The organism is Labrys sp. F242, from assembly GCF_057813875.1.
Genome location: NZ_JBVASG010000003.1, coordinates 681,236 through 793,532, shown reverse-complemented (window position 1 = coordinate 793,532; position 112,297 = coordinate 681,236). Strand labels below are relative to the sequence as shown.

Annotated in this window: 109 protein-coding genes (2 of these 109 cut by a window edge); 47 read left to right on the top strand and 62 right to left on the bottom strand. The window is 64.2% G+C overall.

What is annotated here, in order from left to right; translation table 11 throughout:
* Positions 1–55: the final stretch of a MetQ/NlpA family ABC transporter substrate-binding protein gene (locus ACZYTC_RS23350; RefSeq protein ID WP_434958146.1), read on the top strand. 749 nt of this gene lie to the left of the window's left edge; 55 of the gene's 804 nt are visible here — the last part of the coding sequence; its start codon lies beyond the left edge, outside the window; its stop codon occupies positions 53–55.
* A 68-nt stretch (positions 56–123) separates the two neighbouring features.
* Here the strand turns inward: ACZYTC_RS23350 and ACZYTC_RS23345 are convergent, their stop codons facing one another.
* The 3 genes from ACZYTC_RS23345 to ACZYTC_RS23335 form a co-directional block, all read right to left on the bottom strand.
* The gene (locus ACZYTC_RS23345; RefSeq protein ID WP_488990634.1) at positions 124–786 is read right to left on the bottom strand and encodes a class II aldolase/adducin family protein; all 663 of its coding nucleotides are present in this window, start codon (positions 784–786) and stop codon (positions 124–126) included.
* 345 nt (positions 787–1,131) lie between these two features.
* Positions 1,132–1,413 carry a translation initiation factor IF-1 gene (gene infA / locus ACZYTC_RS23340; protein ID WP_149253648.1) on the bottom strand — a complete coding sequence of 94 codons (282 nt, stop codon included), beginning with the start codon at positions 1,411–1,413 and terminating at the stop codon, positions 1,132–1,134.
* Positions 1,414–1,650: 237 nt separating this feature from the next.
* Positions 1,651–2,958 (bottom strand): DEAD/DEAH box helicase, encoded by a 1,308-nt coding sequence (locus ACZYTC_RS23335; protein ID WP_434958148.1) that lies wholly within the window; start codon positions 2,956–2,958, stop codon positions 1,651–1,653.
* A 638-nt stretch (positions 2,959–3,596) separates the two neighbouring features.
* On the opposite strand from ACZYTC_RS23335, the gene ACZYTC_RS23330 reads away from it, so the two are divergent.
* The 3 genes from ACZYTC_RS23330 to ACZYTC_RS23320 all read left to right on the top strand — a co-directional run bounded on the left by ACZYTC_RS23330 (position 3,597) and on the right by ACZYTC_RS23320 (position 6,885).
* A complete protein-coding gene (locus ACZYTC_RS23330; protein WP_488990633.1) occupies positions 3,597–4,625 on the top strand; it encodes a tetratricopeptide repeat protein in 1,029 nt (342 codons plus the stop codon).
* 204 nt (positions 4,626–4,829) lie between these two features.
* The gene (locus ACZYTC_RS23325) at positions 4,830–5,177 is read left to right on the top strand and encodes a tetratricopeptide repeat protein (RefSeq protein WP_434958150.1); all 348 of its coding nucleotides are present in this window, start codon (positions 4,830–4,832) and stop codon (positions 5,175–5,177) included.
* Between the two features lie 109 nt (positions 5,178–5,286).
* Entirely contained in the window at positions 5,287–6,885 is a 1,599-nt protein-coding gene (locus ACZYTC_RS23320; RefSeq protein WP_488990632.1) for an inorganic phosphate transporter, read from the top strand.
* Positions 6,886–6,942: 57 nt separating this feature from the next.
* Here the strand turns inward: ACZYTC_RS23320 and ACZYTC_RS23315 are convergent, their stop codons facing one another.
* Both ACZYTC_RS23315 and ACZYTC_RS23310 read right to left on the bottom strand, forming a co-directional pair.
* Entirely contained in the window at positions 6,943–7,659 is a 717-nt protein-coding gene (locus ACZYTC_RS23315) for a copper homeostasis protein CutC (protein ID WP_488990631.1), read from the bottom strand.
* Positions 7,656–8,570, bottom strand: a complete 915-nt coding sequence (locus ACZYTC_RS23310; RefSeq protein ID WP_488990630.1) for an ROK family protein — start codon at positions 8,568–8,570, stop codon at positions 7,656–7,658. The genes ACZYTC_RS23315 and ACZYTC_RS23310 overlap by 4 nt, the downstream gene beginning before the upstream one ends.
* Positions 8,571–8,761: 191 nt before the next feature.
* On the opposite strand from ACZYTC_RS23310, the gene ACZYTC_RS23305 reads away from it, so the two are divergent.
* Positions 8,762–9,751 (top strand): LacI family DNA-binding transcriptional regulator, encoded by a 990-nt coding sequence (locus ACZYTC_RS23305; RefSeq protein WP_434958154.1) that lies wholly within the window; start codon positions 8,762–8,764, stop codon positions 9,749–9,751.
* Between the two features lie 54 nt (positions 9,752–9,805).
* Here the strand turns inward: ACZYTC_RS23305 and ACZYTC_RS23300 are convergent, their stop codons facing one another.
* From ACZYTC_RS23300 to ACZYTC_RS23245, 12 genes are all read right to left on the bottom strand, one after another.
* Positions 9,806–10,597, bottom strand: a complete 792-nt coding sequence (locus tag ACZYTC_RS23300) for a transporter substrate-binding domain-containing protein (RefSeq protein WP_434958155.1) — start codon at positions 10,595–10,597, stop codon at positions 9,806–9,808.
* A 19-nt stretch (positions 10,598–10,616) separates the two neighbouring features.
* Entirely contained in the window at positions 10,617–11,534 is a 918-nt protein-coding gene (locus ACZYTC_RS23295) for an isoaspartyl peptidase/L-asparaginase (RefSeq protein ID WP_488990629.1), read from the bottom strand.
* A complete protein-coding gene (locus ACZYTC_RS23290) occupies positions 11,534–12,268 on the bottom strand; it encodes an amino acid ABC transporter ATP-binding protein (RefSeq protein WP_441773187.1) in 735 nt (244 codons plus the stop codon). Before ACZYTC_RS23290 ends, ACZYTC_RS23295 begins: the two co-directional genes overlap by 1 nt.
* A 1-nt stretch (position 12,269) precedes the next feature.
* Positions 12,270–12,941 carry an amino acid ABC transporter permease gene (locus ACZYTC_RS23285; protein ID WP_441773188.1) on the bottom strand — a complete coding sequence of 224 codons (672 nt, stop codon included), beginning with the start codon at positions 12,939–12,941 and terminating at the stop codon, positions 12,270–12,272.
* Entirely contained in the window at positions 12,941–13,612 is a 672-nt protein-coding gene (locus tag ACZYTC_RS23280; protein ID WP_441773189.1) for an amino acid ABC transporter permease, read from the bottom strand. The genes ACZYTC_RS23285 and ACZYTC_RS23280 overlap by 1 nt, the downstream gene beginning before the upstream one ends.
* A 161-nt stretch (positions 13,613–13,773) precedes the next feature.
* Positions 13,774–14,730: an ABC transporter substrate-binding protein gene (locus tag ACZYTC_RS23275; RefSeq protein WP_434958160.1), complete on the bottom strand. Its 957-nt coding sequence runs from the start codon at positions 14,728–14,730 to the stop codon at positions 13,774–13,776.
* 299 nt (positions 14,731–15,029) lie between these two features.
* Positions 15,030–15,932: an OmpA family protein gene (locus ACZYTC_RS23270; RefSeq protein ID WP_441773190.1), complete on the bottom strand. Its 903-nt coding sequence runs from the start codon at positions 15,930–15,932 to the stop codon at positions 15,030–15,032.
* An 11-nt stretch (positions 15,933–15,943) separates the two neighbouring features.
* A complete protein-coding gene (locus ACZYTC_RS23265; protein ID WP_488990628.1) occupies positions 15,944–18,646 on the bottom strand; it encodes a DUF4384 domain-containing protein in 2,703 nt (900 codons plus the stop codon).
* Between the two features lie 10 nt (positions 18,647–18,656).
* Positions 18,657–20,135: a caspase family protein gene (locus tag ACZYTC_RS23260; RefSeq protein WP_434958163.1), complete on the bottom strand. Its 1,479-nt coding sequence runs from the start codon at positions 20,133–20,135 to the stop codon at positions 18,657–18,659.
* A 38-nt stretch (positions 20,136–20,173) separates the two neighbouring features.
* On the bottom strand, positions 20,174–21,763 hold the full coding sequence (locus ACZYTC_RS23255; RefSeq protein WP_488990627.1) for a caspase family protein: 1,590 nt from the start codon (positions 21,761–21,763) through the stop codon (positions 20,174–20,176).
* A 308-nt stretch (positions 21,764–22,071) separates the two neighbouring features.
* Positions 22,072–22,998, bottom strand: coding sequence for a c-type cytochrome (locus ACZYTC_RS23250; RefSeq protein WP_434958165.1), 927 nt, complete (start codon positions 22,996–22,998; stop codon positions 22,072–22,074).
* Between the two features lie 381 nt (positions 22,999–23,379).
* On the bottom strand, positions 23,380–23,814 hold the full coding sequence (locus tag ACZYTC_RS23245; RefSeq protein WP_488990626.1) for a c-type cytochrome: 435 nt from the start codon (positions 23,812–23,814) through the stop codon (positions 23,380–23,382).
* A 345-nt stretch (positions 23,815–24,159) separates the two neighbouring features.
* Here ACZYTC_RS23245 and ACZYTC_RS23240 point away from each other — a divergent pair, with 345 nt between their 5' ends.
* From ACZYTC_RS23240 to ACZYTC_RS23185, 12 genes are all read left to right on the top strand, one after another.
* Complete coding sequence (locus tag ACZYTC_RS23240) at positions 24,160–25,041, top strand: AraC family transcriptional regulator (protein WP_434958167.1); 882 nt, start codon at positions 24,160–24,162, stop codon at positions 25,039–25,041.
* 55 nt (positions 25,042–25,096) lie between these two features.
* On the top strand, positions 25,097–26,185 hold the full coding sequence (locus tag ACZYTC_RS23235; RefSeq protein WP_454816014.1) for an alcohol dehydrogenase catalytic domain-containing protein: 1,089 nt from the start codon (positions 25,097–25,099) through the stop codon (positions 26,183–26,185).
* Positions 26,186–26,440: 255 nt separating this feature from the next.
* Positions 26,441–27,022 carry an acyl carrier protein phosphodiesterase gene (locus tag ACZYTC_RS23230; protein WP_488990625.1) on the top strand — a complete coding sequence of 194 codons (582 nt, stop codon included), beginning with the start codon at positions 26,441–26,443 and terminating at the stop codon, positions 27,020–27,022.
* Positions 27,023–27,116: 94 nt separating this feature from the next.
* Complete coding sequence (locus ACZYTC_RS23225) at positions 27,117–27,623, top strand: invasion associated locus B family protein (RefSeq protein WP_434958170.1); 507 nt, start codon at positions 27,117–27,119, stop codon at positions 27,621–27,623.
* Between the two features lie 256 nt (positions 27,624–27,879).
* Positions 27,880–29,370 carry a L,D-transpeptidase family protein gene (locus ACZYTC_RS23220; protein ID WP_488990624.1) on the top strand — a complete coding sequence of 497 codons (1,491 nt, stop codon included), beginning with the start codon at positions 27,880–27,882 and terminating at the stop codon, positions 29,368–29,370.
* A gap of 143 nt (positions 29,371–29,513) precedes the next feature.
* Positions 29,514–30,137 (top strand): PadR family transcriptional regulator, encoded by a 624-nt coding sequence (locus tag ACZYTC_RS23215; RefSeq protein ID WP_488990623.1) that lies wholly within the window; start codon positions 29,514–29,516, stop codon positions 30,135–30,137.
* Positions 30,138–30,269: 132 nt separating this feature from the next.
* Entirely contained in the window at positions 30,270–31,709 is a 1,440-nt protein-coding gene (locus ACZYTC_RS23210) for an FAD-dependent oxidoreductase (protein ID WP_488990622.1), read from the top strand.
* 23 nt (positions 31,710–31,732) lie between these two features.
* Positions 31,733–32,545, top strand: a complete 813-nt coding sequence (locus tag ACZYTC_RS23205) for a class I SAM-dependent methyltransferase (RefSeq protein ID WP_441773200.1) — start codon at positions 31,733–31,735, stop codon at positions 32,543–32,545.
* Between the two features lie 162 nt (positions 32,546–32,707).
* Positions 32,708–33,622 carry a class I SAM-dependent methyltransferase gene (locus ACZYTC_RS23200; protein WP_488990621.1) on the top strand — a complete coding sequence of 305 codons (915 nt, stop codon included), beginning with the start codon at positions 32,708–32,710 and terminating at the stop codon, positions 33,620–33,622.
* A gap of 97 nt (positions 33,623–33,719) precedes the next feature.
* Complete coding sequence (locus ACZYTC_RS23195; RefSeq protein ID WP_488990620.1) at positions 33,720–34,574, top strand: TrmH family RNA methyltransferase; 855 nt, start codon at positions 33,720–33,722, stop codon at positions 34,572–34,574.
* 10 nt (positions 34,575–34,584) lie between these two features.
* Positions 34,585–35,583 (top strand): Lnb N-terminal periplasmic domain-containing protein, encoded by a 999-nt coding sequence (locus ACZYTC_RS23190; protein ID WP_488990619.1) that lies wholly within the window; start codon positions 34,585–34,587, stop codon positions 35,581–35,583.
* Positions 35,584–35,716: 133 nt separating this feature from the next.
* Positions 35,717–36,580 carry a hypothetical protein gene (locus ACZYTC_RS23185; protein ID WP_488990618.1) on the top strand — a complete coding sequence of 288 codons (864 nt, stop codon included), beginning with the start codon at positions 35,717–35,719 and terminating at the stop codon, positions 36,578–36,580.
* Between the two features lie 12 nt (positions 36,581–36,592).
* Here ACZYTC_RS23185 and ACZYTC_RS23180 read toward each other — a convergent pair whose 3' ends face one another.
* The 6 genes from ACZYTC_RS23180 to ACZYTC_RS23155 all read right to left on the bottom strand — a co-directional run bounded on the left by ACZYTC_RS23180 (position 36,593) and on the right by ACZYTC_RS23155 (position 43,486).
* Positions 36,593–37,264: a class I SAM-dependent methyltransferase gene (locus ACZYTC_RS23180; protein WP_488990617.1), complete on the bottom strand. Its 672-nt coding sequence runs from the start codon at positions 37,262–37,264 to the stop codon at positions 36,593–36,595.
* Entirely contained in the window at positions 37,261–38,883 is a 1,623-nt protein-coding gene (locus tag ACZYTC_RS23175; protein ID WP_488990616.1) for a Mur ligase family protein, read from the bottom strand. Before ACZYTC_RS23175 ends, ACZYTC_RS23180 begins: the two co-directional genes overlap by 4 nt.
* Positions 38,883–39,677, bottom strand: a complete 795-nt coding sequence (locus tag ACZYTC_RS23170) for an alpha/beta fold hydrolase (RefSeq protein WP_488990615.1) — start codon at positions 39,675–39,677, stop codon at positions 38,883–38,885. The genes ACZYTC_RS23175 and ACZYTC_RS23170 overlap by 1 nt, the downstream gene beginning before the upstream one ends.
* The gene (locus ACZYTC_RS23165; RefSeq protein ID WP_488990614.1) at positions 39,671–40,504 is read right to left on the bottom strand and encodes a M15 family metallopeptidase; all 834 of its coding nucleotides are present in this window, start codon (positions 40,502–40,504) and stop codon (positions 39,671–39,673) included. Before ACZYTC_RS23165 ends, ACZYTC_RS23170 begins: the two co-directional genes overlap by 7 nt.
* A 133-nt stretch (positions 40,505–40,637) precedes the next feature.
* On the bottom strand, positions 40,638–41,969 hold the full coding sequence (locus ACZYTC_RS23160; protein ID WP_434958183.1) for an 8-oxoguanine deaminase: 1,332 nt from the start codon (positions 41,967–41,969) through the stop codon (positions 40,638–40,640).
* Positions 41,970–42,262: 293 nt separating this feature from the next.
* Positions 42,263–43,486, bottom strand: coding sequence for an acyl-CoA dehydrogenase (locus ACZYTC_RS23155; protein WP_441773210.1), 1,224 nt, complete (start codon positions 43,484–43,486; stop codon positions 42,263–42,265).
* 79 nt (positions 43,487–43,565) lie between these two features.
* Between ACZYTC_RS23155 and cobD the strand changes: the two genes are divergently transcribed.
* Both cobD and ACZYTC_RS23145 read left to right on the top strand, forming a co-directional pair.
* Positions 43,566–44,579: a threonine-phosphate decarboxylase CobD gene (gene cobD / locus ACZYTC_RS23150; RefSeq protein WP_434958185.1), complete on the top strand. Its 1,014-nt coding sequence runs from the start codon at positions 43,566–43,568 to the stop codon at positions 44,577–44,579.
* A gap of 22 nt (positions 44,580–44,601) precedes the next feature.
* A complete protein-coding gene (locus ACZYTC_RS23145; protein ID WP_488990613.1) occupies positions 44,602–45,174 on the top strand; it encodes a hypothetical protein in 573 nt (190 codons plus the stop codon).
* A gap of 57 nt (positions 45,175–45,231) precedes the next feature.
* Here ACZYTC_RS23145 and ACZYTC_RS23140 read toward each other — a convergent pair whose 3' ends face one another.
* Positions 45,232–45,948, bottom strand: a complete 717-nt coding sequence (locus ACZYTC_RS23140; protein WP_488990612.1) for a glutathione S-transferase family protein — start codon at positions 45,946–45,948, stop codon at positions 45,232–45,234.
* A gap of 102 nt (positions 45,949–46,050) precedes the next feature.
* Between ACZYTC_RS23140 and ACZYTC_RS23135 the strand changes: the two genes are divergently transcribed.
* From ACZYTC_RS23135 to ACZYTC_RS23125, 3 genes are all read left to right on the top strand, one after another.
* Positions 46,051–46,950, top strand: coding sequence for a LysR substrate-binding domain-containing protein (locus ACZYTC_RS23135; protein WP_488990611.1), 900 nt, complete (start codon positions 46,051–46,053; stop codon positions 46,948–46,950).
* Positions 46,951–47,029: 79 nt separating this feature from the next.
* Positions 47,030–47,509, top strand: coding sequence for an OsmC family protein (locus ACZYTC_RS23130; RefSeq protein ID WP_434958189.1), 480 nt, complete (start codon positions 47,030–47,032; stop codon positions 47,507–47,509).
* A 179-nt stretch (positions 47,510–47,688) separates the two neighbouring features.
* On the top strand, positions 47,689–49,077 hold the full coding sequence (locus ACZYTC_RS23125; RefSeq protein WP_434958190.1) for an aspartate aminotransferase family protein: 1,389 nt from the start codon (positions 47,689–47,691) through the stop codon (positions 49,075–49,077).
* A gap of 17 nt (positions 49,078–49,094) precedes the next feature.
* On the opposite strand, the gene ACZYTC_RS23120 is transcribed toward ACZYTC_RS23125, so the two are convergent.
* From ACZYTC_RS23120 to ACZYTC_RS23100, 5 genes are all read right to left on the bottom strand, one after another.
* Positions 49,095–49,991 carry a carbohydrate kinase family protein gene (locus ACZYTC_RS23120; protein WP_488990610.1) on the bottom strand — a complete coding sequence of 299 codons (897 nt, stop codon included), beginning with the start codon at positions 49,989–49,991 and terminating at the stop codon, positions 49,095–49,097.
* Entirely contained in the window at positions 49,988–51,004 is a 1,017-nt protein-coding gene (locus ACZYTC_RS23115) for an SIS domain-containing protein (RefSeq protein WP_488990609.1), read from the bottom strand. The genes ACZYTC_RS23120 and ACZYTC_RS23115 overlap by 4 nt, the downstream gene beginning before the upstream one ends.
* A gap of 4 nt (positions 51,005–51,008) precedes the next feature.
* The gene (locus ACZYTC_RS23110; RefSeq protein WP_441773281.1) at positions 51,009–51,860 is read right to left on the bottom strand and encodes a carbohydrate ABC transporter permease; all 852 of its coding nucleotides are present in this window, start codon (positions 51,858–51,860) and stop codon (positions 51,009–51,011) included.
* Positions 51,860–52,741: a carbohydrate ABC transporter permease gene (locus tag ACZYTC_RS23105; protein ID WP_434959700.1), complete on the bottom strand. Its 882-nt coding sequence runs from the start codon at positions 52,739–52,741 to the stop codon at positions 51,860–51,862. Before ACZYTC_RS23105 ends, ACZYTC_RS23110 begins: the two co-directional genes overlap by 1 nt.
* 352 nt (positions 52,742–53,093) lie before the next feature.
* Positions 53,094–54,338, bottom strand: coding sequence for an extracellular solute-binding protein (locus tag ACZYTC_RS23100; RefSeq protein ID WP_488990608.1), 1,245 nt, complete (start codon positions 54,336–54,338; stop codon positions 53,094–53,096).
* 284 nt (positions 54,339–54,622) lie between these two features.
* On the opposite strand from ACZYTC_RS23100, the gene ACZYTC_RS23095 reads away from it, so the two are divergent.
* On the top strand, positions 54,623–55,837 hold the full coding sequence (locus tag ACZYTC_RS23095) for an ROK family transcriptional regulator (RefSeq protein ID WP_434958194.1): 1,215 nt from the start codon (positions 54,623–54,625) through the stop codon (positions 55,835–55,837).
* 138 nt (positions 55,838–55,975) lie between these two features.
* Here the strand turns inward: ACZYTC_RS23095 and recF are convergent, their stop codons facing one another.
* The 6 genes from recF to trpS form a co-directional block, all read right to left on the bottom strand.
* Positions 55,976–57,100: a DNA replication/repair protein RecF gene (recF, locus tag ACZYTC_RS23090; RefSeq protein WP_488990607.1), complete on the bottom strand. Its 1,125-nt coding sequence runs from the start codon at positions 57,098–57,100 to the stop codon at positions 55,976–55,978.
* Between the two features lie 224 nt (positions 57,101–57,324).
* A complete protein-coding gene (dnaN, locus tag ACZYTC_RS23085) occupies positions 57,325–58,443 on the bottom strand; it encodes a DNA polymerase III subunit beta (protein WP_434958196.1) in 1,119 nt (372 codons plus the stop codon).
* A gap of 82 nt (positions 58,444–58,525) precedes the next feature.
* Positions 58,526–58,657, bottom strand: coding sequence for a hypothetical protein (locus ACZYTC_RS23080; RefSeq protein ID WP_454816060.1), 132 nt, complete (start codon positions 58,655–58,657; stop codon positions 58,526–58,528).
* Positions 58,658–58,668: 11 nt separating this feature from the next.
* On the bottom strand, positions 58,669–58,866 hold the full coding sequence (locus ACZYTC_RS23075) for a hypothetical protein (RefSeq protein WP_434958198.1): 198 nt from the start codon (positions 58,864–58,866) through the stop codon (positions 58,669–58,671).
* 76 nt (positions 58,867–58,942) lie between these two features.
* Entirely contained in the window at positions 58,943–59,563 is a 621-nt protein-coding gene (locus ACZYTC_RS23070) for a glutathione S-transferase family protein (protein ID WP_434958199.1), read from the bottom strand.
* 134 nt (positions 59,564–59,697) lie between these two features.
* Positions 59,698–60,738 carry a tryptophan--tRNA ligase gene (gene trpS, locus ACZYTC_RS23065; RefSeq protein WP_434958200.1) on the bottom strand — a complete coding sequence of 347 codons (1,041 nt, stop codon included), beginning with the start codon at positions 60,736–60,738 and terminating at the stop codon, positions 59,698–59,700.
* Between the two features lie 267 nt (positions 60,739–61,005).
* Between trpS and ACZYTC_RS23060 the strand changes: the two genes are divergently transcribed.
* The gene (locus ACZYTC_RS23060; protein ID WP_488990606.1) at positions 61,006–62,718 is read left to right on the top strand and encodes a saccharopine dehydrogenase family protein; all 1,713 of its coding nucleotides are present in this window, start codon (positions 61,006–61,008) and stop codon (positions 62,716–62,718) included.
* Between the two features lie 131 nt (positions 62,719–62,849).
* Here the strand turns inward: ACZYTC_RS23060 and ACZYTC_RS23055 are convergent, their stop codons facing one another.
* Together ACZYTC_RS23055 and ACZYTC_RS23050 are read right to left on the bottom strand one after the other, a co-directional pair.
* The gene (locus tag ACZYTC_RS23055) at positions 62,850–63,113 is read right to left on the bottom strand and encodes a hypothetical protein (RefSeq protein WP_441773221.1); all 264 of its coding nucleotides are present in this window, start codon (positions 63,111–63,113) and stop codon (positions 62,850–62,852) included.
* 90 nt (positions 63,114–63,203) lie between these two features.
* Positions 63,204–63,935, bottom strand: a complete 732-nt coding sequence (locus ACZYTC_RS23050) for a DUF1223 domain-containing protein (protein ID WP_434958203.1) — start codon at positions 63,933–63,935, stop codon at positions 63,204–63,206.
* Between the two features lie 358 nt (positions 63,936–64,293).
* Between ACZYTC_RS23050 and efp the strand changes: the two genes are divergently transcribed.
* Positions 64,294–64,863 carry an elongation factor P gene (gene efp, locus ACZYTC_RS23045; RefSeq protein ID WP_434959701.1) on the top strand — a complete coding sequence of 190 codons (570 nt, stop codon included), beginning with the start codon at positions 64,294–64,296 and terminating at the stop codon, positions 64,861–64,863.
* Positions 64,864–65,027: 164 nt separating this feature from the next.
* Here efp and pyrF read toward each other — a convergent pair whose 3' ends face one another.
* The 4 genes from pyrF to ACZYTC_RS23025 form a co-directional block, all read right to left on the bottom strand.
* Positions 65,028–65,720, bottom strand: a complete 693-nt coding sequence (gene pyrF / locus ACZYTC_RS23040) for an orotidine-5'-phosphate decarboxylase (RefSeq protein WP_434958204.1) — start codon at positions 65,718–65,720, stop codon at positions 65,028–65,030.
* A gap of 1 nt (position 65,721) precedes the next feature.
* The gene (locus ACZYTC_RS23035) at positions 65,722–66,339 is read right to left on the bottom strand and encodes a class I SAM-dependent methyltransferase (RefSeq protein ID WP_441773223.1); all 618 of its coding nucleotides are present in this window, start codon (positions 66,337–66,339) and stop codon (positions 65,722–65,724) included.
* A 187-nt stretch (positions 66,340–66,526) separates the two neighbouring features.
* Entirely contained in the window at positions 66,527–67,696 is a 1,170-nt protein-coding gene (gene queG, locus ACZYTC_RS23030; RefSeq protein ID WP_441773224.1) for a tRNA epoxyqueuosine(34) reductase QueG, read from the bottom strand.
* Between the two features lie 264 nt (positions 67,697–67,960).
* A complete protein-coding gene (locus ACZYTC_RS23025; RefSeq protein WP_434958207.1) occupies positions 67,961–68,653 on the bottom strand; it encodes a glutathione S-transferase family protein in 693 nt (230 codons plus the stop codon).
* Positions 68,654–69,129: 476 nt separating this feature from the next.
* Here ACZYTC_RS23025 and ACZYTC_RS23020 point away from each other — a divergent pair, with 476 nt between their 5' ends.
* Both ACZYTC_RS23020 and ACZYTC_RS23015 read left to right on the top strand, forming a co-directional pair.
* Positions 69,130–70,605: an MFS transporter gene (locus tag ACZYTC_RS23020; protein WP_434958208.1), complete on the top strand. Its 1,476-nt coding sequence runs from the start codon at positions 69,130–69,132 to the stop codon at positions 70,603–70,605.
* 252 nt (positions 70,606–70,857) lie between these two features.
* Entirely contained in the window at positions 70,858–72,303 is a 1,446-nt protein-coding gene (locus ACZYTC_RS23015; RefSeq protein WP_441773225.1) for an amidase, read from the top strand.
* Between the two features lie 276 nt (positions 72,304–72,579).
* Here ACZYTC_RS23015 and pheS read toward each other — a convergent pair whose 3' ends face one another.
* Positions 72,580–73,662: a phenylalanine--tRNA ligase subunit alpha gene (pheS, locus tag ACZYTC_RS23010; RefSeq protein WP_434958210.1), complete on the bottom strand. Its 1,083-nt coding sequence runs from the start codon at positions 73,660–73,662 to the stop codon at positions 72,580–72,582.
* 344 nt (positions 73,663–74,006) lie between these two features.
* Between pheS and ACZYTC_RS23005 the strand changes: the two genes are divergently transcribed.
* Positions 74,007–74,348, top strand: coding sequence for an ArsR/SmtB family transcription factor (locus ACZYTC_RS23005; RefSeq protein WP_434958211.1), 342 nt, complete (start codon positions 74,007–74,009; stop codon positions 74,346–74,348).
* 282 nt (positions 74,349–74,630) lie between these two features.
* Positions 74,631–75,458, top strand: coding sequence for an LOG family protein (locus ACZYTC_RS23000; protein ID WP_434958212.1), 828 nt, complete (start codon positions 74,631–74,633; stop codon positions 75,456–75,458).
* 6 nt (positions 75,459–75,464) lie between these two features.
* On the opposite strand, the gene ACZYTC_RS22995 is transcribed toward ACZYTC_RS23000, so the two are convergent.
* The 6 genes from ACZYTC_RS22995 to ACZYTC_RS22970 form a co-directional block, all read right to left on the bottom strand.
* The gene (locus tag ACZYTC_RS22995; RefSeq protein ID WP_441773226.1) at positions 75,465–76,103 is read right to left on the bottom strand and encodes a hypothetical protein; all 639 of its coding nucleotides are present in this window, start codon (positions 76,101–76,103) and stop codon (positions 75,465–75,467) included.
* Positions 76,104–76,220: 117 nt separating this feature from the next.
* Positions 76,221–77,636, bottom strand: coding sequence for a DUF6880 family protein (locus tag ACZYTC_RS22990; RefSeq protein ID WP_441773227.1), 1,416 nt, complete (start codon positions 77,634–77,636; stop codon positions 76,221–76,223).
* Between the two features lie 154 nt (positions 77,637–77,790).
* The gene (gene rplT, locus ACZYTC_RS22985; protein ID WP_068297422.1) at positions 77,791–78,144 is read right to left on the bottom strand and encodes a 50S ribosomal protein L20; all 354 of its coding nucleotides are present in this window, start codon (positions 78,142–78,144) and stop codon (positions 77,791–77,793) included.
* Positions 78,145–78,181: 37 nt separating this feature from the next.
* Positions 78,182–78,382, bottom strand: coding sequence for a 50S ribosomal protein L35 (gene rpmI, locus ACZYTC_RS22980; protein WP_434958214.1), 201 nt, complete (start codon positions 78,380–78,382; stop codon positions 78,182–78,184).
* Between the two features lie 253 nt (positions 78,383–78,635).
* On the bottom strand, positions 78,636–79,049 hold the full coding sequence (locus ACZYTC_RS22975; RefSeq protein WP_441773228.1) for a hypothetical protein: 414 nt from the start codon (positions 79,047–79,049) through the stop codon (positions 78,636–78,638).
* Positions 79,050–79,209: 160 nt separating this feature from the next.
* Positions 79,210–80,157, bottom strand: a complete 948-nt coding sequence (locus tag ACZYTC_RS22970; RefSeq protein ID WP_488990605.1) for a GlxA family transcriptional regulator — start codon at positions 80,155–80,157, stop codon at positions 79,210–79,212.
* 100 nt (positions 80,158–80,257) lie between these two features.
* Between ACZYTC_RS22970 and ACZYTC_RS22965 the strand changes: the two genes are divergently transcribed.
* The gene (locus ACZYTC_RS22965) at positions 80,258–81,073 is read left to right on the top strand and encodes an SDR family NAD(P)-dependent oxidoreductase (protein ID WP_488990604.1); all 816 of its coding nucleotides are present in this window, start codon (positions 80,258–80,260) and stop codon (positions 81,071–81,073) included.
* Between the two features lie 72 nt (positions 81,074–81,145).
* Here the strand turns inward: ACZYTC_RS22965 and pnp are convergent, their stop codons facing one another.
* Both pnp and rpsO read right to left on the bottom strand, forming a co-directional pair.
* Entirely contained in the window at positions 81,146–83,293 is a 2,148-nt protein-coding gene (gene pnp / locus ACZYTC_RS22960) for a polyribonucleotide nucleotidyltransferase (RefSeq protein ID WP_434958218.1), read from the bottom strand.
* 253 nt (positions 83,294–83,546) lie between these two features.
* On the bottom strand, positions 83,547–83,816 hold the full coding sequence (gene rpsO / locus ACZYTC_RS22955) for a 30S ribosomal protein S15 (protein WP_434958219.1): 270 nt from the start codon (positions 83,814–83,816) through the stop codon (positions 83,547–83,549).
* A 388-nt stretch (positions 83,817–84,204) separates the two neighbouring features.
* On the opposite strand from rpsO, the gene ACZYTC_RS22950 reads away from it, so the two are divergent.
* From ACZYTC_RS22950 to dapB, 5 genes are all read left to right on the top strand, one after another.
* Positions 84,205–85,650 carry a sensor histidine kinase gene (locus ACZYTC_RS22950; RefSeq protein WP_488990603.1) on the top strand — a complete coding sequence of 482 codons (1,446 nt, stop codon included), beginning with the start codon at positions 84,205–84,207 and terminating at the stop codon, positions 85,648–85,650.
* Positions 85,651–85,799: 149 nt separating this feature from the next.
* Positions 85,800–86,453 carry a methyltransferase family protein gene (locus ACZYTC_RS22945; RefSeq protein ID WP_488990602.1) on the top strand — a complete coding sequence of 218 codons (654 nt, stop codon included), beginning with the start codon at positions 85,800–85,802 and terminating at the stop codon, positions 86,451–86,453.
* Between the two features lie 253 nt (positions 86,454–86,706).
* Entirely contained in the window at positions 86,707–87,384 is a 678-nt protein-coding gene (gene tsaB / locus ACZYTC_RS22940) for a tRNA (adenosine(37)-N6)-threonylcarbamoyltransferase complex dimerization subunit type 1 TsaB (RefSeq protein WP_434958222.1), read from the top strand.
* A gap of 10 nt (positions 87,385–87,394) precedes the next feature.
* The gene (rimI, locus tag ACZYTC_RS22935; protein WP_434958223.1) at positions 87,395–87,874 is read left to right on the top strand and encodes a ribosomal protein S18-alanine N-acetyltransferase; all 480 of its coding nucleotides are present in this window, start codon (positions 87,395–87,397) and stop codon (positions 87,872–87,874) included.
* A gap of 230 nt (positions 87,875–88,104) precedes the next feature.
* Entirely contained in the window at positions 88,105–88,920 is an 816-nt protein-coding gene (gene dapB / locus ACZYTC_RS22930) for a 4-hydroxy-tetrahydrodipicolinate reductase (RefSeq protein WP_434959702.1), read from the top strand.
* Positions 88,921–89,046: 126 nt separating this feature from the next.
* On the opposite strand, the gene ptsN is transcribed toward dapB, so the two are convergent.
* The 7 genes from ptsN to ACZYTC_RS22895 form a co-directional block, all read right to left on the bottom strand.
* Positions 89,047–89,511, bottom strand: coding sequence for a PTS IIA-like nitrogen regulatory protein PtsN (gene ptsN / locus ACZYTC_RS22925; RefSeq protein ID WP_149253567.1), 465 nt, complete (start codon positions 89,509–89,511; stop codon positions 89,047–89,049).
* Between the two features lie 116 nt (positions 89,512–89,627).
* Positions 89,628–90,209, bottom strand: a complete 582-nt coding sequence (gene hpf / locus ACZYTC_RS22920) for a ribosome hibernation-promoting factor, HPF/YfiA family (RefSeq protein WP_434958224.1) — start codon at positions 90,207–90,209, stop codon at positions 89,628–89,630.
* Positions 90,210–90,494: 285 nt separating this feature from the next.
* Complete coding sequence (locus ACZYTC_RS22915; protein ID WP_441773234.1) at positions 90,495–91,436, bottom strand: 2-hydroxyacid dehydrogenase; 942 nt, start codon at positions 91,434–91,436, stop codon at positions 90,495–90,497.
* 321 nt (positions 91,437–91,757) lie between these two features.
* Positions 91,758–92,381: a methylated-DNA--[protein]-cysteine S-methyltransferase gene (locus tag ACZYTC_RS22910; protein WP_441773235.1), complete on the bottom strand. Its 624-nt coding sequence runs from the start codon at positions 92,379–92,381 to the stop codon at positions 91,758–91,760.
* Between the two features lie 74 nt (positions 92,382–92,455).
* Positions 92,456–92,833 (bottom strand): glyoxalase superfamily protein, encoded by a 378-nt coding sequence (locus tag ACZYTC_RS22905; protein WP_454816096.1) that lies wholly within the window; start codon positions 92,831–92,833, stop codon positions 92,456–92,458.
* Positions 92,834–92,936: 103 nt separating this feature from the next.
* The gene (locus ACZYTC_RS22900) at positions 92,937–93,473 is read right to left on the bottom strand and encodes a GNAT family N-acetyltransferase (RefSeq protein WP_488990601.1); all 537 of its coding nucleotides are present in this window, start codon (positions 93,471–93,473) and stop codon (positions 92,937–92,939) included.
* Complete coding sequence (locus tag ACZYTC_RS22895; protein ID WP_488990600.1) at positions 93,474–94,394, bottom strand: LysR substrate-binding domain-containing protein; 921 nt, start codon at positions 94,392–94,394, stop codon at positions 93,474–93,476.
* Positions 94,395–94,735: 341 nt separating this feature from the next.
* Here ACZYTC_RS22895 and ilvD point away from each other — a divergent pair, with 341 nt between their 5' ends.
* From ilvD to ACZYTC_RS22880, 3 genes are all read left to right on the top strand, one after another.
* Positions 94,736–96,409 (top strand): dihydroxy-acid dehydratase, encoded by a 1,674-nt coding sequence (ilvD, locus tag ACZYTC_RS22890; RefSeq protein WP_434958230.1) that lies wholly within the window; start codon positions 94,736–94,738, stop codon positions 96,407–96,409.
* A gap of 165 nt (positions 96,410–96,574) precedes the next feature.
* On the top strand, positions 96,575–97,189 hold the full coding sequence (locus tag ACZYTC_RS22885; protein WP_488990599.1) for a TetR/AcrR family transcriptional regulator: 615 nt from the start codon (positions 96,575–96,577) through the stop codon (positions 97,187–97,189).
* Positions 97,190–97,201: 12 nt separating this feature from the next.
* Positions 97,202–98,119 carry an NAD(P)-dependent oxidoreductase gene (locus ACZYTC_RS22880; protein ID WP_488990657.1) on the top strand — a complete coding sequence of 306 codons (918 nt, stop codon included), beginning with the start codon at positions 97,202–97,204 and terminating at the stop codon, positions 98,117–98,119.
* An 11-nt stretch (positions 98,120–98,130) separates the two neighbouring features.
* On the opposite strand, the gene ACZYTC_RS22875 is transcribed toward ACZYTC_RS22880, so the two are convergent.
* Positions 98,131–98,901 carry a mechanosensitive ion channel family protein gene (locus tag ACZYTC_RS22875; protein WP_434958232.1) on the bottom strand — a complete coding sequence of 257 codons (771 nt, stop codon included), beginning with the start codon at positions 98,899–98,901 and terminating at the stop codon, positions 98,131–98,133.
* A 529-nt stretch (positions 98,902–99,430) separates the two neighbouring features.
* Here ACZYTC_RS22875 and ACZYTC_RS22870 point away from each other — a divergent pair.
* On the top strand, positions 99,431–99,766 hold the full coding sequence (locus ACZYTC_RS22870) for a hypothetical protein (RefSeq protein WP_434958233.1): 336 nt from the start codon (positions 99,431–99,433) through the stop codon (positions 99,764–99,766).
* A gap of 48 nt (positions 99,767–99,814) precedes the next feature.
* Here ACZYTC_RS22870 and ACZYTC_RS22865 read toward each other — a convergent pair whose 3' ends face one another.
* Positions 99,815–100,702, bottom strand: a complete 888-nt coding sequence (locus ACZYTC_RS22865; protein ID WP_488990598.1) for a LysR family transcriptional regulator — start codon at positions 100,700–100,702, stop codon at positions 99,815–99,817.
* Between the two features lie 92 nt (positions 100,703–100,794).
* On the opposite strand from ACZYTC_RS22865, the gene tmpA reads away from it, so the two are divergent.
* Both tmpA and tmpB read left to right on the top strand, forming a co-directional pair.
* Complete coding sequence (gene tmpA / locus ACZYTC_RS22860; RefSeq protein WP_441773239.1) at positions 100,795–101,952, top strand: 2-trimethylaminoethylphosphonate dioxygenase; 1,158 nt, start codon at positions 100,795–100,797, stop codon at positions 101,950–101,952.
* Entirely contained in the window at positions 101,949–102,533 is a 585-nt protein-coding gene (tmpB, locus tag ACZYTC_RS22855) for a (R)-1-hydroxy-2-trimethylaminoethylphosphonate oxygenase (RefSeq protein WP_434958236.1), read from the top strand. Before tmpA ends, tmpB begins: the two co-directional genes overlap by 4 nt.
* A gap of 447 nt (positions 102,534–102,980) precedes the next feature.
* On the opposite strand, the gene ACZYTC_RS22850 is transcribed toward tmpB, so the two are convergent.
* Positions 102,981–106,382 carry an autotransporter outer membrane beta-barrel domain-containing protein gene (locus tag ACZYTC_RS22850; protein WP_441773240.1) on the bottom strand — a complete coding sequence of 1,134 codons (3,402 nt, stop codon included), beginning with the start codon at positions 106,380–106,382 and terminating at the stop codon, positions 102,981–102,983.
* A 769-nt stretch (positions 106,383–107,151) separates the two neighbouring features.
* Here ACZYTC_RS22850 and ACZYTC_RS22845 point away from each other — a divergent pair.
* Complete coding sequence (locus ACZYTC_RS22845) at positions 107,152–108,183, top strand: AraC family transcriptional regulator (RefSeq protein ID WP_488990597.1); 1,032 nt, start codon at positions 107,152–107,154, stop codon at positions 108,181–108,183.
* A 132-nt stretch (positions 108,184–108,315) separates the two neighbouring features.
* Here ACZYTC_RS22845 and ACZYTC_RS22840 read toward each other — a convergent pair whose 3' ends face one another.
* On the bottom strand, positions 108,316–108,678 hold the full coding sequence (locus tag ACZYTC_RS22840; protein WP_488990596.1) for a VOC family protein: 363 nt from the start codon (positions 108,676–108,678) through the stop codon (positions 108,316–108,318).
* 196 nt (positions 108,679–108,874) lie between these two features.
* Here ACZYTC_RS22840 and ACZYTC_RS22835 point away from each other — a divergent pair, with 196 nt between their 5' ends.
* The 5 genes from ACZYTC_RS22835 (at position 108,875) to ACZYTC_RS22815 (ending at position 112,111) form a co-directional block, all read left to right on the top strand.
* Positions 108,875–110,086, top strand: a complete 1,212-nt coding sequence (locus ACZYTC_RS22835; RefSeq protein ID WP_488990595.1) for a Tm-1-like ATP-binding domain-containing protein — start codon at positions 108,875–108,877, stop codon at positions 110,084–110,086.
* Position 110,087: 1 nt separating this feature from the next.
* Positions 110,088–110,924, top strand: coding sequence for a phosphoenolpyruvate hydrolase family protein (locus ACZYTC_RS22830; protein WP_488990594.1), 837 nt, complete (start codon positions 110,088–110,090; stop codon positions 110,922–110,924).
* Positions 110,925–110,934: 10 nt separating this feature from the next.
* Positions 110,935–111,372 carry an SRPBCC family protein gene (locus tag ACZYTC_RS22825; RefSeq protein WP_488990593.1) on the top strand — a complete coding sequence of 146 codons (438 nt, stop codon included), beginning with the start codon at positions 110,935–110,937 and terminating at the stop codon, positions 111,370–111,372.
* A gap of 107 nt (positions 111,373–111,479) precedes the next feature.
* Entirely contained in the window at positions 111,480–111,740 is a 261-nt protein-coding gene (locus ACZYTC_RS22820) for a ribbon-helix-helix domain-containing protein (protein ID WP_488990592.1), read from the top strand.
* A gap of 14 nt (positions 111,741–111,754) precedes the next feature.
* Entirely contained in the window at positions 111,755–112,111 is a 357-nt protein-coding gene (locus tag ACZYTC_RS22815) for a type II toxin-antitoxin system RelE/ParE family toxin (protein ID WP_488990591.1), read from the top strand.
* Between the two features lie 123 nt (positions 112,112–112,234).
* Here ACZYTC_RS22815 and ACZYTC_RS22810 read toward each other — a convergent pair whose 3' ends face one another.
* Positions 112,235–112,297, bottom strand: partial view of an ABC transporter ATP-binding protein gene (locus tag ACZYTC_RS22810; RefSeq protein ID WP_454816136.1) — the final stretch only. Its footprint extends 1,572 nt past the window's final position; 63 of the gene's 1,635 nt are visible here — the last part of the coding sequence; the start codon falls outside the window, past its right edge — the gene reads right to left on this strand; its stop codon occupies positions 112,235–112,237.

The window sequence follows — 112,297 nt, the reverse complement described above, 5'->3', positions numbered from 1 at the left end:
GGTCAGGGCCTTTGTCCTGGACAAATACAAGGGCGCCTATGTGCCGACCTGGTGAAGTGTCGACATCCGCCGACGGGATCCCGCTCCCCTGAACGATCCTCTACTCCACCAGGACTTCGAAGCTTATGGCTTCTTATCCTGCAGGCCGTAGTTCTTGAAGCCCTCGATCACCTGCGCGATCTCGCTGTCGGGCAGGATGTTGGCGCCGTCGATCTGCAGCGCATGATAATATTGCTTGGCCAGCGTTTCCAGCTCATGGGCGAGCCACATCGCCTTGTCCAGGCTGGAGCCGACCGCGATCATGCCGTGATTGGCGAGCAGGCAGCCATTGCGGCCTTCCAGGGCCTCAAGGGCGAAGCGCGACAATTCCTCCGAACCGTAGCGGGCATAGGGCGCGCAGCGTATGTCGGGTCCGCCGAATGCCGCGATCATGTAATGGATGGCCGGGATGGGCTTGTGGGCGATGGCGAGGATGGTGGACCAGGTGGCATGCGTATGCACCACGGCACCGGCATCCGGGCGGCCCTTGAGGATGTCGAAATGGAAACGCCATTCCACCGAAGGCTTGAGCGGGCCTTGCCAGGCGCCATATTCGCCCTCGAAGGGCATGGCGGCGATCATCTCCGGTTCCATCTCGTGATAGGGGACGGCCGAAGGCGTGATCAGCATGCAGTCGCCGAGACGAGCAGAAATATTGCCGGAGGTGCCCTGATTGAGACCGTTGGCATTCATCCAACGGCATTTTTCAATGATGGCGCGGCGCAGGCCGAGTTCGTCTGGGCTCATGAGGGATCTTCCGGATTCGAGGCTATTCCATCGAATGCGGAAGAAGGTCCCGACATGGCAAGCTCTAATCGCGGGATGAGCGAAATTGAGCGCCTCAGAAGGCAATTCAGGGGCTTTGCACGCGAAGCTGCGTCCCAAGCTTCTGGATCTACACCGGACAACTCGTCCGATGGGGGCATGCCCCGCGATGACAAAAGTCGAGACTCACCGAGCTTTTCGACCGGCCCCGCAGGGCCGCCCGACTCCTGGAGTAGGCGCGTTGAGACGGAAACGCTGCTTTACTCCAGCTCTTTGGTTCGATGTGTCTTTGCGATTCTTGGCGTGACCGCCAAATCGCAAAACGCTTTAGCGGCGACGCATATTGCCGCCACCGCGCTGCGGCGGGCGGGGGCCGGATGAAGCACGCTCGTCCTTGTGGCGGAAGATGATGCGGCCCTTGTCGAGGTCGTAGGGCGACATCTCGACGGTAACGCGATCGCCCTCGATGGTCTTGATGCGGTTCTTCTTCATCTTGCCGGCCGTGTAGGCGATCATCTCGTGGCCATTGTCGAGCTTCACGCGAAAACGGGCATCCGGCAACACTTCGGAGACCGAGCCTTCAAATTCCATCAGTTCTTCTTTTGCCATGTGCAGGTCCTGTCAAAGCGTTTTGTGATTTGGCGGAATCACCAAGAATCGCAAAGACGCATCCAAACGAAGCGTTAGAACAAAGAAGCGTCCACACCTAGAGCAAAGCGCGTTTTGGCAGAAACGCCGTTTGCTCTAACTCTTTGGTTCAACGCGTCTTTGCGATTTGAAGTGTCTCCATCAAATCGCAAGACGCCATGGACGCCCTTTGCTCCCAGAAAAGGATAGGCCGCGCCCTCAGGCGGCGCGACGCTGGTTGTTGCGGCCACCCGGACGGCGCGCGCCCCCCGAGCGGGGCTGGCCCGATTGAGGCTTTTCGGCTTGCCCATTGTTCCGGGGCTTGCCGTTGGGCTTGCCCTGGTGCGGGTGACGAGGGCCGCGTTCGCCATGCTTCTGATCGGCTTCCAGCCCCTGTACGGGAGCGGCCACCGTCAGCGGCTTCTTGGTCAGGCGTTCGATCGCCTTGAGCTCGTCGCGCTCATTGGGATCGCAGAAGGAATAGGCGATGCCGCTGCGACCGGCGCGGGCGGTGCGGCCGATGCGGTGCACATAGCTCTCGGCATCCACCGGCATCTCGAAATTGATGACATGGCTGATGTCGTCGACATCGATGCCGCGGGCGGCGATATCGGTCGCCACCAGGATGCGCGAGGCGCCGGAACGGAAATCCTCCAGGGCCTTCTGGCGAGCATTCTGCGACTTGTTGCCATGGATCGCCGCCGAGGGGATGCCGGCCTTGTCGAGATGGCCCGAGACGCGGTTGGCGCCATGCTTGGTGCGGGTGAAGACGATGACGCGGCTCATTGCCGGATCGTTGAGCAGGTGCAGGAGCAGCGAGCGCTTCACCGATGCCGGCACGTGGTAGACATGCTGGTCGATCTTGTCGACCGTCACCACTTCCGGCGTCACTTCGATATGCACGGGGTTGAGGAGGATCTCCTCGCCGAGCTTCTTGATCGTCTTCGGCATGGTGGCCGAGAACAACAGGGACTGGCGCTCCAGCGGCGTCTCGTCGACGATCTTGAGCACGTCACGCGAGAAGCCCATGTCGAGCATGCGGTCGGCCTCGTCGAGGACGAGAACTTCGACCTTGTCGAGGCGAACCTTGCGCTGCTGCACGAGATCGAGCAGGCGACCGGGGGTGGCGACCAGAATGTCGACGCCATCGGAAAGCGCCTTGACCTGCGGCACCTGGCTGACGCCGCCGAACACCACGGCGCAACGGAAGCCCATATGCACGCCATAGGAGCGGAAGCTCTCGTCGATCTGCAGGGCCAGCTCGCGGGTCGGGGCCAGAATCAGGGCGCGGGTGCCCTTGGCGCCGGCACCGTGGCGGGACTTCGACAGGCGCTGCAGGATCGGCAGCGCGAAGGCAGCCGTCTTGCCAGTGCCGGTCTGCGCCAGGCCCATCATGTCGCGCCCCTCGAGGAGGGCGGGAATGGCCTTGTGCTGGATCGGGGTGGGGGTCACATAGTTGGCGGCGTCAAGCGCACGCAAAAGCGGCTCGGCCAGGCCGAGCGCTGCAAAAGTTACTTCGGAAGTCACATCAAATCCTTCATGCCACGCTCATCGAGCGGACAGCAGCGCGCCACCGTCCGGGTCCGCGATCGCAAGTCCGTCGTCAGCCGGAAAGGCATGATGAGGCGGTACGGCGATATCGCGACCCACGCGCGGATGGGAGCAGCGGAATGTTATTGGGGACGGCCGGGAGGTGAGGCGCTGCTTCTCAAAAAGCCAAAAACCAGCGCGCCGCGCGAACCCCCGAGCGGTCGTTACACACGGTTGCTGCGCTTTTCGCAGTGCAAAGTCAAGGGAAAAGCAAAGAAGCGCCTTTTCATCCAGGCATTCGAAGTGGACGGAATGCCCCTCCAGGGATAACGGGCATCCCGGTTTCCTCTCCCACGAATGCGCCGTATCCAGGGGCAGAAGGGGATAACGGCTTCCCGGGGCAACTGACGGGTCCGCCGCCCCTGGAGCAAAGCGCGTTTAGACGGAAACGCTGCTTTGCTCTCGCTCTTTGGTTCCAAACCAATCCAATGGATTGTCTGGAGCGTCTTTGCGATTCTTGGCGATTCTTGGCGATTACGCCAAATCACAAAACGCTCTAAGGCGGCCGTTTCCCACGCCACCGATCGCGCCTATAGATGGTGGGCTGCGTTTACCGCCCTACCGCGACTTCCACGATGCTGCCTCTCAAAGCCCTGGTTCCGGCCTTCCTGGCGCTCCATCCGCACAGTCCTGCCCAGCCGCTCGACTGGAAGGCCTGCCGACAGGGCGCGCCGGACCGCGTCATCATCGCCTGCACCTCGATTGTGGATCTGGGCGGCGTCAACGATGGGGCCAGGACGATCGCCCTGATCGCGCGCGGGAGTGCCTATGCCGCCAAGAAGCAGCCGGCCCGGGCGCTGGAGGATCTGCGCCTGGCCACCCTTCTCGATCCGCGCAATCCCGACGGATTCTACGCACTGGCCGGGCTCTATGGCCGCCAGGGTGATATCGAGCAAGCCATTCTGGCCTATGACAGCGTAATCCGGCTCAATCCCAAGCACGTGCTCGCCCTGACGTCGCGGGGCTATGCCCGTGCCAGCCGCAGGGAATTCGCTCTCGCCATCGCCGACTATGATAGGGCGCTGAAATTCAACCCGCGCCATGCCGAGGCCCTGCGCCTGCGGGGTGCCGTCCGCGGCCTCAGGGGTGACGATATTGGGGCCATCGCCGATTTCGACCAGGCCATCGGCCTCAACCGCCGGGACTGGTCCGCCTTCTTCAACCGGGCCATCGCCAAGGACCACCGCCGCGATTTCAACGGCGCCGTGGCCGACTATGACGAGGCCTTGCGCTTGAGGCCCAACAATATCGCCGCCTTGCTCGGGCGCGGCGCCGCTCATCATCACATGGGTGCGCTCGACAAGGCGATCGCCGATTACAGCCTGGCGGTCGGCCTGGCGCCGGACAATGCACAGGCCCTCTACAATCGCGGCACCGCCTACGCCAATGCCGACGACACCGCACGCGCCATCGCCGATCTCGACAAAGCGATCAGGCTTGATGGCAGCAACGCACTGGCCTTTCTCAATCGGGCAGGCGCCCATCGCAAGCGCGGCGATTTCGAGCGCGCGCTGGCCGACTACGATCGTGCCTTGCAGCTCAATCCAGGCCTGCCGCAGGCCATGGCGGGGCGCAAGCTCGCCCTCGAGCGTCTGCGCAACTGAAGCCCCCTGCCCTCTAGGCAGAGTTTCCCGGTAATTCCGCCTCATCGCAAGACGCTCTAACGCAACGCCATGGACATTCCCCAACGTTGCTGCTCATATGTGAGCAGGTTCTTTCGAGTGGACCTCATGACTCTTGCAGCGATTGAGGGGAGCTTCGTTGCAGTTTCGGCAGGTTCCGTAGAGGTGCAAAGGCGTTTCGTCCGCATGTCCGCATCCGAAACCACTCCGGCCGACGCCACTCCGGCACGGCCCGACGAGCAGGACTTCGACAGGGCAATTGCTGAATTCAGCAAGGCGATCGAACTCAAGCCCGATGCTGTCGACGCCGTTTACGGACGGGCTCTTGCCTATCAATACAAACAGGCCTTTCCCGCGGCGATCGCCGATTATGACAGGGTGATCGCGCTCGATCCCGGCCATGCCGATGCCCTCTTCAAGCGCAGCATCGTCCATCGACAGCTCGGAGCCTTCGAGAAGGCCACTGCCGATTTCGACCGGGCGGTGCAGCTTCTCTGGCGGCAGCGGCTGCTTCCCTCGACGAAAGAGCCCTGATCAGCCCTCCTTCTTCCTCGTCGCCGGTCAAGATTAACATTTTGTCATCCAACCTTCACGAACCCCGCCTAAGGGTCGCCAGACCATGGAAACACGGGGGTGTTTGGAGATGACGGACGTTACATCTGGCCAGAGGAGCGGCCATCCGCTCGATAGGCCGAACTCTCTTGGCAGCTTGCCCAACATCGCGATCGCCGTGATCCTGCTCGGGGGCCTCGGCTATGTCTGCTACGCACTGGCCGCCGATCTCACGGGCGCCGTGGCAGTGCCGTGGATTCTGCTCGGCCTCGCCCTGCTGATCGCCCTCGGCTTCGAATTCGTCAACGGCTTCCACGATACCGCCAATGCGGTGGCGACGGTGATCTACACCCATTCGCTGCCGGCCGAATTTGCGGTGATCTGGTCGGGCTTCTTCAACTTCCTCGGCGTGCTCACCGCGAGCGGCGCGGTCGCCTTCGGCATCATCTCGCTGCTGCCGGTGGAACTCATCATGCAGGTCGGTTCGAGCGCGGGCCTGGCCATGGTGTTCGCTCTGCTGATCGCCGCCATCGTCTGGAACCTGGGCACCTGGTATTTCGGCCTGCCGGCCTCGAGCTCCCACACCATGGTCGGCTCGATCATCGGTGTCGGCCTCGCCAACCAGTTCCTGGCCCCTGCCGGTTCCGCCACCAGCGGCGTCGACTGGTCCCAGGCCAAGAATATCGGCCTGTCCTTGCTGGTCTCGCCGGTGTTCGGCTTCGTGCTGGCCGGCGCCCTGCTGCTGGTGATGAAGCTCGTGGTGCGGAACAAGGCTCTCTATGTCGAGCCGAAAGGCAATCAGCCGCCCCCGCTGTGGATCCGCGGCCTTTTGATCCTGACCTGCACACTGGTCAGCTTCTTCCACGGCTCCAATGACGGCCAGAAGGGCATGGGCCTGATCATGCTGATCCTGATCGGCGTGGTACCCACCGCCTTCGCCCTCAACCGCACGCCCGACATCAACTATCTCGAGACCTACAAGGCTGCTTCGAGCGCGGCGGGTTCGGTCCTGGGCAACTACATCAAGCCGGCCGCGACGGTCGCTCCCGCCGATGCCAAGGCCAAGGTCTCCGAGGCGGTGCGCACGCGCAGTTGGAACGACGAGACGACGCCAGCCCTGAAGACCTTCATCGAGCAGACCACCTCCCAGCTCTCGCCTTACGGCTCGGCCTCGGCAGTGCCCGCAGGACTGGTCTCCAATACCCGCAACGACATGTATCTGATCGGCGAGGCCCTGAAGCTGATCGATTCCAAGAAGCTGCTGCCGGTGTCGGACGCCGATCTGAAGACGATCAAGACCTATCACACCGCCACCGACAACACGACCAAGTTCATCCCGACCTGGGTGAAAGTCGCCATCGCCCTGGCCCTTGGCCTCGGCACCATGGTGGGCTGGAAGCGCATCGTGGTGACGGTCGGCGAGAAGATCGGCAAGACCCACCTGACCTATGGCCAGGGTGCCTCGGCCGAGATCGTTGCCGCGGCGACGATCGGTGCTGCCGACTATCTCGGCCTGCCGGTGTCGACCACCCATGTGCTGTCGTCGGGTGTCGCCGGCACCATGGCGGCCAATGGCACCGGGCTGCAGATGTCGACGGTGCGCAACCTGCTGATGGCCTGGATACTCACTTTGCCCGCCTCGATGGCGCTGTCCTTCCTTCTCTTCGTGGTGCTGCGCCAGGTCCTCTGAGGCGGCACATCTTGTTCGCCGGAATGGCCGCCTTCGGGCGGCCATTTCTTTTCCGGCTTATGCCATCGCCTTGCGGAAAGTGCAGACGATGTCGGCGCGGGTCTGGCGCCGCCGCCCCACGGCAAAGCCCAGGCGGACGGCCTCGGCGCTCCATGGCTCCCCGGCGGCGGAACAGGAACTGTGCACCTCGGAGACGGGAAGCGCCGCCAGCAATGGAGCGATATTGGCCGGCGTCAAGCCCGAACCCGGCATGATGCCGATCCGCCCCCGGGCGGCCCGATGCAGGCGCACCAACGCCTCCAGTCCCTCGGGCGCGGTGACGGCTCCTCCCGATGTGAGGATGCGTTCAAAGCCGAGAGCAACGGCCGTCTCCAGAGCCGCCAGCGGCTCGGGAACGAGATCGAAAGCGCGATGCAGCGTGGTGCCGAGCCCCTGCGCCTGCACCCGCAGGCGCGACAGCAGGGCCTCGTCGAGCTGGCCGCCGGGCTGGGAGGCACCCAGCACCACGCCGGCGAGCCCTGCTCCTCCCGCTGCCTCGATATCATCAAGCATGATCTCGCTTTCCCGCGCGGAGAACACGAAATCGCCGGCCCGCGGCCTGATCATGGCATAGACCGGGATCGGCGCCTGCGCCGCCAGCCGCATCAGCCCTGATGATGGCGTCAGGCCACCGAGTTCGAGCGCCGAGCACAGTTCGATGCGATCGGCGCCACCCTCGATCGCGGCTTCGAGGCTGTGGGCGTCGGCAACGCAGATTTCAAGCAAGGCGGTCATAGGCGTTCTCCCTGGCGGGCGAGCAGGGCCGCGCCGATCAGCCCGGGTTCCGGCGCGAGGATGCTGGGCACCACCAGCGGCTCCGGGGAGTGCCGCAGGATGCGGCCGCGCACCGCCTCGTCCAGCCTTGCGATCAATTCCGGCACGCTGGCAAGGCCGCCCCCGACCGGCACTATGTCGGCGCCGACGATATTGACGGCCAAGGCCAGGGGAGAGGCGACGAGATCGACCTGACAAGCCACGCTGCGCGCCGCCGCTGCCTCGCCGGCCCGCCAGGCCGCGATGATCTCGGTACTGTCGCGTTCAACGCCGGTAAGGTGGCGATGCAGCCTTTCGAGGCCGCGGGCTCCTCCAACCGTATCGACGCAGCCTTTCTGGCCACAGCCGCAGGCGAAGCGGGGGAGCGCGACCGGCGGATTACCCGATTGCGTCGCCGCCACCGGTCCATGCCCCCATTCGCCGGCAAAACCGCCCGCGCCGGTTAGGATCCGCCCGTCGATGACCAGGCCGCCACCGATGCCCGTGCCGAGGATGATGCCGAAAACGATGCGATGCCCGCGCCCAACGCCTTTCACAGCCTCGGCAAGGGCGAAGCAGTCGGCGTCATTGGCAACATGCACCGGCACGCCCAGGCGTTCGGCAAGGTCGGGGCCCAGCCGCCGCCCGTCGAGGCAGGGAATGTTGGCGCAGGTGATAATCTCGCTGCGCGGATCGACGACGCCGGTGATGGACAAGGCGACGCCGCCGCCAGCCCCGCCCCCTGCTTGCCTTCTGAGATCCGCGAGCACCTGCACGAAGGCCTCGAAATCGCCGAGCGGCGTTGCAACTCGGGCAAAGGGCCTGATCTCGCCTTGAGGCGTGGCGACAGCCGCCTTGATGGCGGAGCCGCCGATATCGAAGCAGATCGTCATTGACAGAAGAGACCTTCCAAGCCGCTGTTTCCTGTATTAGAGCAAAGTACGATTTCCCTGAATCGTGCTTTGCTCTAACTCCTTGTTTTGACGCATTTTCCAGGCGAAAATCTATCGCCTTTCTGAAAAATGCTTTAGCGCGTGTCGTCAGTCATGGTTTCGAATTTCCGGCAAGGAGCGTGCAAGGCCTCATGAGGCGTAAGGCAGCACCGACCATCAGCGACGTGGCCGCACTCGCCGGCGTCTCCAGGGCCGTGGCCTCGCGCGCGCTCTCCGCCTCCAAGCGGCCGGTGTCCGGCGCCAAGCGCGATCGCGTCCTGGCCGCGGCCGCCGAACTCGGCTACCGCGTCAACCTCCTGGCGCAGAGCCTGACGACCAAGACCGTCAATCTCGTCGCCGTCCTGGTCAACCATATTCACGACCTTTCCGACCTCGATCTGTTCGACCTGCTGCTCGCCGAGATCCAGGCGGGCGGGCGGCAGGTCATCCTGGTGCGCGTCGGCTCCACCGACAAGGTCGAGGAATTCCTGCGTCAGGGCGTGGCCTATCACGTCGATGCCGCCCTGGTATTCTCCGATTTCGCCGATGCGGCGACGGTGCGGCGCATGTTCCGCTCCGACCTGGTGGTCATGCTGAACGGCCGACATGACCACCGCTCGCCCGCCATCATTCCCCACGAAGCCGTCGGCATCGGCCAGGCGGCCGCGGATGCCGCTGCCAAGGGCGTGAGGCGCGCCAGCCTGGTCACGGGCCGGGCAAGCTCCCTGGTGGAACAGGCGCGCATCGGCCTTTACGCCCAAGCTTTCGCGGCTCATGGCATCGAGTTGCTGCGGACCTTGCAGGGCGACTATTCCTATCGTTCCGGTCATGCTCTCGCGCCGGGCCTGTTCGAGGGCGACCACCCCGACGCGGTATTCTGCACCTCAGATGCCATGGCGATGGGCATTCTCGACGTGTTCAGGGCCGATTTCCCCGGCAACCGGCCGGCACGCTTCCGCCTCTACGGCTTCGACAATCTCTCGCTGCTCGATTTCGAGGCCTATCCGATTTCCTCGATCGGCTATGACAAGGCCGCCTATGTCGCCCGCATGGTGCGCCTGCTCAACGAGCCGCCGGTGGTCGAAAGCACATTCGAGCCGGAGTTGGTGCCGACCCGCTATGTGCCGCGCCTGACGGGGTGAGACGAGGCGTTATTGCCTCCTCCCCTTTGCGGGAGAAGGTTTTGCGCCGTCTCCTCACCACAGCGGCGTGAGCTTGGGCGGATTGGCCTTCTCGCCCCACCATTTCTTGTAATTGGCCTCGTAAGCGCCGGACTGGATATAGTCGGACACGAACATGTCGAGCCAGCGCACGAATTCGGGATCTCCCTTGGCGACCGCGATGCCGATGGGATCGTTGGAATAGAGCCCCGGCAGGGTGGCGAGCGAGGGGTTCTTGGTGGCGAGATAGTCGAGCAAGGACGAATCCTCGATCGCCGCGTCCACGCGCTTTTGCTGGAGCTGCAGCACGCCATCGGGCGCGAACTGGTCGACATAGACGAGATTGGCCGTCGGCACCGCCTTCTTGAGGAAGCTCTCGCCGGTGGTGCCGCGTCCCACCACCACCGACTTGCCGCCGAGATCCTCCAGCTTGGCGATGCCGGCATCGGCCTGCACCAGGATGCGCAGGCCCGCCCGGTTATAGGGAATGGAGAAATCCACCGTCTTGGCCCGCTCCAGCGTGGCCGAAGTATTTGCGACCACGATGTCGAGCTGCCCGGAAACCAGCATCGAGATGCGGGCATCGCCGGAGACATCGGTGAACTCCACGGGCACGCCGAGCTTTTCGGCCAGGAGGGTGGCGACGTCGACATCATAGCCGACGGGATTGTTCTGGGCGTCTCGGAAGCCGATCGGCTCTCCCCCCAGCGAGACGCCTATGCGCACGCTGCCGCGCGCGCGGATGTCGTCGAGCTTGCCGGCAAACGCCGGCAGGGCGGCGCAGGCGGCGATCGCCAATCCCAATAATGCGGGCAGGATTTTCTTCATGTTTGTGCACTCCCCTCAGTCAGATTGTTCTTGCCGGCCGGAGCTCGGGCTCCGCCATGCCGTCTTCCCACAGCCAGTAGCGGATCTCGCCCTCACAGCGGAAATTGACGACCTCGTGCTGGCCTTCGGCATCGGCCGCATGGATGACGACACCGCCGAGAAACCCCTCGCTGAGCTCGGCGAGTTCCTCCACGGCAAGGTCGACGGCTTGGCGCAACGACCGGCCGAGCTTGAGCGCGAGCACGATGGTGCGCGCGGTGGCGCAGCGCATGGTCATCTCGCCGGTATGGGTGCAGACGGCGGCACCATAGCGGCTGTCGGCATAAAAGCCGGCGCCGGGAATGGGGCTGTCGCCGAGGCGGCCGGGATATTTCCAGGCCCAGCCCGAAGTCGAGGTCGCGGTGTGGATGCCGCGCCGCGCATCGGCACTGAGGAACACGGTGGTATCCCTCACCCGCTCCGGATCGGTGATCGTACGCGATAGAGGCGCAAGCGGTATATCGGGAAATCGGGCCAATTGCTCGGCACCGAGTTCGTTTTCCAGGCGCTCGCGCCAGACACGCCTGGAGTCTTCGATCAGCACATCATCGACGGAGAAACCGATTTCACTGGCGAAGCGGCGAGCGCCGTCGCCCGTCAGCATGACATGGGGCAGGCGCTTCATCACAGCCTGGGCCAAGGCGGCGACCGGGATAGTGTTCGGGACGGCGCCGACCGAGCCGATCTCCTTGGTGGTGCCGTTCATCACGGCAGCATCGCATTCCATCACGCCGAGCATGTTGGGCCAGCCGCCAAAGCCGACGCTGCGCACGCGCGGCTCGGCCTCGACCCGGCCTATGCCGGCAACCATGGCGTCGAGGCTGTCGGCGCCCACACGCAGCATCTCGACCGTCAACGGGAATCCGGGCCAGGCTTCGGCATTGGCAAGGAGCAACATCAGTCTTTCCGCATTTTCGAAAGGAATTGCGCGATGCGCGGATGGTCACGCCCCACTTCCGGGGCAAAGAAGGCCTGCGTCGGCAGGTCGACCAGCAGCCTGCCATGTTCCAGGAAGACGATGCGGTCCGAAATGCGCCGGGCGAATTCCACCTCATGGGTGACGAACAGCATGGTGGTGCCGGAGCGGGCAAGCTTGGCCAGGATCGCCAGCACTTCGGCCGTCATCTCCGGATCGAGGGCGCTCGTCACTTCGTCGAGCAGAAGATAGCGCGGGTTCATGGCAAGCGCCCGGCAGATGCCGACACGCTGGCGCTGGCCGCCCGAGAGCTGGGCCGGATAGGAAGCCGCCTTGTCGCGCATACCGACCTGCTCCAGGAGGACGATGGCCCGGTGTTCGGCCTCCGCCCGCGACTGGCGCAACACCTCCAGCGGCGCCAGGGTGATGTTCTGCAGCACGGTCAGATGCGGATAGAGATTGAACAGCTGGAACACGGTGGCCGAGCGCTTGCGCGCCTCGGTGAGATCCCGTGGCGCGGCGACATCGAAATCGTCGATGGTAATCCGGCCTGCATCGAGCTTCTCCAACCCGTTGATGCAGCGGATCAGGGTTGATTTGCCCGAACCGGAGGAGCCAAGCACCGAGACGACCTGCCCGGGTTCGATGGCGAGGTCCACGCCGTCGAGCACGCGATGGGAGCCGAAATCCTTGCAGACCTTCTCGACCTTCAGCACGTCAGATCCCCCTCCAGGCGCTATGGGCCCTCAGCCTTGCCTCATAGCGCGTACCCAGCCAAGCCAAGGTCTTGGCCGCCGCGTAATAGAACACGCCGACCACGGTCCAGACCACGAAGGGCTTGAGGGTGCGCAGATTGAGGATGTTGCCGACCTTGGTCAGGTCCATCACGCCGATCACCGAGATCAGCGAGGTGACCTGGAGCTGGTTGACCAGGAGCCCGGTCAGCGGCCCGATGGCGAAGGCGATGGCCTGTGGCGCGACGACATGCTTGAGCACCTGCCACCGGGTGAGGCCGAATACCCTGGCAGCCTCGAGCTGATCGCGCCCCACAGCGTCGATGGCGGCGGTGGCGATCACATAGACGAAGGCGGCGGTGTTGCCGGTCAGGGTGATCGATGCCGCCGTGACGGGCGTGACATTGATCTTCAGGAAGGCCGGCAGGCCGAAGAAGACCAGGAAGAGCTGCACCAGCACAGGCGAGTTCTTCAGCAGTTCGGTTACGGCCGTCAGCACCGGATTCAGCCCCGGAATACGGTAGAAGCGCAATCCCGCCAGCAAGGCGCCGAGCGCCAGCCCGGCCAGCGTGGTGCCGACGAACAGGCCAAGGGAGACGCCGAGCCCCTGCGCCAGCAAGACGAGGTCATAGGGTGTGAACTCGGTATACCGCATCAGCGCACCGCCTCCATCATGTCCCGGTTGAGGCGGCGATGGATGAGGCCGATGGCGAGCGAGATGAGATAGGTCATCGCGGCGTAGATGACGAGCAGCGCGGCATAGACCTCGAAGGGGCGGAAGGTGTTGGAGGCCACGATCTTGGCCGTGCCGGTCAGTTCGTTCAGCGTGATAACCGAGAGGATGGAGGAAGTCAGGACCAGGTTGATGAACACCGAGCCGAGCGGCCGGATCGAAGTGCGCAGGGCGATCGGCATGATGACGCGGGTGAAGATGGTGCGCCTCGACAGGCCGCTGACTTCGGCCGCCTCGAGAATGCCGGTATCGATGGCGAGAATCCCGGAGCGGATGACGTCGGACGCAAAGGCGCCGCCGGCAATGGAGAGCGCGATAACGCCGGTGGCGAAGGCGTTCAGATAGATGCCGATTTCCGGCAGCCCGTAATAGAAGAAGAAGAGCTGCACGATGAAGGGGACGTTGCGGAAGAGGTCGACATAGACGAAGGCGAGCCGCCGCAACGTGGGCGAGGCCGAGGTGCGCGCGATTGCCACCAGCGCCCCGCAGACGAGGCTGCCGGCGAGAGCCAGAACACAGGCCTCCAGCGTCAGCAGCGCGCCATGGGCGAGGAAGCCGACATAGGGCGTGAGGATGGCAAGATCGAAGCGCATGCTCGCTTCTTCAATAAGTGAAACCGGTTTCACTTTGAGTTACGAGCCCGCCAGTGTCAAGCTGCCGGGACGAGAGCGTCTCCCTGGAGCGCGGCGTTTCCAAGAGCGGACACCGCCCCATGACTTCATGGGGCGGTGAGGTCCGCGCTCCAAAAGAGACTTTAGCGGGCGGCTTCCCAGCCCTTGTAGTTCGCAAGGTTTTCACTGGTGATCAGCGCGGGGTCGAGCAGGATCACGTTCGGATCCGGCTTCTTGCCATCGACGATCCCCGCTCCCAGTTCCAGCGCCTTGCCGGCCATGGCGTAAGGATCCTGCGACGCCGAAGCCTTGATCATCGAAGTGCCGCTCTTGAGCTGGACCTCGATATCCGGCGCACCATCGACACTGGTGATGAAGAATTCACTGCGGTTGAGCTGCTTGGCGGCGAGCTCGACGCCAATGGCCGTCGGGTCGTTGATCGCGAAGACGGCATCGACCTTCTGGAAGCGGGTTAGCAGGCTCTGGGCGATGGCGAGGCCGCCGTCGCGCGAACCCTTGGCATCCTGATCGTCGGAGAGGATCTTGATGTCGGGGCTCTTGGCGAACACCTCCTTGCAGCCCTTGACCCGGTCGATCACCGAGGAGACCTGCGGCCCGTTGACGATGAGGACGCTGCCTTTGCCCTTGAGTTGGTCGACGATGTACTGGCAAGCTTCGGCGCCGGCCTTGACGTTGTCGGTCATCACGGTGACATCGACCCCGGTCGCACCGACATCGAAGGCCGCCACCACGATTCCGGCCGCCTGTGCCTTCTTCACGGCCGGCAGGATGGCCTGCGGATCGACAGCGTTGAGCATGATGACGTTCACGCCGGAAGCGATGAAATTGTCGATCTGGGTGAACTGCTTGTTGAGGTCGTATTCGGCGGAGACCGAGGTCACCTCGACGGCGGGATTGATGGATTTGGCCTTGTCGGTGATGCCCTTGATCGTGGCGACGAAAAAGGGATTGCCGAGCGAGCCGACCGAGACGCCGACCTTCTTCAGGCTCTGGGCCGATGCGGGACCGGCAAGCCCCACCGCCAGGGCCATGGCGACCCCCGTCAGCGCGGCGCCTGCGATGCGACGTGAAAACTTCATATGGCTCTCCTCTGGAAACCCTTCCTCCCCCTGCGGCCTTTAACCCGTCAGGGAGGCAAAAAGTCCGGGAGGGCCGGTCCAAAGTCAAGCGAGCAAAGCGGTCGACTGCGAAATAATCTGACAAATTCAGGCTCACGCGGCCGGCCTTCGCTGCGAAGCGAACGCCAGCACGCCTCGCCGGGTAGCATGGTATGTCAGAAACCCCACAGGCACGGCGTTGTCGCCAGCGAGGCCGCTATAGCACCGATATCAGGCCGTGGCGGAGCTTGCCGTCCGGCTGCATGCCTGGCTCCGCCGGATCACTTCACCTGATATTCCACCCGCCGATCAAAGGAGTAGAGGTCGTCACGGCTGTATTTGGAGCGATCGTCGGCGGCGAAGGGCTCGCGGTCGCCGCGACCGACGACGCGAATGAAGATCGACAGGCCGCGGCGGCGCAGCGCCTCGGCCACCGCCAGGGCGCGGGCACTGGACAGCCTCATATTATGCTCGCCGCTGCCACGCTCGTCGGTATGCCCGATCAGGGTGACCTCGCCAATGCTCTGGGTCTTGAGAAAGTTGTAGAGATCGTCCACCGCCTTATCGCCGTCGGCCGTCAGCACCGCCTCATTGGTGTCGAAGCGGATCGGCACCGGCACGGACACTGCCGTGAAATTGCGAAAGGTCGGCACGATCACGCCTTCGGCCTGGCCGCGCACGCCGCGTGAGGAGATATAGCTCGGCGCCAGCGACTTGGCCTGATAGGCGCGCTTGGCCAGATATTCCTCGATCTCGCGCGGTGGCGCCTTGGGCACGTCCTTGACGTTGCGGATGTCGTTGATGGCCGCCTCATAGGCCTCGACGGCCGCCGGATAGTCCTTTCCATCATATTTCACGTCGCCCAGTGCCATCGCCACCTGCCAGGGCCGGGCGATCGCCGCCGCGCTGGCGACGGCCTGCGGGCTGTAGCTCCCGCCAGACTGCTCGCCGGCGAGCAGCACGGCCAGAGCCATCGAGCGGCGCGCCTTGGCGACATAGGCGCTGTCGCAGGAAGTATCCTTGGTGATGGCCTCCGCCAGGGCCGGCAGGGCATCCGCCTTGCCGGCACCGATCGCCGCCTTCACCTGCGCATCCAGGCTGGCGCAATCGGCCAGGGCCGCGCTGACTGCCGCCAGGCCGACGGCCGTGGCGACACCCAGCTTCAGGATGAAGGAAACGCCCATCCTCACCTCCCCTATCGCACCGGGATCACGATGGCGGTGGATGCGACCGACTGCTTGGCCGCGTCGGGAGCACCGGCCGCCACCTTGTTGCCCGTCGCCTGCGCAATCTTGGCGAACTGGGCCTGCTTGCGGCTGTCATTGTCAAGGCCGGAGGCTTCCTGGCGGTCCTCATTGGCTTCGACGACAATCTGGCGGGTCAGTCCCTGCTCGAAATTGGGGATCGAGGCAAAGCTATTGGCCACCGGATCGACCTGCATCCCGGCGATGCTGCGCGTCGCGCCGCCCACACGGCAGACCGCTACGACCTTCTCCTGGCCGGGATCGCGCAATTTGAAGGCGAATTTCGAGCCGGAACCGCCGAGCACCACGCGCTCGCCCGCCCGAACCGCGTTCTCGATCTGGAACTTGTTGGGGAAGATGATGGTGCCGGTGCCGGCCTTGTCGACGTTCACCACGAAAAGGTTGCAATCGCGGGTGGAGACCACCTGCATGACCATGCGGTCGCCGACATTATAGCTGCTCTTGTCCGCAGTGAGCTGCAGATCGAAGGAGCCGCCGGAGGCGGGCCTGTCGATCGGAGCTGCAACGGTCTGCGCGCCCTCGAGCTTGGAGGTGTCGAGCACGCGGTCCTCGGTCGCCCCTTCCACGAATTTCGAGAACAGCTGTTCGAACTGGTCGCGCGGCACGATGCCCTGCTCCAGGCGGCGCATCAGGGCGATGGCCTCGGGACCGGCGTCGATGAAGCGCTGCTTGAACTCTTCCGGCGGATAGCCGTATTCGGCGGCGGCCCGGCGCAGCGAGAGATCGTCCTCATAGCGCTTAAACAGGGCGTTGGTCATTTCCACGCCGGCGAGCTTGAGCGTCGGGTCGAGCCCGGCCCGCTTCATCGCCGTATTGAAGCGCTGGAAATCGTCCTCGATGATCGCATCCATCTTGGCATTGTCGGGATAGAGCGAGGCGACGGTGTCGCGGATGTCCTTGGAGAAGGAGCGATCGGCCGTTACCGCCTTGCGCACCTCGTCCTTGGCCTTGCGCATGCCCTGGTCGTGGCAGCCCATGCAGGAAATGCCGTTAGTCACCGAAAGGTCGCGCCGCGACGGATCGCGGACGATCTGCGTCGGTCCCTTGTCGAGGCGGGCACCGTCCGACTTGTTGAGATAGTAGCCCTGGAACCCGTTGGGCAGGGAGAAGATGCTCTCGCCGCCGTCATGATGGAAGCCGTTGGCGATACCGTCCTGCTCCGGACCCAGCGGATGCAGGAACAGGCTCTGCTTGCCCTTCGAACCGGCGAAGTCATAGGAGGTCCAGAAATAGCCGGTGCTGATCGGATGACGCTCGATCAGGCGGTTGTTCTGCGACACGCCCGATTTCTGGAAGCCGGCGCGCTGGGCGATGAACTTGTTGATGTTGTCGGCCATCGGCACACCGAGCTTGTCGGTCAGGCCGGGGAAGTCGTTGGGCAGCTGCAGCAGCGTGTCGTAGAGCGGGGGCTGGGAAGCCGTGAAGGCGAACCAGTCGCCGCGGACATAGGGCAGTTCGGTATTGGTCTGCTGGGCAATGAAGTCATAGGCGCGCACATCCGGTTTGACGGCGTAGGGATAGTTGGCGAGCACTGTGTTCCAGTCGCTTTCCTGCCAGCCCAAGTCCTCGAGATTGACCCCCACGATGGTCTTGGCCTCGTCGACGGTGGCGAGCTTCACCACGTCGGAACGGCGGCCGAGGCCGTTGATCAACTTGACCAGGCCCTGGCGATAGACGTTCATCGCCTCGTCGGTGGCGCAGGCATTGTAGAGATTGGTCAGCGTGAAATAGCGCATGCCGCGCACGCGGTGATCGTCCTGCTTCTGCAGGTCGGCCGAAATTGCGGCGACGACATCTTGGGACGTGACGAATTTGCGCCCGGTGCAGGCAGCAGCCTCCTGGTCGCCGGTTGCCTTGATCCACGTGCGCAGCGCCTCGATATCCGCCGTCGTGACTTCCGGCTTCGTCGTATCGAACTCGTAGTTCACGTCATACGGCATCTCCTTGTTGAGCACCTGCTGGAACAGCTTGGAACCCTCGGGATTGCCGGCCTGAATGAGATGCGGATCCGCGGCGATCTCTTCCATATGCAGGATGTTGCCGAAATTCTTGGCCGGCTTCTCGCGGTTGAGCATGCCGTTCTGATGGCAGCGCGAGCAGTGCTTGTCCAAGACGTCGAAGGCGGCCTTGGCCACCGGATCGCTCGGCACCTTGATATCGGCGGGAATACCGGCGGCGGCGGCCGCCGGGGCTGGTGCGGGTGCGGGTGCGGGCGCTGCCGGAGCTGGGGCTGCAGCAGGTGTGGGAGCCGGTGCCGGCGCCGGCTCGGCAGCCGGAGCGGCGGCGGGCGCAGGGGCGGCTGGTGGCGGCGGCGCGGACGGAGCGGCGGCGGGTTCGGGTTTCGGCTGGGGGGCGGGTGGAGCCGGCGGTGCAGCGGCAGGCGCAGGCGTCGCAGCGGGAGCAGCGGGTGCGGCCTGGCTGGCCGGTTCGACAGGTGCCGCCGGCGCGGGGGCGGCAACCGCCGGGTTGGCGGGCTTGCTGTCCCCCGCCGGCGCCTCGGCCGGCGCAGGGGCAGCCGTATTCTGATTGCTGGTCTGGGCGAAAACCTGCGAGGTCGAGGCCGCCAGCCCCGCCGTCAGCAGGGCGCCCGCGACCATCAGGCCGGCGATGCGCAGGGGATTGCGGTAAAACATGACGGTCTCCTCACGGGACGATTTCATAACGCATGGTTGCAACGGAACGTCCTATCGCCTTGGCATTGGCCTTGACACTGTCCGCATTGGCTGTTTTGGCGAGGCTGTCGGCCAGTTCGGGCAGGACCGACCCGTTGACCTCATCCTGCGGGATCACGTCGATCTTGCGCGTGACGAAGCCTTTCGACAGCTTCAAAGGATCAACCGCAACCAGCGCCAGGACTGTACCTTTTGTCACAGAGGTCGCATCGAAGCGCATGCCGTAGCTGGCATCGGGCACCATGATCGGGCTGCCGGCGCGAATCCGGCCATCCTTGCCATGGGCCGCGGCGATGGCGTTGGGAAAGAGCTGTACCACTTCGCCCTCGTCGGAGACCGAGAGCAGGATCAAGAAGCCGTCCTGCGAGGAGGTCACCTTGAAGCGCATGTCCCTGGTGCCCAAACGCACGGGCGATGGCGGAATCTGCTCGACGCTGACGCTGTCGGACAGTTTGGCCCCCAGCAAATCGAGGATCTTGTCCGCCGTTGGCTTGCCCTGGTTGAGTGCCTCGCCGCTCCCGGCCGAGGCGGTTCCTCCAACAACCGCAGCGACCTTGAGCGCCGCGCCATCCCCCGACAGCATTGGCGTCAGGCCCATCTCGCAACGGTCGCGGTGGCGTCCGCAATAGGCCGAGGATTGTGCCCTCACATAATCGAGCAGTTCCTGGTTCGAGACGGTGCCATTGCCATTGGCATCGGCCAGCCCCTTCTCGATGCCGTCGGCAAAAGCGGTGGTGAAGACGCCGCGATAAGCAGGCGCCGCCTCCTCGTCGACCAGAGCGGTCTGGGCGGGGGAGACCGCCTGCCATTTGACGAAATCGGTGCCCGCCGGCGCAGGCGCGGCCACCGGCTCATCCCCCAGCGCGGGCTCGACCACGATCGAGCGGGTGGAACCATCGAGCTGTGGCGAACGAGCGGCTGGATTGCCGCCGCCGCTGGCTTCGACGCTGATCGCCCGCGTCACCGTGCCGGCATGGCTGGAATCGATGACTTCCGTGATCCGGCGTCCGGCAAGCTTGCCGAGCTGCCGGTCGATCTCGTTGCGGCTCAGCGTATTGCCGAAGCCACCGGGCTGCATGGTGGCATCGAACGGCAGAAGGACGTCCTCGCGCCCGCTGCCGGTCTTGGCGGCTTGGCCCTTGCCCGCGAAATAGAAGAATACCCGTTCGCCCGACTTGCTGCCGCCGAGCCAATCGCGCAACCCGGAGAGGATCGCCGTGCCGGTCGCCTGATCGTCGAGGAGCAGCCTGACATCGCTCTTGTCATAGCCGAGCGCGCCCGTCAGCATCGCCTGCATGCGCAGAGCGTCGGCACGAGCGCCGCCCTTGAGCTCGGCCGAAAGCTCATCAGCCCGATAAGTGTCGATGCCGACGATCAGGGCTTTGTCGGCCAAGGCCGGGGTGGCGCCCACCAAGGCCATGACACCGACCACTATCCGGAACTTCCGCATGAATGGCATCCGAATGAAGGGCCTCCAAATGAAGAGCCTCATGGCGTCCCCGCGCTGGTGAAGACGTTGGCGATGCCGACCGTGACCGATTGGCCGCTCAGGGCGTTTTTCAGCGTATCAGGCAGGTCCTCGGCAGCCTGCGGGCTCGACAGTTTCTGCAAGGCAGTGTGCAACTGGTCCAGCGGCTGGTCTGACAGGACGGCGATCAGGTGCTCGGCGCCGAAAGGCGGATCGCGCACCTGCAGCGGCAAGGTGAAGGGCTTGCCGCTCCAATTCTCGTCGCGCTCGGCCTGGGAGGTCGGATAGAGGAATTCGACCTTGCCGTTGGGCGGCAGGTTGAACAGCGTCATGAAACGGTGATTGGAAGCGGCGAGGCCCACCGTCAGCTTTTCGCCGCGGTTGAAGGTGCGCGAGCCGCCGGCCACTTCGAAAGGCTGGATCGAGCCTCCGGCCATGGCCTGCAGGAAGGCGATCGCCCGCCATTTGGCGACGATGCCGCCAAGGCCGGAGGGCTGCACGCCCTCGGCCACCACGCCGGCCACGCGCTTTTCCACGGTGCCGGCGGCCGCGTCATAAACGAGGTCGGCGCCGGCTTCGTCGCTCACCAGCGTAGCGCCGGGAGGAGCACCGGCGAGGCTGCCATTGCGCACGGCAAGCGTAAGCTGGGTATTCGTCGCAACCTGCTCGGCAACGGCGATTGCCTTCACGATATCGTCCTGGCTCCCCTTCGGGCCGGTCGCCACGGAGCGGAAGACAGGAATGTCGCGGCTGATATCGGGGAAGGACTGCGAGACCTGCTGGCTCTGCGTCGCCTGCAGCACGAAGGCGCGCACGAAGGCGACGAGTTCCTTCTCGGTGGTCACGCCGTCATGATTGGCGTCGGCCTGCCCCTCCACTGCGCGCGAGAAGGCGTAGGACAAGGCGCCGCGCGGCTGGCCGTCGATCGCCACCTCCGGCACCAGCTTGTCGTCGGCGACGCCCGCCAGGAAGGTGAAGGGGTCGTTGGCAGCGATCTTGGTCGAGACATCAGGCACGGGCGGAGCGAAATCCAGCAATTCCTCACGCGAGATCTTGGCCTGGGGCGTCGCGCGATAGGTCAGGCCCAAGGTGACCGAGCGATACATCGTGCCGGAGTTGCAGGCGTCGATGACAATGATGGGATAGACCTTCTTGGCGGCCGCCTCCTTGAGCAGTACCGCCATTTCCTTGTCGACGATGCGATTGGCGGCACCAGGCAGCCTGGGGGCGAAGTCGGCCATAACCAGGATATTGTTCAACCCGTCGGGCGAATCGGGATCGTTCGGCTTGCCCGGCTCGCGCGAGCCGTGGCCGGCATAGCTGAAATAGAAGGTGTCGCCGGGCTGGGCCTGGTCCATCAACTCCTTCCAGGCGGCGAGGATGTTGGGCTTGGTTGCCTGCTTGTCGGTGATCAGGGTCAGCTTCTTGACGCCGGCCTTGGTCAAGGCCTGAGCAATGTCCTTGGCGTCGTTGACGGCACCGTGCAGGGAGTTGATCGGCGCTTCATAGGCATCGATACCCACCACCAGCGCATAGGAATCGGCGGCAAGCACCGGTGAAGCGAGTATCAGCCCCGCCCCGGTCACAATCGCCCTGATCGACGTCAGCATTCTCAGCGCTCGCACCACGTTTTGTCCCTGCCTACAGCAAAGCGCGCTTATGAGAAAACGCTGCTTGGCTCTCACTCCCCGTTTCGGCGCGTCTTGCGTTTCAGGCCAGATATCCAGGCCTTCCCGAGGCAAGGCTGGAACCTGGGCACTATCAAAGCCTGCGTGATTCCTCCGGGACAGGAATGGCCCCGTCCCGGGAAGCCAGCATGGAGCGCGTTCCTGCCACACAGACCGGACCACGCTCTTTAAGTCCTTGTTTCAATGCATAATCTTGTCCAAAAAGTCGCGCAACCTTCTGGGATTATGCTCTATGGCTTCTTCGGCGCCTTACCCGGGATCGCCGGCAGCGTCACCAGAAAGGCGGCCATCGCCTTGCGGTCGTCGTCGCTGAGATGGCCCGTATTCTGGACCACTTCGGCCATGCTGCCACCCGCCGAGTCATAGTCAGGCGTGAAACCATCCTTCAGGAAACTTGCGATCTGCGCCTCGGTCCAGGTGCCGATGCCGTCGGCATGGGGGGTGATGTTGGGCACCCAGCCCTTGCCTTCCGGATCGGGCCCGCCCGAAAACCGCTTATCCGCTTCAATACCGCCAAACGCGTTGCGCGGGCTGTGACATTCGGAACAGTGGCCAGGACCGAGCACCAGATAGGCGCCGCGATTCCACTCCGCGGTCTTGGACGGATCGGGCTTGAAGGGTTTGTCGTCGAAGAACAGGAACTTCCAGCCACCGAGCAGACGGCGGATGTTGAAGGGAAAGCCGATCTCATGCGGTTTGTCGGCGGTATCGACCGCCGGCAGCGTCTTCATATAGGCATAGAGATCGCGCACATCCTCCAGCTTCAGCTTGGCGTAGGACGTGAAGGGCAGAGCCGGGTACAGATGCTCGCCCTCGCGCCCGACGCCGCGCTGCAAGGCGTTGACGAATTCGAGCTCACTCCAGGCGCCGATGCCCTGCTTGGCGTCGGGGGAGATGTTGGGGGCATAGAAGGTGCCGAAGGGCGAGCCCAGCGCCAGCCCTCCACCGAGCTTGAGCCGCTCTTCCTGGCCCGGGGACTTGTGGCAGGAGACGCAGCCGCCGATATTGAAGATTGTCTCGCCATTGGCCAGGTTCGGCTTGTAATCCGCCGTGAGGACAGAGGCCGGCAGGGGCGCGGGCTGCGTCACGAACCAGAACACGCCCAGCCCGATCAGGCCAAGCACTACCAACCCACCGAGTATTCGCTTCAGTGACATCCGGGAAAGCCCCCTTTTCCGGCTTGAACGCCATTGTTCAGGCCCGTCTTGCCTGACAGTCGCCGCAGCCGGTTTATTCCCGGGTGGCGCCGACTGCAGATTGCGCGGCCCTTATCGTTTTTTTGCCCCGGCCGTCCCCTCACCAGAGCGTTTTGTGATCTGAATGACTCAGTTCAAATCGCAAAGACGCGCCAGAGCAAAGAGCTAGAGCAAATAAGCGTTCAAGCCTGAACGCGCTTTGCTCCAGATGTCCCAGGGTCATTTTGGCGCCCCCGGACAATGCGATCGCACAGCCTCAAAACGACATTACCGGGACGAGCCCGGCAATGTCACTTCGAGATCAATTTCCGGTGAAGCATCCCGGCAAGGCGCAAGGCTGCCTCAATTCTTCTTGATGCGATAGGTGCCGTGGCAGGCGTTGCAATTGGCGGCAACCGTGCCGAAAGCCTTGGCGAAGCTGGCCTGGTCTGCCGCAGCGAAAGCTGCCGTAGCGTCCGTACCGAGTTTGGCGGCGGCGGTCTTGAAGCCGGCCTGGTCTTCCCAGATCTTCGGTGCGGCCGTGGTCGGATCGGTGCCGCCAGTCTTGCTGTCATCGGGGAAGAGCGTGGGCAGCTTGGCCGAGTCGTCGACATAAACCTGCAGCAACGCCTTGACCTTGGCAGCGTCGAACGGCGTCTCGCCCTTGGCGACCCCTGCCAGTTCCTTGGTGTTCTTGGCCATGGTCTTCATCAAGGCCTGACGATCTTCGATCGGGCCGGCAAAAGCCGTGGCGACGCCGGCGGCAACCAGAGCAGCGGCGATAACGAAACGTTTCATACAGTTCTCCCTCACATGGGCAAAACGACGCGGTGGCGAATAGCACCTCGTTTTTGTTCCAATCGCAAGTGGGTAGCTTGGAATTATTTCAAATCATCCGGCGTTTTTGCGCTTGACCTTTGCGGATGTCATGGCCGCGTCACGCTACATCGTGGGACCCGACGGCAGGACGCATGGCCCGAGCCGCTCGACACTTGGCCGGCCCCATCGATCAAAAAAGTATCGGCGTCCACGTCGATGGCTGGTAGCTGGCGCCGCTGCCTTGCAGTAGGGTTTTCAGGGCAGGACACTCCTTGACAAGAAAATGACAATGTCCGGCAGCCTGAGACATGGGAGGCGGGGGCGATGGAGCCACAGCTTGAACTGGTTCAGATTCATAGCGGCGAATCCTTCATCGTCTGGGCGCATGGCTATCCCTTCCGCACGGTCCGCTGGCATTTTCATCCCGAATACGAAATTCACCTGATCACCGACACGACCGGGCATTGTTTCGTCGGTGACTTCATCGGCGACTTCGTGCCCGGCAATCTGGTGATGACGGGCCCCAACCTGCCGCACAACTGGATCAGTGACGTGGCCGAGGGCACCACCATCCCGCGCCGCTGCATCGTGCTGCAATTCACCCAGACCTTCATCGAATCCTGCATCGGCGTGTTCCCCGAGCTCGAACCGGTCGCCGCCCTGCTCGACGAGAGCCGGCGCGGTCTCCTGTTCCGGCCCGAGACCGGAGAAACCGCCCGCAGGATCATGACCGCACTCCTCAACGCCCAGGGTGCCGAGCGTATCGCTTTGTTCGTGCAGCTCCTCGGCCTACTCACTGCCGACAGAGGCCGCAAGAATCTCACCAGCGCGAGCTATCTGCCCGATCCCTCGGCCTATATGTCGGGCGGAATGAACCGGGCGCTCGCCTATGTCGGCGAACATCTCGAGGGCAATATGAGCGAGGGCGCCATCGCCGCCATTGCCGGCATGACCCCCGGCGGCTTCTCGCGCGCCTTCAAGCGCCACACTGGCATGACCTTCGTGCACTACGTCAACCGCATGCGCATCAACCTGGCCTGCCAGCTCCTGATGAGCGAGAAGAGCCCGGTCACGGACATCTGCTTTCGCATCGGCTTCAACAATCTGTCGAATTTCAACCGGCACTTCGCCTTGCAGAAGGGCATGTCACCGAGCCGCTTCCGCGCTTTGTTCAACGAGAACCGGACCTCGAATTTCGCGGCCTGACGCCGCCGCCGAACCATTCAAAAACACGATCGATGCCCCAGCACAGAGGAACGCCATGCCTGCCAGTAATTCGAGAATGACGGCCATCGTCTGCCACGGCCCCGAGGACTATCGCGTCGAGGACGTCGGGCGGCCGGTGGCGGGGCAGAACGAGCTGGTCGTGAAGATCGGCGCCTGCGGCATCTGCGCCAGCGACTGCAAATGCTGGTCGGGCGCGGCCATGTTCTGGGGCGGCAAGAACCCCTATGTGAAGCCGCCCGTCATCCCCGGCCATGAATTCTTCGGTTATGTCGAGGAATTGGGGCCGGGCGCGGCCGAGCATTTCGGCGTGAAGGCCGGCGACATGGTGATCGCCGAGCAGATCGTGCCCTGCGATCGCTGCCGCTATTGCCGCTCGGGCAGCTACTGGATGTGCGAGGTGCACAACATCTTCGGCTTCCAGCGCGAGGTCGCCGATGGCGGCATGAGCGAATATATGAAGTTCCCGACCACGGCCCGCGTGCACAAGATCCCGGCGGAGATGCCGCTGGCCGATGCCGCGGTGATCGAGCCCCTGTCCTGCGCCATCCATACGGTGCAGCGCGGCGACATCCAGCTTGCCGACGTGGTGGTGATCGCCGGCGCCGGCCCGCTCGGCCTGCTGATGACACAGGTTGCCCGGCTGAAGACACCCAGGAAGCTGGTGGTCGTCGACCTGATGGAAGACCGTCTGGAACTCGCCAGGGGCTTCGGAGCCGATGTCACCATCAATCCCAAGACTGATGATGTCGACGAAGTCGTGCGTTCCCTTACCGACGGCTATGGCTGCGACGTCTATATCGAGACGACAGGCCATCCCAGCGGCGTGACCCAGGGCCTGCAGATCATCCGAAAGCTCGGGCGCTTCGTCGAATTCTCGGTCTTCGGCAAGGAAACCTCCGCGGATTGGTCGATCATCGGCGACCGCAAGGAACTCGACATCCGCGGCGCCCATCTTGGACCCTATTGCTATCCGATCGCCATCGACCTCTTGACGCGCGGGCTGGTGACTTCGAAGGGCATCGTCACCCACCAATATGACCTGGCCGACTGGGACGAGGCGCTCAAGCTCGCCAACTCGACCGACTCGATCAAGGTGTTGCTGACGCCTGGGTATCGCAAATAAGCCTCAGGCGGCCATGCGGCTCACTGAAAGAGAAAAAACTTCGAATTGTCATAGCCGGGCTTGACCCGGCTATCCAGAAGCCGCCCGCACGACCTTCCGCCCGGCAGGTCAAAGCATCGGCAGGGATCGTCCCCTCGGCTTCTCTCCCAAGCAGAGGGGTCGGACTCTGCCCGAGGGCCGGCGCGTCTTGCGTCCCAGCGCGCCGGCCCTCATATCTTGCGGAAACGGGCGCCTGTTTCGTCCCGCCGGATCCGCATGAACTATCTCGCCCATCTCCTGCTTTCACCGCCCGATGCGGCGTTCCGGATCGGCAATCTCCTGCCCGACCTGCTGCGGCTGCCGCAACTCGAACTGTTCGAGGGCCGCTATCGCGAGGGCATCGAGCTGCACCGGCGCATCGACGCCTTCACCGATGCCCATCCCCTTACGCAGCATAGCCGGCAACGCCTCTGGCCCGCCTTTCGGCGCTTTTCCGGCGTGATCGTGGATGTCGTCTATGATCATTGCCTGATCCAGCGCTGGGAGCTTTATCACGGGCAGCCTTTGCCGGTGTTCCTGGCCGAGGTGCGGGCCTCCCTGCCCGCCCTGCGCGAGGATCTGCCGGACAGGGCCTACAGGCGCATTGACTCCCTCACCCAGTGGCTCGGCGACTACGAGACCATGGCAGGTGTCAGCACCGCCATGACCGAACTCGGCAAGCGCCTGCGCCGACCGGTGGAATTCGTCGGACTCCAGGCCATCCTGGAACAGCAGCAACAAGGATTTCTCGACGATTTCGACGCCTTCTTCCCCGATCTCGTCACCATGACCCAAGCCAGCGTGAACGGCGCCGCTTAAAAGTAATGCATTTGTAATGATACCTTAGCTTCTCGTTAACGCTTGCGCCCAAACATTGTCGTGCGGGGGCAAGAGACGAGGAATTCATGCAAACATGACTCAACTATCGATTTTCGCACTGGTCATTTTCGTTCTTTCGACCACGGGTGTACTTGCGGCATCACCAAAATCTTTGGGTGTATTCGGCAAATGGAGCACTTGGGCCTATACTGACAACTCTGGGAATCATTGTTTCATCTATTCGAGTCCGGTCAGCAAAGAGCCCGCTTCGCTCAATCACGGCGATGTCTCCTTCTTCATTCGCGCCGCCAGGCAGACCGAGGCTCGCAGCGAGGCCAGCCTGCAGACCGGCTATGCCCTTGCCGGTAATGCCGACATCCTGGTCAGCGTGGGAGCACAGCCCTTCCATATGATTTCGTCCGGCAATGGCGCCTGGCTGCGCCGAACGGGCACGCGGGAGACCGAATTCCTGGCCGCACTGAAGCAGGAGCGCACCATGACCGTGGACGCGGTCTCGGGCCGGGGCAACAAGACCCGTTATGTCTTTTCGCTCGACGGCGTGACCAAGGCGATGGCCCGCTTGCGCCAGGCCTGTCCCTGACAGGGCGAGGACCGGCATCATGCCGCTGGCTCGACGCTCCGATTGATGGACCTCTCGTCATTGCGAGCGCAGCGAAGCAATCCAAGCTTATGGCGCAGGAAAAACTGGATTGCTTCGCCATGCCAACCCTGCGGATTGGCAGAGCTTGCAATGACGATTATCGTTAATGGCCACGGGAGGTCCCGTAAGGAAAGATTCACTATCCTCGCGATAGTCTGGGGACCTGTAAGTGTCCCAGTTGCGTTTGAGTGATTTCATGACCTCCTCCTGGCTTTCCTATTCGTTTCAGAACCGGGAGACTTCGTCCCGCCGCGCTTCTTCACGAGCGGGATGGTCCGGCGCGCCCCTGCGCCGCCTGGTCGCCATTCGGCGCCTGGGTGCCCTGACCTCCGCCCTCGTCGTCGCCTTCACCATCCCGGCTTTCGCCAACGAGGAACCCAACTACTCCCCGCGTACCTATGAGCTGACCTTGCGGGCCATCTCCGCCTATGAGGAGATCGCCGACAATGGTGGCTGGCAGGCTCTACCGCCAACTGCCGCAGGCATGAAAATCGGCGCCAAGGGCAAATTCGCCAAGGCGCTGCGCGACCGGCTCACTGCCACCCGCGACCTCGATCCCTCCCTGCCTCCCAGCAGCGAGTTCGACCAGGCCACGCAGGACGCGCTCAAGCGCTTCCAGGCCCGGCACGGCCTGAGCGAGACCGGCTCGGTCGGCCGCCTCACCATGCTGGCGCTCAACGTACCGGTAGAGCAGCGGCTGCGCGAACTCGATGCCTCCGCCAACCGCCTGGCCGCCTTGAAATTCAAGTTCGGCGAGCGCTACATCGTCTCCAACATCCCCGCCGCCGCCCTGGAGGCGGTCGACAATGGCGTGGTGGCACGCACCTACACCACCGTGGTCGGCCGTCCCGATCGCGCCTCGCCGACCCTGCAGACCAGAGTCATCGCCGTCAACATCCTGCCTTATTGGAATGCGCCGCAGTCGATCTTCAAGGCCGACATCATGCCCAAGCTCCAGAAGGATCCGGGCTATCTGAAGGCCAACCATCTCAAGCTCTATCGCGGCCGCCAGGAGATCGACCCCACCACCGTGGACTGGAGCAAGGCGCGCGCCTCCGATTTCCTCGCCAAGCAGGATCCCGGCGTGTGGAACTCGCTCGGCTTCCTGCGTATCGACATGCCCAACTCCGATGCCGTCTACATGCATGACACGTCCCATCGCGAACTCTTCCGCAACGATGTGCGCTTCCAGTCTTCGGGTTGCATCCGCGTCGCCGGTGCGCAGGACCTCGCCGCCTGGATCATGGAAGGCTCGGACTGGAGCGGCCAGGCGATCCAGGACCAGATCGATTCCGGCGAGCCCAAGACCATCAAGCCAGCCAAGCCGATTCCCGTGGCCTGGGTCTACCTGACCGGCTGGGGCGGCCCCGACGGCAGCGTGCAGTTCCGTCCGGACGTCTACAATTTCGACACGCCGGCCGATCAGCTCGTCGCCAAGGACGCCAGCGCCCAGCCCGTCCCGGTGGACCGGACCGGCTCGGTGCCCGTTGCGCCGCCGAAAGCGGCCAAGCCTGCAACGCCGAAGCCCACCGCGGCCAAGCCCATTTCCGCACCCAAGCCTGCAGTCCCGGCCAAGCCGCTCGTCGTCAAGCCTGTGAGTGTGAAGCCCACGACCGTGAAGTCGCCCGCCACCAAGACAGTGACGGTCAAGACCATTCCCGTCTCGGTCAGCCTGCCGGCGAACTGATCGCCCTTCAGTACCCGGTCCGCCCTTTCGCCTGACGCCCCGGTCCCGAAGGCCGGGGCGTTGTGCGTTTCAGGGTGAGTCGCTTGAAATGTTCATATAGTCATAATTTGACTAGTTGTGTCTAATCTAGTAATAATATGACTATGGAAAATTTCAAACGCTCCCCACTTGCCCTCGCCGTGCTCGCGCTGCTGATCGAGGCACCCATGCATCCCTACCGCATGCAGCAATTGCTGAAATCGCGCGGCAAGGAGGAGGTCATTAACATCCGCCAGCGCGGCTCACTCTATCAGACCATCGAACGGCTCGAACGCGAGGGCCTGATCGCCCCGGGCAGCGTCGAGAAGAGCGAGGGACGGCCGGAACGGACCGTCTATGAGGCAACCCCGCTTGGACGGACAGTTGCCGTCGATTGGCTGCGCACGATGCTGGCGGAACCTCACAACGAGTTTCCGGAATTTCCCGTCGCCATGTCCTTCCTCCCGCTGCTTTCGCCGGAGGAAGTCATGCCGCTGCTCGAAACGAGATTGACGGCCTTGCGCAGGCGCGAATTCGGGCTCGCCGCGGAGCTGGAGAATTATCTCACCGTGCTGCCGCGCGTGGTGCTGCTGGAGAGTCAGTACATGCTGGCCATCGTGAGCGCGGAGCGAAACTGGATCGAAGGCGTCATCGCCGATCTTCGCTCGGGCCGGCTCGCCTGGTCGATCGAGGAACTCAAGACAATCGCCGCCCAGTTCGAGGGTGAACAGCCGCCCCACACCGGATAAGTCCGCGCCCCCGCGCTCCACCCGCAATCCCAAGGAAGACCGCGACCGGCCTCGTTCGAGGCGGATGTCGCACGCCCTTCATCCATCGTCAGCCACCCGCCGGGAAACACCGTGCGCGGGAGAGGAGGAACCATGTCCAATGCCCCCGAAAAGCAAAATCTGAGCGTGATCGTCATCGGCGCCGGCACCGGCGGCCTGTGCCTTGCTCATGGGCTCAGGCGGGCCGGCATCACGGTGAACGTGTTCGAGCGCGACCGCACTCGCAAGGACGGGCTGCAGGGCTTCCGGGTCGGCATCGATCCCGATGGCTGCCGCGCGCTCGACGCCAATCTGCCGCCGGCGCTGTACGAGACCTTTCTGGCGACCTGCGCCATCTCCCCGCACTGGTTCAACATGCTCAGCGAGCGCTATGGGGAATTGTTGAGCCTGAAGCCTAGCCCGCCGAGGGATCCGCGCCATGGCCAGCGCTCCGTCAGCCGCATGACGCTGCGCCAGGTCCTGCTGACGGGGCTGGAAGACGTCACCCATTTCGACAAGGTGTTTTCCCGTTACGAGCAGCGGACCGACGGCCAGGTCGAGGCTTTCTTCGAGGATGGTTCGAGCGCGGTGGCCGACGTGCTGGTTGCAGCCGACGGCTCCAACTCGCGCATCCGCAGGCAATATCTGCCACAGGCCGAGATGGACGACACGCTGATCCGCTCGATTGGCGGAAAGGTGCCGGCCACACCCGAGACCCTGGCGCTGCTCACCCAGAAGATCCATCGCGGCGTGACGCTCATCATGGCCCCCAGGGGTTTTGGTGGCATCCTCCATGTCATGGAGTTTCCCTGGGACAAGGCAGGTGCCCCCAAGCAGGGCATCGGCACGACGGATGCCGATCTGATCGCCCAATGGCCCGGCCTGCGCTTCGACAACAGCCGCGACTATATCAGCTGGGGCATCTGGGCGGCCGCCGACAAGTTTCCCCAGGATCTGCGCACGATGAATGGGGAAACCCTGCTGGCGCTGAGCCAGAGCCTCACGGCCAAATGGCATCCGAACTGGCGCCGGCTGCTGGCTGTCTCGGAGCCGAATTCGGTGTTTCCGGTAGTCATCCGCACTTCCGTGCCGGTCGAACCTTGGGCGCCGTCCAATGTCACCTTGCTGGGCGATGCCATCCACACCATGACGCCCGGGCGTGGTGTCGGTGCCAATACGGCGCTGCGCGATGCCGCCTTGCTGACCCGCCATCTCAAGGTGGTGCAGGAAGGAAGCGCGGGGCTGGTGGAGGCGATCGGAGCCTATGAGGCCCAGATGCGGCAATACAGCAATGAAGCAGTCGAACGATCGCGCCAGCAGATGGACGGGCGCACGGCGATCCACAAGCCGGTGATCGGACGTGCCTTGCTGGCCTGCCAGCGCACCGCCATGCGCCTCGTCAACGTCACGCCGCCACTCAAGCGCAAGATGCTGCACTCGCTGGAAGCCCTCCGCGGCGGCGAGCGCGAGGCGGATGGGGTGGTCCAGCGCGCGCAATGCCGCTCGGTCGAAAACGCGCAAGAGCAAGCCATTCATGCTAAGCTGGCGGGCTAGCGAACCGCTGGCGGGTGATGGCCATGTTGGAAACGGACAAGCTGTTCACCGGCTCGATTCCGGAAAACTACGACCGCTACATGGTGCCGTTGATTTTCGAGCCGTTCGCCACCGACCTGGCCCGACGGGCCGCCTCCCTGTCGCCCATTTCAGTCCTGGAAATCGCCGCGGGCACCGGGGTGGTCACCCGCATGCTGGCGCCGAAACTGCCTCCCGACGCCAGCTATGTCGTCACCGACCTCAACCAGCCGATGCTCGACTATGCCGCCTCGCGGCAAACGCCCGACAGTCGTATCACCTGGCGCCAGGCCGATGCTCTGGCGCTGCCGTTCGACGATGCGGCCTTCGATCTCGTTTGTTGCCAATTCGGCGCGATGTTCTTCCCCGACCGGCCGGCCGCCTACCGCCAGGCTCGGCGTGTCCTCAAACCCGGAGGACATTTCCTGTTCAACGTCTGGGACCGGATCGAGGAGAACATCTTTGCCGATGAGGTGACGAAGGCGCTGGCAGAGATTTTCCCGGACGATCCGCCGCGCTTTCTGGCGCGCACGCCGCACGGCTATCACGATACCGGACTGATCCGAAGCGAGCTGGAGGGCGCAGGCTTTTCCCGCGTGCTGATCGAGACGAGAGCCGAACAAAGCCGTGCATCCTCGCCGCGCCTTCCCGCCGTTGCCTATTGCCAGGGAACCCTGCTCCGCACCGAAATCGAGGCCCGAGAAACTGGCAAACTGGACGCTGCAACCGATCACGCTGCATCAGCGATTGCCGGCAGGCATGGCCATGGCGAGGTTGCCGCCAAAATTCAGGCGCATGTCATCGTGGCAGCGGTCTAGAGCAAAGCGCGTTCAAGCATGAACGCTTATTTGCTCTAGCTCCCTGTTCCGACGCGTCTTTGCAATCCTTGGTGATTCCACCAAATCGCAAAGACGCTTTAGGCACCACAAACCGGCAACAACGGACTTGCCGCGCGCGACAAACTCCTGTTTGGTCCGCGCATGCCCGACCCACGAAATTCCGCCATCCAAACCCTGCCGCAATTGCTGGTGACGCCCGGCTTCGCCGATTATCGCCTGGTCGATTGCGGCGAAGGCCGCAAGCTCGAACGCTTCGGCAAGCTCCTCGTCGACCGTCCCGAGCCGCAGGCCATGGGCCTGCGCCATAAGCCCGAGGCCTGGGACAAGGCCGATGCCGTCTTCCTGGGCATGAATGTCGAGGACGAAGGCTCGGACGGACGCTGGAAGTTCGCCGGCAAGCCAGTGGAAAACTTCCCCGTCTCCTATCGCGGAGTCGCCTTCCACGGCCGCTTCACGCCTTTCCGCCATCTCGGGTTCTTCCCCGAGCAGGCCCCGCATTGGGATTACATGATCGAGGCTCTTCAGGCGCTGAAGCGGCCTGCCCGGGTGCTCAATTTGTTCGGCTATACCGGCGTCGCCTCCCTGCTCGCGGCCAAGCATGGCGCGCAGGTCACCCATGTCGACGCCTCCAAGAAGTCGATCGGCTTCGCGCGCGAGAACCAGGCCTTGGCCGGCCTCGCCGATGCCCCGATCCGCTGGATCGTCGACGACGCCATGAAATTCACCGCGCGCGAGCAGCGCCGCGGTTCCCAATATGACATCGTGCTGCTCGACCCGCCCAAATATGGCCGCGGCCCCGGCGGCGAGGTCTGGGACCTCTTCCGCGACCTGCCCAAGATGCTCGACCTCTGCCGGGCCGTGCTCACCGACAAGCCGGCCTTCGTGATCGTCACCGCCTACGCCATCCGCGCCTCCTTCGTGGCGGTGCACGAACTCACCCGCGAGGTGTTCGGCGAGCTCGGCGGCGACATCACTTCCGGCGAGCTCGTGGTGTCGGAGGAAGGCTCGGGGCGCCTGCTTTCGACCTCGCTCTATTCGCGCTGGAGTGCCGCATGAGGCCGAAAGCTTCTACCAACCAGCGGCGGACTGTCATCCCCGGCGAGGCCGCAGGCCGAGGGAAGGGGATGACGGTCCCCCTCGAAAGGACGCTGGCATGAAGTCCCGCTTTCAACGCCCGCGCCCCGCAGCGACCGCCGCACCGGTCTCGCGCGTGGTGACCAGCCTGACCAACCCCCTGATCAAGGACATCCGCGCTCTCGATATGCGCAAGGTCCGCCAGGAGGCCGGCCTGTTCATCGCCGAAGGGCTGAAGCTGGTGGCCGACGCCATCGAGGCCGGCTGGCCGATCCGCATCCTGGTACACAGGTCCGGCGAGGACAAGCCGATGCTGGCCCGCGCCGTGCGCGCCACCCGGCAGGCCGGCGGAGAGGTGCTGGAGGTCACCGGCGAGATCCTGGAGAAGCTGTCGCGCCGCGACAACCCGCAGACGGTGATCGGCGTATTTGAGCAGCGCCTGGAGAAGATCGACAGCGTCAAGATCGCGCGCGACCGGATCTGGATCGGACTCGACCGCGTGCGCGATCCCGGCAATCTCGGCACCATCATCCGCACCGCCGATGCGGTCGGCGCCGAGGGCATCGTATTGATCGGCGACACCACCGATCCCTTTGGCATCGAGGCCGTCAGGGCCACCATGGGCTCGATCTTCAATGTCCGCCTCGCGAGCGCGACGCCGCAGGCCTTCCTCGCCTGGCGCAAGGGTTTCGACGGCCTCGTGGTCGGCACGCATCTGTCCGGCACGCATGATTATCGCGAGGTCGACTATGCCGGCCAGCCCTGCCTCCTGCTGATGGGCAATGAGCAGCAGGGCCTGCCCGACGATCTTGCCGCGGTCTGCAGCCACCTCGTCAAGATCCCGATGCGCGGCCAGGCCGATTCCCTCAACCTGGCCGTAGCCACCGGCGTGATGCTGTTCGAGATCGCGCGGGGGCAGTTGAAGCTGGGATGAGATATCATCGATGATCGCCAGGTTGCTCACCATCGCCGGTCGTCTTGTCCTGGTGCTGGTGGCGGCACTCGTCGCGCTGTGGGGCACGCTGGCGCTATGGTATCGCCTGCCACTCGGGGAGTTTGGCCGCTACGCCCTCCCCGCTCTATGGATCGTCCTTGCGTTCCTTGCCCTGGCCGCCGTGATCGCCGCGCGCTGGCGGCTGACCTTGCCCTTCGTCGCCGCCCTTGCCGCCCTGCTGATCTGGTGGTCCACCATCCAGCCGACCGGCAAGGGCGATTGGGCGCCCGACGTGGCCCGCCAGTTCACCGCTGCCGTGGAGGGCTCCACCGCCCGGCTCAGCGATGTGCGCGATTTCGATTGGCGCTCCGATAGCGACTTCACCGAGCGCTGGGAGAGCCGCAGCTACGACCTCGACACCATTACCGGCGTCGACCTGTTCGCCTCCTATTGGGCAGGCCCCGCCATCGCCCACACCATGCTCAGCTTCGGCTTTTCCGACGGGCGCCACCTCGTCTTCTCGGTGGAGGTCAGGCGCAAACAGGGCGAGGTCTACTCGGCGGTCTCCGGCTTCTTCAAGCAGGACGAACTCGTGGTCATCGCGGCCGACGAGCGCGATGTCATCCGCGTGCGTTCCAATGTCAGGGGCGAGGACGTCCAGCTCTTCCGGCTGCGCACCAGCCCGCTCCAGGCCAAGGAACTGTTCCTCTATCTGCTCTCGGAGGCCAACGATCTTGCGGCCAAGCCGCGCTTCTACAACACGGCGACCACCAACTGCACCACGGTGCCGTTCCACCTCGCCCAGAAACTCGATCCCGATTTGCCGGTGGACTGGCGCGTGCTCGTCAGTGGCTATCTGCCCGACTACCTCTACGACATCGGAGCGCTGAGCCATCAGGTGCCGCTCACCGAGTTACGCCAGCGCGGTCAAATCGATACGCGCGCCAAAGCGGCCGGCGAAAGCCCCGACTTCTCTGCCCTCGTCCGGGTCGGCGTGCCCGGGCCGTAGCGGCACCGCCAAGCTTCTCCGGCGCGTTCATTCCGGCAGGGGGCGATGACCTGGGGCATCGGAGAGAATATCGCAGTGCCATCCCGGCGTCGTATCCTGGCGGACCTGACCATGGCCGAATGGAAAGAGCAGCATGCCGACGGTGACGTCCCAGATTCTCGCCGACCAGATCAAAGCCATTTCCAAGACCGCCATTCCGCCCAGCCTCGTCCCCTATGCCCCAATGTGGGCCATCGGTGTCGCGGGAGGACTCTACGATATCTATTTCGTCGAAACGCTGGGCGGCCCGCGCACGATCGCCTTGATGAAGCTATGCTTCCGCTTCTCTTCCGAAGGCAAGGAAGGCTGGTCGGACAAGCCGGAGGCGATTGCCTTTGCCACGCGATGGCAGGCCGAAATCCAGAAGAAATACAATACCAAATCCCTGACCACGACGCCGAGCGGCCGCATCGTCGGGCTCGAATTCCATTTCCGTTCGAGCCTCTCCAACCCGGCTCCGGGCGATCACTGGCTGATCGATGTGGTCAAGGTTCCCAAGGGCCGGTTCTATACCAGCAATGTCGAGCATGCCCATGACAACCTCATCGGCCGGACGACGCTTTACAGCAACGACCTCTCGCCCGTTACCCGGCAAAAGGAAGGCCATTCCTACAAGCAACGACCTGCCATCCACGAATTCGCGCACATGATCGCCCTGCGGGACGAGTATGCGGATGAATGCGACGCCAATGGCTTGCGCCCCGACGGTTTTAAATGCAATGCGGTTCCTCGGGATCCCCGCTATATCAGGGACTACCCGTCCGTGGCCAATAGCGGCGAGCAGATACGCCCCCGTCACCTGGAGGCGATCAAGAACTGGACGAACGCGGTCACGCCCCTATCGCCGATCGAGAACAGCAGCTTTGCGGTCAAGGGAATCACGGAAGTCCTGGCCTTCCTGAAAGCCATGCCGCAGAACAACGCGCCCATGCAGGCCGCCCAGGCAAAGCTGCCATAATCGCCGGTAGCGCTATGCCTTCAGCGTCCAGACGCTGGTCTTCTTGATCTCGAGATCCTCGAGATCGCGCGAAACCGGCACCTGATAGGTTGCCAGCAGGTTGAGTTCGTCCCTGGGCAGATAGGTCCGGCCGGGATCGCCCACCAGGATGGTGGCGCCGCGTTCGCGCCAGCCCTTGAGCCAGGCCAGGACTTCGGCCGAGATCTCGCGGTCGTAGAAGATGTCACCCGCCAGGACGACGTCGATGGGCCGATCGAAGCGGCCGAGCACATTCTCGCCGCAGGGTTCGACCGCCACGCCGTTGAGATCGGCGTTGAGCCGGATGGCCTCGACAGCGAATTCGTCGATGTCCGCGGCAAGGGCCTGCGCCGCTCCGGCCTTCATCGCCGCGATAGCCACCAGGCCCGAGCCCGAGGCGAAGTCGAGCACGCGGTGGCCGGCCACGTGGTCGGGATGGTCGAGGATAAAGCGCGCCAGGGCCTGGCCACCCGCCCAGGCGAAGGCCCAGAAGGGCGGCGGCAACCCCATCGCCCCCAGTTCTTCCTCGGTCTTCAGCCAGAGAGGCGTGACCTCGTCAGCGAGATAGAGGCTGATTTCCGGGGCATGCGGCACCGGCAGCGGGCGCGTATTGGCGGCGATGAAGGCGCTTCTGTTCCAGATCGTATCTCTGCGAGAGGATGTCACAGCCGCAACTGGCGCTCATAGAGATCGGGCAGGTCGTTTTCGAGCAGCACGACGTCTCCGGCCTTGAGATTGGTGCCCATCCAGGTCTGCGCGGCGGCAAAGCTGGCGCACTCCACCACCTGGCCGTCGGGCCTGGCCGCCTTGTAGGCATCGATGAGGTCGCGAATGCGATCGGGTGCCACGGCGAGCAGGATGTCGACTGTCTCGCCGGCCTTTGTACCGATCTTGCGGTGCTCTTCGGCATGGGCAGCGCCGAGTTCGACCATGCCCGGCGTCACCAGGATGCGCCGGCCCTCGCCCGAGACCAGCAAGGGCAGGATCTCCAGGGCCGAGGCGAAGCCCGCCGGATTGGAATTATAGGCATCGTCAACGATGACGATGCCGTCGGCCTGGCGTTTCACCTCGAGGCGATGGCTGATCTGCGGCGTCGAGCGCATGGCGATTTCGGCCGTCTCGGCGTCGATGTCCATGGCCAGCGCCGTGACGAAGGCAATCGCCATGTTGCTGCCGTGATGCAGGCCGTAGAGCGGGGCGGAGAGCTGGTAGTCCTTGCCGAGATAGGTCAGGGAAACCTTGAGCCCGTCCTTTTCCTGAGTGACGCTGTTGATGCGGGCCTCACTGTTACCGCCATTGCCGACCAGCACCATCGAGGCGCGATGCGCATCGGTGAAGTCGCGGGCATCCTTGAAGGCCAGCACGGCGTCGTTGATGATCGCCTTGCCATTGCGCGCGATCGCCGCTGCCGGTAGTTCGAACTTGGTCTTGGCCACGGTATCGAGCGACTTGAAGCGTTCGTAGTGGGCCGCACCAACAGCCGTCACCACCGCGATGTCGGGCGGGGCGAGACGGCAGAGCCTCTCGATCGAGCCCGGCCCATAGGCGCCCATCTCCACCACGAAATGGCGGTGATAAGGCTCCAGGCGTTCGCGCACGATGCGGGCAATGCCCATCGGCGTGTTGACCGAGCCGGGCGTGATCAGCGCCGAGCCGGCGCTTTCGAGCAGATGGCCGAGGATGTGCTTGGTCGAGGTCTTGCCGTAGGAGCCGGTGACGCCGACGATCACCGGCGACAGGCGCTTGAGCTTGTCATGCGCTTCGTTCCAGAAGCCCTGCTGGATGCGGTTCTCGCCGGGCTGCAGGATCATCACCGCCGCGACCAGGGCGAAGGGGATCAGCTGGATCAGGAGCACGATCCAGACCGGCGCCACCCCAAAGCCAACCCCGACGAGGCCGATCACCAGGACGAGGGCGAAGGCGACGCGCAGGATGCGGGTGGCGCGCTGCGTCATCGCCAGCTTCTTCTTGCCCGTCTGGCGCGGGTCGCGCTCGCGGCGCGCCACCACCAGCAGGATCACCGCGATGAACAGAGCGAGCACCAGCACCGGCGAGGGGTAGAGCTTGGCCATCACCGACAGGAGGACGATGGCAAGGCTCGCCTTGGTATCGACAACCACGTTGTAGAAGAGCCAGTGCAGGAAGCGCCGGCCGTCATATTCCTCCTGCTGGAAGATATGCAGATAGGTCAGGAAACGCTTCCAGGCGAAGGGGATGAAGCCAATGAGGACCAAAGCCGCGGCGAGATGAGCCGAATTCAGCACGGGGGCCAGTGTTTCGAGCATCAAGCCTCCAAGAGCTTCGCAACCGTATGGGCGATCTGGGAGCCGCCATCGGACAGAACGGTGTAATGATCGAGGCCAGGCAGGATGCTGACGCTGGCGCCCGGGATGAGCTGGCCCATGCGTTCGCTCATCTCCGGTGGGGCCTGGTCGTCGAGGGCGCCGCAGATGATGCGGACGGGAATGCGGATGGCCTTGATATCCTGGCTTTGGTCCTCGCCGATCACCTTGACGAAGATCGGGCGCATGGCACCGGCACTGCGGTAATCGGCCGAGCCGAACTTGGCCTTGCGGGCCGACACGTCGACGCCGAGCTTTTCGAGGAGCTTGAGGGCCTTGAAGGCCCGCACGCGCAGGAAGATCTTCAGCCGGGTCATCAGGCTGCGGATGGGCTTGAGGCCATGCGAGCCGACCAGCACCATGCCGTCGAGGATATCCGGATGACGAGCCGCCAGGCGGAGGCCGACACGCCCGCCGAAGGAGTGTCCCACCCAGATGCGTTTGCCACGCGGCAGGGTTTCAAGCCATTCGGCGACGGCATCGGCGTAATCGGCCGTATCCCAGATACCGCCATGGCCTGTTTCAGGCGGTACCGGGCTCTGGCCGAAGCCGGGAAAGTCGATCAGCGTATGATGACCCGTCCGTTCCAGAGAGCCGGCCAGGGCCTGGAAGGCCCGATGATCCTGGCCCCAGCCGTGTGCCCAGATGACATGCGAGGTTCCGGCCTCGAGCGGCTTGCCCAGCGAGACGATGGCATGGGATGCGCCCTTGGCGGAGAAAGTCGATTGGATCAGCATAGTCCTTCCGGCAGGTCCGTGGTTCCATACCACGCGGCTTTGGGAGCGCCGGCCACGCCTTCATCCTGCAAGGTCAGGATATGGGCCTGCGTTCCGTAGTCGAAGTGCCAGAATTCGTACGCGTAGTTGGTAAAGCCCACGTTAACCATCGCATTGACCAGAATGCGGCGGTTGGTGAGGCGCGCATCGTCGGGAGCAATCTCGCCGCGCTGTAACAGGCGCTCATAGTGATCGGTGTAGGAGCGCTCGTGGCCCTCGTCGAAGGCCGCGCCGTGATCGAGCATGGCGCCACTGGCCGCATCCACCAGCACGACGTCGACGGAGCCCCCCGTGGAATGGATAGGCCAGGTGGTCTCGTCCTCGCGGTTGAAGCGGCGCGGATCGGAGACGAAGGTGCGCACGATGGCCTCCTGCTCGGCGGCAGAAAGCTCGGGCCGCTCGGCCGCGACTTCCTGCTCGAAGAAGGTCCACAGGCCGGCCTGGGTCTCGATCGGCCTGTAGGCATCAACAACCTTGAGCCGCAGCCCGAGGCCGGAGACGGCTGCATCGGCCTCGCGTACCAGACGCGCCACGCTGGTGCGGGCCGCCACCGTCTTCACCGCGCCGGCGATCGGCATGAAATAGGGTGCGTTGCCGCCATCGGTGCGGGCATACCAGGCCTCGGTAAGCAGCCCCTCGGTCGCCATGTCGACCAACGGCTCGTGCCAGCGGGCATCCGTCCGGTCGAAGGGGATCCACCGATACTCGACGGGCGTGCCGTTCGGGTCGGGGCGGAGGCGAAGAGGCGCATGGAGATTGGGCATGGCCTGCGGATAGCAGAACGCCATGCCCAGGTCGAGGCAAGAAGCGCCGCGGCTGGGACCGCGGACGTCCCGTCCGCATTCTGGAAACGCGGAGGTTGCGGGATAGGAAGAGGCGGACGAGACGTCCGCGTTTCCAGCCGCAGCGTTTCCCGGAGACCTACAAAAACTTCGCCGCCACCCTGCCATGGGCTTCCCGCAGCGCGCCGAGATCGACACCGACGGGCAGGCCATCCTCGACGCGCCACTGGCCCGCCACCATCACGCGGTCGGCGCGATGGGCACCGCAATGGACCAAAGCCGCGATGGGGTGGTGGGCGCCGGAAAAACGCAGTTCATCGAGCGTATAGAGCGCGAGGTCTGCCTCCAGGCCGGCTCGGATCGCACCGATGTCGTCGCGGCCCAGGCAACGGGCCGAGCCTTCGCTGGCCCAGCGCAGACAATCGCGCCAGGAGACCGCCTCCGCGCCATGAGAGAGGCGGTTGATCATCAAGGCGTGGCGCACGCCTTCCATCAGGTTGGAGGAATCGTTGGAGGCCGAGCCGTCGACGCCGAGACCGACGGGCGCGCCAGCCTTTTCAAGCAGGCCGGTATGGCAGAAGCCGGAGGCGAGCACGGCGTTCGAGGTCGGGCAATGGCAGACGCCGACGCCATGGCGCCCCAGCGTGGTGCAGTCGTCGGCGCTGAAATGGATGCCGTGGGCGAGCCAGGTGCGCGGGCTCATCCAGCCCACTTCGTCCAGGAGCTCGATCGGCCGGCACTTGTAGGTGGCGAGGCAGAAATCATCCTCGTCATGGGTTTCGGCCAGATGGGTATGCAGGCGGCAGTCGAAACGTTCGGCCAGATCGGCCGTCTTGCGCATCAGGCTCTTGGTCACCGAAAAGGGCGAACAGGGCGAGAAGGCGATGCGCGTCATCGCGCCCGGCCTGGTGTCGTGATAGGCACTCGCCACCCGTTCGCAATCTGCCAGGATGGTGTCCTCGTCCTGCACCACCGAATCAGGCGGCAGGCCGCCATCCTTCTGCGACAGGTTCATCGAGCCGCGCGACACCGTCATGCGGATGCCGAGCTTGCGGGCCTCCTCGACCTCGATGTCGACGGCGTTTTCCAGCCCCTGGGGGAAGACATAATGATGGTCGGCCGCCGTGGTGCAGCCGGACATCAGGAGCTCGACCAGTGCCAGGCGCACGGAGAGGCGGAAACTGTCGGGATCGAGGCGCGACCAGATCGGATAGAGCGTCTTCAGCCAGGGAAACAGCGGCTGGTCGCAGGCATCGGGATGGGCGCGGGTGAGCGTCTGGTAGAAATGGTGGTGGGTATTGACCAGGCCAGGCAGCACGACATGCCGGGAAGCCTCGAACACCTTGTCGACGGGAGCGGTGGGTTCGCCCCCCGCCGGCACCAGCTCGACGATGCGGCTGCCTTCGACGACGACGCCGCGCTCGGCGCCCTCGGCAAGAATGGCGAGCGGATCCTTGAGCCACAGGCGCATGACATTTCCTCGGAAGCTGATTTTGGTTGTGCGCATAAGAACGCGGCCCAGCCTCGAGGCCAAGCGTCATTAAATTGGAAGATGTTTCGCAGGAAACCGGGGTCGGCCTTTCGATCGCCACCATAGGGGTAGCTGATCAACAGGCGAACTGGCTCAACCTTTGTCATTGCCGGGCTTGACCCGGCAATCCAGCAGGCCCCGTTGCGCTGGATGCCCGGGTCGAGCCCGGGCATGACAAGGATTGCGCTCTTTTCTTTATAAATCAGATATTTAAGAACGCCGAACGGCCACCCTCAGAAGAATGCTTGAATACCGGTCTGGGCGCGGCCGAGGATGAGGGCGTGCACGTCATGCGTGCCCTCATAGGTGTTCACCGTCTCCAGATTCTGGGCCACGCGCAGCACATGGAACTCGTCGGCGATCCCGTTGCCACCATGCATGTCGCGGGCGACGCGGGCGATGTCGAGCGCCTTGCCGCAATTGTTGCGCTTCATCAGGCTGATCGCCGGCGGCGCGGCGGTATGGGCGTCGAGCAGACGGCCGAGCTGCAGCGCGCCGAGCAGGCCGAGCGCGATCTCGGTCTGCATGTCGGCGAGCTTCTTCTGCACGAGCTGCGTCGCCGCCAGGGGCCGGCCGAACTGCTTGCGGTCGAGCGTGTATTGGCGGGCGCGATGCCAGCAGAACTCGGCCGCGCCCATGGCGCCCCAGGCGATACCGTAACGCGCCTTGTTGAGACAGCCGAACGGCCCGGACAGGCCCTTGGCGTTGGGCAGGAGGTTTTCTTCCGGCACCACCGCGCCATCGAGCACGATCTCGCCGGTGATCGAGGCGCGCAGCGAGAGCTTGCCCTCGATCTTGGGCGTGGAGAAGCCCTTGGTACCGCGCTCGACGATAAAGCCGCGGATGACGTCGTCCAGCTTGGCCCAGACCACCGCGATGTCGGCGATCGGCGAATTGGTGATCCACATCTTGGTGCCGTTGAGCTGGTAGCCGCCGGCGACCTTGACCGCGCGGGTCTTCATCGAGCCCGGATCGGAGCCGGCATCCGGCTCGGTGAGGCCGAAGCAGCCGACGAGTTCGCCACTGGCAAGCTTGGGCAGGTACTTCTTGCGCTGCTCCTCGCTGCCATAGGCATAGATCGGGTGCATCACCAGCGAGGACTGCACCGACATCGCCGAGCGATAGCCCGAATCAACCCGCTCGACCTCGCGGGCAACCAGGCCATAGGCGACATGGCCGAGGCCCGCACCGCCATAGGCTTCGGGAATCGTGGCGCCGAGCAGGCCGAGCTCGCCCATCTCCGACATGATCGCGCGATCGAAATCCTCCTCGCGATAAGCCTTGAGAACGCGCGGCATCAGCCGGTCCTGCGCGTAGTCGCGGGCGGTGTCACGGACCAGCCGCTCCTCCTCCGTCAGCAGCGATTCGAGATCGAGCGGATCCGACCAGTCGAAGGCTTCACCAGCCTTTTTGATCGCTTCGCCGGCGTCATGAAGCTTGATCGCAGCGTCCACCATGGCCATACCCTCCAATAAACAAATTTGGCGCGACATTGGTCGCGCCGGTTTCAGGCGTCAAGACAAGAGTGGCAGGAGAATGAGCGCAGTGGAGCATGGCGGCAATCTCGGCGAGGCGCGTCGCCTCTTCCCGCAGGCCTCCGGGCCCTGGATCGATCTTTCCACCGGCATCAACCCCTGGCCCTATCCAATTCCAGCGATTCCGGCCGAATCCTGGGCTGCCCTGCCCTCACCCGACGAGGCCCGTGAATTGGAGGCCGTGGCGGCCCAATGCTATGGCGTGCCCTTCGATGCCTGCGTCGTTGCGACGCCGGGCACGCAGGCCGCCATCCAGTGGCTGCCCCATCTGTTCGCCGCAGGTACGGTGAGCGTGCTGAGCCCGACCTATGCCGAACATGCCCGCAGCTGGGCGCTGGGCGGCCATCACGTGCGAGAGGCTCGCCGCTTCGAGGAACTGGCCGGCTCCGAGATCGCGGTCCTCGTCAATCCGAACAATCCCGATGGCAACTATTTCGGCCGCGAGGAGCTGCTCGCGCTCGCCGCCGAGAAATATGCCAGGGGCGGCGCCCTCGTCGTCGACGAGGCCTTCGCTGACGTGATGCCGCAGGTAAGCCTGGCCGCCATGGCAGGCACGCAGGGCCTGGTGATGATGCGCTCCTTCGGCAAGTTCTTCGGCTTGGCCGGCATCCGGCTCGGCTTCGTGCTGGCCGAGCCCGCGCTCACCGGCAAATTGCGCCAGGCGATGGGAGCCTGGGCGGTTTCGGGCGAGGCCATCGCCATAGGCCGCGCCGCGCTCGCCGACATCCTCTGGCAGAACGGCACGCGCACCTCGCTGCGCACGGCACGCCAGAATCTCGACGAGGACCTGACCAAGGCCGGCGCGGTGATCGGCGGCACCGATCTCTATCGCCTGCTGCAGACCGCGCATGCCCCCGCTTTGTTCCGCCAGCTCGGCCAGGCCGGCATCTGGGTGCGCCGCTTTGGCGCCAACCCACGCTGGCTGCGCTTCGGCCTCCCGCCCAACGCGGACGCCGAAGCGCGCCTGCGTGCCGTGCTCGCCCGCTACCACAAAAGCGGGACCCGGGCGATGTGAGAACCGCGATCCGGAGCTCCCGATGGCTCACAGACGACTGGTTGACCGAGCAGTTGCAGCCTGGCTGCTTGTTCTTGCAGGCGCAGTGGCCGCGCAGGCACAGGCTAATATCGAAATGCACCGGACCGAGGTCCGGCAGACCGACGGCCAGGGCGGCTATCCGGCGCGATCGACAAGGGGGCGTTTCTTCGTGATCTCCCCCATCCCCTTCAACGATTACAGCTTCACGGTGGACGATCCGAAGATCGGCCCCATGGTCGTGCATGGTATCGGCAGCCGGATGGGGCAGCACGAGTTCGGCGTGATCAAATTCGAACGAACAGCCAGGATGAAGGATATCGATCTACGGACGTTCATCCAGGATCTGGCGCAGAAGCGAGGCATCCGGGTGCCGGATCTGCCGATCGGCCATAGCGGCACCGAGGAGTTCGTTCGCGCCGAACTGAGGGGGCCTAAGCAGTCCGCCATCACCCGCGTATCCAAGACGCCAGACAGCGTGTTCAACATCGTCTGCGAGTTTCCAACCTCCGAGATCGAGACGTGGCGTCCGCTCTGCGACCGCTCCATCGCAAGTTTCCGCCCCGAGGCGCCATAGGCATGGCAAGGGGGTGAGCCCCCTTGCCATCCAGGCAGCGCGAGGCGATCCGGGTGCTCACGCCGCCAGTCTGGCACCTACCTCACCCAACACCTCCTCCAGCGGCAGCAGACCGCGCAAGGCACCACTGCCGATCGCGGGAACACCGTCCTCGATCGCGTGAGCGAACCGCACGGCCGGATCGGGCTCCAGCCTTGCCTTCAACGCCTGGATCTTCGGGAAGGGCGTGAGGTCGAGCGCCTGGTGGAACTCGGCCCAGCGCGCGACGCCGATGAAGACCGCATCGGCCAGGCTCGGCCTGTCGCCGGCCAGATAGGCCGAGGAACCGATCATCGCCTCGAGCTGGCGATGACGATGGGCGACGAGGTCGCGCCCGAAGGTCCGCAGCGCTTCCTTATAAGCCTCGCTTCCGCCCTGCATTTCCAGCGCCACCCAGAGCGGGGTGAAGGCACCGGTGAAGCCGGTGTTCAGGAAACCGATGAATTGGTGCATGCGATGCGCCTCGGCACTATCGGTAGCGAAACTGATGCGATGTTCCTCGTCGCGCAGTTCGAGCCAGCGGGCAATCGCCGTGGTTTCGGTCAGCACACTGCCGTCCTCGCGGATCAGCACCGGGGTCTCGCGCCGGCCGTTCACCCGCCCATAGGCTTCGCTCAGCATCTCGTCGGGCATATGCACCCGCGTGGCGCGATAGGGCTTGCCGAGCCATTCGAAAGCGGCGACGAGACCGAGGGAGCTGCCCGCGAGATGACCGGCGAAGATGATCGGTTCCATTGTCGTATCTCCTATTGGGTTGATAACGACAATATGCACACATGGACTTTGGAGCTGTAGACTGGCAGATATGGACCTGAAGTCCATACTTGGAAACTTTGAATGTCGAACCTCAACGATTTCATCCTCTTTGCCCAGGCCGTCGAGCAGGGCGGCTTTGCTGCCGCAGCCCGGCACCTCGGCATCCCGAAATCGACAGTGAGCAAGCGTGTGGCCGAATTGGAGGCTCGGCTGGAAGCCAGGCTGCTGAACCGCACCTCGCGCAGCTTCGTGCTGACCGATGCCGGCCGGGAGGTGTTCGAGCATGCCCGGGCAGCGATGATCGAGGTCGAGGCGGCCGAAAGCGCCGTGCTGGCTCGGCGGGCGGAACCGAGCGGCACCGTCCGGATCACGGCTTCGGTTCCCACCGCGCAATTCCATCTCGCCGCCCAGCTACCCAGGCTCGCCGCCGCCCTGCCCAAGCTGCAGGTGCAGTTGCATGTCACCGACCGTTTCGTCGATCTCATCCAGGAAGGCTTCGACATCGCGCTCCGGAGCCATTTCGGGCCGCTCGCCGATTCCGACCTGATGGCCCGCCCCCTTCACCGGGAGGCAATCGGCCTGGTGGCTGCCCCCGCCTATCTCGCCATCAGGGGAATCCCGGCCACGCCGGAGGATCTTGCCGGTCATGACGGCCTCCTCACCCAGCCCCGGGCGCCGATATGGAAGCTCTCGGCGAACGGCCAGACGATAGAGGTCATGCCCCGCGCCCGTTTCTTCGCCGACGAATCCGTCGCCCTGCTGGAAGCGGCCAAAGCCGGGCTCGGCATCACCGCTTTGCCCCGCTCGATCAGCGCGGCGGCCGTGGCGGGCGGCCTGTTGCGTCTCGTGCTGCCGGACTGGCAGGCGGGCGAAGTCACCACCACGGTGCTGACCACCCATCGGCGCGGGCAGCTGCCCGCGGTGCGTGCCGTGGTCGATTTCCTGTCCCGCTCCCTGCGGCCGGCGGACGCGGAAGATTGACGCGCTATGCACACACCCATTGCGAAACAGCCGGACAAGAGGGCATCCTCCCGCCCCATAACGACATGAGGAGGAAGGTATGGCAGGGCGCGAACACCGCTACGCGGTCAAGGTCATCTGGACCGGCAATGAGGGCGAGGGCACGCCCACCTATCGCGGCTACAGCCGCGCCCACCAGATCCAGGCCGAGGGCAAGCCGACGATCGAAGGCTCCTCCGACCCGAGCTTTCGCGGCGATGCCACGCGCTGGAACCCCGAGGACCTGCTGGTCGCCTCGCTCTCGGCCTGCCACAAGCTCTGGTATCTCGGCCTGTGCTCGCAGATGGGCGTGAATGTGCTCTCTTATGAGGACGAGGCAGAAGGCGTGATGGTCGAGGTGGCTGGCGGTGCCGGCCAGTTCGAGAAGGTCACCCTGCGCCCGCATGTCGTGGTCGCCGCCGGCACCGACCTGCAGAAGGCGCATGAATTGCACAAGAAGGCGCATGAGATGTGCTTCATCGCCCGCTCGGTGAATTTTCCGGTGGAACACGAAGCGGAGATCGTCCTGGCGGGTGCGTAGAAGTTTTCGACCGCTTTAGGGCGATGCCGCGCTGGCGGGACGATTGAGGGCATTGTCCCACGCTCTCTCGAGTGTCGTAGGACGTCCGCTCTTGCAAACACCGCGACAACGCATCCCCCTTGACTTCCGCAATTTGTGATCACAAAATTGGGATCACATTTTTCGGGAAAGCGCGCATCATGTCCTTGCACCAGACCAACCTCACCACAGCGGAACTGCGTGCGATCGATGCCGCGCATCATTTGCACCCCTTCACCGACACCAAGGGCCTGAACGCCGAGGGCGCGCGCATCATCGTCAAGGCCAAGGGCGTGCATCTGTGGGATTCCGAAGGCAACCAGATCATCGACGGCATGTCGGGCCTGTGGAACGTCAATGTCGGCTATGGCCGCGAGGAAATCGTCGAGGTTGTGGCGCAGCAGATGCGCGAACTGCCCTTCTACAACACCTTCTTCAAGACCACCCATCTGCCGGCGATCGAGCTGTCGCGCCTGCTGGCGGAAGTGACGCCGCCGCAGTTCAGCCGCGTGTTCTTCACCGGCTCGGGCTCGGAATCCAACGACACCATCATCCGCATGGTGCGTCATTACTGGGCGGCCCAGGACAAGCCCGGCAAATCGACCATCATCGCCCGCAAGAACGGCTATCACGGCTCGACCATCGGCGGCGCCTCGCTCGGCGGCATGACGCCGATGCATGCCCAGGGCGGCCTGCCGATCCCCGGCATCGTCCACATCGCCCAGCCCTATTGGTATGCCGAGGGCGGTGACCGCAGCCCGGAGGAATTCGGCCTGTGGGCGGCGCGCGAGCTCGAGCGCACCATCGACGAGCTCGGCGCCGACACGATCGCCGCCTTCATCGCCGAGCCGATCCAGGGCGCCGGCGCCGTGGTCATCCCGCCCGCCACCTATTGGCCCGAAATCCAGCGCATCTGCCGCGAGCGCGACATCCTCCTGATCTCGGACGAGGTGATCTGCGGGTTCGGGCGCACCGGCGAATGGTTCGGCAGCCAGTATTTCGGCTTCGAGCCCGACATCATGGCGATGGCCAAGGGCATTTCCTCCGGCTACCTGCCGATCGGCGGCGTGATGGTGACCGAGAAGGTAGCCGAGGTGATCGCCAATGCCGGCGACTTCAACCATGGCTACACCTATTCGGGCCATCCGGCCTGCGCAGCGGCCGCGATCGCCAACATCAAGATCCTGCGTGACGAGAAGATCGTCGAGCGCGTGAAGGACGATATCGGCCCCTATATGCAAAAGCAGTGGCTGGCGCTGGGCGATCATCCCATGGTCGGCGAAGCGCGCATGGTCGGCCTGATCGGCGCGCTGGAGCTGACGCCGAACAAGAAGACGCGCGCCTCCTGGCCTGTGGAAACCGGCACGGTCGGCCTGATCGCCCGTGACTTCTCCTTCCAGCACGGCCTGGTCATGCGCGCCACCCGCGACACGCTGATCATCGCCCCGCCGCTGGTGATCAGCCATGAAGAAGTCGACGCCCTGATCGCCGCCGCCAAGAAGACGCTCGACGACAGTTGGGCCGAGGTGAAGCGCCGCGGGTATGTGTGAAGGGGGCGGCGCCTCCCTCACCGATAGCGGCGTGGCCGCGTCGAGACCGCCAGCGAGGCGACCGCCACGCCATTCGTCACCGCCCTCTCAAGATCCTCGCTCTCGACCAGGCTGGCGAAATAGCCGGCCGAAAAGGTGTCGCCGGCCCCAATGGTGTCGACGACGTCGACCTGCGGCGCCGGCACGGCCACATGCTCGTCCCCACGCCAGGCCAAGGCCCCCTTCGGCCCGCATTTGATCACCAGGCTGGCGCCGGGGGGCAGCAGCGGCCGGATCATCTCCGCCGCGTCCGCGACCGTCTCGGCGCCGGTCAGCCCCTTGGCCTCGATGTCGTTGATGAGGACATGCTCGCAATGGCCGATCCAGGCATTGACCCGCGCCCGCACCCCAGACGTCCAGCCGCCATCCGGCCAGCCCGTATCGAGGGCGACCCGATAACCCCGGCGCCGCAGGATGACGATCAACTCGTCATAATCGGCGAGCAGGGCCGGAATCACGAAGGGACCCACCAGCAGGGCCACGCACCCCTCCCCCTTCTCGTCGAGTTGCGACAGCACGTGCGCCAGCCTGAATGAATGCAGATGGCCCGTGGTGGTAAAGAAGGTGCGGTCCCCATCGGGATGGCCGATGCCGACCGAAACCGTGGTCGCCCCCTCGGCCACGGTCCAGCCCAGCGCCCGTGCCCCGAAGGGTTCGGCGAGCCAGCGGCCCAGCATGTCGTTGCCGCGACTGGTGATCAGCCGGTAATCGACGCCGAGCGCATCGAGGGCCAGCGCCGTATTGCCAGCGGCGCCGCCGACGCGGAATTCGCTCTCGGGCACGATCACTTCCGTGCCCGGTTGCGGCCAGGGCGCCTGCGGGCCCATCACGAGATCGACATTGACGTTGCCGATCAGAAACAGCGGTTCCCTCATAGCTCCGTCGTCACCTTGGTCGAGCGCAGGGGCTCGCCGACTTGGGTAACCCGGCCGGCCGCAAAGGTCACCAGGAAGGACTGCAGTGCCGGCAATACGGCCAAGATGGCCGCCATGCCCTCCTCCCTCGGCAGGCGAATGGTGACAGCATCGGCGATGTCGGCCTCACCGGAGAGGTCGAACACCACCACCGGCGATCCGGCCGCGCGGCAGGCCGCCACCAGCCCCGGCGCGAGGCCGGCCGAGGGGCCGGCGGCGCGCAGCAGCACAATGCCGCTGGCCGGTGACAGCATCTCCATCGGGCCATGCCGCAATTGGCCGCCCTCCAGGGCCAGGGCCGGCAGGCGGGCGAGTTCCATCACGCAGAGCGCCCCGGATTCGGCCACGCCCTGCAGTTCGGCCCGGCCGCTGAGGATCAGGGACGTGCTGGCGGCGAGAGCGGACAGGGCCGCCCCCAGATCGGGCCGGACGGGGGCATCGAGCACGGCGAGCGCGGGTTCCGCCGGCAGGCCCAATGCGGCGAGCACCGCAAGATGCAGCGCATGGCTGACCAGGAGGCTGCGCGTGGCGGCGAAGGCTTTTTCCGACCCGCCGACACCGACAAGGGCGGGCACGCCGCGGCCGAGCGCGCTATCGGCATCAAGCGTGAGGCCGAAGCGCTCCTGCCGGCCGGCCGGACGCTCGAGATAGGCGACGATCTCGCCGGAATTGCCCGACTGGGACACCAGCAGCACGGTACGCTCGCGGTCGGGCTGCGGCGTGATGAGAAGCTCGGACACCACCTCGGTCTCGACCTCGATGCCGAGCTGGCGATAGAGCACGGCGGCTGCGCGGTTGACCCAGTGCGAGCCGCCCATGGCGGCCAGGGTCAGCCGGCCGGTACGGCGGATGCTGTCGGCCAGCCGCGCGGCCATCGGCCCGGCGCCATGGAAAGAGGCCAGTGCATCGGCATGCTGCCTGGCCATTTCGGCCTCGATCATCGCCAGGCCCGAGCCCGGCACGATTTTACTCATGATATCAACCCTTGACGCTGCCGGCAGTCAGGCCGGCAACCAGTGATTTTTGCAGGATGAAGGCGATCAGAACCGGTGGCAGCGCCGTCAGCAGGCCCGCGGCCGAGACCAGGCCGAAATCCGTGGCGCGGCCGGCGGCGAAGTCGGCGATGGTGACGGTGAGGGTCTTGGCATTCTGGTTGGAGGTGAAGAGCAGGGCGTAGAAGAATTCGTCCCAGGCCAGCAGGATGGCGAACAGGGCCGCGGTGGCGACGCCGGCCCGGGCATAGGGCAGCGTGACCCACCACAGGGTCTGCAGCGTCGAGGCGCCGTCGATCGCTGCAGCGCTTTCGAGTTCGCCGGGCACCGCATCGAAGGACGATTTGATGAACCAGGCGGTGAAGGGCGTCAGGATCGAGCAATAGACCAGGATGAGGCCGAACACATTGTTGAGCAGCCCCAGCATCGACAGCAGGAAATAGAGCGGCAGGATCAGCGCCACGGCCGGGGTCATATAGGTGGCGAGGATGCTGTAGAGCACCACCGACACGCCGCGATTGCGGTAGCGCGAAAAGGCCCAGCCCGCCGGCACCGCCACCAGCAGCGACAGCGCCGTCGCGCCCAGCGAGCTCAACAGGCTGTTGCGCAACGCCATCAGGAAGGCCTCGCCCGGGCTGTTGGCCTCGAAGGTGAGCAGGCGGGCATAACGGCTGAAGTCGACATGATGCGGGATGAGCGACAGCGGCTTGGCGGTGAGATCGGCCGGTAGCGAGATGCTCATCACGCCGAGCCAGAGCACCGGCGCGAGCGTCACCACCAGGAACAGGGCGACGCCGCAATAGAGGAAGAAAGTTGCGATGGGGCTGCGCTGCATGATCAGGCCTCCTGTCTGCGCATCAGCCGGACGTAGAAGCCGACGAAGACCATGCAGATCAGCACCACGATGAGGGCGTAGGAAGCACCCGACCCCACTCGCATGAAGCGGAAGGATTCCTCATAGACGAAGAAGCTCATGGTCTTGGTCGAACTCGCCGGACCGCCCCGTGTCATCACATAGAAGATGTCGAAGACTTTCAGTGCCTCGATCGAACGCAGCACCAGCGCCACCAGCAGCGGCGGCGCGATCACCGGCCAGGTGACGGCCTTGAAGCGCTGCCAGGCATTGGCGCCGTCGAGCGTGGCGGCGCCGTAGAGTTCCAAGGGTGCCGATTGCAGCGCGGCCAGCACGATCAGCGCCACCAGCGGATAGTTCTTCCAGACATCGGCCACGATCACCGCATTCATGGCACTGCCTTCGGTGCCGAGCCAGCTGCGATAGCTCTCCATCAGCCCGCTCTGGGTCAGCACTGCATTGAGCACGCCGAAATCGGGCTGGTAGATCAGCCGCCACATCAAAGCGTTGACGATGGTGGGCACCGCCCAGGGCAGTACCAGGAGCGCACGGCAGAAGGTGCGGCCGCGGAATTTCTCGTTGAGCAGCAAGGCCACGCCGATGCCGAGCAGGGCCTCGGCGCTGATCGAGACGACGGTGAAATAGATCGTCCGACCTGCCGCGGCGAGGAAATCGGAATCGGTAAAGGCAAAGGCGAAGTTTTCCAGCCCGATGAAATGCGCTGCCCCCGGCCCCGCCATCAGGCGGGTATCGGTGAAGGCCAGCCACAGGGTCATCAGGATGGGATAGCCGACCGCCGCGAACACGATGACCAGCATCGGACCGAGCAGAAGCCATGGTGAGGGCATGCCGACACGGCCGCTCATCATCAGGGAAATCCTTTAGGTCTGGGCAGCTTTTCGCACCCGACAGAAAGAGGTGTGGCCAGCCTCCCCCACGAAGCTGGGGGAGGCCGCCACATCTTCGTTTCGAAGATGTGGCTGTTCATTTCGCAGAAATGACGGAGGGGATGTGGCGGGCAATAGGCTGAACGCAACAAGATTGCATCACCGTTCGGCCAGCCTTTCAAAGGTATCGCACTGCCCGCCACACCCCATCCGCCCCGACGACGTCGGGGGCACCTTCCCCAGCTTCGTGGGGAAGGCTGGTCGCGCTCCATTCTGCCGGACCTTCACCGGTGTACCAAATACCGACCGACATCAGCCCTGGGTAAAGGTCTCACCGGATGCGCGCGGCATCCTTGGCCGCTGCCGCCAGGGCATCGGCGGGCGAGGCCTTGCCGGCCAGCGCGTTCTGGATCTGCGCCTGCAGGATGGTGGAGAGTTCCTGGTAGGAAGCGACCGTCGGACGCAGGGTCATCAGGCCGATGGAAACATCGGCGGCCTTGACCAAGCCCTCCTGCCCCTTGGTGACGGCCGGATCGGTGTAGGACGCCTTCCAGATCGGCAGGCTGAGCTTGGCATACTGGTTCTGCACCGGCTTGGAGGTCAGATAGACGATGTATTTCCAGGCGAGATCCGGCTTGGAGGAACCGGCCGTGATGCCCAGCCCCATCGAGCCATTCACGCCCGAGGCCGTGCTCTTGCCCTCGACACCGGGAGCCGGCACCACCCCGACCTTGCCGACCACCTTGCTTTCGGCCGGGTCATTGGCCTTGGCATACATGTAGGTCCAGTTGAGCGCGAAGGCCGCATCACCAGCCGAGAACACCTTGCGGACGTCCTCTTCCAGATATTCCTTGGAATTGGGGTTGGAGAGGCCGTTCTTGAGGCTGTCGGCCATGTAGGTGACGGCATCGAGCGAGCCGCCCTTGTCGAAGACCGGCTTGTCTCCCTCGAAGAACTTGCCGCCATAGGCCGCCGTCAGGGTCACATAATCGCAGATGACCGCCTCGGCCTGCGACCAACTCCAGACGATGGGATATTGCACCAGGCCCTTGTCCTTGATGATCTTGGCATCCTTGGCCAGCTCATCCCAGGTTTTCGGCGGCTCGGCGATGCCGGCCTTCTGCAAGATCTCGGTGTTGTAGAACAGATATTTGGTGTCGAGGATCCACGGCATGCCATAGGTCTTGCCGTCATAATTCACGGTGGCCCAGGCCCCGTCGAATACCTTGGAGCGGTCGAGATCCTTCAGCCGGTCCGTGACGTCGACCAGGACACCGTTCTGCGCGAAGGCGGCCGGCCAGATCACGTCGTAGAGCACGACGTCATAGCCGGCGCCGCCAGCGGCCTTGGAGGCGACGATCTTGTCGTAAAGGGCCTCGTAGGGCACGAATTCGACATTGACGGTAACGCCGGGATTTTCTTTTTCGAAGGCGGCGGTCATCGCCTTGACGTCGGCGTCGCTATAGGCGGCCTGCGCCATGAACAGGGCATTGAGCGTTTCCGCGGCTGCCGGCGACAATCCCGCCAGGGCCGTCATTGCCAGCCCAGCCAGGACCGATTTGTGAATTCCAGACATTGCAATCATCTCCCGCTTGCAATTCGAACGGCGACCGGTGGCCGCCCTGCATAGTTCAGGGGCGCGGAGAGTTCTCGATGGCTCCCGGTCATTTTCTGCGACCCGGAAAAATTATTAACTCAATTTGTTTGAATGTAAACATGCTGCCATAGTTGCCTACGAAATCGGGAAAGCGTTTTGCGATTTGACGGAATCACCTAGAATCGCAAAGACGCGTCGAAACAAAGAGTTAGAGCAAATAAGCGTTCTCATCTGAGCGCGTTTTGCTCTAGGGGGTGGCTGAGATGGCAAGGCGCGAGGCGGACAAGGCGCCCCAACCGGGCCGAAGTGTTGCGGGGACCAATCTCGAATTCACCCGCTCCCATAACAGGCGCGTCGTGCTCGACACGGTGCGCAGGCTGGGGCCGGTGTCGCGGGCAGAGATCGCCCGGGAGACCGCCCTGACCAACCAGACGATCTCCAACATCGTCGAGGAACTGGAGCAAGCCGGCTTCCTCCTGCCCGGCGCACCCAAGCGCGAGGGACGGGGCCAGCCCTCCATCCCCTACACCATCAACCCTCAGGGCGCGTGGTCGCTCGGCTTCCATGTCGACCACAGCGCCATCATCGCGGCCCTGGTCGACCTCACCGGCAAGCCTGTCGCCATCCGCGAGATTCCCGCCCAGCGCCCCTCTCCCCGCAGCGCAGCGCCGGCCTTGCGGCAGCTTGCCGATGCGTTGATCGAGGAGGCCGGCGTTCCCGCCTCGCGCCTGCTCGGTGCAGGGGTCGCCCTACCCGTGCGCTTCGGGGTCGGCGCCATCACCACGGCGGGCCCGACCACTTTGCCCGGATGGGACGATCCTGATGCCAGGCGGCATATCGCGGAGGCTCTCGAACAGCCGGTGCAGATCGAGAACGATGCCATGGCGGCAGCGATCGGCGAGCGGTTGCACGGCGTCGCCCGGGCAATCGACAGTTTCGTCTTCCTGTTCCTGGACGAAGGGCTCGGCGCCGGCGTCTTCCTCGGCGGCCAGCCCTGGCGCGGCGCCTCGCTCAATGCCGGCGAAATCGGCCATATGATCGTGATGCCGAACGGCAAGCCCTGTCCCTGCGGCAATCGCGGCTGCCTGGAGCGCTATCTCTCCCTGAGCGCAGCCCAGGAATTTCTGGCCGACCAGCCCGGCTCCCCTGTCCTCCCCGAGCTGGATGGCGCGATATCCGCTCCCGTGGAGCGCTGGGTTGAGGAGGCCGCGCCCTTTCTTGCGAGTGCCGTCAACATCCTGGAATCGACCCTGGATCCGGAAACCATCCTGCTCGGTGGGCTGGCACCGGCCAGCGTGCTGGCCAGCCTGATCGAGAAGGCCATGCCGCTGCCGATGTCGGTGGGCTCGCGCAGCGGCCGCAGCCTCCCCCGCCTGATGGCGGGCTCCGTAGGCCATCACACCGTGGTGCTGGGCGCAGCCTCGTTGCCGATCTTCGACGAGATCAATCCCCGCTTCGACGTGCTGCTGAAGCATTGACCGTCATTGCGTCGCCACGTTCGCAAAGGCGCCGACGTCAGGAACCACTCGGCGACAATCGCATCGAGAGGATTGTCATCCCCGGCACGGCCTAAGGCCGTGCCGGGGATGACAGAGCCCTTGTTTGCAGAAACTTCCTCACCCCTCGACCCGCCCCGGCGTGACCCGATAGACGGCAGCGCGGCCAGCGATTGCCTCGAAGGCGGAGGGATCGGCCCCGGTCAGCCAGACCTGGGCGCCGAAGCTCTCGAGCCGGTCATAGAGTGCCCCGCGCCTCATCGGGTCGAGATGGGCGGCGACTTCGTCGAGCAGGACGATCGGCGTCATGCCGGCGAGACGGGCAACCAGCCTGGCATGGGCCAGCACCAGGCCGAGCAGCAGGGCCTTCTGCTCCCCGGTGGAGGCACGCTCGGCGGCGATGCCCTTTGGGCCATGCACGACGAGGAGATCGGTCAGATGCGGCCCGTCGAGCGTACGCCCGGCCGCCCGGTCCCGGGAACGGCCTTCGCGCAGGATCTGGCGATAGCGCTCCTCAACGGCCAGGGCCGGTTCGTCCAGCACGGCATTCTCGATGGCACCGTCGAGGGCGATGCGGGCATGGGGGAAGGGAGAGGCGGGATCGATCTCCTCATCGATCAGGCCGGCGAGACGTCGCACCGTGTCGGCCCGTGATGCCGCCACCGCGATGGCGAGATCGGCGACTTCATGCTCGGCGGCATCCAGCCAGCGCTGATCGGCACGAGGATCCTCCAGCAGGCGGTTGCGCGAGCGCAAGGCGCGTTCGAGCGCATTGACCCGGCTGCCATGGCCGGCATCGACAGCCAGCACCAGCCGGTCGAGGAAGCGCCGCCGCTCCCCGGCGGAACCGGAAAACAGGCCATCCATCGAGGGCGTCAGCCAGACCAGGCGCAGATGATCGGCAAAGCTCGTGGCCGAGGACACAGGCTGGCGGTCGACGCGATATTTGCGCGGGCCACTGTCGGGGCCTTCCAGTCCGGTGCCAAGATGGGTCGGCCCGAGCGCGCCCTCGATCTCGGTGGCGACGGCGAAGCTGCCGGGCCCGTCCTCGCTGGCCATGTCCTCGAGATCCGCCCGGCGCAAGCCCTTGCCCTGGGTGAACAGCGAGATGGCTTCGAGCACGTTGGTCTTGCCAGCGCCGTTCTGCCCCGTAAGCACCACCATGCCGGCATCCACGGCAAGATCGAGCCGCGGATAGGACCGGAAGGAGGTGAGGATCAGGCGGGTGATGCGGGGCGAGATCATTTTTGGGATCGCAGGCATCCTGCTCCCGGCGCTAATTTTGCAGGGACAAGCATGAAACAGGTGTGCCGATCTCCAGATCGGCATTGTTGGAACCGCTGTGCTCGCCAACATGTCAGATGCCGATCTGGAGATCGGCACACCGCATTTCGAGCGCCATCGCCTGCAAGGCCGACGTCACGAGTATCCGCCACCTTCCCCGCTGCGCGGAGAAGGCAAATCGCGGATTACACCCGCATCGGCATCAGAACGTAGAGGGCGGCGGCGCCTTCGCGGTCCTGCACCAGGGTCGGCGAACCCGGATCGGCGAATTTCAACAGGGCGGTATCGCCGTCGAGCTGCGCCGCGATATCGAGCAAATAGCGCGAGTTGAAGCCGATATCGAGCGGGGTGGCGTCGTAATCGACCTCGATCTCCTCGGTCGCCGTGCCGGAATCGGGGTTGGTGACGGTGAGGACGAGGCGCCTGTCGGCCAGCGACAGCTTCACGGCGCGGCCACGCTCGGAGGAGATGGTCGAGACGCGGTCGACGGCCGCGGTGAAGTCCGCGCGCTCGACGATCAGGGACTTGTCGTTGCCAACCGGAATGACGCGGGCATAATCGGGGAAGGTGCCGTCGATCAACTTGGAGGTCAGCACCACCGGGCCGATGGTGAAGCGGACCTTGGCTTGGGAAAGCTCGACGGAGACGATGGCCTCGGCGTCTTCCATCAGCTTCTGGATCTCGCCCACCGCCTTGCGCGGCAGGATCACGCCGGGCATGCCGTTGGAGCCCTCGGGCGCCGGCAATTCGACGCGGGCGAGGCGATGGCCGTCCGTCGCCACGGCGCGGATGCGGGTCTCGCCCTCGACTTCGAGCGTGTGCAGATAGATGCCGTTGAGATAATAGCGCGTCTCCTCGGTGGAAATCGCGAACTGGGTCTTCTCGATCAGCTTGCGCAGATCGGCGGCCTTGAGCTGGAAATTATGCGGAAACTCGCCCGCCGCCAGGTCCGGAAAATCCGAAGGCGGCAGCGTCTGCAGGGTGAAGCGCGAGCGGCCGGAGCGCACGATCAGCTGGGTCGCCTCGCCGCCGCCTTCCAGCGAGACCTGGGCCCCGTCGGGGAGCTTGCGGACGATATCGTAGAGGGTATGCGCCGGCACCGTGGTCGCACCATCCATGGTGACATCGGCAGGAGAGGACTCCACCACCTCCAGATCGAGGTCGGTCGCTTTCAAGAGCAGGCTGGCGCCCTGGGCCTCGATCAGCACGTTGGACAGGATCGGAATGGTGTTGCGCCGCTCGACGACGCGGTGGACGTGGCCCAGCGATTTGAGAAGGGCAGTCCGTTCGAGCGTAACCTTCATGGAGTGCGTCCTGGCATAGCGACCCGCAAGCGGACCGAGCTGCCGCAAACGGTGGAAAAAGGGCGAAGACCATGCAATTTGCTCAGGCGAAAGGCAAGCCATCCCGCAGCTTTTTCAGGGTTTTCCCGAACATGTCGGCTGCGCCCCCGATCGGGATGCCCCACGCCGGGCAACCCATGTTCGACAAGGATGCGTCCCGCACGTTCTCGATCATGAGGCTGCTCGTCACAGGCTCGGTACCGGCTCCAGCAGCACCACGATGCGTTGGACGATGGCGAGGACCGCGATGACGATGATGAGGATGCGCGCGATCTGCTTGAAGCGCCCTTCCATGGGCAGGCGGTCGACCAGGTACAGCAATAGCCAGCAGACGAGGCCGATGACGAAGACGCCGATCAGCAGCGAGATCACTTGAGACAACATGGACACATTCCCCGAGCGACCATGACAATCATGGTCGGCTCGGTAACGCGAATGTCGGCCGGGGAGTTCCCGTTCGTCAGGTCATCGGGATCATCACCGCCTTGCGATAGGCCGGGCGTTCGGTCAGGCGCTCATACCAGGCGGCAAGATGGGGCAGATCAGGCCGCTCGATCGCCATGTTGAACCAGCCATAGGCGCTGCAGCCGAGCGGGATGTCGCCGATGCCGAACTTCTCGCCGGACAGAAAAGGCTGGCTGGCCAAGGCCTTGTCGGCGATGGCCAGAAGGCGGCTGCAGCTGTCGAGGCCCCGGGAGAGCTCGGTCTCGACCCGGTCCTGGGCGGTACGACGCACGACGTTCCAGAACACGTCGCGGAAGGGAGCGGCGATGGTGGAGGTCGTCCAGTCCATCCAGCGCTCTGCGGAAGCCTTGGCCTGGCGCGTTGCCGGCACCAGCCGGCGCTCGGCATCGCCCTCGGCCAGATAACGCACGATGGCATTGGATTCCCACAGCACGAAGCCGTCATCCTCGATGCAGGGCACCAGCCCGTTGGGATTGAGCGCGCGATAGGCGGGATCGTTGACCACGCCGAAAGCGCCGCCCGCATCGATGCGCTCATAAGCGAGCCCGAGTTCCTCGGCGCACCAGAGCACCTTCTTCACATTGGAGGAATTGGCGCGGCCCCAGATCTTCAGCATATCGGTCCCTTCCCACAACCCGTCGGAGTTCGTCCGCAATAAACGGATCGAATTGACTTGGCCTTTGTCATTGCCAGGCATGACGAAGGCGGCGTTTCAGCTACTTTCCGGACAATGCCTGACTTCACTCGGCCTCACTTCGCCCGGATGAAGCCGACGATGTCCTTCACCGAGGCCATGATCGGGGCGGCGATCGCGCGCGCCCGCTCCGAGCCTTCGGCCAGCACCGCGTCGATATGGCCGGGATCGGCCATCAGGCGCTTCATCTCGGCGGTGATCGGCGAGATTTTTGCAACGGTGAGATCGGCGAGCGCCGTCTTGAAGGTCGAGAACTGGCCACCGCCGAACTCGGAGAGAACCTCCGCGACCGTGCGTCCCGACAGGGCCGCGAAGATCGAGACGAGATTGTCGGCCTCGGGACGTCCCTTCAGCCCCTCCTCCTCACCAGGCAGCGGCTCGGGATCGGTGCGCGCCTTGCGGATCTTGGCGGCGATGGTCTCGGCATCGTCGGTCATGTTGATGCGCGACAAATCGGAGGGATCCGATTTCGACATCTTCTTGGAACCGTCGCGCAGGCTCATCACGCGGGTTGCAGCGCCCTGGATCAGGGGCTCGGGCAGCGGGAAGAAGCCATCATTGAAGCCATTGGCCGCGATGGAGTCGCCGAAATCATTGTTGAATTTCGCGGCGATGTCGCGGGCGAGCTCCAGATGCTGCTTCTGGTCCTCGCCGACGGGCACGTGGGTAGCGCGGTAGACCAGGATATCGGCGGCCATCAGCGTGGGATAGGCGAACAGGCCCACCGAGGCCGCCTCCTTGTCCTTGCCGGCCTTTTCCTTGAACTGGGTCATGCGGTTGAGCCAGCCCATGCGGGCCACGCAGTTGAACACCCAGGCGAGTTCGGCGTGCTCGGCCACCTGGCTCTGGTTGAAGACGATGTGGGCCTTCGGGTCGATGCCCGCGGCCAGGAAGGCGGCGGTGACCTCGCGGATGGCGCTGCTCAGGGTCTTGGGATCCTGCCAGAGCGTGATGGCGTGCTGATCCACCACGCAATAGATGCATTGATGACTCTTCTGCATCTCGACGAAGCGCTGGATCGCGCCGAGATAATTGCCCAGATGCAGGTTGCCGGTCGGTTGAACGCCCGAAAAGACGCGCTCCACGAACTTCGTCATGGCGAGAGGATTCCATTATTGTCCAAGCAGCTTGTTCTTGATCGAGCCACGGGCGCGATCAAGAACAAGCTGCAAGATATCGAACACATGCACGATTTTCCGGAGAAGCCCGCCCGCGGGTCTCGCCGGAAAATCGTGCTTAGGCTAGCGCTTATGGCGGGCGCGGGCGCAAGACGCAAGTCTAGCCACCAGGTCCGGCACCGGTGCAAGGCTTCACCTTGCCGGTTCCGGCTGCTCCCTGTACGCATGCGAGGCTGGAGCCGCACCGTGAATGCATCCCCACCCTCCCTGCGCGTCCTGATCGTCGGCGGCTACGGCATCTTCGGTGGACGGCTGGCGGAATTGCTGGCGGACGAGCCCCGCCTCACCCTCATCATTGCCGGGCGCTCGCTCGCCAAGGCGGAATTCTTCTGCGCCAGCCGCCCGGTACGGGCCCGCCTCTCACCGGCGCAGTTCGATCGCGAGCAGCCCCACGAGCCGCAATTGCAGGCCCTGAAGCCCGACATCGTCGTCGATGCCAGCGGCCCCTTCCAGGGTTACGGCAAGGAGCCCTATCGCCTGATCGAAGCCACCATCGCCTGCGGGGCCGATTATTTCGACTTCTCGGACGGAGCCGCCTTCGTGCGCGGCGTCACCAGCCTCGATGCAGCGGCCCGGCAGCGCGGCGTCACAATCCTCTCGGGCGTAAGCAGCTTTCCCGTGCTCACCGCCGCGGTCGTCAGGCATCTCGCCGGCGCCTTCTCGCGCATCGATACCATCCGCGCCGGCATCGCCCCCTCGCCTCATGCCATCGTCGGCGAAAATGTGCTCAAGGCGATCGCGAGCTATGCCGGCCAGGCCGTGCCGGCGCAGCGGCGCGGGCAGACCCTGCTCGTGCATCCTCTCACCGAAACCTGCCGTTTCACCATCGCTCCGCCGGGACGGATGCCCCTCTCCAATACGCTGTTCTCGCTGGTGGAGGTGCCCGATCTCCTGCTGCTCGCCGACCTGTGGCCGAGTGTGCGTTCGGTCTGGGTGGGGGCCGGGCCGCGCCCCGAGATCCTGCATCGTTGCCTGATCGGGCTGAGCCTGCTGGTGCGGGGGAAAATACTGCCGTCGCTCAGGCCGCTGGCCGGGCTTTTCCTCTGGGCAAACCACATTCTGCGCTGGGGTCCCCATCGCGGCGGCATGTTCGTCGAGGTCGTGGGATCAGGCCACCGTGGCGAGCCTTTGACGCGAAGCTGGCACCTGACGGCCGAAGGCGATGACGGGCCCTATATTCCGGCGATGGCGATCGAGGCCCTCATCCGCCGGCGCCTCGATGGCATCAGGCCGGAGCCGGGGGCCCGCCCGGCAACCGGAGCACTCGCCTTGACCGATTATGATCGGGTCTTTGCCGGCCGGGCCTTCGCGCATGGCACGCGCGACGTCACGGCCGAAGCCAGCCTGCCGCTCTATCCGCGCGTCCTGGGCTCTGCCTATCGCGACCTGCCGCCGGCCATCCAGGCCCTGCATTGGCACGAAGCGAGCCACAGCGTCAGCGGTCGCGCCAGCGTGGAGCGCGGCAAGGGGCTGCTGTCACGGCTGGTCGGCGCCCTCGTTGGCTTTCCCGAAGCCGGCGCGGACGTGCCGGTGCGCGTGTCCTTCGAGATCGGGCGCAGCCAAGGAAGCAGTCAAGAAATCTGGCGGCGCGAATTTGCCGGACGCCGTTTCCGCTCCGTGCAAACCGCCGGCCGTGGCCGCAGTGCCGGCCTCATCGACGAGCGTTTCGGGCCTTTCAGCTTCGGCCTGGCCCTCCTCGCCGAGGACGGCACGCTCAAGCTCGTGGTGCGCAACTGGCGTTTCCTCGGCTTGCCGCTGCCACGTTTCCTCGCTCCCTATGGCAACAGCTTCGAGAGCGCCGAGGATGGGCGCTTCAACTTTCATGTCGAGATCGCCCACCCCCTGCTCGGCCTGATCGTGCGCTACAAGGGCTGGCTGGTGGAGGATGCCCCGCGCTGAGCACGGACCCGGAACTTCGTTCGCGTGTCGGACCCGGAACTTCGTTCGCGTGTCGGACCCGGAACTTCGTTCGCGTGTCGGACCCGGAACTTCGTTCGCGTGTCGGACCCGGAACTTCGTTCGCGTGTCGGTCACATCGCCTTCATGGCCTTGCCATGCTTCTTCATCTTCTTGGGCATGTGCTTCTTGGTCATCTTCTTCATCGGCTTCTTCATGGTGTCGGCCTTCATGGCATCGCCTTGCATCGGTTTCATCGTCTGCGATTCCATCGGGGCAGGCTTCTGCATGGTGTCGGTATTCGGCGTCGCGTCCTGGGCCTGCGACAGCGAGGAAACAGCGAAAGCAAGCCCCAGTCCCAGCAGGCCCGTCGAGACGATCTTGGCGATACGATCCATTGTTCATTTCCTTTCAGTGGTTGCGCATCTGCGCGGGGAAAGCCGGACCAGCCGTCCAGCAAGCGGGAGTTGGAGAGGGAGTACGCGCCCTCAATCAGTCGTTGCCGCGGCGATGGCACCGCCTTGGGGCGCCTGCAGCAGGATGGCTGTCCGCATGCCGGGCGGCGGCGCTGGGATCGGCAGGCTGAGAGCCTCGCCTTTCCAATGTCCGAGGCGGATCAGATCGTGCACGACATTCTTATGGGGCAGGGTGCGGCCGGAATTCTCGCCCGCGTGCACCGGCACCTGGACCTGGCTGGGATCGTAGCGCACCAGCCAGACGTCGAGGCCGGCAGCCGGAGAAGCATGGCTGCCGATGGCGGCGCGGCCGGCAGAAAGAGCAAGGCTCGGTCCGGCATCCGGCCGGGCCGCCGCGGCGGCCGTGATCACCGCCTCGACCTCGGCGAGGTCGTTGCCGACCAGGGACGTCCTGCCATTCACCACCATCTGCGGCGTGAAGGGGCCGCTCTGCCCAAGGGGCTTCTCATAGGCGACCTGGCGCTGCGTGTAGTCCGGACGCGCGAAAATATCCTTCCAACCCAGCCGGTCCCAATAGGTGACGCCGAAACTCAGGGCCAGCACGCCGGACCGCCGGCTGATCGTGGCCAGATTGGCGTTGGCCGGCGGGCAGGAGGAACAGCCCTGACTGGTGAAGAGCTCCACCACGGTAAGCTGCCCCGCCCAGGCCGACGCCGTGCCGCCGACCAGCGGCATGGTCAGGCCCAATCCCAATAGAGCGAGCCGCGTCAGGCTGGAACACGGCCTCTTCGTCGATCGCCGCATGAATGGCCTCGTCAGTATTCGGCCCGAACAAAGGCCCCGTCCCTGTGCTATTCGTCGGCAGACCGTCGCTTGTTACACACTCACGGCCTCGTGATGACAGGGCAGCGTCATCGCGAAAGTCGTGGGAAAACGCGTCGTGAGGCGGGAATTCGGCCTTCTTTCGCCGATTTACGGCGCTTCGCGCTTTCGTTCGGCGGCAGGGCGGTGTAAGAGGCGCCCACATCTGTTCCTAGAGCAAAGCGCGTTTTGGTGAAAACGCGCTTTGCTCTAGCTCTTTGGTTCGACGCGTCTTTGCGATTGGGAGCGTTTCCCTCACATCACAAAACGCTTTAGTTCACTTGAAAAGTTTCAGGACATTATCGTGAAGGTCATCGCCAGCCAGATCCGCAAGGGCAACGTCGTCGAGATCGACAACCAGCTATTCGTCGTGCTCAAGGCTGAGAGCTTCTTCCCGGGCAAGGGCACGCCCACCACGCAGATCGACATGCGTCGCCTGTCGGACGGTGTGAAGACCGTGCAGCGCTACCGCACCACCGAGCAGGTGGAGCGCGCCTTCATCGAGACCAAGTCGCACACCTATCTTTATGAAGACGCGCATGGCTATGCCTTCATGAACATGGACAGCTACGAGCAGGTCGCCGTGCCTAACGATGTCATCGGCGACCAGTCCGTCTATCTGGCCGAGAACATGGAATGCCAGATCAGCCTCTACAACGGCGTGGCGGTGGCGATCGAACTGCCGGCCCGCGTCGTGCTGGAAGTGACGGAGACCGAGCCGGTGACCAAGGGCCAGACGGCTTCCTCCTCCTACAAGCCCGCCACCCTCTCCAACGGTGTGCGCACCACCGTGCCGCCCCACATCAGCGCCGGCACCCGCGTGGTGATCATGACGGAAGACGGCTCCTACGTCGAACGCGCCAAGGACTGATCCGGGAGCGCGGACTTCTCAGCGACATGCCGCGAGGTCCGCTCCTGCAGCACAGACCACAAAAAGGGCGCGGGCTTATCGGCCGCGCCCTTTTTCAATGTGGCTTGTTTCCAAAGAGCGGACATCGCGACATGTCTCCATGTCGCTGAGAAGTCCGTGCTCCGCTATAGCGCTGCCGCGATCTCCGCCTGGATCGCCTCGGCCGCCGCCTTCGGATCGGGAGCCGCCACGATGGGGCGGGCCACCACCAAATGGTCGGCCCCGGCGCGGATGGCGTCGCCGGGCGTCATCACCCGCTTCTGATCGCCGCTGTCGCTGCCGGCGGGCCGCACGCCAGGGGTCACCAGCAGCATGCCATCTCCCACCCGGTTGCGGGTCGAAGCGACCTCTTCCGGCGACATCACCAGGCCGGGCACACCGAGCGCCATGGCCTGGGCGACACGCTGGGCCACGAGTTCCCCCACGCCCTTGCCATAACCGGCTTCGGCCAAATCGGCATCGTCATAGGAGGTCAATACGGTGACGGCGAGGATCTTCAGATCCGAACCGCGGGCGCCTTCGACCGCCGCTCGCATCGTCTGGGGAAAGGCGTGCGCGGTGAGGAAGGTCATGCCCATGCCGGCAATGGCCTCGACCCCCTTGGTCACGGTGTTGCCGATGTCGTGCAGCTTCATGTCGAGGAAGATCTTCTTGCCCGAGCGGGCCAGATCCTGGGCGAAGGGCAGACCGCCATTGAAGATGAGCTGATAGCCAATCTTGTAGAAGGTCACGCTGTCGCCGAGCTGGGTTACCAGGGCCTCGGCCTTGGCAACGCTATCGACATCCAGGCCACAGATCAGGCGGTCTCTCGTATCCAAATCAGTTCCTCAGAAGTTGGCGGTAGGTCCAGACGCGGGCGGGCGGCACGTTGCGCCAGATCCGGGGCGACGCATGCCAGGTGAAGAAGGCGTTCTTGGTCGGCATCGGCGAAGTCAGCGAGTAGGTGAACTGGATGAAGGCGGCGTCGGGCTGCATCAGGGTGAAGGCCTGGGCCAGGAGGTCGAGCCGCTGCCGCTCGGGCTTGGTCAGCAGCGGCAGGCCGCAGACCACGGCGGCAGCCTTGCCGGAAAGCCTGCCGTCCAGCGTATTGGCCAGGGCATAGGCATCGCCCTGCACCACCGTCGCCTTCGGAAAACGCTGCGACAGGAGATCGCAAAATTGCGGGCTGTATTCGACCAGCACCAGGCGATCCTCGGCGATGCCTCGCTCGACCAGGGCCTGGGTAATCGGACCGGTGCCGGGCCCGATTTCCACCACCGGCCCTTCGGAGGCAAGATCGACGCAGTTCGCCATCGCCTTGGACAGAAAAGGGCTGGAAGGGGTGATCGACCCCATCTGCAGGGGCTTTTCGGTCCAGCTACGGAAGAACTGCGCGGCTTCACCGAAACGTCTGGATGGCTTGCAATTGTCACGTCGCGCGCCGCCCTTATGGACCATCGGCCTGCTCCTTGCTTGCCCCGTTCGCATCGCTATTGGCGAACGCCGCCGCCGTCAAGCGGTCCCTGCGCTCGATTCTCAATATGATCATCACGATAAGGCCTCTTGCTGCACCGGCACCGCCTAGAGCAAAGCGCATTTAGACGGAAACGCTATTTTGCTCTAACTCATTGGTTCCAAGCCAATCCTACGGATTGGCTGGAGCGTCTTTGCGATTCTTGGCGATTCCGCCAAATCGCAAAACGCTCTGGCCGGCGGCCTGCCATTCCGCCCTCACATCAGCATCGGTTTCGTATTCCCGCTGCCAGGACTGGGCTGCCAGGCGGGCCGGCGAGAGCCGGGCGAGCGCCCAGACCGCCATGGCGCGCACCAGCGGCGATTCATCGCCCAGAAGCCCCTCGGCCGTATCCACAAGGCCGGCATCGCCGGAATTGCCGATGGCGATCAGCACATTGCGGATGAAACGATCACGCCCGATGCGCTTGACCGGGTTCTTGGCAAAGAGTGCCCGGAATGAGGGATCGTCCAGGCGGGCGAGTTCGGCCAATCTGGGCGTTCGCAGGTCCTCGCGCGCCTTGAGCTTGTGCTCGCGCGCCGCCACCGCGAACTTGTTCCAGGGGCAAGCGGCCAGGCAATCGTCGCAGCCGTAGATGCGGTTGCCGATCGCCGCACGGAACTCGGCGGGGATCGGTCCCTTGTTCTCGATGGTGAGATAGGAGATGCAGCGCCGGGCATCGAGCCGATAAGGCGCGGGAAAAGCGGCGGTGGGACAGGCATCGAGGCAGGCGCGGCAGGAGCCGCAATGATCCCGCTCCGGTGCATCAGCCTCGATCTCCGTGGCGCTGAAGATCGAGCCGAGAAAGAGCCAGGAGCCGAAATCCCGGCTGACCAGATTGGTGTGCTTGCCCTGCCAGCCCAGGCCCGCCGCCGCTGCAAGGGGCTTTTCCATCACCGGCGCGGTGTCGACGAAGACCTTGAGCGCCGCTCCGGTTGTCTCGCCCCACCAGCGCCCGAGGCTTTTCAGCCGTTTCTTGATGACGTCGTGATAGTCGTCGCCCTGGGCATAGACCGAAATCAGCCCGCCAGAGCGATCCGCCAACCCCGCCATCGGGTCCCCGTCCGGGCCATAATTGACCCCCAGCATGATGATGCTGCGCACGTCCGGCCAGAGCGTGGAAGGCGCGCCGCGCTGATCGGCGCGCTCGTGCATCCAGCCCATCTCGCCATGGAACCCCTCCTCCAGGAAGCGGCGCAGGCGTGCGGGCGCCTGGGGAATGGCGTCGGGCGTGGTGACGCGGACGACATCGAAGCCTTCCGCTTCGGCGCGCTGGAGGAGTTCTGCCTTGAGGGCGGTCATGATGACCTCCTCGCGCGAGGCCGCCGGCGCCCGGGTTGTTGCCCCTCCGCAAAGTTCGAAAGCACCGATACTGTCATCCCCGGCACGGCCGCAGGCCGTGGGAAGGGGATCCAGGAGCTACGGGCAGTGCATTTGCCCCTGGATCCCCTTCCCCTCCCAGTCACAAGCAAAGCTTGTGACATGCTCGGCCGGGGATGACAGTGCACACCATGCCAAGCAGGCACCCGGCAGAAAGCGAGCGGTCCCAGGTCAAAAAACACCAAGCTAGAAATCGAGATCCGCATAGGTTGCCGAGGGCGGCGTTCCCCGCAGCGTCTCGGCCAGCAGCGGCCGGAAGGACGGACGCGACTTGAGGCGCGCATACCACTCCTTGGCGGCCTGGTCCTCGTCCCAGGGCACGTCGCCGAGATAGTCGACGATCGACAGATGGGCCGCAGCCACGAAATCGGCGTAGGAAAGCCTGTCTCCCGCCAACCAGTTCCGCCGTCGCACCAGATATCCGACATAGCGCAGATGATAGCGCACATTCGATTTGGCCGCACGGATCGCCGCCGTATCCGGCGAGGAGCCGCCCTCGCCGATCGGCAGGAAGCGCTTGAGGATCTTCTCCGTGATCAGATATTCGGTGACCTCGGCATAGAATTTGATGCTGAACCACTCGATCAGACGGCGGGTTTCCACCCGCGCCCTGGTATCGCGCGGCAGCAGGCGCTGCTCGCCGAGGGCATCGCCATAGGCCTCGTCGAGATATTCGCAGATCGGCGTCGCCCCGGGCACGATCAGGCCAGTGGCGTCGATCATCACCGGCAGCACGCCGGCCGGATTCATGTGCAGGAAGGCTTCTCGTCTCTCCCAGGGCTTTTCCTCGACCAGATCGGTCGCCACGTCCATTTCGCTGAGCACGAGACGAATAAAGCGCGATTGCGGGTCGACAGGATGATGAAAAAGCTTGGCCATTGAACCGTGAATCTGGAAACCGCGAATGAGGGCCCGAGTGGGGCGAGGCGGATAACCGGTATACCCCCCCGTACAACCGCCCGGCAACCGCCTTGCATGAATAGAACACAGGCTCTGTGGTTGGCGGCGCAAAATGGGCGGTAGGGGTTAACGAGACATTGACGCCACCAAGCCTCGGCGCCTCACACTCGGCAGCAGATTGCACGGCCGCCTCCTAGGCCAGATTTCATCCACTGCGCCCGTCATTATGCCGCATGGTGAAATAAATGAAAGATCAGCCATACGGCACCAGTAAGGATCGATAGATCCCATTGTCCAGGACGACGCAGACCACAATCCCCAATCTGCTCATCTGCTACGCTATTCCCCAGAGGTATTATCGGAAGCATTGACATGAGGTGATTCAAGCGCGAATTATTACAAAAGGTTAACAAACAATATTGTGGGACGAAATTCACGCTGCAAGGAGTACGATCATGCCGGTAGAATTGACCGATGGCAAAGCCATCCGCAGCCTCGTTCCGGCACGTATGGACCGACTGCCCTGGGCTCGCTTCCACTGGATGGTCGTGGTGGGCCTTGGCATCAGTTGGATCCTCGATGGTATCGAAATCCAGCTCGTTTCGGCCTCCGGTTTCCAGAAAAGCCTGGGCATGACCAGCGCCGAAGTCGGCTTCGCCGGCACGATCTACCTGATCGGCCAGGTGGTCGGCGCCCTGTTTTTCGGGCGGCTAACCGACCGCTGGGGCCGCAAGAAGCTGTTCATCATCACCCTGGCGATCTATCTCGTCGGCTCCGGCGTGGCGGGCTTCGCCTGGACGCCCTGGTTCCTCTATCTCTGGCGCTTCGTCGCAGGCCTGGGCATCGGCGGGGAATACACCGCGATCAATTCAGCCATCGACGAACTCATTCCGGCCAAATATCGCGGCCGGGTCGACATCGCCGTCAACGGTACCTACTGGGCCGGCGCCATGCTGGGCGCCGTCGGCAGCTTCTTTCTGCTCGACCACACTTTGTTTGCCGAGAATGTCGGCTGGCGCATCGCCTTCTTCATCGGGCCGGTGCTCGGTCTCGTCATCATCTTCCTGCGCCGGCACATCCCCGAAAGCCCGCGTTGGATGGTCACCCACGGCCAGGACAAGGAGGCCGAGACCATCGTCGAGAGCATCGAGGCCGGCGTGCGCGCCCAGGGCGTTACGCTCGCGCCCGTCGACGACAGCAAGGCGATGTACGTCAAACCGGAAGAATCGGTTCCCTTCTCCAAACTGGTGGATGTTTTCTTCCGGCAGTACCCATCGCGCACCTTCCTCGGCATCACCATGATGGTGACGCAGTCCTTCCTCTACAACGCGATCTTCTTCACCTACGCTTTGGTGCTGAAGAATTTCTATCATCTCAACGAGTCGCAGACGGCGCTGTATTTCTTCCCCTTCGCCATCGGCAATCTGATCGGGCCGCTGCTGCTCGGGCCGCTGTTCGACACCATCGGCCGGCGCAAGATGATCTTCGGCACCTATGTGCTGGCGGGGGCGGTGCTGCTGGTCTCTGCCTATCTGTTCAAGCAGGGTAGCCTGACGGCCAATACCCATACGCTGTTCTGGTGCATCTCCTTCTTCTTCGCCTCGGCGGGGGCTTCGTCGGCCTATCTGACCGTCAGCGAGATCTTCCCGCTGGAAGTTCGCGGCCAGGCAATCTCCTATTTCTTCGCCGTCGCCCAGGTCGTCGGCTCGATGGGGCCGCTGATCTTCGGCTATCTGGTCGGGGAAGGTACCGAGCGCGACCCGCTGTTCTGGGGCTATGTCGTCGGTTCGGCGGTGATGATCTTCGGCGGCGTGGTGGCGCTGTTCTACGGCGTCGACGCAGAAGGCAAGGGCCTGGAAGACATCGCCGAACCGCTCTCCGCGGTCCGAGTTACGGCGGAAGGAGCCATAGGGCCGCAGGCGCTGCGCTGAGGAAGCAAGGCCGGCATTCGCCGGCCACGCGCCGTTGTCGCGGCGGCCGAGAGAAAGTCTCCGACCTGCGGACGGGCAATCCCTCTGCGTCAACCAAATGCGGCGCGGCCGGCCATTGGTGGGCTCGCTGCGCCGGCGCAAGTCCCTCCAGCGGACAAGGCAAGAGATCGTGGAAGCAGAGGCATCCAATTCCGCCGCATTTACCTCCAGACTGGCGGCCATCGCAGGCCGATGGAATTATGGGGTAAGGAAATGGTTGCCGTCACGGACGATCTCGTAAAGCTCTATGCCGGGTCCGACGCTTTGGCGCTCGGAGAGCTGGTGCGGGCCAAGCAGGTCAAGGCTTCGGAGCTGGTCGAGACCGCGATCGAGCTTGTCGGCCGCCTCGATCCCAAGCTGAACACCGTGGTCATCCCGACCTTCGACGTCGCGCGGCAGGTCGCCGAAGCACCGGGTTCGGGCCCGTTCGCCGGCGTGCCATTCCTGCTCAAGAACCTCGGCACCCAGTGGAAGGGCACGCCGCTGACCTCGGGGCTCGCCTATCTCCAGAATTATGTCTGCCCGGCGGATTCGGAAATCGGCCGCCGCATGCGGGAATCCGGCCTCGCCCCGATCGGACGCAGCAACACGCCTGAATATGGCTGGTGCATTTCCACCGAACCGCGCCTCTACGGGCCCACCGTCAACCCCTGGAATCCGGCAATTACCGCCGGCGGATCGAGCGGCGGGTCGGCAGCGGCGGTCGCCGCGCGCATTGTGCCGATCGCCGACGCCTCCGACGGCGGCGGTTCGATCCGCGTACCGGCCTCCTGCTGCGGCGTGGTCGGCCTGAAACCCTCGCGCGGCCGGGTCAGCTACGGCCCCTTCGATGCGGATCTGTGGTTCGGCTGCATCTATTTCCTGTGCAACAGCCGCAGCGTGCGTGACACCGCCGCCTTTCTCGACGTCGTCGCCGGCAATCTGCCGGGCGATCCCTATACGGCGCCGCGCCCTGCGGAGAGTTGGCTATCCCTGCTCGCCAAGCGTCCCAAGAGGTTGAAGATCGGCTATACGCTCACCGCCCCCTTCGGCGAGCCCTATGCCCCCGAGGTGAAAGCGGCCGTGGAGGACGCCGTCAGGCTGCTCGAAAGCCTCGGCCACACGGTCGAGGAATATCGCTTCGAGGTCGATCTCGAAGAGGCCTGGTGGCGCTACAACGACATCATCGCCGTGGAGACCTCGACCGAATTCACCCAGCACGCCAAATTCGCCGGGCGCCCGCCCGAAGAGGCCGATCTCCAGCCCTTCAACTGGTCAATGCTGGAATATGCCAAGACCCTGTCGGCGACGCAGTATTCGGCCAGTCTCGGCGCCGTACGCAAGGCTGCCCAGCGCATCGCAACGGAAATCGCTCCCTTCGACGTCTTCGTCACGCCCACGCTGACGCAGCCGCCGCGCCCGGTCGGCTACTGGTCGATGGAGGACGGCGACCGCGAGCGCTATCTGGCACGCTGGTCGGATGCCGCCTTCATGTTCGCCTTCAACATCTCAGGCCTGCCAGCGATGTCGGTACCAACAGGCATGGCCGACGGCAACAAGCCCGTTGGCATCCAGTTCGTCGGGCGCCATGGCGACGAGGCGACGATCCTCCAGCTTGCCGCGCAGGCGGAGGAAGCCGCCCCCTGGATCGGACGCAAGCCGCAGGTGTGTGCGATCTGACAATCGCGATCTGAAGCGTGGCTCTGCCCCTCACCTCTATCCTCTCCCCGCAAGAGCGGGGCGAGGGGACATCGGCGTGGCGCTCAAAACTGAAAACGCTTCATCTCGCGGAACGGCTAGGCGAGATGCAGGTATGTAAGGACAAAGCGCGACGCCTGCGTCCCCTCGCCCGTTCTTACGGGGAGAGGTACAGTGAGGGGCGGCACAATGGCCGGTAAATAGCCCTCTCTGGCACTTGGGGAGGGCTTTTCACGTCTGGTTCGACGTCGCGCGAACTCAGCTCGTCAGGCCGCCGGCCAGGCTCGGCAGGTCGAAGGGGCGGAAGCCGAAATGGGAGAGCCAGCGCACGTCGGCGTCGAAGAACGGGCGCAGGTCCGGCATGCCATATTTCAGCATGGCGATGCGGTCGATGCCCATGCCCCAGGCAAAGCCCTGATATTCATCGGGATCGAGGCCGCAATTGCGCAGCACGTTGGGATGCACCATGCCGCAGCCCAGGATCTCGAGCCAATCCTCGCCCTCGCCGAAGCGGATCTCACCGCCCTTGCGCGAGCACTGGATGTCGACTTCCATCGACGGCTCGGTGAAGGGGAAGAAGGAGGGGCGGAAGCGCATCTTCACCGACGGCACTTCGAAGAAGGCGCGGCAGAACTCCTCCAGCACCCACTTCATGTGGCCGACATGGCTCACCTTGTCGATGACCAGCCCCTCGACCTGATGGAACATCGGCGTATGGGTCTGGTCGCTGTCATGGCGATAGGTGCGGCCGGGCACGACGATACGGATCGGCGGCTTCTGGCTCAGCATGGTGCGGATCTGCACCGGGCTGGTATGGGTGCGCAGCACCTTGCGCTCGCCCTTTTCGTCGGGCGCCAGGAAGAAGGTGTCGTGCATCTCTCGGGCCGGATGGCCGGGCGGGAAGTTGAGCAAGGTGAAGTTGTATTCGTCCGTCTCGATATCCGGGCCCTCGGCGATGGCGAAGCCCATATCGGCGAAGATGGCGGTGATCTCGTCGATCACCTGGCTGATCGGGTGAATGCGGCCGAGCTCGGTTCCGCTCTCGCGCACCGGCAGCGTCACGTCGACGGCCTCCGCCACCAGGCGCGCTTCCAGCGCAGCCGCCTTCAGCACGATCCTGCGCTCGGCCAGTGCCGCGGTGACGCGCTCCTTGACGACATTGATGGCGGCGCCGGCCTCTCTGCGCTCGTCCGGCGCCATCTTGCCGAGGGTCGCCAGGCGCTCGGAGATCGAGCCTTTCTTGCCGAGCGCCGAGACGCGCACCGCCTCCAGGCCCGCCTCGTCGGCGGCGGCTGCGATATCGGACAACAGGGTCGTTTCCAGGCTGGCTAGGTCGCTCATCGTCACTTCCTCAAATCGAGGTGCCTTCTAGCCTATTTCTGGCGGAAAAGGGAACCGCATTCGACAGATCAGGCAACGCAGATTTAGCTCGCAAAATAACGGTTTTGCACCCATCTCGACGAAAAAAGTGGGAACCAGAGGGCTCGGCGAGCCATGCGAAATGGCGCGTTGGAGCCCGATGATCGGCTTGAGGCGCGCTTCCGATGCATGTTTTCAAACCCTCTTTTCGCTTTCCTAAAGTATTCACTTATTCGCTAATTATCTAATTAATTAATCTTGAAAACATTTAAAATTACGTGTTATCAAAGCCTTGTGGGCATCTTGGCAAAAACGGCAAACGGAATATGACAGTCGACAAGGTCTTCGAAGCGCTTTCCTCGCCACCCCGGCGGCGTATTCTGGCCGATCTTTCGAAGGCAGACATGACCGCTGGACAGGTGGTCGAAAAGCTCGCCGATGCGATGTCGGCGCCCGCGGTTTCCAAGCATCTTTCCATCCTGGAGAATGCCGGGCTGGTCCGGCGTGAACGGCGCGGCCAGAACGTGCATTACGGCCTGAGACGCGACACGCTTGCCAACACGCTGCTGGAGTTCCTGTCGGCCTTCGAGCCGGCTGCCAAACCGGACGGCGCCGACTCCGCGCTCGAACGCATCCGCCGCAACATGCTGTCGGGGCGCGGGCTCTAGGAACTCGCCTTTTTTCAATTAAGATCAGAAGTCCGGATGGGACGGTGCCCCCCTCACCCGGCGCTTCGCGCAACCCGGTCCACTCCAAGTGGAGTGGACGACACCCGCAAGGGAGAAGGTGCCGGCAGGCGAATGAGGGGTCATGGTGCCCTATCCCAACCATTTCCAGATTGAGCCAATACGGCACCCACCCGAAAGGCCCCTACAACCGCTGGGGTCTTGCAGTGTCGGGCACAACGGCTCAATAGAGCAGAGTGTTTCACTGGTTCACGCAAGGTCTCCATGCCGTCTTCCGACAATTCCGCGCCCACCAACATGCTGTCCACCGTCGAGGCCCTGACCCCCGAAACGCGCGCGAAGGTCGATGAATTGCAGCGAAGCGAGGCGCCGGCCTATCGCCTGGCGGCCCTCGATCCCGACTTCATGCTGGGTGACTCGACCCGCGGCGTGCGCTTCCAGCTCGAATATGCCAAGGCTCAGGAGGGAATGAAGGCGGCCCATATCCGTTCCACCATCGTGGTCTTCGGCTCGGCCCGGGTCAGCGAGAACGCACCGGGCAATCGCGGCCGCTGGTACAAGGAAGCCCGCACTTTCGGCTATATCGCTTCGCGCCGCGGCGGCGCCCTCAACGAGGATGGCGGCGGGCGCTTCAACGTGATCGCCACCGGTGGCGGCCCCGGCATCATGGAGGCGGCCAACCGCGGCGCCAACGAAGCCGGTGCCCCGACCATCGGCTTCAACATCACTCTGCCGCACGAGCAATATCCCAACCCCTACACCACGCCTTCCCTCACCTTCCGCTTCCATTATTTCGCCATGCGCAAGATGCACCTCGCCATGCATTCGGCGGCGCTGGTGGTATTTCCAGGCGGTTTCGGCACGCTCGACGAATTGTTCGAGATCATCACCTTGCGCCAGACCGGCAAGATGTCCTTCTGCCCGATCGTGCTGATGGACAAGGCCTATTGGACCAAGATCATCAATTTCGAGGCCCTGGCCGAGGAAGGCTTCATCAAGGCCGACGATCTCAGCCTGTTCGACTATGCCGAAACGGCGGAGGAATGCTGGTCGATCCTGGAGCGCAAGGGTTTGACGGCACCGTCCGAATAGGTGCTCTCAAGGCGTTTGAGCCTTGTCGCACCAATTCAGCTCTTCAGGCTTGAATGCTGGCCTTTTGCCCTCGATGTCGCCCATCTCGGCCACATAGGCCTTGGTGACGTCATCGGCACGCTCGAACAGGGCAACCTTCTGCTGGTCGCAGCCGCGCCCCGGCACCCAGCCGGCCTCGTCGAGCCGATGGCTTTTGCCCGTGTCATCGACGAGCCGGCCGATCACCCTGTCGAGCGCGCCATCCGGCTTGAAGAAAATCCAACCCTCGCGCTGCAGAGGGACCTCAATGTTTGGCCCGTCGGCAATGTTGACGCTGGCCATGACGGAGCGGGTGAGTGCAGGCCGGCCGTCAGCCTGGAAACAATAGATCGTAGAAACCGAGTGGGCGCCGTCGATCAGCGTCTCCGTCCGCAAAACCGCCGGCTGCCCGGCAACGGCCGTTTCCCTGCTCCAATAGGCGAAATTGTCGCCATAGCCGTTGAAAAAGTCGCGCCGCCAGCCGATCCAGTCATTGGGCTGGCTCGTCATGCGGTCCTGACAGGCTTGCCAAGCCCGGGCGAACGGCTCGGGGAGCGTCTCCTCCGCCTGCACCTGGCCGGTGGCGATGGCGACGAGCAATCCGATCATGAGTGACTTGCCGGCCATGCAGCCCTCCCCAACGGTTCAGCACCGGGCCAATCTATCGGCCGGCACAAACGACCGCCATTCTTCAGGGAACAGGATCCCAGCCGACTCACCATAACAGGAGCGGGTTTGCGCAGACTATTTGGCGACAGCCGCCCAGAAACTGGCCTTGCGAGCATGCTTTTTGCCTAGAAAGGCCCGCCAATCGGCATGGCTGAGCCGCCCCAGCGTCGCCAGTGCTCCCGGATCAAGCCGCATGGCGAGATCGTCCAGCCTGTCGAGATAGGCGGCGCCATGCCCATAGGCGGCCGATTTGCCCTTCGACAGGATCTCCTCGACCAGGGCACGATAAAGCAGGCTCGCGGCAAGGGGCTGCTCCTCATGCAGCCTGTCCGCCACCGATTGCAGCACCTGGTAGTGCCTGCCGTCCCAGACCAGCCCGAAATCGAGCACCAGCCTGGCGGCATGGTCAAGGCGCGGCCATTCGGTCAGGAAATAGAGGGCGCGGTAGCGCGCCTTGGCGGCCAGGGCATGGGCAAAAGCCCTGTCGAGGACCTCGAACTCGGCGAAATCATCGAGCTTGGCCAGATAGGCGCGCAAGATGTCGGCGTCGAGCGTCGTCTCGAAGGTTGCCCAGCGCAGGGCCTGGGCCTCCTGCCCGCGGCCCAGGGCTTCCAGAATGCGCGCCTTGAGGCCGATCCGGGCCGGCAGGCGGAAATCCCGCCTGACCACGCCGTCCGCGACGTCCAGCGCATCGGCATAGGCGAGCGGCGAGGGCTCCTCGACACCCAGCCAGGATAGCGCTTCCTCCGCCCGACCGGCTGCGAGCAGCTTCTCCGCAACGGCAAGCCGGTCGCGGAGTTGGACGGGCTTGTCGTTCTCCAGGGCGATCCAGCCATCGAGATCGTCGCGCCGAATGGCGATGGCCTGGCGCAACTCCCGATAGGGATGAGCCATGTAGGCCGACTGCAGCGCCGCCACCTTGCTTGCCAGCAGGCGATCCCATTCATCCAGATCCGTCGCCGAGGCTTGCTCCAGGAACGAAGCGATCATAGCAGGAGCGATATCGCCCGCCTGGCCGGCAAGGGCCATCACCCTCTCGGGCAGGCCGGCGAGGTCGCCTGGCTCCAGCCGAACGGTCAATGGCCCCAGGGCCGCGATCGCCTCGCCATAGAGGTCTTCCAGGCGGCTGGAGGACAGGACCCGCGCGAAAACACCCCCCGCGGTTGCGATGAAACGCAGCAGAAGATCGACGGCGAGCGGGGCCGAACCGGTGCCGATCTCGCCGGTAATGCTCGCCAGCGTCGCCGACAGATCCTTCTCGAATTCCTTGAGCTTGGGCCAATCGATGAACGAGCGCGCCTTCTCCAGGGCCGAAAGGCGTCGTTCCACCAGCTTGGCGACGGCTTCAGGCCCCTGCGTACCGGCCAGCGCCGCAATCACCCGCTTGCGGAAAGCCGGATTGGCCTGCGCCTCCTCGAAAATCAGGTCCGCAAGCTTGGCCGGGCCGAGTTCAGCGAGGGTCGCTGCCGTAAACTTCGATTTCGCAGCCATGCCGGCACTCCCTGGAGCAAGGCGCATCCAAGCGTAAACGCGTCTTTGCGACTCTCTCAGTTTGCAAGATTCGGTTGGCTCCGAAAGCCCAAAAGAAAAACCCGCCGCGTTGCCGCGACGGGTTTTTCAGGAACCATATTCGGTAAAGCGCTGCTTAGGCGGCAGCCTTGACCTTCTCGACCAGGGCCTTGAAGGCTTCCGGCTCGCGGATGGCGAGATCCGACAGCACCTTGCGGTCGATCTCGATGCCGGCCTTGGCCAGGCCCGCGATGAACTTCGAATAGGTCAGGCCGAGCTCACGGACAGCAGCGTTGACGCGCTGGATCCACAGAGCGCGCATGTTGCGCTTCTTGAGCTTGCGGCCGATATAGGCGTATTGCATCGAACGATCGACCGCCTGCTTGGCGATGCGGATCGTATTCTTGCGGCGGCCGTAAAAGCCCTTCGCCGCGTCGAGTGTCTTCTTGTGCTTAGCATGGGACGTAACGCCCCGTTTCACGCGTGCCATTCGCTGATCTCCTTAAGGTTTCGCGTTGCCGTGGCGATCAGCCGTTCGGCAGGAAATACTTCTTCACGTTATCGCCGTCCGTCTTGAAGAGGACGCGCGTGCCGCGAAGCTTACGGATCTGCTTGTTGGTACGCTTGATCATGCCGTGGCGCTTGCCCTGCTGAGCGTGCACCACCTTGCCGGTTCCCGTGATCTTGAAGCGCTTTTTAGCGCCCGACTTGGTCTTCATCTTGGGCATTTTGCTCGTCTCCGAATAAAAAAGGCGCCGAAACCTTTTGGGTTCCGCCACCGGTAAGCCGTGTGCTTTTTGAAAAGCGCCCGAGCCAACAACATCGCCACGGCAGCCCTTATCAGCCGGTCGATGCGGGGAAGCGGCGTCTATAGCGACAAGCACGGAGAAAAGCAACAGGCCGGGTGGCCTCGACCCTCGATTTCAGCGCATTTCGCTGAGGCGAAACAGGCTTGAGCATAAACGCTTCACCACGCCGAGCCTATCCGCATTTGCGATAGGTATGCACCACCGGCGTCTTCTCGCCGTCCACGCTCGCATGGGAAATCGTCACCAATTCCTTGCCGATCTTCACCAGGATGACGGCGTAGTCGAAGGTCTCGCCCTCGCTGTCTTCCGAAACCTGCAGCCGCCAGGTGGGAGGATCCTTCGCGATCTGCGTGACGGAGCTGGCCTGCCCGATCCCGCCCTCCTCCGTCCAGTCCTTGCCCTCGACCGCAATCCGGATCGGCGCCTCGCCCCGCAGGTCCTTCCTGCTGGTGCAGCTTTCGACATCGCGGGTCCACACACCCTGCGCCTCGGCGGGATAGGGCACACCGGGCTTGCCCTTCGCGGCCAAGGCCGAAGGGGCAAGGCAGCAAACGGCCAGGAGCAAAAGGCGCAGACGACGTGACATGAACTCTCTCCGGAGGACCGGCCGGCGCTTCCGCCGCCCGCGGATCGTCTCTAGCACGACCATGCCCGCTCTCCCGATACGCCCGGAACACCGAAGCGAACGGCTCTCACATCGACAACGATCGCGTGTACCGCCGGACGAAGCTCCTCGGCGAGGGATGTCACATCAGGCCGGCAGGTCCCTTGGCCAGCCTCCTGATCGCCTGCGGCGGCTGGCCGAAGGCCCGCAGGAACGCGCGCCGCATGCGTTCGCGGTCGGCGAACCCCGTTTCCGCAGCCACGACGTCGATGGGATGGAGGGTCTGCTCCATCATCAGCCGCGCCGCTTCGACACGCAGATTCTCCACGGCCTTGGCCGGCGACTGGCCCGTCTCGTTGCGAAAGGCACGGCTGAACTGGCGCGGGCTGAGATGGGCCACCTCGGCGAGCTGTTCCACCGTCAGCGGCGCATGCAGGTTGCGCTTGGCATAGGTGAGCGCCGTCTGGATCCGGTCCGACTTGGCGTCGAGGTCGAGCAGGTTGGAATGCTGCGATTGCCCCCCGCCGCGCCGATGATAGAGCACGAGCTGCCGGGCCACGATGCGGGCGAGCTCGGCGCCGTGATCCTCCTCCACCATGCCGAGGGCGAGGTCGACGCCCGCGCTCATGCCGGCCGAGGTCCAGATCTGGCCGTCGGCGATGAAGATGCGGTCTTCATCCACCTTGAGCCGTGGGAAGCGGGCCTGCAGATCGCGCGTCCAGAGCCAATGGGTGGTCACGCGCCGGCCGTCGAGCAGTCCCGCCTCGGCGAGCACGAACGCGCCGGTGCAGATCGAAGCGACGCGCCGCGAGCGCGCCGGCGCCTGGCGCACATAATCGATGACACCCGGTGTCGGCGGATCGACATCGGGCGTGCCGCAAACCACGAGCGTATCGAAGTCAGGCTCGCCGAAGCAAAGACTGTCGAGCTTGGGGCCGACCGAACTTCGCACGGGGCCGCCGCTCTCCGAGACGATGGCGATGTCATAGAGCGCCCTGTCGGCGACATAGTTGGCGAATTCGAAGGCCGAGAGAGCGGCAAAGCTCATCATCTGGAAATTCGGCGAAATCAGAAAGCCGACGCGCTGCATGAGCGCCTCCTCTTTGTGTCCTGAAAGGTGGCATATATGACATTTGAGACAAAAGCCAGCGGGTCTAGTCTCCGCTCATTGCAACCCATGGAGATTTCCCATGTCCACCACCCCGAAGGGCACCGTGCTGATCACGGGTGCCTCCTCCGGCATCGGCGCCGTCTATGCCGACCGCCTAGCCCGCCGCGGCTACGACCTGATCCTGGTCGCCCGCAGCGAGGACAAGCTCAAGGCCCTCGCCGGCCGCATCGAGAAGGCAACCGGCCGCCAGGTGCGCATCCTCGCCGCCGATCTGAACGCCAAGGACGGCCTTGCCGCCGTCGAGACCGTGCTGAAGAGCGACAAGAGCATCACGGGGCTGGTCAACAATGCCGGTTTCGGCAGCGCGACACCCCTGCTCCAGGCTTCGGTCGAGAAGATGGAAGAAATGATCGGCCTCAACGTCACCGCTCTCACGCGGCTGACCTATGCCGCAGTCCCCGGCCTCGTCGAGCGCGGCGGCGGCACCATCGTCAATATCGCCTCCATCGTGGCTGTAGCGCCGGAGCTGCTCAACGGCGTCTATGGCGGCAGCAAGGCCTATGTGCTCGCCTTCAGCCAGAGCCTGCATCACGAGCTGGCCGACAAGAACATCCGTGTCCAGGCCGTATTGCCCGGCGCCACCGCCACCGATTTCTGGAACGTCCTCGGCGTGCCTGTCGAGCAATTGCCGGAGAGCATCGGCGTTATGTCGGCCGAAAACATGGTGGACGCCGCCCTCGCCGGCCTCGACCAGGGCGAACTGGCCACCATCCCGGCGCTGCCCGACATCGCCGACTGGGACAGCTTCGAGGCCGCCCGCAAGGCGTTGTCGCCGAACCTCTCCCACGCCAAGCCGGCCCCGCGCTATCGGGTGTCCCGGGCCAGCGCGGCCTGACAGCAAGCCGGACAACAAAAAGGGCGGCCCGCCGGGGCCGCCCTTTCTGATTCATGGCGCTGGAAGGCTGCCTTACTCGGCGGCGGCTTCGCCGTCTGCCTTGGCCTTCTTTTCCAGGTCTTCACCGGTGGCCTGATCGACGGCCTTCATCGACAGGCGGACCTTGCCGCGCTCGTCGAAGCCAAGCAGCTTGACCTTGACCTTGTCGCCTTCCTTGATCACGTCGGTGACCTTGTTCACGCGGTTCGCAGCGAGCTGCGAGATGTGAACCAGGCCGTCCTTGGCACCGAAGAAGTTGACGAAGGCGCCGAAATCGGTGGTCTTGACCACGGTGCCTTCATAGATGGCGTTGAGCTCGGGCTCGGACGCGATCGACTTGATCCAGTTGATCGCGGCCTTGATCGCCGTACCCGAAGCCGAGGCGACCTTGATGGTGCCGTCGTCCTGGATGTCGACCTTGGCGCCGGTCTTTTCCACGATCTCGCGGATGACCTTGCCGCCCGAACCGATCACTTCGCGGATCTTGTCGACCGGAATGGTGATCACCTCGATGCGCGGGGCATGCTCGCCGAGCTCGGCGCGGGCGCCGGACAGGGCCTTGGACATTTCGCCGAGGATGTGGAGGCGACCGCCCTTGGCCTGCTCCAGTGCGACCTTCATGATCTCTTCGGTGATACCGGCGATCTTGATGTCCATCTGCAGCGAGGTGATGCCGCCTTCGGTGCCGGCAACCTTGAAGTCCATGTCGCCGAGATGGTCCTCGTCACCCAGGATGTCGGAGAGCACGGCAAAGCGCTCGCCTTCCAGGATCAGGCCCATAGCGATGCCGGCAACCGGGGCGCGCAGCGGCACGCCGGCGTCCATCAGAGCCAGCGAGGTGCCGCAGACCGTCGCCATCGAGGACGAGCCGTTGGACTCGGTGATCTCGGAGACGACGCGGATGGTGTAGGGGAACTCGTGCTGCGGGGGCAGCATCGGGTGAAGGGCGCGCCAGGCGAGCTTGCCATGGCCGATTTCGCGGCGGCCGGGCGAACCCATGCGGCCGGTCTCACCCACCGAATAGGGCGGGAAGTTGTAATGCAGCATGAAGCGCTGCTTGTAGGTGCCTTCCAGGCTGTCGACATACTGCTCGTCGTCGCCGGTGCCCAGCGTGGCAACGGCCAGGGCCTGGGTCTCGCCACGGGTAAACAGGGCCGAACCATGGGTACGCGGCAGGATGCCGGCTTCGGCGACGATGGTGCGGACCGTCTTCACGTCGCGGCCGTCGATGCGCACGCCCTTGTCGAGAATGTTCCAGCGCACGACCTTGGCCTGCAGGTCATGGAAGACCTCGGCGACGACCTGCTTGGAATAAGCCGGGTTCTCGGCGCCCTCAGGCAGGAAGTGGGCGAACACCTTGGCCTTGGCGGCATCCACGGCAGCATAACGCTGCTGCTTGGCGGTGATGGAATAGGCAGCGCGCAGCTCGGTCTCGATCACGGCGAGCATCGCCTTCTCGAGTTCCGAATTGTCGGCGGGCTGGAAGTCGCGCGGTTCCTTGGCGGCCTTCTCGGCCAGGCGGATGATCGCCTCGATCACCGGCTGGAAGCCCTTGTGGCCGAGCATGACGGCCTCGAGCATGGTCTGCTCGGAGAGTTCCTTGGCTTCCGATTCCACCATCAGCACGGCGTCGGCGGTACCGGCGACCACGAGCTCGAGGGAGGATTCCTTCATCTCGTCGAGGGTGGGGTTGAGCTTGAGCTCGCCATTGACGAAACCGACGCTGGCAGCGCCCACCGGGCCCATGAAGGGCACGCCCGACAGGGTCAGCGCAGCGGAGGCGGCGACCATCGCGAGGACGTCGGTGTCGTTGATCAGGTCATGCGACAGCACGGTGACGACGACCTGGGTGTCATGGCGATAGCCATCGACGAAAAGCGGGCGGATCGGACGGTCGATCAGGCGGGAGATCAGGGTCTCGCGCTCGGACGGGCGGCCTTCACGCTTGAAGTAGCCACCAGGGATGCGACCGGCCGCAAAGGCCTTTTCCTGGTAATTGACGGTGAGCGGGAAGAAATCGATGCCGGCTTTCGGCTCCTTGGCCGAAACCACCGTGGCCAGCACGGTCGAGTCGCCATAGGAAGCGAGCACGGCGCCGTCGGCTTGGCGGGCGATCTTACCGGTTTCGAGGGTCAGCTTACGGCCGGCCCATTCCAGCTCTTCGCGATAAATTGTGAACATTAAGGATCAATCCTGTTGTGTGGATCGACCGGACGAGGCAGGGCGTCTACCAACGGCGCCTGAAACAAAAGCAGCCATCGCAAGATGGCGGGAAGCATCCTCACATTCAACGTTCGAGGGTTGCTTCCTGCGATCCTGCCATGGCCTGCTGCCTATCCGGTCTGTGGGCTTTCGCGCCGGCCCCATGCCGCCGCGTCCCGGTCTTGAAATGGAACAGCCCGAAAGGCATGGAGCCTTCCGGGCTTGATCGGTCTTAGCGGCGGATGCCGAGACGCGCGATGATCGACTTGTAGCGCTCTTCGTCGCGCGACCTGATGTAGTCGAGCAGCGAGCGGCGCAGAGCCACCATCTTGAGAAGGCCACGACGGGAGTGGTTGTCCTTCACATGCGACTTGAAATGGCCGGTCAGATTGGTGATGCGCTCGGTGAGGATCGCGATCTGCACTTCCGAAGAACCGGTATCGCCGGCCTTGGCGCCATATTCCTTGATGAGCGCGGTCTTGCGCTCTTGCGAGATCGACATCGATAGTCCTTTCATAGGCCTTCGCGGCGCGAGGCGCGCGATTGCCGGTACCGTCTTGCGACGAAGGAGGCCTGTCTGGCCAGGATCGCCGTCCACCAAGGCCCGGCCGGGATGTCGTCCAGCGGGGTCGGCGGAGGCGGGTAAAATCCGGCACATCCGCGCCGGGATGCGGCCCTATAGTCGAAGCGCAGCCAAAAAGCCAGAAAAAAGCAATGGGACGTTGCCCGAACCGTGGACTTCTCAGCGAGACGCTTGCATGTCGCGATGTCCGCTCTTGGAAACACCGCGCTTGGTGAGTTGGCAAGAGGCGGACTGGAAGTCCGCGCTCCAAAGCCGCCCTTGCAAGCAGCCTCTGGCGAGCCTTGCCAAATTCCTTTAAGGCAATGGCGTGTCCAGTTCCTCTTCCATCAGCCCCCAGCCCGGCAACAGGCCCGGCCGTTTCGGACTGTCGGCCCGCCTGCTCGTCCTCACCATCCTCTTCGGCCTGCTGGCCGAAGTGCTGGTCTACCTGCCGGTGGTGGCCAATTATCGCCGAAACTGGCTCTCCAATCGCATCGCCTCCGCCATCACTGCGGCGCTGGTGCTGGAAGCAGCGCCCGACGGCATGGTTTCCGATGATCTCGCCCGGCAGATCCTCGCCTCGGTGGGCGCCAAGATGGTGGCGTTGAAGACCGACGACAGCAAGCGATTGCTCGCCTCCTCCGACATGCCGCCCACCGTCGCCATCGCCACGGACCTGCGCAGCCTTACGGCGATGGAGGCGATCAGCGACGCGCTCGATACGCTGCTGGCGCCCAGGGGACGCTTCATCCGCGTGATCGGCGATGCCCCCATGCATGGGCAATATGTCGAGATCGTCGTCGACGAGACGCCGCTCCAGCAGGGCATGTACGATTTCGCCCGGCGCTGGCTCGCCATCACGCTCGCCATTTCAACCATCACCGCCGGCCTGATCTATCTCACCCTCAGCCTGTTCATCGTGCGCCCGATGCGCCGGCTCACCGGCGCCATGATGCGCTTTGCCGCCGATCCCGAGGATGAAGCGGGCGTGATCCGCACCTCCGGCCGCAACGACGAAATCGGTGTGGCGGAGCGCGAATTCGCCACCATGCAGCGCCAACTCCATGGCATGCTGCAGCAAAAGAGCCGGCTGGCGGCGCTCGGCCTCGCCGTTTCCAAGATCAATCACGACCTGCGCAACATGCTGGCCGCCGCGCAGCTGTTTTCCGATCGCCTGACCGAGACCGACGATCCCATCGTGCAGCGGCTGGCGCCCAAACTGATCCAGACCATCGGCCGAGCCATCGCCTTCTGCCAGTCCTCGCTTTCCTATGGGCTCGCCTCCGAGCCCACCCCCGCACGCCGTCGGATGGCACTCGCGCCCGTCGTCTCCGATACCCGCGAACTCCTCGGCCTCGGCGAGGCGAACGACAAGCTGATCTGGACGGAGAAGCTCGAGCCCGGCCTGCAGATCGACGCCGACCCCGACCAGCTTTCGCGCATCCTGCTCAATCTTTGCCGCAACGCGGCGCAGGCCCTCGACGGCTATGCCGCGCCCGACGGCTCACCCAGTACAATCGGCATCAGCGGATGGCGGGCCGGCACCGTCGTAACCATCGATGTCGCCGACAATGGTCCGGGCGTCTCGAAAAAGGCCAGCCTGAAGCTGTTCGAGGCTTTTTCCGGCTCGACGCGCCCCGGCGGTTCCGGCCTCGGCCTTGCGATTGCCGCCGAACTCGCCCGGGCTCATGGCGGCACGCTTACCTTGCTCGGCCAGGAGGCGGATCAAGGCGGCGCCACGTTCCGGATCACCATCCCCGACCGCCCGGCCTGAAGAGCATTGTGGCTTTTGCACGGCGTAGGACGTGGACGGAGGCGCTTGCGCGAAGTAGTGTCATGACATTCTCATGTCGAGAATCTTGCATTTGGCGTGATGCCGGGGCGCAGGTCCCACGCGGGCCGGCACCTCAATCGAGTGGCTACATGAACAATACAAAGGGCAGCGGCAATATCGGCAATGCCATCGACATCAATGCCGTGCAGACCATACGCCGGATCGTCCTCGGCTTGCTGGGCGTGCTCGGTTTCGTGGTGCTGCTGTTCACCGACTCCCTGTGGCAGGACGATGCCGGCCACGGCTTCCACGAAACCATCGAAAGCGTCGGGCTGGTCTTGATCGTGATCGCCATCGTCGGACGGACCTGGTGCTCCCTCTATATCGGCGGGCGCAAGAAGCAGCTCATCGTCGAGGACGGCCCCTATTCGATCTGCCGCAATCCGCTTTACGTCTTCTCCTTCATCGGCGCCGCCGGCGCCGGGGCCCAGTTCGGCACCATCACCACGGCGGCGTTGGTCTTCACCATCACCGTGGTGATCTTCAGCATCGTGACGCATAAGGAGGAGCAGTTCCTCCACGCCAAGTTCGGCGCCGTCTACGACGCCTATTGCGCCCGCGTGCCTCGTTTCCTGCCGAATTTCTCGCTCTGGCGCTCGGTGCCGACCCTGGAGATCCAGACCTCGCTGGTGACACGCACCTTCCTGGACGCCTGCCTGTTCCTGGCCGCCTTCCCGGTGGCTGAACTGGTCGAATTGCTGCAGGACAAGGGCTATCTGCCGATCTATCTGCTGGTCCCCTAAGCAGATTCTTCTTGATCGAGCCACGGCCACGATCAAGAAGAATCTGCAAGATATCAAACGTTTGCAGCGTTTCCCGGCGAGGCCCATCGGTGCGCCTCGCCGGGAAACGCTGCTTGGAACAAGGCGCTTTAGGTCTGGCACAAAGAGCCATTCGGCCTCTTTATCGGATTGGGCGTTGCACAGGGGCCAAGTCCTGCGATATCGCTGGGATTTGGCGGCAGCCGGACGGTCCGGCCTCCCATAGGTGTTTTCCATGCGTATCCTGGCCATCGACACAGCCCTCGAAGCCTGCTCGGCCAGCGTGTTCGATTCCGATGATGGCGCCATCGCCTCGCAGACCTTGCCGATGGCGCGCGGCCAGGCCGAGGCGTTGATCCCGCTGGTGCGCGACGTCGTCGAGCGTTCCGGCGGCTTCTCCCTGATCGACCGTATCGCCACCACTGTCGGACCGGGTTCCTTTACCGGGCTGCGCGTCGCCATCTCGGCCGCACGGGCCTTTGCCCTGTCGCTGCGGGTGCCCTGTGTCGGCATCTCCACATTGGCGGCGATCGCCGCGCCTCATATCGACGAGAATGATGGCCAGCACGTCGCCGTCGCCATCGATGCCCGCCATGGCAACGTCTATTTCGAACTGTTCTCCAATCGCGGCCGCAGCATCGTCGAGGCCAGTTGCATCCCGCTGCGCGAGGCCGCGCGCGTCCTCGGGCCGACGACGGTGAAGATGGCGGGGCCGGCCGCGCCACTGCTGTTCGAGGAAGCCAAGGCCGCCGGCACGGCAGGTCATATCGTCGATGCGAGTCCCGCCCCGGACATCGACTGGGTGGCAAGGCTCGGCCTGCTCGCCGATCCCGCCGACTCGCCGCCCAAGCCGACCTATCTCAAGCCCGCCGACGCGACGCCGCAGCAGAACGGCCAGATCGCGCGGCAATGAGGGCGTGGGCATGAGCTGGTTCGGCCGCAAACAGCCTCCCGTAATCGCCGATGCAAAGGCCGGCGACGCGGTGGGCCTTGCCGCCATCCATGCTTCCGGTTTCGAACGGGGCTGGGATGTGCATGAATTCGAACGCATGCTGGCCGACCGCCTGACGATCGCCCATCTCGCCCGCCCGGGCGGCAAGGGAGCGCCAACGGGATTTGCCCTGTCCCGGGTGGTGGTCGATGAAGCCGAGATCCTCACCGTCGCCGTGGCGCCCGCGTCCCGCCGCGCCGGACTGGCGACCTTGTTGCTGCAGCACCATCTCGGCCGTCTCGCCGCGGCAGGCGCCCACAAGGTCTTCCTGGAGGTCGCCGAGGACAATGTCGCGGCTATCAGCCTCTATCGGCGCCACGGTTTCAACGAGATCGCAAGACGCCAAGCCTATTATGCCCGGGCCAAGGGGGCGCCGGCGACGGCAATCATCATGGAGCGAGCGTTGCGGTAATACGAGGTGCGGCAGTCACGTCTGAGGTAGGGCACATCCATGAACGGGTGGGGACGCCCAAAGGCCCGAGGACAACGGTCGAGCGAGATGGTAGACGCAACGAAGGAGCGCGACGATAGGGCCCCCTCGCCCTACGAAGCGGGGGGAAGGGCTAGCTGTCGTTTCGCCATTCACACGATCCCAGTGCCTATGCCCGGACATTCGAGCGCCCGGCAGACAAGGAGTTCACCATGGCCGACATGCGGCTCGTCGTAGCAGGCGCCTCCGGGCGCATGGGGCAGACCCTGATCCGCATGATCGCGGAGACGCCGGGCGTCGTGCTCGCCGGTGCCGTCGAGCGGACCGGATCGTCAACCATTGGCCAGGACGCCGGCCGCCTTGCCGGCCTGGATGCCAATGGTGTCATCGTCACCGACGATCCTCTCAGCCTGCTGACCTCGGCCGAAGGCATCATCGACTTCACAGCGCCAGCCGCCACCGTCGAGCTGGCTGCTCTGGCCGCGCAGATGCGCATCGTGCATGTGATCGGCACCACCGGCCTGTCGAAGGAGGATTTCGCCCGCCTCCGGGCGGCGGCGCGCCATGCGGTGATCGTGCAGTCCGGCAATATGAGCCTGGGCGTCAACCTGCTGGCGGCCGTGGTCAAGCGCGTCGCCAAGAGCCTGGATGCGGATTTCGACATCGAGGTCCTGGAAATGCATCACAACCGCAAGGTCGACGCGCCCTCCGGCACCGCCCTGATGCTGGGCCAGGCCGCCGCCGCGGGCCGCGGCATCGATCTCGACGCCAATGCCGACCGGGTGCGCGACGGCCACCCCGGCGCTCGCGAGAAGGGCCATATCGGCTTTGCAACCTTGCGGGGCGGCACCGTGGTCGGGGAGCACAGCGTGATCTTCGCCGGGGAGAACGAGCGCCTGGAATTCTCGCACAAGGCCGAAAGCCGCACGATGTTCGCCAGGGGCGCCCTCAAGGCCGTGCTCTGGGGCTTCGGCCGCAAGCCGGGCTATTATTCCATGGCTGATGTATTGGGGCTTGGGGACTTCTGAGCCGGAGGCTGGCTACGCGGTGTGTCGGTCTTCAGACCGGCCATCGCCTCCCGACATAGGCCGAGGTCCCCTGCCGGTCCCGCTCCATCCCTCGATGGAGCTGAGGAGGCCGGCACACCGAGACCCTCAGGCGGCGTGTGACGCCGGCTCCTCGCACAGGATCGAATAGAGACCCGCCGCGTCACTGGTCGCCCTCAGCTTCTGCACGATGCTGGGATCGCGCAGCATGCGGGCAATGCGCGACAAGGCTCGCAAATGGTCGGCGCCGGCGCTTTCGGGCGCCAGCAGCAGGAAGATAACGTCGACCGGTTGGCCATCCAGGGCCTCGAAGTCGATCGGCCGCTCCAGGCGGGCAAACAAACCGAAGATCCGGTTGAACTTGGCAAGCTTGCCATGGGGGATGGCAATGCCGTTGCCGACGCCGGTCGATCCCAGGCGTTCTCTCTGAAGCAGCGTATCGAAGATTTCTCGCTCGCCCAGGCCGGTCAGTGCAGCGGCACGTTCGGCAATTTCCTGCAGAGCCTGCTTTTTCGAGTTTACTCTCAGCGCCGGAAGCACAGCATCCTGCGGCAGCAGATCACTCAAAGGCATCGCATTCCTCGTGGGGGTTCGAGCCGGGAGCCCATGCGAAAGGGCCGGCTCAATAGCTTGGCGCCCGCCCCTTCAGAAATGTTCTTGGGAGGCGGGCGCTCGATCTGGTGGGCCTGTCAGGTCGACTCTGCCGTTGTCTGCGGCAGGTCGATCCAGCCAATATGGCCGTCGGGGCGGCGGTAAACCACGTTCACGCGGCCATGTCCAGCGTGGCGAAAAACGAGGGCGGCCGCACCGGTCAAATCGAGGTCGACAACGGCCTCGCTCACCGAAAGGCGCTTCATCTTGGTGGTGTTCTCGGCCACGATCACCGGCGTGAACTCCTCGGGAGATCCCTCCTCCTCGTTCGGCGCCGTGATGACGTAGTCGGTCGACTCGGCCGCGGTCGCGGTGTCCGGGCCGGCGTGATAGTCCTTGATGCGATGCTTGTAGCGCTTGAGACGCTTGGTCAGGCGTTCCGTCGCCAGATCGACGCTGGCGTGCGGGTCATGCGCCATCGATTCGGTCTGCAGGGTAAGCCCGGTGGGAAGGTGGATACGGCAATCGGTTCGGAAACCAGTGCCTTCCTTCTTCACGGTGACTTGGCCGGTGTAGGATTGGTCAAAATATTTCGACAGGCTCTCGGCAACCCTCGCCTGAACGTGGGTCCGCAATGCATCGCCAATGTCGAGATTTTGTCCTGAGACACGCAGCGTCATGCTTCGCTCCGCTTCTTGAGACACGCAGGCCGAAGGGCCGGCATCCGGGTGGTACCCCCTTGGACGTGTCGTCAGTTATGGCTTCCGTCAAACCCGAAGCCATAACTGACGACACACCCTGAGGTCGCCCCCAATTAGGTAAGACCGTATGGCGGCGGCGTCAACGTTACATTATTTTCACGACGTCGCCCGCGAGCAGAAATGCCGTTCCGCAAATAAAGTTCCAATCTCCGAATTTTCCTAGCGATATGAGTGTGTTATGAAGAATCGGAGGCGGTTTGCGGATCAATAATGCCGGGCGGCGTCCACAGGTGCCTCGAAGGGCAGCCCTCGCTCGTGACGCTCGATCTGGCGCAGCACGAAACGTCCCACCGCGTCTTCATCCGATATCGCCGAGTTGTGGGGCGTAATCGTCACGCGCGGATGCTCCCAGAGCGGGTTATCCACCGGAAGAGGCTCGGTCTCGAAGACATCGAGCGTCGCGGCCCGCAACACACCCTCGTCGAGCGCCGAGATGATGTCGGCCTCCACCTGCAGGCCGCCGCGGCCGGCATTCATCAGGATAGGCGCGCCGAGCACGCCATCATGGGCGAGCTTCTCGAACAGGGCCCGGTTGAGAATACCCTTGGTGGCCGGTGTCAGCGGCAGCAGGCTGACCAGCAGGTCGGTGCGGCCCAGGAAGGCATCGAGCTCGTCGCCGGCATAGGTCTTCACGCCTTCGATATGCTTGGGCGTCCGGCTCCAGCCGGCGACGTCGAAGCCCATGGTCTTAAGCTTGCCGAGGGCATCGACACCGAGCACGCCCAGGCCCATCACGCCCACCCGCAATTCATGGGCGGCCGGCGAGGGCATCACCTCGCGCCACAGTTTCTGGCGCTGCAGCAGATAGTAATCGCTCTGGTTGCGCAGATGGATGAGGGCATGCATCACCACCCATTCACTCATCCGGCCGGTGAGATTGTCGTCCACCACGCGGCCGAGCGGCACATTGGGAAGGGTCGGATCGGACAGGACGTGATCGACTCCCGCGCCGAGCGAAACGATGCCCTTCAGATTGGGCAGACCAGCCAGCAGGCCCGGAGGCTGCTTCCACACGGCCGCATAGGTGATGTCGGCGGGATTGCCGACATCGGGCCAAGCCCTGATGTCGCGATCCGGCGCCAGGCGGCGCAGCCGCTCGAGCCAGGGCTCGACCTCCCACTGGGTGATGCACAAAAGTAGGGCCATGGGAGCGAGTCTCCTGAAGCAAAGCGCGCGTGTTTGCGATTCTTGCCGTTTCCGGCAAATCCCAAAAACGCCTTGGAAGAAAGGGTCCGCCCCTCATTACAGAGCAAGCGAGGCCCTGCAAAGCCAAAGACTCGATACGTGTTTGGAGCGCCTCATGGAATGGTGCAACCCTTGTCATTGCGCGGCTTGACCCAGCAATCCAGCCTTCCCTTTCAATAGGGGCGCGACGAAGAGCTGGATGCCCGGGCATGACAAAGGCTGGTGCCTTTATCGATCAAGCGCGTGGTCATGCTCGTAATCACGAGTCGCTACTCCAGGCGATCAGTTCCAGCGCCGCTCGTGCTCGATCAGCCAGCGCTTGCGCCAGATGCCGCCGCCATAGCCGGTGAGCGCGCCGTCGGAGCCGACCAGGCGGTGGCAGGGCACGACGATGGCGAACGGATTGGCGCCATTGGCCCGCGCCACGGCCCGGAAGGCGGAGGGTCGCTCCAATCGCCCGGCGAGGGCGGCATAGGAAAGGCAGATCCCGGCCGGAATCTGCCTCAGCTCCTGCCAGACCTGCCTGGTGAAGTCCGAACCATGCAAGGCGAGCGGCGTGGCGAAAACCGGCGAGCGGCCGGCGAAATAGTCGGCGAGCTCGGCCTCGATTTTGTCGATCGCCGCCGACCGCCCGAAGGCGATGGCCGAGCGGGCCGCCTTGCGCAGGCGCGCGAGTTCACCCGGCAGGGCCTTGCGGTCGAAGAACTCGACGAGATGCAGGGCATGGCGATCGCCGACCGCCAGCATGGCACCGATGGGTGTGTCGATCCAGTCCGCCTTGAGCAGGTCGCGCCCCTTGAGTTGGGGAGGGGTCTCCTCCACTGCGCGAATCAAGGCTTCGCGCACCTCCTGTTGGCGCATCGAGCCCGCCTCGGCCCAGCCACCCTCCTCGCTCCACGCATGCATGCCAAACAGTCCTGCCTCGAAAGATGCGAGAATGGGTTGCCGGCCTGGTGCCGGCAACCCGATTCCTGCGGCGATTACAGGGACTGCCCGACATCGATGCGGTTGCCGTCCGGATCCTCGAAGACGAAGGCCCGCAGGCCGTAATCCTTGTTCTGCAAGCGCTTGACGATCCGCCGGCCGTCGGCCTCGCACAGGGCATGGAGGGCATCGGCATCATCGACCATCAGATGCGCCACGTTGAAGGGTGCCGCCTTGTGGCCCGGCTGCAGCGTCAGATGCAGTTCGGCGCCTTCCCGCTTGAGGATCATGAAGCCGACCGGATTGCCGTTTTCGAAGGTCTTGGCGAACCCGAGGACGCCGACATAGAAATCATGAGCGCGCTGGATGTCCTTGACAGGCAACATGGCGGCGATCCGCCCGAAGCGAATGCCGTGTGGGGCGATGTCATTCATCGCTCAACCTCGATCTTTGGAGCGTGCGGAACCCTTCGCGGACGGTGCCGGAACGACCCCACGCTCCCATGTTGAAATCGGTGAGGCGGTGCCCACGCGCCCATCATAACGACGGCGTTCCCGACGTTGTAGAGCCTTCCTCGTCGCCACCGAGAAAACGTATCATCAGCGCCTCGTCGACATAGCCGTTCCCGGTCTTGAGCGCGCGTGGCTCGACGCCATAGATCTCGAAGCCGAGCCGGCGGTAGAGCGCCAGGGCATCGTCATTGCCTTGCACGACAGCCAGGAGCAATTGTTCCACCTCGCCACGCGCGGCCCCGATCACCGCCTGCATCAGCGCACCGGCAATGCCCTGCCCCCGCCACTGCGGCTCGACATAGACGCCCCAGACACTGCCCTTGTGCTTGTCCTTGAGGCCGTCATGGCGCCGATAGCCGGCCATGCCGACGATTTGACCATCCCTATGGGCTCCGAACACTGTGGCCTGGGACAGCCGTTCGGCGAAGGCCGCTGCCGGCCTGACGACCTCGGCCGCATAGGTGCTGCCGAAGGCATCCGGCGCCGTGGCAAGCGCGGCGAGGCGAATGGTGCGATAGTCGTCGCCATCGGCGGGGCCGAGACGTCGGATGATGACGGACATTCAGAGTGCTTCCTTCCAGATTGCTTCCTTCTCCGCCACTTCCAGGAAACGCCGCAAGGCCGGTGCGCGATCTTCGAGACGCCAGGCGAGCCCGGTCTCGATCACCGGCGCGGCATCCCGCAGGGCCAGATAGCGCACGCCCTGGCGCTGCAGGCGTTGCAGCGATCGCGGCACCAGCGCCAGCCCCATGCCGGCGGCGACGAGGCTGATGATCGTCTGCATCTGGATCGCCTCCTGCTTGACCGGCAGGGTCGCGCCATGCGCGGCATAGTAACCGGAGACGATGTCATGGAAAGAAGGGGCGCTGCGTCGCGGAAACAGGATCAGGGGTGCCGCCACCAGGGCGTCGATCGGCAGCCCCTGCCCCGTAAAACCGGCTCGTCCCTGCTCGATCCAGGCCTCGGGCACGGCCGCGACCAGCGGTTCGCGCAGCAGCGGCCGGTAATCGAGCGCCCTGGGCAGGCTGGTGCGCGAGGAGGCGATCACCATGCCGACATCGACCTTGTCTTCCAGCAGCGCCTCGATCTGGAGGTCGCTGGTCATTTCCGTGAGTGCCAGTTCCACGGCCGGGTACCGTTCCCGGAACGCGCTGACCAGGCCCGGCAGCAGGCTGTAATCGGCGGTGCTGACGAAAGCGAGCCGCAACAGACCCGCTTCCCCGCGCGACAGGCGGCGGGCCATGTCGGGCAGGCCATTGGCGTCCTCCAGCACCCGCCGGGCATGAACCTGCCATGCACGCCCGACCGGTGTGAGCGCGACATGGCGCTTTGTGCGGGCGAACAGCTTGACTCCGAGCTCCGCCTCCAGCGCCTGGATGGCCTGACTGAGCGGCGGCTGCGTCATTGCCAGCCGCTCGGCGGCACGGCCGAAATGCAGCTCTTCCGCCACGGTCAGGAAATAGCGCAGCTGCCGCAGATCCATGCGGGCTCCTTCTATCGGTTTGGTCCCTTGCCCCCTTGCGGGATCTGGCACTTCCCAGGGAAGTGCCTTAGGTGGCGGCAGCCGGAGGAGGGGTTTTCACCACGCCTATCCGAGCGAAGCGCCGACTCCCCTCATCCGCCCCTTCGAGGTACCCAGTCCACTCCAAGTGGAGTGGACGATACCCGCGAGGGGAGAAAGGTATCCGCGCCATTCTCGTCGCTGCTTTTTCATATCTTTTACGACCTAATATAGCCAGAAACATATATTTTACCAACGATTGGAACGGCTCTAGCATGGGCGGGATTTTGAATGCGGGCCTTGCCCCGCCAATGGAGGATCCCATGCCGATCAACGAGCGCTCCCGGCACATCACGGAAGGCGTCGCCCGCTCCCCCAACCGGGCCATGTATTATGCTCTCGGCTACGAAAAGGCCGATTTCGACAAGCCGATGATCGGCATCGCCAACGGCCATTCCACCATAACGCCGTGCAATGCCGGCCTGCAGCCACTGGCCGATGCCGCTGTGGCCGCCATCAAGGCTGCCGGCGGCAATCCGCAGCTCTTTGGCACCCCAACCATCTCGGACGGCATGTCGATGGGCACCGAAGGCATGAAATATTCGCTGGTCTCGCGCGAGGTCATCGCCGATTGCGTCGAAACCTCGGTGCAGGGCCAGTGGATGGACGGCGTGCTGGTGCTCGGGGGCTGCGACAAGAACATGCCAGGCGGCATGATCGGCATCCTGCGTGCCAATGCCCCGGCGATCTATGTCTATGGCGGCACCATCAAGCCGGGCCGCTGGAAGGGTCAGGACCTTTCGATCGTCTCCGCCTTCGAGGCGGTGGGCTCCTTCATGGCGGGCACGATGAGCCAGGAGGATTTCGACGGCATCGAGCGCAATGCCTGCCCGTCCACGGGCTCCTGCGGCGGCATGTATACCGCCAACACCATGAGCTCGTCCTTCGAGGCGCTCGGCATGTCGCTGCTCAATTCGGCCAATATGGCCAACCCTGACCGGGAAAAGCTCGACAGCGCCGCCGAATCCGGCCGCGTGCTGGTCGAGGCGGTGAGAAAGGGCATCAAGCCGCGCGACATCGTCACGCGCAAGGCCATCGAGAACGCCGTGGCGCTGATCATGGCGACCGGCGGCTCGACCAATGCCGTGCTGCATTTTCTCGCCATCGCCCATGCCGCTGAAGTGGAATGGACGCTCGACGATTTCGAGCGCATGCGCCGCAAGGTGCCGGTGATCTGCGACCTCAAGCCCTCGGGCAAATATATGGCCGTCGATCTGCACAAGGCCGGCGGCGTGCCGCAGGTGCTCAAGCTCCTGCTCAATGCCGGTCTCATCCATGGCGACTGCCTCACCATCACCGGCCGTACCCTGGCCGAGGAATTGGCGCAGGTGCCGGACGCGCCGCGCGCCGACCAGGACGTCATCCGCCCGATCGACAAGGCGATCTATCGCGAAGGCCACCTCGCCATCCTCAAGGGCAATCTCGCCGAGGGCGGCGCCGTCGCCAAGATCACCGGCCTGAAGAGCCCCTATATCAGCGGGCCGGCGCGCGTGTTCGACGACGAGAAGTCGGCCATGGACGCGATTCTATCGGACGCGATCAAACCCGGCGATGTCGTGGTGCTGCGCTATCTCGGCCCCAAGGGCGGGCCCGGCATGCCGGAAATGCTGGCGCCGACCTCGGCCATCATCGGCCGCGGCCTCGGCGACAGCGTCGGGCTGATCACCGATGGCCGTTTTTCGGGCGGCACCTGGGGCATGGTGGTCGGTCATGTCACACCGGAGGCCTATGAAGGCGGCACCATCGCCCTCGTCCAGGAAGGCGACACCATCACCATCGACGCCCGCCGACAGAGCCTGGAGCTGGAGGTCGATGACGCCGAACTCGCCAGGCGCCGCGCCGCCTGGCGCCAGCCCGCCCCCCGCTATACGCGCGGCGTGCTCGCCAAGTTCGCGGCACTCGCCCGGCCGGCCAGCGAAGGGGCGGTCACGGGCTGAAGCGGGAAGAGGCGGACTGGAAGTCCGCGGTCCCAGCCGCGGCGCTTCCCGCGCAACATCTGCAAGCTTCGCTCTGGAAATGCCGCGACTGGGACCGCGGACATCCTGTCCGCTCTTTTCATGAAATGACTTGATTAGGAAGCGATCATTTCCTAATCTCGTACGATGTCCGTTTCCCCCGCCGATTCCCCCCGCCAGGCCGGCCGCCCCCGGGAGTTCGATCTCGAGGCCGCGCTCGACAAGGCCATTGTCGCCTTTCGCGAGCGTGGCTATCACGCCGCCTCGATCGCCGATCTCGGCAAGGCGATGGATCTGACCGCGGGCAGCCTCTACAAGGCCTTCAAGGACAAGCGCGCCCTCTTTGTGGCGGCGCTCGAACGCTATACCTCACTGCGCAATATCGGCCTGCGCGCCCGCATCGCGGGACTGGCCACCGGGCGCGAAAAGTTGCGTGCCGTGCTCGATTTCTATGTCGATTCCGCCCATGACCTCGAAGGGCGCCGCGGCTGCCTGGTCGTCGGCAGCGCCGTCGAACTGGTGACCCTCGACGAGGATCTCGCCGACCTGGTCTCGCTGGCCCTGCGCCGCAACGAGGCGCTGCTGATCGAGCTGATCCGGCAGGGGCAGGCGGATGGCTCCGTCAATCCGTATCTCGGCGCCCATCAGGCGGCTCGCACCATCCTGTGCATCCTGCTCGGCATGCGCGTGGTCGGCAAGACCGGCCGCCGGCATGGCGACATGGCCGATATCGTGGATCTCGCGCTGAAAGTGCTCGACTGATTTTTTTGGCCAATTCGGAAACGATCATTTCCAATTAAGGAGTTCTCGATCATGCAAGTCGGTTTTCTCGGTCTGGGTACCATGGGCTTCCCCATGGCCGCCAATCTGGTCAAGGCGGGCAACCGCGTGCGGGCCTGGAATCGTTCGCAGGAGCCGGTTGCCCGCCTCGCGGCGCTGGGGGCCGAACGGGCCGCCTCGCCGGCCGATTCGGCTGATGGCGCCGAGGTGCTGATCGCCATGCTGGCCGATGACGAGGCGAGCCGGGACGTCCTGCTCGGCCAAGGCGCGCTGGACGCCCTCGGCAAGGGCGCCGTCGTCGTGAACATGGCGACCGTCTCCGTCGCCTTTACCCAAGACATCGCCGTCGAGCACGCAGCCCGCGGCCTCTCTTACATCGCCGCTCCGGTGCTCGGGCGCGTGAACGTGGCGGAGGCCGGCCAGCTCAACATCCTCGCGGCCGGCGATACCGACCAGCTCGACCGGGTCCAGCCCTTGTTCGACGTGCTGGGCCAGAAGACCTGGCGTTTCGGCGACCGGCCGGAACAGGCGGCCGCGGTAAAGCTGGCCGCCAATTTCATGATCGCCAGCGCCATCGAGACCATGGCCGAGGCGGCCACGCTGGCAACGGGGCACGGCGTCGCCAAGGCTGCCTTCCTGGAGATGCTGACCTCCACCATCTTCGCCGCGCCGCCCTATAAGGGCTATGGCGCCGCCATCGCGGAGGAGCGCTTCGAGCCCGCCGGCTTCAAGCTGTCGCTCGGCCTGAAGGATGTGCGTCTGGCCCTGGCGGCGGCGGATGCCGTCAACGTGCCGCTGCCCTTCGCCGGCGTGCTGCGCGACAACCATCTCGATGCCCTCGCCCATGGCGAAGGCCATCTCGACTGGGCCGCGCTCTCACGCGTCGCCGAACGGCGTGCCGCGCAACGCTGACCCGCCTGCGATCAGGCCGCGGCGGCGGAAGTCAGCGCCGCCGCGGCCCGCTGCACGATCTCGGCCTTGAGTCCATCGGCGTCCGCCGCCTTGGCCCAGGCCTGCACCGCCACGTCGACGCCCTTGTCTGTGAAGCCGGACAGCACGATCGAGGCCGCGGGCAGCGGCAGCACGCGGCTGTCGCGGCTGAGGAAATCGCGGATCGCGCCCGAAACCGCCTCGGCATTGCCGCCATAGGGCACGGGCACCTTCACATTGACGCTGCGGGTGGGATAGGCCGAGACATTGGTGATCGGCGAGCCCCAGACCTGCCCGTTCGGAATGAGAACCTGCACATTGTCGCCGCTGGCGAGCTCGGTCATGAACAGATTGAGGTTCTTGACCGTGCCGGCCTTGCCGGCCACCTCGATGCTGTCGCCGAGCTGGAAGGGACGGAACAACAGCAGCATCACGCCGGCCGCCATGTTGGAGAGCGTGCCCTGCAGGGCCAGGCCGATGGCCAGCGAAGCAGCGCCCAGCACGGCCACCAGGCTGGTGGCCTGGATGCCGATAACCTGCAGGATCAGGATGAAGACCAGCAGCAGCACGCCATAGCGCACCAGGCTCGACAGGAAGGCCGTGACGATCGGATCCATGCGCGAGGTCGCCGTCAGGGTCCTGGCGGTCAGGCGCTCCAGCATGCCGGCGGCCCACCAGCCGATCAGCGTGATCACCAGCGCCCCCAGGCAGTTGATGCCATAGAGGATGAACAGGTTTCCTAATCCATTGAGATCGATCGGCAAGGATAGCCTCCTGGGGTGGGCAGCGGGGGCACCCCGATAGCACAACGGTGCGACAGGCCTAAAGCGTTTTGCGATTTACCGGCATCGGCCGTACTTACCAAGACCCGCCGAAACAAGGCTCGGAGCAGGTATTCGGGCTCTCTTTGCGCCAGGCCGATGGTCATGGAATCATTGCAGTCACCGTCTCGACCGACATGCGGGCGAGGTCTGGAAACAAGGCCGTGATTCGGGTAGCAGGCCTCGCCGGGTCGTTTGGATACAACCACAGGTCGCAGACATCCTGACAACCTAATACCGTTGACTATCATGGCAATGCAAATCTCGGCGCCTGGATAACTAACAAGTATTAAGTCGCGGCTTTCATTCGCTAATCCGTCTGGTCAACTTCCAGAGGTAGGAAATTACGGAGTATGCTGCCGGACAGATAAGTTCGAATCATCTCTCAAGCTTACGGGGGAATACTATGCGTTTCCTGTTCCTTCCCCGAGTCACGAGAACACATTATCCGTTCCTCGAAGAATTATTGTCCTTGCATATACCTTATGCGGAGTGGCTGCGCCTGGTGGCTGACTGGCGGGAGGCAGGCAAGGCGCAAAGCTTTACCGTCCGCTACATGACGGTTAATCCCTATGAATTGCGCCGCTGGCTGCCGGCTGGCCCGGCACCCGCCACCCTCGCTCAATTGCTGCAATTCACCGACTGGGTCGGCAATGGCCGGCTGGGCGACCCCTTCGCCTCCGCAACGGTGCCCGGCAATCTGGACACGCGGCATCCCGGCGGCACGCCTCGATCGGGCGGCCCGTCCGGCCCTTCGTGGGAAGCTCGTGAGGAAAACCGGATCCCGCTGCGGGTCGCCACTCCCTGACGCACTGCGCTGCTGCGTGCAGGCCGTCAGGCCTTGAGCCAAGCTGGCTCAGGCCCGGGGCTTTGCTTCGCCCAGAATCCAGTCCAGCACGGCCTGCTCATGCGGTGCAAGCGCCCGGCCGGCCGGGCTGGTAATGAAATGGCCGCGCTCGCCGGCGAGTTCGAGGTCCGACAGCGGCAGGAGCCGGCCTTCCGCAAGCGCCGTATCCGCCAGTGGCCGCGAGGCCAGCACCACGCCGGCACCGGCCTTGGCCGCCTCAAGCGCCACCACGAAACTGTCGAAGACCAGCGCCGGCCGGCCGGGCGCCACGATGCCGGCTCGCGCGAACCAGTCCGGCCACATTTCGCGGCCACCGGCGACCGAGAGCAGAGGCAGCTGTGGCCACTGCCCCGGGTCGGCCAGCCCGGCCAGCACAGCAGGTGCCGCCGCCGGCACCAGGCGTTCCCAAATCAGGCGATGGCTGTCGCGCCCTTCGAACGCGCCGATGCCGAAGCGGATGTCGAAGACTTCGCGGTCATCCGCATAGTCGGCGGGGACATGCACGGTCGATAGGGCCAGGCGGATCTGCGGAAAAGCAGCGGCAAAGGCCGGAATGCGCGGCGCCAGCCAAAGCAGGGCAAAGGAGATCGGGCAGCGCAGGCCGACACTCTGCCCGGCTCGCCGCCCGAACAATTCGGTGGTGCTGCGGGCCAGCGAGCGAAAGACACCCTGGATATGGGGCAGGTAGGCACCGGCCTCCGCCGTCAGTTCCACGCCCCGCCGCTGGCGGATGAACAGTGCGGCGCCGAGTTCGGCCTCCAGATTGCGGATATGCTGGCTGACGGCGGCCTGGGTCAGGCCGAGTTCCTCGCCGGCCGCCGTGAAATTGAGATGGCGGGCGCAAGCCTCGAAGGTGCGCAGCCAGACGAGCGGCGGAAGACGAGACGATTCTGCCATAATTGAAACGATGTCAACTGCACAGTTTTCATTGTTTGTACGATGACAGAGGCTTTCGCACAATAGCCGCCATCGAGACGGGAGACCATGCGATGAAGGCGGAAACACTTGAGATCCTGGACGCGGGCCGTGCCCTGCGCGTCAATTGGGGCAATGGCGAAAGCCACCGCTTCCACGCGATCTGGCTGCGCGACAATGCCCTCGATCCGCGCACCCGCAGCAGTACCAATGGCCAGCGCCTGATCACGGTACTCGACATTCCGGCTGATACCGTGATCGCTTCCGCCGTGCTTGCCGCACAGGGCGATGTCAGCATCACCTTCGCGCCTGAGCAGCACGAGGCCGTCTTTCCGGGCAGTTGGCTTCACGAACGCCGCTACGACAAGCCGGCGCCCGGCGCACCGGGCTGGCTCGGCCCGCGAATCGAGCCCTGGGACGCCGCCCTGCAAGGCCAGGTTCCGACCGCCTCCTATGACCGCCTGCGCCAGGACCGGGCTGCGCTCGGCACTTGGCTCGGCGCGGTCGAGCGCCATGGCTTTGCCGTGGTCACGGGCATGCCCATCGATTCGGGCAGGCTGTGCGAGGTCGCCGAACTGTTCGGCTATGTGCGCGAGACCAATTACGGCCGCTTGTTCGAGGTGCGCGCCGAGGTCAACCCCACCAATCTCGCCTATACCAATCTCGGTCTGCAGGCCCATACCGACAATCCCTATCGCGATCCCGTGCCGACGCTGCAATTGCTGGCCTGCCTGGAGAACTCAGTCGAGGGTGGCGATTCCATCGTGGTCGACGGCTTTGCCGCTGCCAGGCGCCTGCAGGCCGAAGATCCGAAAGCCTTCGATCTCCTCAGCCGCCATGCCGTGCGCTTCGAATATGTCGGTTCGTCCGGGGTGTGCCTGCGCTCCAAGCGCCCCTTCATCGAACTGGGGCCGGATGGCGAGATGATCGCCATCCGGTTCAACAACCGCTCGGCAGCCGCCTTCACCGACGTGCCCTATGCGGAGATGGCCGCCTTCTATGCTGCCTATCGACGTTTTGCCGAAATCCTGGAGGATCCCGCCATGGAAGTGAGCTTCAAGCTCAAGCCTGGCGAGCTCTTCATCGTCGACAACACCCGGGTCATGCATGCGCGCAAAGCCTTTTCGGGCAGCGGCAAGCGCTGGCTCCAGGGCTGCTATGCCGACAAGGACGGCCTGCTTTCCACCCTTGCGGCCATTCGGACCGAAACCCGCCTGGAGGCCGCCGAATGACGACGCCAGTTCTCGACACTACCACCATCGTGCCCTTCCTCGCCGGCATCTTCGAACGGCGCGGTGCCGAGGAATATCTCGGCGAGCCCGTGACCATGGCCGAGCATATGCTGCAAGGCGCCTGGTTCGCCGAACAGGATGGCGCCAGTGACGAGTTGGTCGCCGCCGCTTTGCTGCACGATGTCGGCCATTTCACCAGCGAGTTCGGCGCCTACTCCCCCGACGACACCGAGGACAAGCATCACGACGATGCTGGCGCCGAGGTGCTGGCACCATTCTTCCCGCCGGTGATCACCGAATGCGTGCGGCTGCATGTGGCGGCCAAGCGCTATCTGTGCGCAACCGATCCGAGCTACGACGCCAAGCTCTCTCCCGCCTCGCGCCATACGCTGTCGCTGCAGGGCGGCCCGATGAACGAGGCGGAGATTGCGCAATTCCGTTCCAGCCCCTTCTACAAGGAGGCCGTGCGGGTCCGGCTCTGGGACGAGGCGGGCAAGGTCGCCGGTCTGAAGACCCGCAGCTTCGGCGACTATGCCCCGCTATTGCAGCGCGTGGTCGACCGCTTCCTGGCCGCATCCTGAGCTGCTCGGTTCTTCCAGATACGCTCGAATTGAGCGACGATGGAGAGGCGAGGCCGTGCATTTTGGGGCATGTCAGGTTCGATCGGGAGAAACTGCATAACGAGCTATCTCAAGCTCCTTCCGATCAGAGAAATCAGAAAGAACGACAAGATACAGTAGAGCAAAAAATAAGATGACAAGGTCATTCCTTACCCTCACTGGTTGTTATTCCTGATTGCCACGGCAATGCTGCCACGACAAAGCTTTGAGCCTATCAACCCGCATTCATTACCAAGACTTGAGATCAATCAAGGCCTCCTGCGAGCTGACCGAAGCACCCGGAATTACAAAGACATGTCGAAACGAAGAGTGAGGGCAATGGAGCGCTCAACTGTGAACGCTCATTGCTTCGAAGCACGCTTGTCTTTTACTCCGGGCGACACGGCATAAAGCCGCTCCGGGCGGCGCTTACCAGCGGTAACGCAAACCCGCGGTACCCTTGAGGGTGTAGTTGTCGCCCCCCTTGCCGGACAGGGCCATGGCATAGGAGGCCTCGCCATAGGCGCTCCAGTTCTTGCTCCAGGCATAGGTTGCGCCGGCGCCGACCTCGCCCCACAGGCGGCGATTGCTCTGCACCAGCGAGGCTCCGGACACCTTCACGCTCCTGCCCTTCAGGAACTCGTAGGTGAGGTTGGCGATGCCGTAGAACTGCAGGCGCGCCGTCTGGCCATTGGCATCCTGCCAGCTCGACAAATGTTCCAGCCGGATGCCGGCGCGGCCCTGGAGGCTGTCGCCCCGGCCGAGCGCGATGCGGTTGCCCAGATTGTCGGTGAAGCTGGAGAAATCGACATGGGTCCAGGCGAGCTGCGCCTGCGGCACCACTGCCCAGCCCGAGCCGAGCTCGTAGCGCTTGCCAACTTCCAGGCTCGCCGCACTCGACCAGCCCTGGTTGCGGCCGTTCTTGTTCGACAGGCTCGAATCGTACCAGGTGAACTGGCCGATGGCGTCGGCATAGAGACCGTCATGACCGAGCCAGGTCAGGTTGGCGCCGATGCCATAGCCGTGCGTGGTGATCCGGCCCTTGGCCCGGGCTGCGCCCGTCACCGGGTCGTTGCTTACATCGATGCGGGCCGTCGAGGTGCCGATGATCGCATAGGCGCCGATGGTGAGGTCGCCCGCCGCGGTCTCCTTGGCCACGCCTTCATAGCCGGCCTGCAGGAAGCCGATGCTCTGATTGTAGGCCGAGCCCGTCCTGGGCGCGAAGGAGGAATACTGCCCTCCCATCCGCCCCCAGGCACCCTGGCCGATCAGCGCCGGCCCGCCCTTGGCATAGGCCATGGCTCCAGCGGGCGGCAGATTGGCCGCAACCGCGGCCGTACCATCGGGCCAGATGCGGTTGCCGGTGCGCTGCTGCAGGGTGCCGAGCGTCGCCTGCGCGAAGTTCGACAGCACGTCCGCATAGGGCAGGGCCGTCTGGCTGTTGGGCGATAGCTTACCGGTCGAGCGCAGATACCAGTTCTGATTGCCCGCATCGGCGCCCACGCCGCCGAGATAGAGGTTGTAATCATAGGCGCCCGCCGCCACGGCAGCGCCGAGGCTGAAGGCGCCGGCCTGCGAGGTGCCGCCGACCTGGATGACCTCGATGCCGTTGGCCGTGGTCGCCGCGCCGGGGCCGGCGGGGCTGGTGGTGTTGTGGATATTGAGCGTCGTCGTCCCAGAGACATTGCCGTTGACGATCAATTTGTCGGTCGGGGAATTGTCCGAGGCCAGATAGGTGTTGAGCTCGAGCGTACCGCCATTGCCAACATAATCTCCGGCCACCGTCAGGGTTGTGCCTGCCAGACCGCCTTTCAGATTGGTAGCGACAATGCCGGCATTGGTCAGTGACTTCACGGTCTGGTTGAAGCCATTGGCATCCAGCGTGGCGGCCGTGACATTGACGTCGGAATTCGGGCTGAAGGCATTGGCGGCCCCCGCCTGCAGCATGCCGGCCGAAACGGTGGTCAGGCCGTAATAGCTGCTCTGCCCCGTCAGGACGGTGGTGCCGCTGTTCATCTGGTTGACGGCGAGCTTGTAGTCCGGCGAGGCGCTGGTCATCGCCGGCGTGAAGGTGATGTCGTCGGTGTGGTTGAAGTTGATCGTCGCGCCAGTCTGGGAATAGCTGGTGACCTTGCCGGCCGTCAGGTTCCCGGCGAGGCCGCCCGTGCCGATATTGATGGTGCCGGTGCCATTGGGCGAGAAGCCGCCGCCGACGCCGACCGTGCCCGTGACGGAGGCAAGACCGCCATCGGTGAGGTTGACGACGCCGGTGGCGCCGCTATTGCCGACCGACATGTCGCCGGTCACGGCCAGGGACGAGCCCGTGCCGGTGACGGTGACGGTACCGTCGGAGCCGTCAAAGCGGGCGATCGTGGTGTTGCCGCTGGTGACCTTGGCGCCGTCCTCGATCGTCAGGCCGGCCTTGCCATTGTCGCCGACGACGAGGGTGCCGGTATTCTCCCAGCTGGAGCCCGCGCCGGAGACCTTGACCGTGCCGTTGGAGGCGACGCCCGTGTTGCTGACCAACTGGCCAAGCGTCGCGGAGGCACTCTTCAGCTTGCCGCCATCCTCGACCGTGAGGCTTGCGGTGCCGAGGCGTCCGACGATCAACTCGCCGGTCGTCGTCCAGCTCGAGCCCGTGCCGCTCACCGTGGCGGTGGTGTCGGAGCCTTCGTAATAGCTCAGATGGGTGATGCCGCTCTCGATCGCGCCGCCCGCCGTCACATCGACGGTGGTTGTGCCGTACAAGATCGAGAGCTGGTTCGACGCCACGAGCTTGGAGCCCTCGCCCGTGACGTTGATCGCGCTCGGCCCGTAGCCATTGTAGCAATTGACACAGAAGAAGCCGGTTTCGGCCTGGCCACCATCCTCGAGGTTGAGTGTACTCGATTCCATCGTCAGGCCACTGGTGGCGGTCCATTTGGAGCCGGTGCCAGTGATGGTCACGAGCGAGGGCGTGCCGGCGTAGCCGATGGAGCCGGACGTGGTGTTGACCTGGCCGGCGTCTTCGATGAGGAGCGATGCCTGGCCGCCCGGCGGGCCATTGGGATTGTAGTATTCTCCGCCGACCGTCACGCTGTAGGAATCCCAGGCCGAACCCGCGCCGGTCACGACCATCGTCGAACCGGTGGCGCCGGGGCTGTTGGCGATCGTGACGAAGGAGGAACTCGAGGCCTTGGCGCCATTCTCGATGCGCAGCGAGCCCTGGCCGGCATCGCCGACGAACAGATAGGTACCGGCATCGAAGCTCGAGCCGCTTCCCGTCACCACCACCGAGCCGTTCGAACCGGCCTGCTGGCCTATGGTCGTCTGGGCAGGGGTATTCGGCGGATTAGCATTGGTGACGCTGCCGCCGTTTTCGATCCTCAGCGAGCCCGTGCCGGAGGCGCCAATCACCAGCGTGCCGTTCGATGTCAGGCTGGACCCGGTTCCCGACACGGTCGCGTTTCCGTTCGAGCCTGCAAAATTGCCAATGATAACGGTGCTGCCGGTGGCCTTGCCACCATCACTGACGTTGAGAGTGCCCTTGCCGGAGCCGCCGACGACGAGCGAGCCTGTCGACGTCATGGTGGAGCCCGTTCCGGTGACGGTCGCGATTCCCGTCGAGTTTGCGAGCTGACCTATAGTGGTCGAGCTGGCCTTGGTCTGGCCGCCGCCGCTGAGGTTGAGATTGCCGGTTCCGGAGCGGCCCACCGCCAGGACGCCGTTGACGTTGACGCTGCCGCCGGCAAGGACATTGACCGTTCCTGTATTGGGCATGCCAATGAAGAGGTTGCCCACATTCCACGGGCTCGGTTGCGTGCCGGGAACATCCACGGTCTGGTTGTTCACCACCGCGTTCTGAGCGTGCGCACCGTTCCAGGGAACCAGCGCGAGAAGGCAACTCGCCGCACCTGCGGCGAGCTTGATCGGTTGCTGTCTTCGCCCAGCAGGAGATGCGCTCGGAGAACCGAGAAGTTTCTTACGTCGAGTTGCCATTTTTTGAAGATTTGACCAGTTGGTGTAATCGCGCACATATCGAGGCTGGCGACATACGCGTATGTGCGATTCAGCACACGTCAGGGTTGCGTCACATCGATCTCAGGGGATGTTTAGCCTGCGCCGTCCGAAGTGCCTTGCCGTCCGCGTCCTGCTGCGTCGTTCAACATGCCGGATTGCAAGGGGGCAGCCTGAGAGGGCGCACTCGTGAACAAGCCGCATCCCTCGAAATGCCGATATCGAGTGAAGCCAGGTTCGACCGAATGGTCAAAGCACGCCAATACTTTTGACCCTCTGGCGGCACCGAGGGCGGCCTGATATCTACCATGAATCACCTTCTCGGCCCCTAGACCCATTGCTGCGACCACGCGCGTTACTTTACGCTGCTGTCGCGGGGCGAAGGCTGATGAGTACGGCCAGCTCCCTTGCGTCATAACGTAACGATATGCACTTATTCGCATAGGTTATGACAGGCCATATTCCAAGTTAGTTTCGGCCATAACACTAAAAAATAAATACTGAATGAAAATTCAAAATACAACACGCTGATATGGACATTAAAGTACATCACTCAGGATTCATATAGAGAAATTGATACAAAAATAGACAACCTGAGGACAAAATGCCAAATCTTTCTAAAGAAAATCTAATATACAGGACAAATCTTCTATTTGTTCTTCTTAATGTCCTCGAGAACGAAGGAATATCAAAAGAGCCTCTCTTGAGAGGAACGGGAATCAAACTGCACAACCCCTCCGGCCCTCAAGCCTATGTCTCGACGCCGCAGCTTCTCGATGTCATCCGAAGGGCCATGGCGATTTCGCCGCGCCGGCATCTCGGTTTGCGTTTCGGCCAGGCGGTAACGATGACCAATTATGGCCTCTACGGCCTGACGATGCTAAGCGCGCCTCGTTTGCGGGATCTCTTCGATTTCATGACACGGCATGATGCGGCTTCCGATGTGATCGTGAGATTCGCCTTCTCCGAAGGCCCCGCCATGGCTGCGATTTCCTTCCACCCTTCCTGCGACAGACATTTGGAGAGCGACCTCCATGTCTTTCTGGTCGAATACGCCCTGGGGGCTTGTCTCTCCTGCGGACGCGAGCTCTTGGGATCAGAATGGCCGATATCTGCCATCGAAATGACCGCGGCCAAGCCGGCGGCCTCCACCGTGTATGGCGACACGTTCGGCTGCCCGATCGAATATGGACGGCCGGTCGATCGCATCCGGTTCCATCCATCCCTGCTCGATTTCGTGCCGAAACAGGGTTTCGCGCCGACTTTCGCCCTCATGCAAGGGCTCTATGAGGGCCAGCTCGATCCAAGCCTCCCGTCTCCGGCCATTGAGGCCCGGCTCCAGGCGATAATGATGGAAAGAGGGGCGGGTTCAGTCTCGATCGAACAGGCCTCCGGCTGGCTGGGCATGAGCTCGCGCACGCTTCGACGCCGGCTCACCATGGAAGGCACCAACTTTCGGCTCGTCATGAACAAGGTGCGCATGGAGCAGGCCGCCAAACTCCTCCTGGAATCGGATTTGCCGATCGGCAAGATCGCCGAGCGCCTGGGGTATAGCGATACGTCCAATTTCAGGCATGCCTTCCGCATGGGAATGAAAATCTCGCCATCCGTCTATCGGGCAACAGCCCGCCGATGACGCGTCGAGACGGCGCAGGCCCGGCTCGACCTCACTCGGCGATGGCATCTGCTACTAAATGGCAGAGTTCGCCGACCGCGCAAAAGAAGGCCGGCTGCGCACTTCCTGGGAGGATGTTTCCGAAGCCCCCCATCAGCCCCCTCGCCCCCCATGCGCGAGGATGTTAACGAGGCGCCCGAGCGGATCACGGAGAAAAAAACGCCTGACGCCCCAGGGTTCGTTGGCTGGGCCGTAGACGGTCGCGTAGCCGGCAGCCACGGCGCGGGCATGGACCTCGTCGACGTTATCAACTTCAATGGAGAGGTCCGGCACCGGCGTGCCGGAGCCGCCCTCGCTGGCAAGGCTGAGTTGGGGCGCCTGATGGCCCCGGCCGGCGAAAGTGAGTATCCAGCCGTGGTCCATCACCACCTCCAGCCCGATCAGATCCTGGTAGAAGGCACGGGCCGCCTGCGGGTCGGCGGCGGCGAGATTGGCGACGATGCGCAGCACGGCCATGATTCCTGTCCTTTCCGGCAGTCGATCGAAACGAAGCTGCAGGTTGCGGTAGCACCCCTCACCCCCCTGCCGGGACCTTCTCCCACAAGGGGAGAAGGGAGGAAACACCGACCTTCCCACCCCATCCGCTCTTAACTCGCCCACTGCGTCCGTGCTAGCGTCCCGCCACAATGATAAGACAATTGGGAGCGTAGGGATGGGCGGGTCGAGCGTCTATGTGGCTGGTACCTTCGACACCAAGGGAACCGAGCTCAATTTCGTGGCCGATTGCATCCGTTCCCATGGGCTCGACGTCACCCGGGTCGACCTTTCCACCAGCGGAACGGCCAGCGAAGTCGAGGTGCAGGCTGCGGCGGTGGCGGCCAGCCATCCCGGCGGGGCCGAGGCGGTGTTCACCGGCGATCGCGGTTCGGCCGTCAGCGCCATGGCGCTCGCCTTCGCTCGCTTCATCGCCGGGCGGGACGACGTCGCCGGCCTGATCGGCCTCGGCGGCTCGGGCGGCACCGCCCTGGTGGCCCCCGCCATGCGCGAATTGCCGGTCGGCACGCCCAAGCTGATGGTTTCCACCGTCGCCTCAGGGAATGTCGCCGCCTATGTCGGCCCGAGCGACATCACCATGATGCATTCGGTGACCGACGTGGCCGGGCTCAACCGCATCTCGCGGGTGGTGATGACCAATGCCGCCAATGCCATTGCCGGCATGGCGCGGGGCCGGGCCGAGGCGGTCGCGGAGGCCGACGACAAGCCGGCCATCGGCCTCACCATGTTCGGGGTGACGACGCCCTGCGTGAACCAACTCGTGGCCGCTCTTTCCGCCGACTATGACTGCCTCGTCTTCCACGCCACCGGCACGGGCGGCCAGTCGATGGAGAAGCTGGTCGATTCCGGCCTGATCGCCGGCGTGCTCGACGTCACCACCACCGAGGTCTGCGACCTCCTGTTCGGCGGCGTGCTGGCGGCGACCGAGGACCGCTTCGGCGCCATCGCCCGCACGAAAGTGCCCTATGTCGGCTCCTGCGGCGCGCTCGACATGGTCAATTTCGGCGCGCTCGACAGCGTGCCGGAGCGCTATCGCGGCCGCAATCTCTATGTCCACAACCCGCAGGTCACGCTGATGCGCACCACGGCGGCGGAGAATGCCGAAATGGGCCGCTGGATCGGCGAAAAGCTCAACCAATGCGAGGGCGAGGTACGCTTCCTCATCCCCGAGGGTGGGGTTTCCCTGCTCGATGCGCCCGACATGGCCTTCCATGATCCCGAGGCCGATGCGGCCCTGTTCGCGGCGCTGGAAGCGACGGTGATCCAGACGCCGCGGCGCCAGCTCATCCGCGTACCGGCCGGGGTGAACGATCCCGCCTTCGCGCAGGCGCTCACGGCGAATTTCAAGAGCATTATTGGAGAGCATTGATATGGCGCACAGTGAGCGCGAGAGGATCCTGGCAAGGTTCCGCGGCATGATCGCCGAGGGACGGCCGATCATCGGCGGCGGCGCCGGCACCGGCCTCTCGGCCAAATGCGAGGAAGCCGGCGGTATCGACCTAATCGTGATCTACAATTCCGGCCGCTATCGCATGGCCGGCCGCGGCTCGCTGGCAGGGCTGCTCGCCTATGGCAACGCCAACGAGATCGTGGTCGACATGGCGCGCGAAGTGCTGCCGGTGGTCAAGCACACGCCGGTGCTTGCCGGCGTCAACGGCACCGATCCCTTCTGCCAGTTCGGCCCCTTCCTCGACCAGCTCAAGGCGATGGGCTTTGCCGGCATCCAGAACTTCCCGACCGTCGGGCTGATCGACGGCAAGTTCAGAGCCAATCTGGAGGAGACCGGCATGGGCTATGCCCTGGAGGTCGACCTCATCCGCCTGGCGCGCGAGAAGGACCTCCTCACCACGCCCTATGTCTTCAATGCGGACGATGCCCGCGCCATGGCCAAGGCGGGGGCCGACATCATCGTCGCCCATATGGGCCTGACCACGGGCGGCTCGATCGGCGCCGACACCGCGCTCACCCAGGAAGGCTGTGTCGGCGAGATCAACGCCATCGCCGCCGCAGCGCGCGAGGCCTCACCCGATATCATCGTGCTCTGCCATGGCGGGCCGATCGCCGAGCCGGAGGACGCCCGTTTCATCCTGGCAAACTGCCCAGGTTGTCACGGCTTCTACGGCGCCTCCAGCATGGAACGCCTGCCGGTGGAAAAGGCGCTGGTCGCCCAGACCCAGGCCTTCAAGAACCTCAACATCAAAAAATAGGGAGCCCCCCATGGCCAAGGCCTATGCGAGCGCCGTGATCGATGCGCCGATCGAAACCGTCTGGACGATCGTGCGCGACTTCAACGCCCTGCCGGACTGGCACCCGGCCATCGCCAGGAGCGAGATCGAGGATGGTCGCAGTGCCGATGCCGTCGGCTCCATCCGCTCCTTCCATCTCGCGGACGGCGCCCATGTGCGCGAGCGCCTGCTGGCGCTCGACGATGCCGGACACACGCTCAGCTACAATTTCGTCAAGCCGGCCTTTCCGGTCGAAAATTATGTGGCTGTTATCCGCCTCATCCCCATCACCGACGGCAATCGCACCTTCGCTGAATGGAGCGCCAGCTTCGACGAGGCGCCCGCCGACGCCGGCAAATATATCGAGATCGTTTCCAAGCACGTCTTCGCCGCTGGCTGGACGGCATTGCAGGCGAAGTTGAGGGGGTAACGGCGGCTTCCCCGATCGGGACAGTTTGATTGAGCTGGTTCCGTGTCGCAAATATTGACAATATTGGCGACACATTCCATGTTTCAGCACAATCAAGGAATTGGCTCATGGCCGCTGACAACAGCATTCACGTCCGCGTCGGCGGGCGGTTGCAGACGCATCTCCAGCAGCAGATTGGCGAGAACGGCCTTTACGAGAACGCCAGCGAATATATCCGCGCCCTCATCCGCCGTGATCTACACAGCCGCGACGAAGCCTGGGACTGGCTCAAGAAGCAGTTGGAACCAGGATTGCGAGCCGCCGAAGACGAATTCGTGGCGGTGTCGGCCGAGGATGTCATTCGGCGCAACCAGCGCCGTACGCGTTAATCCCGTCATCGACAATGGCAGGCTTCCTATTCTACCCGACGGCAGATGCCGCACAGGACCGTATCTGGGATGATACGATCGAGAAGTGGGGCGAAGACCAGGCGATTAGTTACATCCGCGGCCTGCACGAACACTTGCAGAATCTTTCCGAAAGACCTGCTCTCTGGCGTAGCCTGCCAGGTAATCTTGCCGTTCCGACCGATCTTGAGCTCGAAGTCTATTTCAGCCACTACCAACGCCATTATGTGTTCTTTCGCAAACTGTCCGGCGGCCGAATCGGCGTGCTCAGTCTGCTGCATGACCGCATGGATGTACCGGTTCGCCTGAACGAAGATCTTCAGGCGTTCGCATCCCGCTCGGACGATTCCTGACGCTCGTTTCTCCTGGAGCAAGACGCGTTCAAGTGTGAACGCTTATTTTCTCTAACTCCTTGCTTCGACACGTCTTTGCGATTCGAGGTGATTCCGCCCAATCGCAAAACGCTTTGTCTGCGGTTACTGCCCCACCACGTCCTCTGGCGCGGCCGCCATGGCAAAGGCAGCGGCAAGCAAAGCCTT

Coding starts and splice junctions, on each gene's coding strand:
- ACZYTC_RS23345 (WP_488990634.1), bottom strand. CDS start 786: ATGAGCCCAGACGAACTCGGCCTGCGCCGCGCCATCATTGAAAAATGC.
- infA (WP_149253648.1), bottom strand. CDS start 1,413: ATGGCAAAAGAAGAACTGATGGAATTTGAAGGCTCGGTCTCCGAAGTG.
- ACZYTC_RS23330 (WP_488990633.1), top strand. CDS start 3,597: ATGCTGCCTCTCAAAGCCCTGGTTCCGGCCTTCCTGGCGCTCCATCCG.
- ACZYTC_RS23325 (WP_434958150.1), top strand. CDS start 4,830: ATGTCCGCATCCGAAACCACTCCGGCCGACGCCACTCCGGCACGGCCC.
- ACZYTC_RS23320 (WP_488990632.1), top strand. CDS start 5,287: ATGACGGACGTTACATCTGGCCAGAGGAGCGGCCATCCGCTCGATAGG.
- ACZYTC_RS23315 (WP_488990631.1), bottom strand. CDS start 7,659: ATGACCGCCTTGCTTGAAATCTGCGTTGCCGACGCCCACAGCCTCGAA.
- ACZYTC_RS23310 (WP_488990630.1), bottom strand. CDS start 8,570: ATGACGATCTGCTTCGATATCGGCGGCTCCGCCATCAAGGCGGCTGTC.
- ACZYTC_RS23305 (WP_434958154.1), top strand. CDS start 8,762: ATGAGGCGTAAGGCAGCACCGACCATCAGCGACGTGGCCGCACTCGCC.
- ACZYTC_RS23300 (WP_434958155.1), bottom strand. CDS start 10,597: ATGAAGAAAATCCTGCCCGCATTATTGGGATTGGCGATCGCCGCCTGC.
- ACZYTC_RS23295 (WP_488990629.1), bottom strand. CDS start 11,534: ATGTTGCTCCTTGCCAATGCCGAAGCCTGGCCCGGATTCCCGTTGACG.
- ACZYTC_RS23285 (WP_441773188.1), bottom strand. CDS start 12,941: ATGCGGTATACCGAGTTCACACCCTATGACCTCGTCTTGCTGGCGCAG.
- ACZYTC_RS23280 (WP_441773189.1), bottom strand. CDS start 13,612: ATGCGCTTCGATCTTGCCATCCTCACGCCCTATGTCGGCTTCCTCGCC.
- ACZYTC_RS23275 (WP_434958160.1), bottom strand. CDS start 14,730: ATGAAGTTTTCACGTCGCATCGCAGGCGCCGCGCTGACGGGGGTCGCC.
- ACZYTC_RS23270 (WP_441773190.1), bottom strand. CDS start 15,932: ATGGGCGTTTCCTTCATCCTGAAGCTGGGTGTCGCCACGGCCGTCGGC.
- ACZYTC_RS23265 (WP_488990628.1), bottom strand. CDS start 18,646: ATGTTTTACCGCAATCCCCTGCGCATCGCCGGCCTGATGGTCGCGGGC.
- ACZYTC_RS23260 (WP_434958163.1), bottom strand. CDS start 20,135: ATGCGGAAGTTCCGGATAGTGGTCGGTGTCATGGCCTTGGTGGGCGCC.
- ACZYTC_RS23255 (WP_488990627.1), bottom strand. CDS start 21,763: ATGCTGACGTCGATCAGGGCGATTGTGACCGGGGCGGGGCTGATACTC.
- ACZYTC_RS23250 (WP_434958165.1), bottom strand. CDS start 22,998: ATGTCACTGAAGCGAATACTCGGTGGGTTGGTAGTGCTTGGCCTGATC.
- ACZYTC_RS23245 (WP_488990626.1), bottom strand. CDS start 23,814: ATGAAACGTTTCGTTATCGCCGCTGCTCTGGTTGCCGCCGGCGTCGCC.
- ACZYTC_RS23240 (WP_434958167.1), top strand. CDS start 24,160: ATGGAGCCACAGCTTGAACTGGTTCAGATTCATAGCGGCGAATCCTTC.
- ACZYTC_RS23235 (WP_454816014.1), top strand. CDS start 25,097: ATGCCTGCCAGTAATTCGAGAATGACGGCCATCGTCTGCCACGGCCCC.
- ACZYTC_RS23230 (WP_488990625.1), top strand. CDS start 26,441: ATGAACTATCTCGCCCATCTCCTGCTTTCACCGCCCGATGCGGCGTTC.
- ACZYTC_RS23225 (WP_434958170.1), top strand. CDS start 27,117: ATGACTCAACTATCGATTTTCGCACTGGTCATTTTCGTTCTTTCGACC.
- ACZYTC_RS23220 (WP_488990624.1), top strand. CDS start 27,880: ATGACCTCCTCCTGGCTTTCCTATTCGTTTCAGAACCGGGAGACTTCG.
- ACZYTC_RS23215 (WP_488990623.1), top strand. CDS start 29,514: ATGGAAAATTTCAAACGCTCCCCACTTGCCCTCGCCGTGCTCGCGCTG.
- ACZYTC_RS23210 (WP_488990622.1), top strand. CDS start 30,270: ATGTCCAATGCCCCCGAAAAGCAAAATCTGAGCGTGATCGTCATCGGC.
- ACZYTC_RS23205 (WP_441773200.1), top strand. CDS start 31,733: ATGTTGGAAACGGACAAGCTGTTCACCGGCTCGATTCCGGAAAACTAC.
- ACZYTC_RS23200 (WP_488990621.1), top strand. CDS start 32,708: ATGCCCGACCCACGAAATTCCGCCATCCAAACCCTGCCGCAATTGCTG.
- ACZYTC_RS23195 (WP_488990620.1), top strand. CDS start 33,720: ATGAAGTCCCGCTTTCAACGCCCGCGCCCCGCAGCGACCGCCGCACCG.
- ACZYTC_RS23190 (WP_488990619.1), top strand. CDS start 34,585: ATGATCGCCAGGTTGCTCACCATCGCCGGTCGTCTTGTCCTGGTGCTG.
- ACZYTC_RS23185 (WP_488990618.1), top strand. CDS start 35,717: ATGCCGACGGTGACGTCCCAGATTCTCGCCGACCAGATCAAAGCCATT.
- ACZYTC_RS23175 (WP_488990616.1), bottom strand. CDS start 38,883: ATGCTCGAAACACTGGCCCCCGTGCTGAATTCGGCTCATCTCGCCGCG.
- ACZYTC_RS23170 (WP_488990615.1), bottom strand. CDS start 39,677: ATGCTGATCCAATCGACTTTCTCCGCCAAGGGCGCATCCCATGCCATC.
- ACZYTC_RS23165 (WP_488990614.1), bottom strand. CDS start 40,504: ATGGCGTTCTGCTATCCGCAGGCCATGCCCAATCTCCATGCGCCTCTT.
- ACZYTC_RS23160 (WP_434958183.1), bottom strand. CDS start 41,969: ATGCGCCTGTGGCTCAAGGATCCGCTCGCCATTCTTGCCGAGGGCGCC.
- ACZYTC_RS23155 (WP_441773210.1), bottom strand. CDS start 43,486: ATGGTGGACGCTGCGATCAAGCTTCATGACGCCGGCGAAGCGATCAAA.
- cobD (WP_434958185.1), top strand. CDS start 43,566: ATGAGCGCAGTGGAGCATGGCGGCAATCTCGGCGAGGCGCGTCGCCTC.
- ACZYTC_RS23145 (WP_488990613.1), top strand. CDS start 44,602: ATGGCTCACAGACGACTGGTTGACCGAGCAGTTGCAGCCTGGCTGCTT.
- ACZYTC_RS23140 (WP_488990612.1), bottom strand. CDS start 45,948: ATGGAACCGATCATCTTCGCCGGTCATCTCGCGGGCAGCTCCCTCGGT.
- ACZYTC_RS23135 (WP_488990611.1), top strand. CDS start 46,051: ATGTCGAACCTCAACGATTTCATCCTCTTTGCCCAGGCCGTCGAGCAG.
- ACZYTC_RS23130 (WP_434958189.1), top strand. CDS start 47,030: ATGGCAGGGCGCGAACACCGCTACGCGGTCAAGGTCATCTGGACCGGC.
- ACZYTC_RS23125 (WP_434958190.1), top strand. CDS start 47,689: ATGTCCTTGCACCAGACCAACCTCACCACAGCGGAACTGCGTGCGATC.
- ACZYTC_RS23120 (WP_488990610.1), bottom strand. CDS start 49,991: ATGAGGGAACCGCTGTTTCTGATCGGCAACGTCAATGTCGATCTCGTG.
- ACZYTC_RS23115 (WP_488990609.1), bottom strand. CDS start 51,004: ATGAGTAAAATCGTGCCGGGCTCGGGCCTGGCGATGATCGAGGCCGAA.
- ACZYTC_RS23105 (WP_434959700.1), bottom strand. CDS start 52,741: ATGAGCGGCCGTGTCGGCATGCCCTCACCATGGCTTCTGCTCGGTCCG.
- ACZYTC_RS23100 (WP_488990608.1), bottom strand. CDS start 54,338: ATGTCTGGAATTCACAAATCGGTCCTGGCTGGGCTGGCAATGACGGCC.
- ACZYTC_RS23095 (WP_434958194.1), top strand. CDS start 54,623: ATGGCAAGGCGCGAGGCGGACAAGGCGCCCCAACCGGGCCGAAGTGTT.
- recF (WP_488990607.1), bottom strand. CDS start 57,100: ATGATCTCGCCCCGCATCACCCGCCTGATCCTCACCTCCTTCCGGTCC.
- dnaN (WP_434958196.1), bottom strand. CDS start 58,443: ATGAAGGTTACGCTCGAACGGACTGCCCTTCTCAAATCGCTGGGCCAC.
- ACZYTC_RS23080 (WP_454816060.1), bottom strand. CDS start 58,657: ATGATCGAGAACGTGCGGGACGCATCCTTGTCGAACATGGGTTGCCCG.
- ACZYTC_RS23075 (WP_434958198.1), bottom strand. CDS start 58,866: ATGTTGTCTCAAGTGATCTCGCTGCTGATCGGCGTCTTCGTCATCGGC.
- ACZYTC_RS23070 (WP_434958199.1), bottom strand. CDS start 59,563: ATGCTGAAGATCTGGGGCCGCGCCAATTCCTCCAATGTGAAGAAGGTG.
- trpS (WP_434958200.1), bottom strand. CDS start 60,738: ATGACGAAGTTCGTGGAGCGCGTCTTTTCGGGCGTTCAACCGACCGGC.
- ACZYTC_RS23055 (WP_441773221.1), bottom strand. CDS start 63,113: ATGGATCGTATCGCCAAGATCGTCTCGACGGGCCTGCTGGGACTGGGG.
- ACZYTC_RS23050 (WP_434958203.1), bottom strand. CDS start 63,935: ATGCGGCGATCGACGAAGAGGCCGTGTTCCAGCCTGACGCGGCTCGCT.
- ACZYTC_RS23035 (WP_441773223.1), bottom strand. CDS start 66,339: ATGGTCCATAAGGGCGGCGCGCGACGTGACAATTGCAAGCCATCCAGA.
- queG (WP_441773224.1), bottom strand. CDS start 67,696: ATGACCGCCCTCAAGGCAGAACTCCTCCAGCGCGCCGAAGCGGAAGGC.
- ACZYTC_RS23025 (WP_434958207.1), bottom strand. CDS start 68,653: ATGGCCAAGCTTTTTCATCATCCTGTCGACCCGCAATCGCGCTTTATT.
- ACZYTC_RS23020 (WP_434958208.1), top strand. CDS start 69,130: ATGCCGGTAGAATTGACCGATGGCAAAGCCATCCGCAGCCTCGTTCCG.
- ACZYTC_RS23015 (WP_441773225.1), top strand. CDS start 70,858: ATGGTTGCCGTCACGGACGATCTCGTAAAGCTCTATGCCGGGTCCGAC.
- pheS (WP_434958210.1), bottom strand. CDS start 73,662: ATGAGCGACCTAGCCAGCCTGGAAACGACCCTGTTGTCCGATATCGCA.
- ACZYTC_RS23005 (WP_434958211.1), top strand. CDS start 74,007: ATGACAGTCGACAAGGTCTTCGAAGCGCTTTCCTCGCCACCCCGGCGG.
- ACZYTC_RS23000 (WP_434958212.1), top strand. CDS start 74,631: ATGCCGTCTTCCGACAATTCCGCGCCCACCAACATGCTGTCCACCGTC.
- ACZYTC_RS22995 (WP_441773226.1), bottom strand. CDS start 76,103: ATGGCCGGCAAGTCACTCATGATCGGATTGCTCGTCGCCATCGCCACC.
- ACZYTC_RS22990 (WP_441773227.1), bottom strand. CDS start 77,636: ATGGCTGCGAAATCGAAGTTTACGGCAGCGACCCTCGCTGAACTCGGC.
- rplT (WP_068297422.1), bottom strand. CDS start 78,144: ATGGCACGCGTGAAACGGGGCGTTACGTCCCATGCTAAGCACAAGAAG.
- rpmI (WP_434958214.1), bottom strand. CDS start 78,382: ATGCCCAAGATGAAGACCAAGTCGGGCGCTAAAAAGCGCTTCAAGATC.
- ACZYTC_RS22975 (WP_441773228.1), bottom strand. CDS start 79,049: ATGTCACGTCGTCTGCGCCTTTTGCTCCTGGCCGTTTGCTGCCTTGCC.
- ACZYTC_RS22970 (WP_488990605.1), bottom strand. CDS start 80,157: ATGCAGCGCGTCGGCTTTCTGATTTCGCCGAATTTCCAGATGATGAGC.
- ACZYTC_RS22965 (WP_488990604.1), top strand. CDS start 80,258: ATGTCCACCACCCCGAAGGGCACCGTGCTGATCACGGGTGCCTCCTCC.
- pnp (WP_434958218.1), bottom strand. CDS start 83,293: ATGTTCACAATTTATCGCGAAGAGCTGGAATGGGCCGGCCGTAAGCTG.
- rpsO (WP_434958219.1), bottom strand. CDS start 83,816: ATGTCGATCTCGCAAGAGCGCAAGACCGCGCTCATCAAGGAATATGGC.
- ACZYTC_RS22945 (WP_488990602.1), top strand. CDS start 85,800: ATGAACAATACAAAGGGCAGCGGCAATATCGGCAATGCCATCGACATC.
- tsaB (WP_434958222.1), top strand. CDS start 86,707: ATGCGTATCCTGGCCATCGACACAGCCCTCGAAGCCTGCTCGGCCAGC.
- rimI (WP_434958223.1), top strand. CDS start 87,395: ATGAGCTGGTTCGGCCGCAAACAGCCTCCCGTAATCGCCGATGCAAAG.
- dapB (WP_434959702.1), top strand. CDS start 88,105: ATGGCCGACATGCGGCTCGTCGTAGCAGGCGCCTCCGGGCGCATGGGG.
- ptsN (WP_149253567.1), bottom strand. CDS start 89,511: ATGCCTTTGAGTGATCTGCTGCCGCAGGATGCTGTGCTTCCGGCGCTG.
- hpf (WP_434958224.1), bottom strand. CDS start 90,209: ATGACGCTGCGTGTCTCAGGACAAAATCTCGACATTGGCGATGCATTG.
- ACZYTC_RS22915 (WP_441773234.1), bottom strand. CDS start 91,436: ATGGCCCTACTTTTGTGCATCACCCAGTGGGAGGTCGAGCCCTGGCTC.
- ACZYTC_RS22910 (WP_441773235.1), bottom strand. CDS start 92,381: ATGCATGCGTGGAGCGAGGAGGGTGGCTGGGCCGAGGCGGGCTCGATG.
- ACZYTC_RS22905 (WP_454816096.1), bottom strand. CDS start 92,833: ATGAATGACATCGCCCCACACGGCATTCGCTTCGGGCGGATCGCCGCC.
- ACZYTC_RS22900 (WP_488990601.1), bottom strand. CDS start 93,473: ATGTCCGTCATCATCCGACGTCTCGGCCCCGCCGATGGCGACGACTAT.
- ACZYTC_RS22895 (WP_488990600.1), bottom strand. CDS start 94,394: ATGGATCTGCGGCAGCTGCGCTATTTCCTGACCGTGGCGGAAGAGCTG.
- ilvD (WP_434958230.1), top strand. CDS start 94,736: ATGCCGATCAACGAGCGCTCCCGGCACATCACGGAAGGCGTCGCCCGC.
- ACZYTC_RS22885 (WP_488990599.1), top strand. CDS start 96,575: ATGTCCGTTTCCCCCGCCGATTCCCCCCGCCAGGCCGGCCGCCCCCGG.
- ACZYTC_RS22865 (WP_488990598.1), bottom strand. CDS start 100,702: ATGGCAGAATCGTCTCGTCTTCCGCCGCTCGTCTGGCTGCGCACCTTC.
- tmpA (WP_441773239.1), top strand. CDS start 100,795: ATGAAGGCGGAAACACTTGAGATCCTGGACGCGGGCCGTGCCCTGCGC.
- tmpB (WP_434958236.1), top strand. CDS start 101,949: ATGACGACGCCAGTTCTCGACACTACCACCATCGTGCCCTTCCTCGCC.
- ACZYTC_RS22845 (WP_488990597.1), top strand. CDS start 107,152: ATGCCAAATCTTTCTAAAGAAAATCTAATATACAGGACAAATCTTCTA.
- ACZYTC_RS22840 (WP_488990596.1), bottom strand. CDS start 108,678: ATGGCCGTGCTGCGCATCGTCGCCAATCTCGCCGCCGCCGACCCGCAG.
- ACZYTC_RS22835 (WP_488990595.1), top strand. CDS start 108,875: ATGGGCGGGTCGAGCGTCTATGTGGCTGGTACCTTCGACACCAAGGGA.
- ACZYTC_RS22830 (WP_488990594.1), top strand. CDS start 110,088: ATGGCGCACAGTGAGCGCGAGAGGATCCTGGCAAGGTTCCGCGGCATG.
- ACZYTC_RS22825 (WP_488990593.1), top strand. CDS start 110,935: ATGGCCAAGGCCTATGCGAGCGCCGTGATCGATGCGCCGATCGAAACC.
- ACZYTC_RS22820 (WP_488990592.1), top strand. CDS start 111,480: ATGGCCGCTGACAACAGCATTCACGTCCGCGTCGGCGGGCGGTTGCAG.
- ACZYTC_RS22815 (WP_488990591.1), top strand. CDS start 111,755: ATGGCAGGCTTCCTATTCTACCCGACGGCAGATGCCGCACAGGACCGT.